Here is a 115343-nt window from a genome sequence, read left to right as displayed (position 1 = left end):
TCAAGACCCTCGTTTAGCCCAATTCCTGCAAGGTCAGGCTGATGGACCCGCGGCATTTCACTATCCTGCTGAAGATTACGCGCAAGCATTAAAGGCGAGTTTATGATTGATGCTATTGTGGCCTTAGGCCGCAACACCTTATTACGTATTGGTGCGCTAGGGCGTGCCAGCTTAATGCTTTGGCATGCTCTACTATGTTTACCAAGCAAACAATTACTTAAAGATACTATCCGCCAGATTTACGTAGTAGGTGTGCAGTCTCTGCCTATTATTGTGGTTTCCGGTCTATTTATCGGCATGGTTCTCGCCCTACAGGGCTACCACATTTTGGTAGATTTTGGCGCCGAGACTAGTCTTGGTCCTATGGTGGCGTTGTCGCTGTTACGCGAGCTTGGCCCAGTGGTTACAGCATTGTTGTTTGCAGGTCGGGCTGGCTCAGCTTTAACGGCTGAAATAGGTTTGATGAAAACCACCGAACAGCTTTCGAGTATGGAAATGATGGCCGTTGATCCACTTAAACGGGTAATTGCTCCACGTTTATGGGCTGGTTTTATTGCCATGCCGCTGCTTACTTTAATGTTCAACCTAGTAGGTATATGGGGCGGATTTTTGGTTGGTGTTGAGTGGCTTGGAGTGGATAACGGCAGCTTTTGGTCAATTACCGCAGCTTCAATTGAATTTGGTCAAGACATTGGCAATGGCATTATTAAAAGCGCGGTGTTTGCTATAACAGTAGTTTGGGTGGCGTTATTTAATGGCTACGATGCGATGCCGAGCGCTCAGGGAATTAGCCAAGCGACTACACGCAGCGTAGTGCATGCCTCTTTGTTGGTTTTAGCCTTGGATTTTGTACTAACCGCCTTGATGTTTGGCAGCTAGGTTTAGGGAATAACATGAAAGTAAATAAATTAGAATTGTCGGTTGGTTTGTTTGTGTTGCTAGGCATTGCAGCCTTACTGATCTTGTCACTAAAGATAGCTGATAGCCAATTAGGTAAAAACACCGATACCTATACCTTGTATGCTAAGTTTGACAATATCGGCGGGCTAAAAGCACGCTCGCCAGTGAAAGTTGGCGGTGTGGTTGTTGGTCGTGTAGAGAAGATTCACCTTGATACCGAGGATTACATGCCAAAAGTCACCTTAAGCATGTATCGTCAATATGGTTTTTACCCCGAGACCAGTTCATTATCCATTCTTACAGCCGGCTTGTTAGGTGAGCAATATATTGGTCTGACACCGGGTTTTGTATTGGATGACATTGAAGAGCTGAATGACGGTGATGTGATCGAAGACACCAAATCGGCGTTAGTACTTGAAGAACTAATTGGGCAATTCCTGTTTTCTATAACGGAGAAATAGCATGTTTATAAGACGCTTGATGTTGGTAGTAACGCTGCTGTTTAGTGTTAATGCTTTAGCTGAACAAGTAAACGAAAACCCCTATCGTTTGATGAGCTATGTGGCAGAGCAAACCTTTAGTCGCTTGGCTGAAGTCGATCGAGACGCCGCGGATTCAGCTCAGCAAATTGAAGATATTGTGCGCGAACAATTAATGCCGCACATCGATTACCGCTACGCCTCTTTTGTAGTGTTAGGTAAGCAAATTAAAAAAACGACTAAGCCGCAACGGGTAGAGTTTACCGCCGCTTTTAAAGAATATTTGGTAAGTACTTACACTCAAGCTTTGGGTCAATACAAGCAACAACAAGTAAATATTGAGCCAGAACGTTCAGTAGAAGGAAAATCTAAAGTTGGCGTTAAAGCGCAATTTGTTGATGGTGAACGTCCACCGATCAAGTTGGAGTTTAAATTCCGTAAGCTTAAGAACAAAACACCTGACAGCCCCGACCGTTGGCTGGCTTACGATCTCATCGCAGAGGGTGTTAGTTTACTTTCAACAAAACAATCTGAGATGGATAGCCTGATTCGCGCCAATGGTATTGATGGGGTTATTAAGCTGCTACAAGACAAAAACTTTGCGGCTAATGAGTCTAAGTCATGAAGGCAGAATTGAGCGTTGAGCAGCAGTGTTTATCGCTTAGCGGAGATTGGGATAGCCAGCAAGTTGCACTTAAGTGGAACGAATTACTGACTTGCCAAGCTCAAGAATTAGATCTCGCCAAGCTCAAGCGGATTGACTCTGCAGGAATAGCCGCTATTATCACCGCCTTAAAACCGGAACCCAGTAAGCGCTTATTAATTAAGCGCTGTCCTGAACAAGCCAAGTTGTTATTTAAACTCTATGAGTTAGACAGCTTGCTGCACTTTGAAGATTAACGCACTTAACGCGGAGCGAATTATGCAACCAGAACAAATCGAAGAAATTTTATCGCAAGCGCTTGAGTTAGAGCATGTGCAAGTTAGTGGTGAAGGTAATCACTTTCAAGTTGTTGCTGTTGGTGCAATGTTTACGGATTTATCGCGAGTTAAAAAACAACAAGCGGTTTATGCACCACTGAAAGAGTACATTGCGAGTAATGAAATTCACGCTTTAGGAATAAAAGCGTTCACTCCTGATGAATGGCAAAAGCAACAGAAGTTTGGCCAATTGTAGTCTTTAGGAGTTTTAGTGGATAAGTTTAGAATTGAAGGTGGCTGCCGCCTAGAGGGTGAAGTGGCTATCTCGGGGGCAAAAAACGCGGCTCTGCCAATACTTTTTGCAACCTTATTATGTGAAGAGCAAGTTACTCTACACAATGTTCCTCAGCTAAGAGACATTGGCACTACTTGTAAGATGCTTGAGCATCTTGGGCGCGAAGTAGAAGTTAAGGGCGAAACCGTTATTGTTAAAGCGGGTAAAGCTAATGATTTTGTTGCTCCTTATGAATTAGTTAAGACCATGCGAGCTTCTATTATGGCCTTAGGGCCATTAGTGGCGCGTTATGGTGAAGCCGATGTATCGCTACCTGGCGGTTGTGCCATTGGTGCGCGCCCAGTTAATTTACATATTCATGGCTTAGAGCTTATGCAAGCTAACATGAGTGTGGAAGATGGTTATGTAAAAGCTCGCGTAGATGGCCGTTTAAAAGGTGCTCGCATCTTTATGGACATGGTGAGTGTAACCGGTACTGAAAACTTAATGATGGCTGCTGCGCTTGCTGAGGGCGAAACCATTATTGAAAACGCTGCTCGCGAACCTGAAGTGGTTGACCTAGCCGATTTCTTGAATACCTTAGGTGCCAACATTAAAGGTGCTGGTAGCGACACCATTGTAATCAATGGCGTAGAGAGCTTACACAGTGGCGAATACAGTGTTTTACCCGACCGAATAGAAACCGGTACTTACTTGGTAGGTGCTGCGGTAACGGGTGGTAAAGTGCGTTGTACCCATACCGATCCAGGTTTAATGGAATCGGTGCTTTCTAAGTTGGAAGAAGCGGGCGCTAAGGTTACTACTGGTAAAGACTGGATTGAAGTTGATATGCAAGGCTGTCAGCTTAAAGCCGTAAACGTGAAAACTGCACCTCATCCAGCATTCCCTACCGATATGCAAGCACAGTTTACCGTGTTAAACATTGTTGCTGAAGGTACCGGGCATGTGACGGAGACTATCTTCGAAAACCGCTTTATGCACGTGCCAGAGTTAATGCGTATGGGGGCAGAAATTGAGTTAGAAGGCAATACTGCTATTTGTAAGCATTCAGAGCACTTAACTGGCGCGCAGGTAATGGCGACAGATTTACGTGCCTCTGCTAGCTTAGTGATTGCTGCATTGGTAGCTGAAGGCGAAACCGTAGTTGACCGGATTTACCATATTGACCGCGGTTATCAAAATATCGAAACCAAGTTTGCCAACCTAGGCGCAAAAATTACTCGTTTTAACGACCGCTCGTAGGTCGAGTAGGCAGTTTTAACTCAGTAATTTTAACGGGGAGCTCAAGTAGTTCCCCGTTTCTATATAGGCGAACCATAATCTCCGAGCCTGGGCGCGTTTCCGCCACAATATCCATGGCCTGTTTGATTGACTCAATATCTGTCCCAGCAATGCTCACCAATATGTCATTTGCTTGAATACCTGCTTTACCAGCTGGGCCGCTTGGATCAAGCCCACTCACAATTACCCCGCGGGTTTCATTTAGCTTTAAGCGAGAGGCAAGTAAAGGCGTAATTTTTTGCCCGTCTAAGCCTAGATAACCACGTACTATGGTGCCGTCTTTAATTAGCCCCTGCATGATTTTTTGGGCTAATACATAAGGAATAGCAAAACTAATCCCGTAAGTATCAGCTGCGTCGTTTAAGTGATAGGCAGAGGTGTTAATTCCCACTAACTCACCACGAGTATTCACCAAAGCGCCACCAGAATTACCACGATTAATCGCCGCATCGGTTTGTAAAAAGTCTTGGCGACCGGTTGAGCTCATACCGCTGCGTCCAGCAGCGCTAATAATGCCTTGGGTAATGGTTTGGCCTACGTTGTATGGGTTACCAATTGCTAATACTACATCACCAACCTGCGTCGCCAATTGGTCGTTTTGCGGAATAACAGGGAGATCTGGAGAGGCTTCAATTTTTAATACCGCGAGGTCGGTGATCATGTCTCCACCCACTAAATCGGCGTTAAATACCCGGCCATCTTGTAAGGCGATGACAATTTGATCGGAGTTGGCTATAACGTGAAGGTTGGTTAATACAAAACCTTGTTTAGACATAATAACGCCAGAGCCTAAACCTTGAGACTCGAGTTGAGTGTCTACATTCACATAGGATTGTAAGAAGCTGCGGGTATAAATATTTACCACTGCAGGCGCCGCACGCCTAGACGCTTGTGCGTAGCTAACTAGCGGTGTATCGGTATAGTCATCGAGCAGTTGCTTACTGTTTTCACGAAATTCCGGAAACGCAAACAAAATGCCCAGAGCTATTGCTAATCCAAAAAAAGCGGGCTTGAGTAAATACTTGATTATAGCTAACAATTGTTCTTCTCCAGCTAGATTCTCAGCATAGCACGCAGATACTGGAGACAAAAGAAAAGGCGACTAATAAGTCGCCTTTATTGTTAATCATCTCAATCTATTGAATGATTCGGTAGAGGTTTTCATCACCGCGTTGAATGTTTACGGCTAGCACCTTGGGCTCGGTTTCCAAGAGGGCGCGCAAATCAGCGATACTCGTGATGCGAATTTTGTTGATGCCAATAATGATATCGCCTTCTTCTAAGCCGTTAGCAAAGGCTTTAGAGTTACGCGCAACTTTATTGACTCGCACGCCTGATATGTCGGCGTCTTTACCGGTAGAGCTCAAACTTGCGCCTTCAAGGGCAGGGTGCATTACCTTGGCATTAATGTTTTGTTCTTCCGCCTGCTGTAAGGTCACTTTAAAATCGATAGGCTTACCATCTCTAATTGCGCCAATTTTAATGGTTTTACCTGCGCCCATGGTGCCAATTTTGGCACGCAGTTCAGCAAAGCTTTTCACCTTTTTATCATCAACGGCAATGATGATGTCGCCAGGCTCAATGCCGGCTTTATCGGCCGCTGAACCCTGCATCACTTGGTTAACAAACGCGCCATGTTGCGAGTCGGTGCCAAAAGCCTTGGCTAAATCACTGTTTAGCTCGCCACCGGTTACACCCAGCACGCCTCGACGTACTTCACCGAACTCGATAATTTGATCCGCTAGGTTACGCACCATGTTACTAGGGATGGCGAAACCAATACCGATGTTGCCACCGTTAGGCGCAATAATTGCGGTGTTGATGCCAATAAGCTCACCGCGTAAGTTGATTAAGGCGCCACCTGAGTTACCGCTGTTAATCGCAGCATCGGTTTGAATGAAGTTTTCTAGGTTTTCAATGTTTAAACCACTCCGCCCCAATGCGCTCACGATGCCAGAGGTTACAGTTTGGCCTAGGCCAAAAGGGTTACCAATAGCGACAGTAAAATCACCTACACGAAGCTCATCAGAATCTGCCAGCTTAATATCAACCAGTTCATCAGCTTCTATTTGCAGCAATGCGATATCGGTATGACGATCACTACCCAATACTTCCGCTTCAAAGGTGCGACCATCTTTGAGGGTGACAACAATTTCGTCAGCTTCGTGAATCACATGGTAATTGGTGATTACGTAACCCTTTTTCGCATCAACTACCACACCAGAACCAAGACCTTGAAAGGGACGCTCTTGTTCGGCGTTACCTGGATTACCTTCTGGGCCGAAGAAGTACTTAAACAACTCTGGAAGTTGCTGTTGAGAAACCTTGGTGCCAGCAACAGAGATATTAACCACCGCTGGGGTGGCTTGTTCAAGCACTGGGGCTAAGCTGGGAAGTTCTTCGCCACCCACTGAGAATGGCAGGGCTGCGTGAGCTTGGAAGGTATTGATGCCAAGAAACAGTGACAACAATACAATGACAAATTTCTTAGTGGAAACACTCATCTAAATACCTCAATAAACACATGTCATTATAAAAAAGCAGGATCTTAATGACCCTGCTTAGTTTAAAAAGTTCAATGATTTAGCTAGCTTTACGCTGAGCTTCGGTAAATAAACCAGATGGTTGATTAGAGTAATCTTTAGGCTGAGCTTCGCTTGATTCAACCGTTTCGTCTAGCTCTAATTTTTCTTGATAATCAGCAAATAGTTGCGGTTGAGCTACGTCTTCGCTGATTAATGATTTTGACTGGCTGGCCATATGCTCGTATATGCCTTGGTATTGCTTGGCCATGTCTTCAAGTAGCTGAGCACTGGTTGCAAAGTGCTCTTGAACTTGCTCTTTATAACTGTCTAGCTCAGCTTTATTTTGTTCGAGTTCTTGCTTCATATTGGCATCGCTACCAACCGGCTTTGATGCTATACGACTAAGGAAGAAGCCAATAGCGACACCAATAAGAAGAAAAATCATACTGCTAATTGCGCTCATATTATTCCTTTGTTGGTCTTGATGAACTTTCAATATACTTGAGAATGCTTTCACATGGTACTATCAATTTTCGACTAATTTTAGCGGGTTCTGGGAATAGGGAAAGGATGACTCCACAGCAACAATACGAGCAAGATCTGCAAGCTCATGATTTTATAAAAGACAATGCCCAGGCATTTGCAGTTACTCAATTGCAACGTGTATTTGATCAGTTGAATGAAAAGCCCGCTTCCGCTGCTGTTCCCTCATCTTTTTTTTCCAAGTTAAAAAGTCGATTTTCCAGCGCAGATGTATCCACTAAGCCTTCTGTTCAAGGGCTTTACATGTGGGGAGGAGTTGGCCGAGGAAAAACCTACCTCATGGACACATTTTTTAACTGCTTACCCCAGCAACGTAAAATGCGAGTGCATTTCCACCGCTTTATGCAGCGGGTGCATCAAGAGTTAAAAAGCTTAACTGCCCAAACTAATCCCTTAGAGGTAGTGGCAGATCGCTTATATAAAGAGGCAGAAGTTATCTGCTTTGATGAGTTTTTTGTCTCAGACATTACCGATGCAATGATTTTGGGAACGCTATTCGAAGCTTTGTTTGAACGGGGAGTAACGCTTGTTGCTACCTCAAACATACCGCCTGAAGATTTGTACCGAAATGGTTTGCAGCGCCAACGCTTTGTGCCAACCATAAAGTTGATTCAACAACATTGCCAAATTATCAATGTAGATGGCGGCAGTGATTATCGAATGCGCACCCTTAATGAGGCAGAGATTTATCATTACCCCTTAGATCAACAAGCGGAGCAAAACTTAGCCCAATACTTTTTGCAATTGTCTAACGAACCGCGCCAAGCATTAGGTCAGATTGAAATTAATCAGCGGATGATTAATTTTGTGAATGAAGCCGATAGTGTGTTACACGTTGAATTTAGTGAGTTATGTGAAGGGGCGAGGAGTCAGTTAGATTATATTGAACTGGCAAGGCTTTATCACACAGTGCTGTTGTCGGGTGTAGTGGCAATGGGGGCTAAAAATGATGATGCCGCTCGACGCTTTATTGCTTTAATTGATGAATTTTATGAGCGAAACGTTACTTTAATCATTGCTGCTGAAGTACCCTTAGAAAAACTCTATCAAGGCGGGCGGTTGAGTTTTGAATTTGAACGTTGTCTATCTCGCTTACAAGAAATGCAGTCTCATGAATACTTGGAAAGAGAGCACTTACCTTAAATAATCTTAATTAGGGGTGGTTTTTTTTTGTACTTCCCCTATAATCTTGCCACCCCACGTTACATGTCACCGATTTGGTGATACTAACAATCCAGCTTACTCCGTATTCGAAGGGATACTATGAGTGGCTACTTTCACGTTTGTGATTATCACAAACACATGTGTAACAGTTATTTTGGGTTATATATACAAATGAAAACTTTTGTAGCCAAGCCAGACAGCGTTAAACGCGACTGGTACGTTGTAGATGCAGATGGTAAAACTCTGGGTCGTATCGCAACTGAAATCGCTTCTCGCCTACGCGGTAAGCATAAAGCTGAATATACTCCTCACGTTGATACTGGTGATTACATCATCGTAATTAACGCTGAGAAAGTAGCCGTAACAGGCAACAAAGCGAAAGGTAAAATTTACCACTCGCACACTGGTTACCCAGGTGGCTTAAAGTCAATTAGCTTTGAAAAGTTAATCGAAAAAGCTCCTGAGCGTGTTATCCAGTCTGCAGTGAAAGGTATGTTGCCAAAAGGTCCTCTAGGCCGTGCAATGTTCCGTAAACTGAAAGTATTCGCTGGACCTGAGCACACTCATGCGGCTCAGCAACCACAAGTATTAGACATTTAAGTTACGGAATTTGAATAATGGCTGAGAATCAATACTACGGCACTGGCCGTCGCAAAAGCTCTACTGCTCGCGTATTTTTAAAAGCAGGTAGTGGTAACATCACTGTAAACAACCGTACTTTGGACGTTTACTTTGGCCGTGAAACTGCTCGTATGGTAGTTCGTCAACCACTTGAACTAACTGAATTGTTAGAAAAAGTTGACCTACTAGTTACCGTAAAAGGTGGTGGTACAACTGGTCAAGCTGGTGCTATCCGTCACGGTATCACTCGTGCTCTTATGGAATACGACGAAAGTCTACGTCCTGAGTTACGTAAAGCTGGTTTCGTTACCCGTGATGCGCGTAAAGTTGAGCGTAAGAAAGTTGGTCTACGTAAAGCACGTCGTCGTCCGCAATTCTCTAAACGTTAATTGCTATACACATTCGTGTTACAAAAAAGCTCGGCTATGCCGGGCTTTTCTTTATTCTAAAAGGTTAAAAACCTTGATTTCCCTTGTCAATTTGTGTGTTTTTTATTACTATTTTGTTCGCATTTACCTGCAATAATGTAGTAGCAAGTAAACGCTACCAGTAGCAGAAAAACGCTACCTTGTGCAGCATGCCGCAAGGAAAATTACAATAATTGCGCGGATCCTTACCGGAGAGACATTGGATGAGCAACGCTCCTGTCGATGCTGGCCGCCGTCGCTTCCTAACCTGGACAACAGCTGTTGTCGGTGGTGTAGGAGCTACGTTTGCCGCAGTACCTTTTATCAGTTCATGGAATCCGAGTGCCAAAGCTAAAGCAGCTGGAGCACCGGTAGAAGTGGATATTAGCAAAATAGAACCTGGACAATTACTACGTGTTGAATGGCGTGGTAAACCTGTTTGGGTGGTTAACCGTCCTCAATCGGTTCTAGATAACCTAAACACCATTGGTGATAGGTTGCGTGACCCCGATTCCGAGGAGCCTCAACAACCCGATTACACAGTCAATGTACACCGCTCAATCAAACCTGAGTTGTTTGTAGGTGTGGGCTTATGTACTCACCTTGGCTGTTCACCCACCTATTTACCTGGCAGCTTTGCTGAGCAAGTTCAAGGTGTTGAATATGGATTCTTCTGTCCCTGTCATGGTTCGAAGTTTGATATGGCCGGACGAGTATTCCAAAGTGTACCTGCACCACTAAACTTGGTTGTTCCTCCGCATCACTATGTTGATGAAACCACCATTTTGGTCGGCTTGGACCAGGGAGAGGCATAAGATGAAGGCACTTATCGGTTGGATCGATGAACGGATCCCGTTGACCAAGACCTACAATAAACACGTGGGCCAATACCCAACACCAAAAAACTTTAACTTTTGGTATATTTTCGGCTTTATTGCCATGGTGGTATTAGTTAACCAAATCCTTACAGGTATTTGGCTAACTATGAATTACAACCCATCAGGTGATGGAGCATTTGCCTCTATTGAATACATCATGCGTGATGTGGAATATGGTTGGCTACTGCGTTACATGCATTCCACTGGGGCGTCAGCCTTCTTTGTGGTGATTTATTTGCACATGTATCGTGGCTTGATTTACGGTTCTTACCAAAAACCTCGCGAACTGATTTGGTTGTTCGGGATGTTAATTTTCTTGGTATTGATGGCCGAAGCATTCATGGGTTACTTGCTTCCTTGGGGACAAATGTCTTATTGGGGCGCGCAGGTAATTATTTCACTGTTTGGGGCTATTCCGGTAATTGGTGATGACCTAACCCTGTGGATCCGTGGTGACTATGTTATCTCTGGTGCAACCTTAAACCGCTTCTTCGCTTTGCATGTTATTGCATTGCCCCTGGTGTTGGTAATGTTGGTGTTCTTACACATTGTAGCGTTGCATGAAGTAGGCTCTAACAACCCAGATGGTATCGAGATTAAAGCTAACAAAGATGAGAATGGTTGGCCGAAGGATGGTATTCCTTTCCACCCTTATTTTACAGTTAAAGATTTAGCCGCCATTGTTGGCTTCTTGTTCTTCTTCTGTTGGGTGATGTTCTTCTTCCCAGAAGGTGGGGGGTTCTTCCTAGAGCCGCCAAACTTTGAAGCAGCTAATCCGCTTAAAACGCCAGAACATATTGCGCCAGTTTGGTATTTCACTCCTTTCTATGCAATTTTGCGTGCGGTACCCGATAAGTTACTGGGTGTAGTGATGATGGGCGCATCTATTGCGGTGTTATTTGTATTACCGTGGTTAGACCGCTGTAAAGTGAAGTCAATTCGCTACCGTAGTGTCATACATAAGCTTAACATCGCTCAGTTTGTTATATGTTTTGTGATTCTAGGGGTGCTAGGTGCTTTACCTTCAACCGACCTATTAACTTGGATTGCACGTATCGCAACTGTTGGTTACTTTGGTTATTTCCTACTACTGTGGATTTACAGTAAAAACGAGAAAACTAAGCCAGTTCCAGAAAGGGTGACCAAATGATGAAAAATATTTTTTTAGCATTCGCGTTGCTGGTTCCTAGCTTGGCGTTTGCCGCTGGTTCGACCGTTCCTTTAGACAAAGCGAACTATGACTTAAGTGATAAAGCTTCGTTACAAAACGGCGCCAAGTTGTTTATGAACTACTGTTTTGGCTGTCATAGTGCTCAATACCAGCGTTATAATCGTGTAGCAGAAGATTTAGGTATTCCAATTAAGTTAATGGAAGAAAACTTGATTTTTACCGGGGTAAAACCAGGTGAATTGATGGAAAATGCCATTCAAGAAAAAGACGCTGCTAAGTGGTTTGGTGCACCAGCTCCAGATTTAACCTTAGTAGCTCGAGTTCGTGGAGCTGATTGGGTATATACCTATTTACGTTCATTTTATGTTGATGAGACGCGTCCATTTGGGGTGAATAACAAAGTATTCCCAAGTGTTGGTATGCCACATGTATTGCAAGAGTTGCAAGGTGTGCCAAATGCGGTTTATGAAACAAGAATGATTGATGGTGAAGATCAGCAAATCTACGTTGGCATCCAATCAGATGGCAGCGGTGAGATGAGCGATGATGAATATGACCACGCTGTTTTAGACCTAGTTAACTTTTTAGTTTACTCTGCTGAACCTATTCAGCTAGAGCGTAAACGACTTGGTTACTGGGTGCTTGGTTTCTTATTCATTTTCTTCATTATTAGTTATCTATTGAAGAAAGAATACTGGCGCGACGTACACTAAGTCTTGAGCTAGTATTTAATTATCGGCAATAGCATTTATGCTGTTGCCGTTTGTGTATTTATTTTAGATGGTTTTTGGAGGATTCAATGGCTGTAGCTGCCAACAAGCGTTCGGTAATGACGCTATACTCTGGTGCTAACGACTTATATAGTCATCAGGTACGTATCGTTTTGGCTGAGAAAGGCGTCAGCGTAGAAATTAATCAGGTAGATCCGGACAACTTACCGGAAGACTTAATTGATTTGAATCCGTACAGCTCTGTTCCAACCTTAGTTGATCGTGAATTGGTGTTGTACCAATCGCAGATCATCATGGAATACTTAGACGAGCGTTTTCCTCACCCACCGCTAATGCCGGTTTACCCTGTGTCGCGTGGTTCAAGCCGCCTTATGATGCACCGCATCAAAAACGACTGGTACACCTTGGTTGCGCAAATTGAAAAAGGTGAGAACGCCGAAGCTGCACGTAAGCAATTAACAGAAAGTCTGTTAAGCATTGCACCGGTTTTTGCTGAAATGCCTTACTTTATGAGTGAAGAATTCAGCTTAGTAGATTGCTACTTAGCACCTCTATTATGGCGTTTACCTACTTTAGGCATCGAGCTTGAAGGTGCGGGTTCTAAAGAAATCAAATCTTATATGATCCGTGTATTTGATCGTGAATCTTTCCAAGCTTCACTGACCGATGCAGAGCGTGAAATTCGCGATGGGTTTTTAGGTTAATGAGTGAAGAGATGACCCCAAATAGGCCTTATTTGCTTAAGGCTTTTTTTGATTGGTTGTTAGACAACGAGTTGACTCCTCACTTGGTGGTGGACGCTACCCAAGCTAACGTGACCGTGCCCAGCCAATTTGTTAATGATGGGCAGATTGTTCTAAACATTGCTCCGTCGGCGATTGCGGCCTTTAATATGGACTTACAGCACGTAAGCTTTAGCGCACGCTTTGGTGGTAAACCGTTTCAGGTTTATGTGCCTATGGCAGCTGTTGTCGCGATTTATGCTCGAGAAAATGGTGCAGGTACCGTATTTGAGCCAGAAGCTGCTTACGAGCAAGTAGAAGAGCTTGAGAGTCAGCCTGAAGATGTTTTGGTGAAAGAGGATACTCCGAAGAAGCCGACACTCACCATCGTAAAATAAAAAAAGCGCCGAAAGGCGCTTTTTTGTATCTGCTTTAAATTTGTTAGCTGGCTTCTATCAGCTCAAATACTTTAATTACTTTGGCTACGCCGGTCTCGTGGCGGGCAATATCAATCGCTAAGCGTTCTTCTTCTGCGGTAACAAACCCAATGAGAAACACTTCACTGTCTTCGGTAATAACTTTTATCTTACCAGGTGGAAGCTTGCTGTCTTCGTAGATCTTAAATTTGATTTTGGTGGTAATCCAAGAGTCATTGCTACGTACACCTAAAGATACAGGTGCTTTGATGCGTACTTCGTTGAGTACTTGTTGTACACCACTTACATCGCGGACAACTTGAGTGATTTTGTTGAAATATTCTTGATTCGGAGTTTGGCCAATGACCAGTACTCTGCCGTTAAGCGCAACTACCGATAGCTTGCTTTCTCGCCAAATATTCTCTTCTTTGCCCAGTTCACTTAGTGCTTGGAGTTCTATAGTTTGGTCATCAAATTGAGTGCCTATGGTGCGCCTATCTGTTGCTGCACCTGCTGCTACTCCGGCACCCACTACAACTGCTCCAGCACAGGCTTGTAGTAGCCCTGCCAAAACAACAACGGTGATGATACGTAACATTCTTTAATCCTCCTGTTGGGGAAACAACGTACGGTCTACTAAATCACATAAACTGTTTAATGCCAGTAAGTGTACTTCGTTAATGCGTACGCTCTGTTCACCTGGCACTCTAATTTCAACGTCTTGCTCGCTAAGCAGACCGGCCATTTCACCGCCATCTTTTCCGGTTAGCGCAATAATTGTCATGTCGCGGTTTACCGCAGCTTCCATGGCTTTAATTACGTTGCGACAGTTGCCTGAATCGGAGATGGCAACAAGTACATCGCCTTGCTGGCCTAGTGCACGAATTTGTTTGGCAAACACTTCATCAAAGGAGTAATCATTCGCAATGGCACTTAGCACTGAGCTGTCGGTGCTAAGTGCTAAAGCTGGAAGGCTAGGGCGTTCTGTATCAAAGCGGTTTACCAAGTTAGCTGAAAACTGCTGAGCGAGCGCCGCTCCTGCGCTATTGCCTGCAATGAGCAGTTTGTTACCGTTGAGCAATGCTTGAGCGATGATCACTGTAGCTTTTTCAATCGCATCGGGTAGTGCTTCTGCAGCGGCAATTTTGGTTTGTATGCTTTCTCTAAATATTTCTTTGATTCGTTCTTGCATGTTATTCCCCAAACGCGTTCTGAAACCATTCTAGGTAAGGTGCTTGCTCTTGAATAGCAACAACATCAAAACGCATTGCAGTATCAAATTGGTTCAAATTTTTTTGTTGTAAATAGTGTTGTGCGCTTAGCAGTATACGGTGCATTTTGTGTTGGTCGACTGCTGCAGCTGCTCCGCCATGGCTAAGGCTTTTGCGGTATTTAACTTCCACAAAAACCCAGGTATTGCCCTGTCTACAAATTAGGTCTATCTCGCCGCGGCGGCAGTGATAGTTTTGCTCAATCAGCCGTAAACCCTGCTTGCTAAGATAGCTAGCTGCCTGCTGCTCTGCAGCTTGCCCTTTATTCAATATCTTGGTCTTGAAGCGTGTTAGCTTGGATTTCCAAGGGAACCAGTTGGCCATCTTTATATTGAGTCCAAGTAAGTTGTCGTATCACTAAACCTTGTTGGTTAACACTAAGCTTTCCGGTTAAACCATTTAGCTGATAGTCTGAATAGCCGCGCATTTGAGCTAGTTGACTAATTAGCGAGTAGGCATCATAACCCAAAGCGTACAAACGTTTCTGCGAGTCTGAAGAGCTAGGCCAAAGCTGCTGATGGCGAATCGCATTTACCGACTGTTGCTCTAATATCCAAGGCATCTCGCTGATGTAAATGCCGTCTAACTCGTTTTCGCTGGTTTCATCATTTTTGTCGTAGCTGCGCGAGCTGGCATATAAGCGTGGGCTTACTGCAAATGGGCTTACGGTTACATCAATAAACGCCTTAATCAGCTTGGTTTCTGTATTGTTGCCCACCAAATACAGAGAGTTTGCATCGCTTCTAGAGCGTACTTCAGCTTCTAAATCCTGTCCCAAAATCTGCTTGAACTGGCTAATACGCTGCTGGCTCATATCGGTATGCAACAATTTACGCACCGCGCGTTGTAGATCGTTGCGGTTAGCGTAGTAGATAACATCTACAGGAGAGCTAGAAAGGGTTTGCCATTCTTCTGTAAATGACTCAGCCATGCGCTTGCCCAAGCTGCTTTGTGGAGCTAACAGTAGGGGATTTTGCTCTTCACGTTGCGCCATAAATTGAGCGGCTTGTTTGGCTTCATCCTCAGGCGAGAGTGGGAAGAAGAACTGTTGCTCCTGTTCGCCAGCTTGCACATCGTTAAGAGCGAACACTGGTAGGGTTGGTGCAAGGCTTAACAAACTGCGTAACTGCGATTTTAATAGCGGCCCAACGATGAAATCGATTTGGTCTTGTTCAAGCTGGGGATAGAGCGTTTCCATTGCTTGGGATTGGGTATCGTAAAACACCAATTCAGTATCACTGGAAAACTCTGTTTGGCTATCTAAGAACGCAGATACTAAGCCGTCTTTTACCGCCAAACCGTTGTTTTGGTATTTACCACTTAACGGCAGCAAAACTGCAACTTTTTGTGGCGTATAAGGAGTAATGCTTAGCGCTTTCGCTAGGTCACCAGCGACATAATCTAGCGCTGGGTGAGCTGGATATTCGGTTTTCCAAGTTTGTAGCTTAGCAACCAGTTTCTCCGGTGATTGCTTGGGTTCGTTACTTATCGCAACAATTTCTAACCAGCCGTTGCGTAATTCGTTACCTGGCTGCTGAAAGCTGCGAAGAGTAAACGCGGTAAGCGGTTTAAGCAGTTGCCAAATGGTTTGATGGTTTGCTTCTCGGGCTTCTTCCGATAGATAACGGTCTAAGTCGATAAAAGCGCCAGAGGCAGCTAAAGGATTATTTTGTTTTTGATAAATGTTGCCGCGGGTTTGAAAGTAGGCATACCAATAATCATCGGGTAGTTGCCAGGCTGGGTCAAAATCTAACAATGCTAAAGCCGGGGTGTATTGGCCTTGAAGCTCCAAAGCGTAGGCGCTTACTAAGCGCAAGCCTGCCCCACGTTGTACCGTGTTTGCTTGTTTATTTAAGGATGTGGTTACAGCATCACCAGCTTGGAACATGCCTTGTTGGTAGTATGCCTTAGCTGCAAGGAGCTCCCATTCAAAGGTTTGCTCTACTGGCGCAATGCTAGCCTGATCCAAATAAAACTCTGCATTATGTTCAGGCGCAACAGCAATAGAAGGAAGGTCTATAGCAACAATAGGCGGCTTGGTTGGGCCACTACTACAGGCTGCGAGCAAAAGCATAAGGCTTAAACTGAGATAACGTAGCGCTGAGATCAGGTTATGTTTCAAGGTTTATACCACTAGTATTGATTAGTTAGTGCATATATTAAGAGCCAAACGCTAAATAATCTACAATCGAAGTGGTGAAAGATTGAGGCAAGTGAGGCTTTTGATTAAAGTAGAGGCCGTTTTTATCAGAGGTGAGTTTATGTCAGCCATCGGTACTCTTTATATTGTAGCCACTCCTATCGGCAATTTAGCAGATATCACACAGCGTGCTATTCAAGTGCTAAAGGATGTGTCGATGATTGCAGCCGAAGATACGCGCAACACTGGCCGGTTATTGAGTCATTATGAAATTGGTACTCGCTGTGTGGCGGTACACGATCATAACGAGCAACAAAAAATAGCCTGGTTAGAGCAGCAAGTGCTAGATGGGAATGACATTGCGTTAGTCTCCGATGCAGGAACGCCACTGATCAATGATCCCGGCTACCACCTAGTTAATGCGTTTCGCGCTAAAGGCTACCCGGTTGTGCCTTTGCCGGGTGCTTGTGCGGCTATCGCCGCGCTGTCGGTTGCGGGTTTGCCTACAGATAGGTTTTTGTACGAAGGATTTTTACCAGCTAAAACCAAAGCACGCCAAGAGCGATTAGACGAACTTCGTCAAGAAAGTCGCACAGTAGTGTATTACGAATCGCCTCACCGTATCTTAGATAGCCTCGCCGACATAGTTAGTTGCTTAGGGGAAGATAGGCAAGTTGTGCTTGCTCGCGAATTGACCAAAACCTTTGAGACCATTAAATCCTTGCCCGTTGCAGAGCTGCTTGCTTGGGTTAAAGCCGACCCCAATCAACAAAAAGGGGAGATGGTACTAATTGTGGCAGGTTACCAAAAAGACAGTGAGCAGTTACCAGTAGATGCTTTAGATACGCTTAAGTTATTGCAAACAGAGTTGCCATTAAAGAAGGCCGCGGCACTTACCGCCAAAATTTATGGTTTAAAGAAAAATGCCCTTTATGATTACGGACTAAAGCACAGCGAATAAGCGCTATTCTTGCTGATAATTGTTTGCTATAGTCCGCCACCGGAGTTGGCTAGGCAATCGCTGCTTCGTCGTTGTGCGCTCTTTCGGGAGTGGCAGACGGGCGAAGGGGAGGAAAGTCCGGGCTCTATAGGGTAGGGTGCCAGGTAACGCCTGGGGGGCGCGAGCCCACGACAAGTGCAGCAGAGAGAAGACCGCCGATGGCTCTTCGGAGTACAGGTAAGGCTGAAAGGGTGCGGTAAGAGCGCACCGCGCGTCTGGTAACAGTATGCGGCGAGGTAAACTCCACCCAGAGCAAGGCCAAATAGGCCCCCTTAAGGCGCGGCCCGCGTTGGGGGCGGGTAGGCTGCTTGAGCCATTAAGCGATTAATGGCCTAGACGAATGATTGTTCACGACAAAACCCGGCTTATCGGCCAACTCCCTTTTTATTAAAGCCCTGTTGTTTAGCAACAGGGCTTTTTCAATTCAATCACACAATTCGCACTCACTGCCTTTTTAATGCCTCCAGTTCGCTATTCCTCAAAATTAATATGACATTAAATTTTAATTATTTTTTGGCCAAAAGTAGCGTGGCCGCTTTGTATATCAAGTCTTTAGGCTTTTCTTTATTTGGGTTGGTGGAATTTTGTTCATTTTCTTGCTCAAGGTCGCTTGCAAAGGGCGAGACTCGTCCTTAAACTTAGTGAATTGTGGGATAAAGTGGATCATAGTGGATCTGTTTGCCCAACAACTGAATTAATTAGGGATAAATGGGGAATTAACACTGATGTTACGCGGCGCTAGCTCAATCAACTTAGACGCGAAGGGACGCATGACTATGCCGACCCGGTATCGCGAGTGGTTGATGGAAGAGTGTCACGGTCAATTGGTGTGCACCATTGATATAAACCATCGCTGTTTACTGCTTTACCCTTTAGCGGAGTGGGAAGAAATTGAGCGTAAACTCAAACGCTTATCTAGCATGAACCCGGCTGAGCGTCGTTTGCAACGCTTGCTATTGGGTTATGCCGATGATTGCGAGATGGACAAAAATGGTCGTTTGTTAATTCCACCTCCGTTGCGTCAACACGCAAGTTTGGAGAAAAAAATAATGCTGGTTGGCCAGCTCAACAAATTTGAGCTGTGGTCAGAAGAGCAATGGCAGCAACAAATTGCTGCAGATATAACCCTAGAAGAGGACGTTGATATGTTAACTGATAACCTAAAAGATTTTTCGCTTTAGTATGAGTACTGAATTTGTTCACACCTCGGTACTGTTACAAGAGTGTATCGACGGCTTAGCCATTAAAGAAGATGGCATTTACGTGGATGGCACCTTTGGCAGAGGTGGGCACAGTCGCGCTATTTTACAGCAACTAGGTCCTAAAGGACGTTTGATTGCTATCGACCGTGACCCTCGCGCGATTGAAGCCGCTAAACAGTTTGCCGACGATCCTCGTTTTCAAATTGTTCATGGTCCTTTTTCTGGCATTGAACAGTACATTACAGAGTTGGGTCTAGCGAAAAAAATTGATGGTGTACTGCTCGATCTAGGCGTGTCGTCCCCGCAACTTGATGACGCTGAGCGTGGATTTAGCTTTTTGCGCGATGGCCCTTTAGATATGCGAATGGATACTTCGCAAGGACAAACCGCCGCTCAATGGCTAACTCATGCCGCGGAAGAAGATATTGCTTGGGTGATTAAAACCTTTGGCGAAGAGAAGTTTGGAAAACGAATTGCTCACGGGATTGTGAATGCCCGTGAAGAGACGCCTCTTACCAGCACTTTGCAGCTGGCCAAGATTATTGATGAAGCTTGCCCTGTTAAAGATAAATACAAACACCCGGCTACTCGAAGCTTTCAAGCCATTCGTATTTATATTAACAGCGAGTTAGATGAAATAGACACAGCCTTGCTAGGCGCTATGAATAGTTTAGCGACCGATGGCCGTTTAGCGGTGATTAGTTTCCATTCTTTAGAAGATCGTATGGTGAAGCGCTTTATTAGAAAGCAAGAAAAAGGCGAGCAGTTTCCTAGAGGCTTGCCGCTTACCGAAGAGCAGTTAGCCAGCGGACGTTATTTAAAGAGTATTGGCCGAGCGATAAAACCTAGCGCAGCAGAAATTGAAGTAAACCCGCGCTCACGTAGCTCGGTGTTACGGGTAGCAAAACGTTTGTAATGGACGAGGTTAGCCGCCAGCCCAATTTATTGCGGGCGATTTTGAAAGATGTGTGGCGTAACAAGCAGCACTTTTTGTTGTTAGTGGCTGCGGTTGTTTCGGCCTTTTGTGTGGTATGGACAACTCACCACACCAGAATGTTTGTTGAACAACGAGAATCATTAATGATGAGCCGGGATGCACTCAATGTTGAATGGCGACATTTATTAATAGAGCAAAACGCGCTGGCTGAACACAGCCGCGTAGAGAGCATAGCTAAAAAGCGTTTAGATATGCACCGACCCAAAATTGAAGAACAAGTGGTAATCACAAACTAATGAATGCTAAGGCAAATAAACAAGGACTGTTCATCCACTGGCGCTTTGTGCTAGTGATGGCAGTGGTTTGCTTAGTGTTTACTGCCTTGGTAAGTCGTGCGGCTTATATTCAAGTTATTGCACCGGATAAGCTTATTTATGAAGGTGACTTACGCTCGATTCGCACCAAAACCGGCTATGCAGAGCGTGGTGTAATTACCGACCGTTTAGGTAACGAGTTAGCCGTGAGTGTACCTGTGCGCGCTATTTGGGCTGATCCTAAACATGTGGCAGACCAAAATAGTTTAGCTAATCGTGATGCTTGGGCGGCCTTGGCTAAAGTATTGGATACCGACGTAGATAGCTTGCAACAACGAGTCAGCAACCCGAAACGTCGTTTTGTTTATTTACAGCGCCAAGTGAGTGCGGCGGTTGCTGATTATGTTACCAAACTCAAAATTAAAGGGGTTTATTTAAAACCTGAGTCCCGTCGTTTTTACCCTACCGGCGAAGTGAGTGCTCACCTTGTTGGCTTTACTAATATTGATGACCACGGTTTAGAAGGTATAGAGCGTAGCTATGATGACTGGCTCACTGGTGAACCCGGTAAGCGTAAAGTACGCAAAGACCGCTTAGGTCGCGTAGTTGAAGATCTGGATGTTATTCATCAAGCCAAACAAGCGCAGAATATTGCTTTAAGTATTGACCAACGGATCCAAGCAATCGCTTATCGTGAGCTTAAAAAAGCCGTCACCGAGACCAAAGCTACCTCTGGCAGTGTGGTCGTGTTAGATATTGAAACTGGTGAAGTGTTAGCTATGGCTAATAGCCCGTCTTTTAATCCTAACAATCGTAACGAGTTTCAAAGTTATCGCTATCGTAATCGTGCAATAACCGATAGCTATGAACCAGGCTCTACGGTTAAGCCACTATCGGTTATCGCGGCGCTTGAGCGCGACCACATTCGTTCAAACAGTATGATTAACACCAGCCCTGGTTGGATGCAGATTGGCGGGCGTAGAGTTCGTGATTCGCGCAACTACGGTGAAATTAGTTTAACCAAAGTCATTCAAAAATCGAGCAACGTTGCCACTAGCCAATTAGCCCTAAAAGTGGGCGTAGAGGGGATGCTTGATACATTTTACGATGTGGGTTTTGGTAACGATGCTGGTTTAGGTTTAGTTGGCGAATCGGGCGGTCAAATGCCGCAGCGTCGCCGTTGGTCAGATTTTGAACTTGCTACCTTGTCGTTTGGCTATGGCTTAATGGTTACTCCTCTGCAACTCGCCCAAGCGTATGCAACGATGGGAGCCGGTGGAGTGTTTCGACCAACATCCATTATTAAGTTGCAGCAGCCGGCCACAGGCGAGCGGGTATTTGAACAAAACAAGGCACAAGCTGTATTAGAGATGATGGAATCGGTTATTCAAGATGGTGGTACCGGGCAGAAAGCCGCTGTGCCAGGTTATCGTGTAGCCGGCAAAACTGGTACCAGCCGTAAAGCTGTTCGTGGTGGTTATGGTGATGACTACGTTGCTATTTTTGCGGGCGTTGCTCCAGTGAGTAACCCTAAACTCGCCATTGCAGTATTTGTTAATGAACCACAAACCGACCGCTATTATGGCGGCGACGTAGCCGCTCCGGTTTTCTCTAAAGTGATGCAAGGCGGATTACAGTATTTAAATGTTGCCCCCGATGATAATACCAGCCAAGTGGTACAGCTAAATGGAGGCAATAATGGTGAAACCTAGTTTGTCTGCTTTGTTGGCGAAATTTTCGGTAACGGTTGCCCCAGACATCGGCTTTAATCACCTCTCTCTAAATAGCAGAGAGATTGAGCAGGGCGATATATTTGTTGCGGTTAAAGGCCACCAAGTTGATGGTCGTAACTATATTGATTCAGCGATTAGTGTCGGAGCTGTGGCGGTGCTTGCTGATGCGGATGATGAAAAATCTCATGGTCAAATAGTGTGGCACAAGCAAGTTGCCTGCATTTACTTTTGGCGCTTGAACCAACAGCTATCGCAATTAGCGTCAGCGGCCTATTTCCCAGACGGTAATCCGCTTACTTTAGTCGGTGTTACTGGTACCAACGGCAAAAGTACAGTAACCCATCTAATTGCTAACTTGGCAAAACTAAGTGGCCTTCGTGCTGCGGTGATGGGAACGTTAGGTAATGGTGAGCCAGGTAAGTTGGTTGCGAGTGAAAACACCACTGCTGACGCGATTACTATTCAGCGCCAGCTTTGTGAAATGAATCAGCAAGGCTATGAATTAGTCGCTATGGAAGTGTCGTCGCATGGTTTGGTGCAGCAGCGAGTGGCGAGTGTGCCGTTCAAGGTTGCGATATTCACAAACCTTAGCCGAGACCACCTTGATTACCATGGCAGCATGGCTGAGTATGGCCGCGCGAAACAAGCCTTATTTAACTGGCCAAGTTTAGAATGTCGTTTAATCAATGCAGATGATGGTTTTGGCAAGCAGTTGCTGCAGCACTATCCAAGTGCTCAATCTTTGTCTTTAGAAGATAGCACTGCCGATTGGCAAATCGCTAACCTGCAGTTCAGTGAGTTAGGGGCAAGCGGTTATTTGTTTAGCCCACAAACAAGACATGAAAAGCTTACTTATAAGAGCCCGCTTTTAGGGCGTTTTAATGCTGATAATTTACTAAGCGCTATAGCTTGTTTGCAGTTCTTAGGTCTTCCATTAGAAAGCTTACTTACTCAGTTACCTGCTCTTAGCGCGGTACCTGGTCGAATGGAGTTATTTGCCGGTAAACGTTCGGTGGTGGTTGATTACGCGCATACGCCTGACGCCTTAGAAAAAGCCTTAACAGCCCTGCGCCAGCATTGTAGCGGCGAGCTTATTTGTATTTTTGGTTGCGGCGGCGACAGAGATAAGGGTAAACGGCCTTTAATGGCAGAAATAGCCGAGCGCTTGGCAGACCAAGTTATTGTTACCGACGACAACCCTCGTTTTGAAGATCCTCAAGCGATTACCGACGATATATTGCTTGGCTTTAATCAAGCTGAAGCCGTAACCATTATTCACGATCGCTGTGAGGCGATTGCACATGCGCTTACGCACTCTCGTGATAAAGATATTATTTTGGTGGCTGGTAAAGGCCATGAGAGCTATCAAATTATTGGTGCTGAAGTGCGTGACTATGATGAACGCGCAGTCGTTAAGCAGCTAGTGGGGGCGAAAGCATGATTGCCTTAAGCCTTAAAGAACTCACACAAGCCTTAGATGCTCAGCTAGTGGGCGATAGTTTAATTGTTCAGTCAATTAGTACTGATACTCGCGAGCAGATGTCTCAAGCCTTGTTTATTGCTTTGGTGGGTGAGCGATTTGATGCTCATAACTACGCGCAACAAGCTATTGAGCAAGGCGCAACTGCGCTGTTAGTCGAGCGTGAATTAGCACTTGATGTGCCTCAGTTATTAGTTAAAGACACCCGTTTAGCGCTCGGACAACTGGCCAGTTATGTAAGAGAGAAACTAGCGCTAAGTTGCTGTGCTATTACTGGTAGCAATGGTAAAACCACGGTGAAAGAAATGACCACGGCCATTTTGTCACAGGGTTTCGAGGTATTAGCCACTAAAGGTAATTTTAACAACGATATTGGGGTGCCTTTATCGCTGCTGCGCGCGACCGAAAAGCATCAGTTGGGTGTATTAGAGTTAGGCGCAAATCATATCGGTGAAATTGCCTACACAGTGAGCTTGGTAAACCCCAAGGTTGCCTTAATCAATAATGTATCTGCTGCACATATTGAAGGCTTTGGCTCTCAAGACGGCGTATTAAAAGCTAAATCTGAGTTATTTGGCGAGCTAGGTGCTGAGCAGTTAGCGCTGTGTGAGTACCAATCTAGCTATCAAGAGTACTTAGATGAAGTAGCTCGTCCGGCTAAAATTGAGCACTTTTCTTTAAATAACGTTAATGCAGATTATTATGCCAGCGCTATCGAACCTCTAGGTTTAAGTGGCAGCCGTTTTGTATTGCACACTCCAAACGGTGAGGCGCTTATCCAAATTAATTTGGCGGGCGAACACAATGTTAAAAATGCTGTCGCTGCGGCTGCGCTTTCGTTGAATATGGGAGCCAAGCTAGAGCAAGTAAGCCAAGGCTTGGCACAATTAGATGAAGTGCCGGGTCGGGTGAACGTACAATCGTTAAATAACAGCATCCAGCTAATTGATGATAGCTATAACGCTAACCCAGCGTCATTTAATGCGGCTATCAATATTTTGGCCAATTTTGAAGGTAAGCGCTTCCTTATCGCTGGAGCCATGGGGGAAATGGGACAGCAAACAAAACAGGTGCACAACGACTTAGTTAAACGGGCACTTGACAGTGACATCAGCTTGTATTCTTATGGCGCGTCTTTTGACGAAGTGCTGGCTGAAATCGGTCAGTATTCACTCGGTTTCGACAGCCATGAAGTGCTTTGTGAGCAGCTTATCACTGCCTTAGAAGCGCAACATTCTCCGTGTCTTGTGTTGGTTAAAGGGTCTCGTTCGACCCACATGGAAAAAGTGGTTAAACAGTTACAGCAATATTATAAAAAGGGTTTGGAATGTTAGTTTGGTTGGCGGAATATCTGCAGCAATACTTTAGTGGATTTTCGCTATTTGGGTATTTAACCTTTAGAGCAATTGTCAGCATTTTGACCGCCTTAGTCTTTGGACTATGGATGGGGCCAAAGCTTATTCGCCGCTTACAGTTGTTACAAATTGGTCAAACCGTGCGTAACGATGGGCCAGAATCTCACTTGAGCAAGTCGGGTACTCCCACTATGGGCGGCGTGCTGATTATTGCCTCGGTGTTTTTGTCTACCTTATTGTGGGCGCGTTTAGACAACCCTTATGTATGGGTAATGTTATTTGTATTTGGTAGCTATGGCGCAATTGGTTTTGTTGATGATTACCGTAAAGTTATCCGCAAAGACCCTGCGGGCTTAATTGCCCGTTGGAAGTATTTTTGGCAATCAGTTGTCGCGCTAATTGTTGCGGTTTATCTATTCTGGAGTTCTGACTCTGCGGCTCAAACCCAACTGGTGTTGCCGTTTATCAAAGACATTATGCCGCAATTAGGCTGGCTATTTATCCCTCTCACATATTTGGTCATTGTAGGCAGTAGCAACGCCGTTAACCTAACGGACGGCTTAGATGGCCTAGCGATAATGCCAAGCGTGATGGTGGCATCAGCCTTTGCTCTCGTCGCATACTTAACCGGCCACGTAAACTTTTCAAGTTACTTGTTTATTCCTTATATCCCACAAGCCAGTGAGCTAGTGGTGGTTTGTACCGCCATGGTGGGAGCAGGATTAGCCTTTCTTTGGTTTAATACCTACCCAGCTCAAGTATTTATGGGCGATGTAGGTTCGTTAGCCCTAGGCGCAGCATTGGGCGCTGTAGCTGTATTGGTTCGCCAAGAGTTGTTGCTGGTGATTATGGGCGGCGTATTTGTGATGGAAACGGTGTCGGTAATCCTGCAAGTAGGATCGTACAAGTTACGTGGGCAGCGCATTTTCCGAATGGCGCCGATTCACCACCATTATGAGCTTAAAGGGTGGCCAGAGCCTCGAGTAATAGTGCGTTTTTGGATCATTTCATTAATTTTAGTTTTGATTGGCTTAGCCACACTTAAGGTGCGTTAGGCGAGCTGTTTAAAGTATAGGAAGAGTAATTACAGTGAGTAAGTTACAGCCACAACTACGCTATGCGGTCGTTGGCCTTGGTGCCAGCGGGCTTAGCTCTGTGCGCTTTTTACTTAAACACGATGTATTGCCTTTAGTTTGCGATACTCGCCAGCAGCCTCCTGGCTTAGCCTCGCTACCTGATAGCTTGCAAGTGGTGTGTGGCGAGCTGCCTCTTAAGCAATTGCTTGAATGTGACGTGGTGATTGTTAGCCCTGGGGTCGCGTTAGCTACGCCAGAGTTACAAAGCTTGGCGAAAGCTGGTGTTCAGCTAATGGGTGACGTTGAGTTATTTTGTCACTATGCCGAAGCCCCCATTGTTGCGATTACTGGCTCAAACGGTAAAAGTACGGTCACTAGTTTGTTGGGCGAGATGGCTAAACACGCCGGGGTTAATGTTGCTGTAGGCGGGAATATTGGGGTGCCTGCCTTAGATTTGCTTTCGCCGCAGGTCGAATTATATGTTCTTGAGTTATCCAGCTTTCAGCTGGAAACAACCAAAAGTCTTCGCGCTAAAGCCGCTACATTGCTAAATATTAGCGAAGACCATATGGACCGATACCAAGGCATGGGCGATTACATTGCCGCTAAACAAACGGTTTATCAAAATGCTGAATATACGGTTATCAACTTGGATGACGAATTATCTCAGCCACAATTCAAGCCCCAGAGCAGCTTGAGTTTTTCTCTTCATTTAGATGCTGATTATCGCTTAAGTGAAGATCAGCAATATCTAATGCGTGGGCAACAAGCGCTATTAGCCACCAATCAGTTGGCGCTGGTAGGCACCCATAATTTTGCCAATATACTAGCTGCATTAGCCTTAGCAGAGGCTGCAGGACTAAACATTGACGCTTGTTTACAAGCTGCAAAAAATTACCAAGGCTTAGCCCATCGATGTCAATTGGTTGCTCGCAAACAAGGTGTTGCTTGGATTAACGACTCTAAAGCTACCAACGTTGGCGCTACCTTAGCTGCCTTAAACGGCTTAGCTGGTGGCCAAGGTCAGCTTTGGTTAATTGCTGGTGGAGATGCCAAAGGCGGCGATTTACGTGAGTTAAAAGCTGCCTTTAGCCAAGTTGCCGGCGTTGTTGCCTTCGGTAAAGATAAGCAACGCTTTAAAGATTTAGATCAGCGTATCGAGCTAAAAGAAGATTTAGCAGAGAGTTTTAGTTGGTGTCAGCAACAAGCAAAAGAGGGTGACATAGTTTTGTTGTCTCCTGCCTGCGCCAGCTTGGATATGTATAAGAATTTTGAAGTACGCGGACAACATTTCTGCGAACTGGTGGAGGCGCTATGAAAGTAATGTCTAAACCACTTTGGTTCGAGAATACCTTACAGTGGTTAAACCCAGCCGCTAAAGAAAGCCAAGAACCGCTTTTGTTCGACCGTCATTTATTGTGGTTAGCCTTATGCTTAATGGTGATGGGGCTAGTGATGGTGGCATCTTCATCTATTCCAGAAGGCATCGCGATTAACGACGATCCATTCCGTTTTGCTAAACGGCACGGTATTTATTTGTTGTTATGTTTAGCCGCTATGACTTTTGTAGTGCAAATCCCGCTGGCGTGGTGGCAATCTCATAATGCTAAATTGCTTCTATTGTCGGGTGTTGCTTTAGTACTGGTATTGCTGATTGGCCGCAATATTAACGGTAGTAGTCGCTGGATAGGCTTAGGGCCTATAAATGTACAGCCTGCCGAATTTGCCAAACTTGCGTTGTTCACTTATTTAGCCGGTTATCTAGTACGTCGTCATGAGCAGGTACGTGAAAACTTAAAAGGCTTTTTAAAGCCGCTAATCGTGTTCTTTTTCTTGGCGGTATTGCTGCTAGCACAACCCGATTTGGGCAGTGTGGTAGTTATGTTTGTAACCACTGTAGGCATGCTGTTTTTAGCTGGCGCCAAGCTTATTCAGTTCTTTGGTTTGATTTTTACCGGTGTGGTAGCGGTGGTGACTTTGGTTATCGCAGAACCTTACCGGATGCGCCGTGTTTCTTCGTTTCTAGACCCTTGGCAAGATCCTTTTGGTAGTGGCTATCAGTTAACTCAATCTCTAATGGCTTTTGGTCGAGGCGACTGGCTAGGCGAAGGTTTGGGGAACTCTATTCAGAAGCTTGAATACTTGCCAGAAGCGCATACCGATTTTGTGGTTGCTGTATTAGCCGAAGAACTCGGATTTATCGGTGTCTGCGCGGTTTTGTTGCTACTTATTTTGTTGGTAAGCCGCGCCATGAAAATTGGTAAGCAGGCTTTACTGGCAGAGCAAGCGTTTGCCGGTTACTTAGCTTGTGGTATTGGTATCTGGTTTAGTTTCCAAACCATGGTAAATGTCGGCGCGGCTTCAGGCTTGGTGCCAACTAAAGGGTTAACCTTGCCGTTAATTTCTTATGGTGGTTCCAGCTTATTGGCGATGTCGATAGCGGTAGCTATCTTATTGCGTATTGATCATGAACTTCGATTGGCCAACTGTCAGGCCTATAAGAGAGATGCTCATGGTTAATGCTAAGCAAAATAAACTATTGGTAATGGCTGGTGGCACTGGTGGTCATGTATTCCCGGGTTTAGCTGTCGCCGATAAATTGGCGGCGCAGGGCTGGGATGTGTCGTGGTTAGGAACCGCCGAGCGTATGGAAGCTCAATTGGTGCCTAAACATGGTTACCCTATCGACTTTATTAGCATTAAAGGGGTTCGTGGCAATGGCTTGCTGCGCAAACTGGCGGCGCCGTTTAAATTGCTTAACGCGGTTCGTCAAGCCCGAGCCGTTATTAAGCGCTATCAACCCGATGTTGTATTAGGTATGGGCGGCTTTGCCAGTGGCCCAGGTGGTATAGCGGCCTGGCTGCTAGGAAAACCATTGGTTTTGCATGAGCAAAACGCGGCTGCCGGTCTTACCAACAAAATGTTGAGTAAAATTGCCAGCAAAGTACTAATGGCGTTTCCGGGAGCCTTAGATAAAGCCGAAGTGGTTGGCAACCCAGTGCGTGAGTCGGTATTAGCTTTAGACGAAAAGAGTGAAAGTGATTCAGCTAGTTTTAACTTGTTAGTGATTGGCGGAAGTTTAGGGGCACAGGTGTTTAACGAGCAGTTAGCCGAGGGCATAAAACAAAGCCAACTTGATTTAAAAATCTGGCACCAAGCGGGTAAAAACAAACATAGCAGCGCAGTGGATGCTTACCGTCAGCAAGAACTTGATAAAAATTTGAGCGAAGCACCTAAAATTGTCGAATTTATTGATGACATGGCAGCAGCCTATCAATGGTCAGATGTGATACTCTGTCGCGCTGGCGCGCTAACGGTGTCAGAGGTGGCTGCAGCGGGGATCCCGGCTATTTTTGTTCCGCTGCCTTATGCCGTTGATGACCATCAAACCAAAAACGCGCAGTTTTTGGTTAAAGCTGATGCCGCACGTTTGTTAAAACAAACAGAATTTACGCCGCAAAATATTGCTGCAGTACTGAATGAATTTGCTGATCCTGCATTGCGTTTGTCTTGTGCTCGCAATGCACGAAAGCAGGCAATCACCGATGCTACTGACAAAGTAGCAGCGGTGTGCCAAGCGTTAATTAAAGAGTAGTTAGATGAGTAAAGTTGAGTTAGCCAAATTACGAACCATGATTCCAGAAATGCGCAAAGTGAAGCGAATTCACTTCGTGGGAATTGGTGGTGCCGGCATGGGCGGTATTGCCGAGGTATTGGCTAATGAGGGCTACCAAATCTCGGGTTCAGATCAAGCCGAAAGTGCGATGACAGTGCGCTTGCAAGGCGTTGGCGCCGAGGTGTTCTTCGAGCACAGTGAAAGCAATATCGAGGGTGCTAATGTAGTAGTGGTATCAACTGCTATTAAAGAAGATAACCCGGAAGTACAAGCCGCCAGAGCTGCGCGTATTCCAGTGGTTCGTCGTGCAGAAATGCTAGCTGAATTGATGCGTTACCGCCACGGCGTTGCTGTAGCCGGTACCCACGGTAAAACCACAACAACCAGCTTAATTGCCAGCATCTATGGGCAAGCAGAGTTGGATCCTACTTTTGTGATTGGTGGTCTGTTAAATAGCGCAGGCACCAATGCGCGTTTAGGCAATAGCCGTTATCTAATTGCAGAAGCCGATGAAAGCGATGCATCTTTTTTGCATTTGCAGCCAATGGTTGCAGTGGTCACTAATGTAGAGCCCGACCATATGGAAACTTATGGCGGCGACGAAGCTCAGCTCCATGCAACGTTTATTGACTTCTTACATAACCTTCCATTTTACGGTGTAGCGGTGATGTGTATCGACGATCCCGGTGTTCAAGCTTTGCTGCCGCAGATTGGTCGTCAGATTATTACCTATGGCTTTTCAGAAGAAGCTGATGTACGTATTACTCACTTTGCTCAGCAAGGTGACCGTTGTTCATTTACGGTAAACCGCGAAGATTGTGAGCAACTTGATATATCGTTGAATATGCCTGGTGAGCACAATGCTCTAAATGCAGCGGCAGCCATTGCTGTAGCCAGCGAAGACGGCATTGAAGATGCCGCAATTGTAGAAGCCTTAAATCGTTTCGCCGGCATTGGTCGTCGTTTCCAACAGTACGGCGAGTTTGCGACAGGCAATGGCTCAGCCTTGTTAGTGGATGACTACGGGCACCACCCAACAGAAGTTCTGGCAACGGTTAAAGCTGCGCGTGCTGCTTGGCCTGAGCGTCGTTTAGTGATGGCATTTCAACCGCACCGCTATTCACGTACTCGCGACTTATATGAAGACTTCGTGGATGTATTAGCGCAAGTAGATAGCTTGCTGCTGCTTGAGGTGTATTCGGCTGGAGAAGAAGTCATTGCCGGTGCAGACAGTCGCGCATTGTGTCGAAGTCTGCGCCAGCGCGGTTTGGAACCCATCTACGTAAAGCAGCCTAGTGAACTAAATGGCTTATTGGCTGATGTAATTGAAGATGGCGATGTGGTGTTAACCCAAGGCGCGGGCAACATTGGAGTTTTAGCGCGTCAGTTGGGCGAGTTACAGTTAAACATTAGCAAGCTTAAAGGTAGTGAAAGTTAATGGCGAGTTTACGAATGAATCGAGTAGCAGTGCTGTATGGCGGCGATTCAGCTGAGCGCGAAGTGTCTTTAAAATCGGGTAGCGCAGTGCTGGCGGGTTTACTTCGTGCTGGTATTAATGCAGAAGGCGTAGATACCAAAGGTTTTGATTTAAATTTGCTTAAGCAAAAAAAATACAGTCATGTATTTATTGCCTTGCATGGTAGAGGTGGCGAAGACGGAACCTTACAAGGTGCACTTGAGTATTTAGGTTTGCCATATACCGGTAGCCGAGTGCTTGGTTCGGCTTTAGCAATGGACAAAATTCGCTGTAAGCAAATTTGGCAGAATATTGGCTTGCCAACAGCGGCATACGCGATTGTAGAACGAGATAGCTACAAGCCAGACGAAGCAGCGAGCATTTTAGCCAAGTTGTCTGGCGAGGTTATTGTAAAGCCGGCGTTAGAAGGTTCTAGCATTGGCATGGCTAAAGCCAACAGTGTCGAAGAGTTACAAGAAGCGATTGAAAATGCCTTTGAATATGACTCTAGAGTATTGATTGAACAGTGGATTACTGGCGCAGAATACACGGTGTCTATTGTTGGTGGCACGGTAATGCCTTCAATTAGAATGCAAACGCCACATAGTTTTTATGATTACAGCGCTAAGTACCAAAGCAGTTCTACCGAATATTTCTGCCCTAGTGGTTTAACTGAGGCGCAAGAGTCACAGTTAGCCGATATTGCCTTAAAGGCATTTAAATCTGTGGATTGTGAAGGTTGGGGGCGCGTTGATTTTATGGCCGACCAACAAGGCAATTGGTATTTGTTGGAAGTGAATACCTCACCGGGCATGACTGAAAAAAGTTTAGTGCCTATGGCAGCGAAGCAGCATGGTTTAAGTTTTGACCAGCTTGTCGTCAGCATTTTGGATCTGGCGCACTAGTCATGACGCTAAGTGACCAGCAAAAGCAGCGGGCAAGCTACTGGGCTGGAGTGGGATTTTTTTGTGCAGTGTTGTTGGGTTTAGCTTATTCAGTGCACTCGGTGTACAGCAGTGTAAGTGATAAGCAATTGAGTCCAATGACTCGGTTGTTGGTATCGGGTAAGCGTGATTACGTGCTCGATCAAGAATTACAGCAAAGCTTAGCGGCTTTGCCAGAAGCGGGTAACTTTTTTAGCCTCGACGTTTCTGAGGTGAAGCTTGCTTTAGAGCAGTTGCCTTGGGTTAAGCAGGTAACCGTTCGTAAGCAATGGCCAGATAAACTGTCGATTGCTTTACAAGAACAAGAGGTGGTGGCGCGATGGAATAATGCCGCTTTGCTTAATCAGCAAGGGCAGATTTTTGAAGCGCCGCAACAGCGAGTGACCAAAGCATTGGCTTCACTAAGTGGACCCGACGAACAGGCAGAAGCTGTGCTAGCTACTTTTCGCCAGCTGCAGCAAGTATTGCAAGCTCGCCAGTTAAACATTGTTAGTTTGGCGCTAAACGAGCGCCATGCTTGGCAAGTAGAATTAGCCAGCGGAATTGTTTTAAAGCTGGGCAAAGAAGATAAGTTAAATCGCATAGAGCGTTTTGTGTCGGTGTATCCGAGATTAAAACCGAATGCGGTGGATTATATAGATTTACGCTATGACACTGGATTTGCAGTGGGATGGAAGAAACAGGAAGGTTTGGCAATAGATGACCAAAGTAACGGATAGAAAACTGATCGTTGGCCTCGATATTGGTAGTGCCAAAATCACCGCCTTAATTGGCGAGATTTTGCCTAGCAACGAGATGAGCATTATCGGTGTAGGTAGTCATCCGGCTAAAGGTATGGACAAAGGTGGTGTAAATGACCTTGATTCTGTAGTGAAGACCGTTCAGCGGGCGCTGCAAGAAGCGGAGTTGATGGCTGATTGCAAAATTAGTTCTGTTTACTTAGGTGTTTCTGGTCGTCATATTCGTTGCTTGAACGAAAAGGGCATGGTGCCAATTAGCGACGAAGAAGTCACTCAAGATGATGTAGATAACGCTATTCATACGGCTAAATCAGTAAAATTGCCAGATGAGCACCGCATTCTACATGTATTGCCACAAGAGTTTGCCATCGACTTCCAAGAAGGAATTAAAAATCCGATTGGCTTGTCTGGTGTTCGTATGGAAGCAAAAGTGCATTTAATTGCTTGCCATAACGACATGGTTAAAAACATTGTTAAGTGTGTAGAGCGCTGTGACTTGAAAGTTGATCAGTTGATATTTTCAGCCTTGGCTTCTAGTTATGCGGTGTTAACCGAAGATGAAAAAGAATTGGGTGTGTGTGTGGTTGATATTGGCTCAGGGACCATGGATATCGCAGTTTACACCAGTGGTGCGCTGCGCCACACCTCGGTAGTACCGTTTGCAGGAACCTCGGTTACTCGTGACATTGCTACTGTGTTTGGCACACCACTTAACGACGCCGAGGCGGTAAAAGTGCGCTATGGCTGCGCCTTAGGCAGCATGGTAAGCCGAGACGATACCATTGAAGTGCCAAGTGTGGGGGGAAGGCCTTCACGCAGTTTACAGCGACAAACACTCGCTGAGGTTATCGAACCTCGATATAGCGAATTGTTTGGCATGATTAAAGCCAAGCTCGACGAGCTTACTGAAGATTTGCAAGCGCAGGGAACCAAGCTGCAATTAGGTGCCGGAGTAGTGCTTACTGGCGGCGCGGCTCAGATAGAAGGCGTGGTTGAATGCGCCGAGAAAATTTTACAGTGTCAGGTTAGGGTTGGCTCTGCCAACAATGTGGCTGGCCTGACAGAATACGTACAAGCGCCAACTTACTCAACAGCAGTAGGTTTGTTGCATTACGGAATGGAAAACCAAAGTGAAAAACCAATTGAAGTAAAGAACATTAGCAGTGTTAGCAATATCGCCAAGCGATTGCACAGTTGGTTTAAGGGTGAATTTTAGTTTTTGCTAAGTAGCGAAAATCAAGCGGAGAGAGAACTATGTTTGAGATTATGGATAGTCATACCGATGAAGCGGTAATTAAAGTTGTAGGTGTGGGCGGTGGCGGCGGTAACGCTGTTGAGCACATGGTTGCGCAATCAATTGAAGGTGTAGAGTTTATCACCATTAATACCGATGCTCAGGCATTGCGTAATTCTGGTGCAGATAACACCCTGCAAATTGGTGGTGCTATCACCAAAGGATTAGGCGCTGGCGCTAACCCTGAAGTAGGGCGTGAAGCTGCAATGGAAGATCGCGATGCGATTATGAGCCAGCTGCAAGGTGCCGATATGGTATTTATCGCAGCCGGCATGGGCGGTGGTACTGGTACTGGTGCTGCACCAGTAGTTGCAGAAGTAGCAAAAGAATTGGGTGTTCTTACTGTTGCTGTTGTAACTAAACCTTTTGGCTTTGAAGGTAAAAAACGTACTAGCTATGCTCAGCAAGGTATTGAGCAGCTTAGTAAAAACGTAGACTCCTTGATTACAATTCCAAACGACAAACTGTTAAAGGTATTGGGTCGAGGTGTATCTTTACTTGATGCATTTAAAGCAGCAAATAACGTATTGCTTGGTGCTGTACAAGGTATTGCAGAGCTAATCACGCGCCCAGGTTTAATCAACGTGGATTTCGCCGATGTTCGCACGGTAATGCGTGAAATGGGTACTGCAATGATGGGTACCGGGATCGCATCTGGTGAAGATCGCGCTGAAGAAGCAGCTGAGCTAGCTATCTCTAGCCCATTACTAGAAGACGTTGATTTAGCTGGTGCACGCGGTATCTTAGTTAATATCACAGCTGGCTTTGATATGAGCATCGAAGAGTTCGAAACAGTAGGTAATGCGGTTAAAGGTTTCGCCTCTGAGAATGCAACGGTAGTGGTTGGTGCGGTAATCGACCCAGAAATGAGTGATGAATTGCGTGTAACCGTAGTTGCTACTGGTATTGGCGCAGAGCGTCGCCCAGATATTTCTATCGTTAAACCTCAACAACAAGCAGTAAATGCTGAGCCAGTTGCTCGCACTACGCCTATGGATTCAGCGCCAATGGTTGAAGAGCCAGCAGCAGTTGTGAACGCTGAACCGCGCAATACCGCAGGGGATGGTGACTATTTAGACATCCCAGCATTTTTGCGTCGCCAAGCAGATTAATCTGTTAGGAAATGGTGAAGTTTTAGACAAAAGTTTGTGATGTGTCTCAAACTTATGTTAAGATGTCCGACCATTCTAGTTTATTGGTCGTAAAGCAGAGGAATTTTTATGCTTAAACAACGGACTCTTGAAAAGTCAGTACAAGCGACAGGGATCGGTTTGCATTCCGGACACAAGGTCACCATGGTCTTACGTCCTGCTCCTGCAAATACAGGTATCCTGTTTAATCGTACCGATCTCGATCCGGTTGTAACGATCCCTGCAAAAGCAGAGTTAGTGCGTGACACTATGTTATGTACGTGTCTTATCGATGATGCGGGTAACCGTATTTCAACGGTAGAGCATTTAATGGCTGCGGTTGCTGCGTTAGGCTTGGATAACTTGATTATTGACGTTGATGCTCCTGAGCTTCCGGTTATGGATGGCAGTTCGAGCCCGTTTGTATTCTTATTACAATCTGCGGGTATCGAAGAGCAGGCAGCGGCAAAGAAATTTATTCGCATTAAACAGCCTATTCGTGTTGAACACGAAGATAAATGGGCTGAGTTGTTGCCGGGTAATGATGGTTTTACTATCGATTTCTCAATCGATTTTGACCACCCAGCAATGGAAGGTCGTAACCAATCGATTTCGATGAACTTCTCAGCTGATAGCTTTGTTAAAGATATTAGCCGCGCGCGTACTTTTGGTTTCATGCGTGACATTGAGTATTTGCAATCTAAGAACTTAGCCTTAGGCGGTAGTTTAGAAAATGCAGTAGTGTTGGATGAATATCGAATTCTTAATGAAGATGGCCTTCGTTATGATGATGAATTTGTTAAACACAAGTTGTTAGATGCAGTGGGCGATTTGTACATGGCAGGACTACCCATCCTAGGTCATTTACGCGCTCATAAATCTGGCCATGCACTAAACAATAACTTAGTGCGTGCAATGCTTGAGCAACAACATGCTTGGGAAATTGTTACTTTCGAAGACAAAGCCGAAGCACCAGCTGCATACCAACAACCGGTATTCAGTTTCTAAATAACAATATTGTCGGCGCTGACTAACTCTCTCCGCTCAGCGCCGCTAATTTTTCTAGCTTTTCCCTCAGTTCATCTGGTACGTGTTTCGCTAATTCTGTGATATGTTTGGCTGCTTGAGTGCTTAGCTGGCGTTTTCCAGTGCTTTTTTCCTCAGCTTCTGGTTTAATGTTTTTCAATTCGGGATTTATTTTAAGTTCCAAACTGACAACCCCTGGTATGGCTTTTCGTAGCTCACTTAACAGGTCGAATCGAAACTGTTTTAAGCGGGTTAACCAAGCCGAACTAGGAGCCTCGATAATAGCGACTCCTTGACGCATATTAACGATACGGCATTGCTGTAGTTTATAGCGTGCCAAAATTTCACCACCCAGTTGCTGTAACTGAAGGCGTTGCTGCAGTGGTTGTTCGATTTTTGCAAACTGTTTCTGATGAAATAGGCGCTCTATCGAAATGGGTTGGTGCTGTCGTTTGGACATAAGTTTAATAGTTAGGTATGAAATTAACTTTAGTATACGCCCATAAGGGCGAGACAAGAACTGTTCGTTTAAATCCGCTACGTTTAGCGTGGTTTGCGTTTTTGTTGGTATCACTTATTTGCAGTATTGCCTTATGGGGTGTACAGCAATATCAAAATTTAGCTAAGCAGCAAACTCAGTTGTTATCGCAGCTGGATAGTTTGAAAGCGGAGCCAAAGCTTGAGCAGTTCGAGCAGCAACTGCGTCACCGTTATAGTCAATTGGCGGTTAAAGTGGGCCAAATGCAAGTTGAGATGACTCGCCTTAAAGCATTAGGCGCGCGTTTGATTGAAGATACCGAGTTTGCTGCTGAGTTTGATTTCGAATCAATGCCTCCGATGGGCGGCCCGATGTTAGACACTCAAGATACCAGCCATCAACCAAACAACCTGTTTTTAGACTTATCTTTGCTCGAGCAGCAAGTAGAGGCCAAGAAAAAATCACTTAATTTGCTTGAATCTTGGCAACAAAGTCACCATCTAGTAAATAGTAGTTATATATCAGGTTGGCCAGCGAAAGGGCCGGGCATTTGGATATCTTCGCCATTTGGTAGCCGCATAGATCCTTTTACCAAACGTAAAGCACGCCATAAAGGTGTAGATATCGCAGGCAAAGAGGGGACTAAAATCCGCTCTGTAGGAGCCGGCGTAGTGGTTTGGGCCGGAAGTCGCTTTGGTTACGGTAACTTAGTTGAAATTGAGCATGGTAACGGGATGGTAACACGTTACGCGCATGCTAAAGCTGTATTAGTAAAAGAGGGTGATGTAGTAAGTAAAGGGGATGAGATTGCCTTAATGGGCAGCACCGGGCGTTCAACCGGATCTCACGTACATTTTGAAGTGCTTAAAAATGGTCGTCCACTAAATCCCACTAAATTTATTTACCGCAAAGCCAGTGCCTAGAAAATTGGATTTCGTCTTAGCAAAAGTAGTTTTTCATGATTAGTAAATTAGTAACAAAAATCGTTGGTACTCGAAATGACCGTACCATCAAAAAAATGCGCAAAGTAGTGAATACTATTAATGCGCTAGAGCCTGAATACGAAAAGTTGTCTGCTGAAGAAATTAAAGCTAAGGCGGGCGAATTTAGGGAGCGCTTGGAAAAAGGCGAAACGCTTGAAGCGATTCTTCCAGAAGCTTTTGCTGTGGTGCGCGAAGCATCAAAGCGAGTATTTGAAATGCGCCATTTTGATGTGCAAATGTTGGGCGGCATGGTGCTCAATGACAACAAAATTGCTGAAATGCGCACCGGTGAAGGTAAAACGCTTACCGCTACATTGCCTGCTTACCTTAATGGTGTAACTGGTAAAGGTGTTCACGTGATTACCGTGAATGACTACCTAGCCCAGCGTGATGCTGATTGGAACCGCCCTTTATTCGAATACTTAGGTTTAAGTGTTGCAGTAAATATTTCTGGGATGGACCATGAGGCTAAAAATGCCGCTTACGCAGCTGACATTACTTATGGCACAAATAACGAGTTTGGCTTCGATTACTTACGCGACAACATGGCATTTGCGCCAGAGCAACGGGTACAGCGTCCGCTAAATTACGCAGTTGTGGATGAAGTGGATTCGATTTTAATTGATGAAGCGCGAACCCCTCTAATTATTTCTGGCCCTGCTGAAGATAGCTCTGAGCTTTATAAACAGATTAACGATGTTATTCCGCTATTGGTTCGCCAAGAGGAAGAAGACACCGAAGAGCAAATAGGTGATGGTCACTTCACCCTAGATGAGAAAAACAAACAGGTTCATTTAACAGAAAACGGTCAGATTTTTGTTGAAGAAACCTTGCAACAGCGCGGTATGTTGGAAGAAGGTGATTCACTTTATAACGCTGCTAACATTAGCTTGCTGCATCACGTTAATGCTGGTTTGCGAGCGCATACTTTGTTCGAGCGCAATGTTGATTACATTGTTAGTGAAACCAATGAGATTGTTATTGTTGATGAGCACACCGGCCGTACTATGCCAGGGCGTCGTTGGTCTGAAGGCTTACACCAAGCTGTTGAAGCTAAAGAAGGTGTGCCAATTCAAAACGAAAACCAAACGCTGGCGTCTATTACCTTCCAGAACTACTTCCGTTTATACGACAAGCTTTCAGGCATGACTGGTACTGCGGATACTGAAGCTTTTGAATTTCAATCAATTTATGGCTTAGACACAGTAGTTGTGCCGACTAACAAGCCAATGGTACGTGATGACCAAGGCGATTTGGTTTATCTGACTGCAGAAGAAAAATACCAAGCGATTATCAACGATATTCGCGAGTGTGTGAAAGCAGAGCGTCCAGTGCTAGTGGGTACTGTGTCGATTGAAAATTCAGAACTGCTATCTAACATTCTAAAGAAAGAAAAAATTAAGCATAACGTGCTTAATGCCAAGTTCCATGAAAAAGAAGCCGACATTGTTGCTGAAGCCGGCGTGGCTGGCGCCGTGACGATTGCTACCAACATGGCGGGACGTGGTACCGATATTGTGTTGGGTGGTAACTTACAAGTAGAAATAAATGCTCTAGGCGAAAACCCAACAGAGCAGCAATTAGCTGAAGTTAAGCAAAAATGGCAACAGCGCCACGATGCAGTATTAGCAGCAGGTGGTTTGCATATTATTGGTACCGAGCGTCATGAGTCACGCCGTATCGATAATCAGCTACGTGGTCGTGCTGGTCGTCAAGGTGATGCCGGTTCAACCCGCTTCTATCTCTCTATGGAAGATAGCTTAATGCGCATATTTGCGTCTGACCGTGTTACTGGCATGATGAAGAAGCTAGGCATGGAGGAAGGCGAAGCTATCGAGCACCCTTGGGTAACTCGTGCCATCGAAAATGCACAGCGTAAAGTTGAAGGCCGTAACTTCGACGTACGTAAGTCATTACTTGAGTTTGATGACGTGGCGAATGATCAACGCAAAGTGGTCTACGAGCAGCGTAATGACTTAATGGATAGCGATAGCATTTCAGAAACCATTGAAGTGATTCGTGAAGATGTTTATTCATCGGTTATTGATGAATACATTCCACCACAATCTCTTGAAGAAATGTGGCAAGTTAGCGAGCTAGAGCAGCGCTTGAAGAGTGATTTTGGCTTAAATCTTCCTATTCAGCAGTGGTTGGATGAAGATGACAAATTACACGAAGACAAGCTTCGCGAAAAAATTATCGAAGCTGCTGTCGCTGACTACCAAGAAAAAATTGATAAAGTTGGTGCAGATGCGATTAAACAGTTTGAAAAATCGGTGATGTTGCAAACCTTAGATCAACTTTGGAAAGAGCATCTAGCGGCGATGGACCATCTACGCCAAGGTATTCACTTACGCGGTTACGCTCAGAAGAACCCTAAGCAAGAATACAAGCGTGAGTCTTACGAGTTATTTACCCAAATGCTAGAGGCGCTAAAACTTGATGTAGTGAGTATTTTGAGCCGTGTGCAAGTACAAGCGCCTGAAGAAGTTGAGGCAATGGAAGCAAAACGTCGTGAAGCCGAGCAGCGCGCGATGCAATTCCGCCAGCAACAAGCTGCACAGCAAGCTGATGAGCAAGCAAGCGAAGCGGGTAAGACCGTTATTCGTGAAGGGCAAAAAGTAGGGCGGAACGATCCTTGTCCTTGTGGCTCAGGTAAAAAGTACAAACAATGTCATGGTAAGCTTTCTTAAGGCTTAGTTTGGCACCAAAAAAGGAGAGCTTACGCTCTCCTTTTTTATCAACTCAAGGAGTACTCAGTGAAGGTTGTAAATGTAGCTGTCGGTGTAATTGTTAAAGGCGAAGAGATCTTACTTAGCCTACGTAACCCGCAACAGCATCAAGGCGGAAAATGGGAATTCCCCGGCGGTAAAGTTGAGGCTGGAGAGTCAACAGTGAACGCTTTAGCGAGAGAATTGCGAGAGGAGCTGCTGATTAACATTGATAAAACTAGCTGTAAGCCTCTTATTCGCGTTGAGCACGACTATGGCGATAAAAAGGTATGTTTAGATGTTTATACACTTACTCGCTTTGAGGGTGAGCCTCAGGGCGCTGAACAACAAGAGATTCGTTGGGTAAGCAGAGCCGAGTTAGCGAACTTGGAATTCCCAGATGCAAATGAGCCTATTCTGGCGCAAATTCTTAAACCCGACTTTCTATCCTAAGTTTAAAATTCCCAGCTGTCGGGCTTGTCTTCATCTTCTTGCAGATTTTGCCCGGCTATGTATTTTTCTTCGTTGGCCCATTCGCCAAGATCGATCAGTTTGCAGCGTTCACTACAAAAGGGTCTAAATTCACTAGTTGGCTGCCAAACGACTTCGGCGCTGCAGGTAGGGCATTTTACGGTGGCTTGATTTTTAGTTTTCATTAAGCAATTTTACAACAATAGAGTCGGCAAGGAATGTCTTCAATTTCTTGGTTTAAAGCACTGATGAATTTGATGGCGAAGCGGTGCTTGTGGCCACTCACCGTTGGGTAACATTGATATTCGGTATCTACTTCAATTCGTAACAAGCCACAATCGGCGGCCACCCCCTGATAAAACCCTTTGTGAGCCATCACTTCAATATCACTGTGCTGTTCTCTAAGCAGTTTAAGCAAATGACTAATTGCTTGTGCGACTAACTGAAAAGGGCCTAACCATTGCTGTACTTGTTGATTAATCTGCGCTTGGGGCTGATTCAGCCACAAGTGCAAATAGGGGAGGTCGAAGCTACTGTTGCCACCGGGTAAACACAAGCGCTGGCGAATGCTGGCTAATAGACGGTCGTTTTTTAAGTGGTCGGATACCCGTGCATGTTTAGAAATAGCAGCAATTAACGTTTTTACTTGTAAAAGTAACTCTTCAATCTTGCTGGTATCTACATTGGGCATAGAGGCCCAATGGTCGAGTTTTTCCGCTTGTTTAGCTAAATCTTTGAGAAGATCTGCCCGCCATTCACAACGTTCCAATACCTCAGATACTTCAAACAGTACCCGAAAGAATTGTTGTTGCTGTAAGGGATGTTGCAGTGCCTTAGATAGCATTAGTTGTTCGAACAATTGCTCTAAGCGTAAGTAATTACGTACTTTTTCGTTTAAAGGGTGCTCAAAGATCAATGCGGTCATAGCGGTTCAAATTCACAGCTTTTTAGGAAGTATCTAAACTAGTGTAACCATTGAACAATCAACTGTCATGGCTTTTGGCTATATCCAGGTAGAATTGGTGTAAATCAGCCACCTTTCGTTTGAGGTTAGTTAGGTCACTGTTATTTTCGATAACATCGTCTGCAGCTTGTAGTTTTAGCTCTCGATTCATTTGTGCGTCAACAATTTGTTGCGCTTGATGTAACTCGACGCCATCACGTGCCGTAGTTCGGCTGAGTTGAATATCAACAGGTACGTCTACAACCAAAACGCGGTCAACTAGCGGATGCAGCTTGTTTTCTAACAATAGCGGCGCAACCAGTATCTTGTATGCGCCCTTAGCTTGTTCAAGTTGGCACAGCATTTCTTGTCGAATTAAGGGATGTAATAGCTCGTTTAGCCATTCTTTCTGATGTGGTTGCGCAAAGACAATCTCACGCAGTTTACTGCGGTTTAAAGAGCCGTCAGTGAGCAAAATTGATTGACCGAAATGCTCGGATATTTTGCCTAGGGCAGGTTGATTAGGTTCTACCACCTGACGAGCAACAATGTCAGCGTCTATAACCTTAATACCAAACTCTTCGAATAGTTTTGATACTTGGCTTTTACCGCTAGCAATACCGCCTGTTAAGCCGATTATCACGATGCAAAACCTAGGTATGAGAAATACCAAGTATGAATCACTTCACCAAAAAACAAGTAGCAAGCGCCACCTAAAGCTAGGTACGGGCCAAAAGGAATGGCTTGCCCTTGTTTATTTTTACCAAGCACAATCAGGCCAATACCAATAAGCGCGCCAGCAAAGGAAGAGAGTAAAATGGTTAATGGCAGGGCTTGCCAACCAAACCAAGCCCCAATCATTGCTAGCAGTTTAAAGTCACCATAGCCCATGCCTTCTTTTCCGGTTAATAGCTTAAATAGCCAAAACAGGCTCCACAAAAAGCCATAACCAATAGCTGCACCCAATACGGCGTCATGTAGGCTAACGAAACCTGAATCTAAATTTATCAGCAAGCCTAGCCATAAGGTGGGCAAAGTAAGCTGATCAGGCAAATACATGGTGTCCAAATCGATAAGAGTTAGACAGAGCAATATAATGCAAAACAAGCTTGCAAATACAAAGGGTAAAGTAAGGCCAAACTGCCACCAACAGGTCAGGGTTAATCCTGCTGATGCAAGCTCAACCATAGGGTAGCGGATGCTAATGGGGTTACTACAGTTAGCACACTTGCCGCGAAGGACAAGCCAGCTAATCACAGGTATATTTTGCCAGGCGGTAATTAAGCTATTGCACTTAGGGCAGGCCGAGCGTGGCAGCATCAGGTTATACACTTCTTGCTCTGAGGGGGGCTCTGACTTCAACTCTTCAGACAAGAAACTGCGGCATTCATTTTTCCATTGTCGCTCTAACATGATGGGCAAGCGATGAATCACTACATTGAGAAAGGAGCCTACGCATAGGGCGATTACAAGGCAGAAACCCAGCGCAGTGGCTGGGTATAGTTCAATAAAACTAAGCATGTTTAGCTAACAACTGATCCGAGTTTAAAGATAGGTAAGTACATGGCGATCACCATACCACCAACTAGCACACCAAGCACAGCCATAATTAGAGGCTCAATTAAACTGGTTAAGCCGTCGACTGCATCATCAACCTGTTGTTCATAAATGTTGGCCACCTTATCTAACATGCTATCAAGTGAACCGGACTCCTCACCAATCATCACCATTTGCGTCACCATGTCTGGAAATAAATCCACAGTACGCATGGCCACGTTCATTTGCATACCGCCAGTAACCTCAATTCTAATCGCATCTACGGCATTTCGATAGACTACGTTACCTGATGCACCAGAGGCTGACTTTAAGGCATCAATCAGTGGGATACCGGCTGCAAAGGTAGTGGACAAGGTGCGAGCAAAGCGTGCCATTGCTGCTTTATGCAAAATAGGATTAATCACTGGAATCTTAAGAATAAATCTATCGGTAGCATCCTTTACCGCTTGGGAGCGCCGAAAGGCTTGCACATAGCCATAACCAAGCGCGAATATGCCACCAAAAATATAGGGCCAATAATCTTGTAAGAAGCGTGATATACCAATTACAAACTGGGTGAAGGCAGGTAACTCCGCACCAAAGCCTGCAAAAATTTCTTCGAACTGAGGAATCACAAATAACAGCAGAATAGTAGTAACGATAATGGCTACAATGATCACCGAAACTGGGTAGAACATGGCTTTTTTAATTTTTGATTTCAGCGCCTCTGCTTTTTCTTTGTATATTGCTACACGGTCATAAATGGTTTCTAAAGCACCACTTTGCTCACCCGCTTCAATTAAATCGCAGTAAAGTTGATCAAAATACAAAGGGTGTTTGCGTAGCGTTTCAGATAGTGCAGTGCCGGATTCAACTTCGGCGGCAATTTCGCCAATTAGCTCGCGCATGGCAGGCTTTTCTACGCTTTTGGATATGATGTTGAAACTTTGAACTAAGGGTACGCCAGCCTGAAGCATGGTGGCAATTTGCCGAGATACCACGGCAATGTCCATGGGCTGGATTTTGTTGCCCATTTTAGAAAGAAAGCTTTCAGTTTTCTTTCTAATTTTGGTAACCGTAATGCCTTGGCGTTTTAGCTCTGCTTTAACTTGGCTAATGCTTTCCGCTTGATACTCGCCGCTAACTTTAGCGCCTTTGCGGTTAACTCCACTCCAGGTGTAAGCATTTATTTTTTTAACTTCAATTTTTCGTTTGCTGGTAGTACTTGCGGTAGCCATAACATCCTTGCTAAGAAAATACGCTCATAGCGACAATAAAGTAATTACTTAAATTTATCAGATCTTTAGTGACAGAGAAGAAAACACTTATACATTTGTGACCCGCTCTACCTCTGTAAGACTAGTTACGCCTAAACGGGCTTTTTCTAAAGCTGACATACGAAGGGAATACATGCCTTCTGCCACTGCTTGTTCAGCGATTTCAATAGAGTTGCCTTCGGCCATGATTATCTTTGATATCTTGCTGCTCATTGGCATGACTTCATAAATACCTACTCGCCCCTTATAACCTCCAGTGCATTCATCGCAACCTACTGGCTCATACAATTTAACTCCGGCATCAATTTGTGCTTGGGAAAAACCAATCTGGGGAAGTAATTCTGCCTCAAGCATCTTAGGCTTCTTGCATTTTTCACATAAACGTCTAGCCAGTCGTTGAGCAATAATCAAACTTACCGAAGAGGCAATATTAAAGGCGGGCACGCCCATATTAAGTAAACGGGTTAGCGTTTCTGCAGCAGAATTGGTGTGCAAGGTAGATAATACCAAGTGACCGGTTTGAGCCGCTTTAATGGATATCTCGGCTGTTTCTAAGTCCCGAATCTCACCCACCATTACAATATCGGGATCTTGACGAAGAAAGGCACGCAAAGCGCTAGCGAAGGTCATACCGGCTTTGTTATTGATTTGTACTTGATTAACCCCGGGTAAGTTAATTTCCACTGGGTCTTCCGCGGTTGAAATATTCGTTTCAACTGTATTTAAAATATTTAAACCAGTATATAGCGAAACAGTTTTACCTGAGCCGGTGGGGCCGGTCACTAGAATCATGCCTTGTGGGCGAGCGAGAGCATCTAAGTAAAGCTTTTTCTGCTTGTCGTCGTAACCCAGAATATCAATGTTTAAGTTGGCAGCAGAGGAATCAAGAATACGAATTACGATCTTCTCTCCCCACATGGTGGGAAGGGAGTTAACCCGCATATCAATGGCTTTATTGCGGCCAGTTTTTAGTTTAATGCGGCCATCTTGCGGCAAGCGGCGCTCGGCTATATCCATGCGCGCCATTACTTTAAGGCGAGCAGAAAAGCGGTTAGCTAAATTAATTGGAGGGCTGGCAATTTCATGCAAAATACCGTCGATGCGAAAGCGGATCCGGTACTTGTGCTCGTAAGGTTCAAAATGTAAATCTGATGCACCGCGGCGAATGGAGTCCATTAATATCTTATTAATGTAAACAACAATCGGTGCGTCATCTTCTTTTTCGTTTTGCTTTTCGTCTAAACGCGAGCTTTCGTCACTAACCTCTAAATCGCTTATATCCTCGTCGGAGATATCGCCAATCTCTAAGTCCGAACCATCGCTAACTAAAGCTTGAATAGCTTTTACTAGTTTGGTTTCTTCAACGAGCAAAGCTTCGACATGCAGTCCAAAACTAAAACCAAAATCTTCTAGGGCGGTGACATTACTAGGGTCAGCCATAGCAACATAAAGAGTTTGGTTTTGGCTATAAACTGGTAATACGTGATGTTTGAATATTAATTTTTCGTTGAGGAAATTCTGAGGTATTTCACTAAGTTCTATCGCATCCAAATCTAATAATGGAATGCCAAACTGAGCCTCACAATAATCTGCAAGTTCTTTGCTAGAAATGAATTTATTTTCAACAATAACAGTAGTAAATGCGGTTTGCTCTTGAATACTACGTTTGTAGAGCTCAATGAGCTTATCTTCTTTTTCTGGAAAAGAAACGGCCAAGCTTGATGCTAGGCCGTTTAATATTGAACTCATATTATTAACAAAGTGCTGAGTCAGCACAAGTAGTGGTCCAAGTTACTCCGCCATTGGCAACAGTACCATTCAATCTATAAGTATCTGTTGTAGCAAACCCATTACTAGCAGTAGGGCTTACAATAACCACAGGATTTGTGTCGGTACTACCTGTAAATAATACTGAATTGACAGAGGCTAGGCCTGCCGCCGCAGAAGCTGCGCTTGTAACTCGAGCTGAAGTTGTGCATCCAGTGACATCAGTTTGAACACAAACTTCTATAGCAGTTTTCACACCAGATGCGGCAGAGATTACCTCGGCGAATCTAGCTCGCTTGGTATAATCTTGATAAGCAGGCAGTGCTACTGCAGCTAAGATAGCCACAATCGCTACTACGATCATCAATTCAATTAGAGTAAAACCGCCTTGTTTTTTCGCGGCTTGAAGGTTTTGGATGGTTTTCATTGCGTCTTTCCTTTACACAAGTTTTTGAAGTTATTTATTTACCGTTGTTTTTATCAGAGCTGCATTGAAACAACTTTTAATTCAGTAACATCCCTGATACCACGGTGCTATAAATGTGATTCTCATTAAAGCACACGTGACATATAAGTATAGTGATTATTGTAAAAAGGCAATAAAATCGTGATCTTAGCAGCACTTATAAAAATCGCGCTGTACAAAATTTTGTACAGCTTAATGTTAGCATTAACATAAACTATGCGACAAATCGCATACTTAGGTCTAAGGCCTTGACATGTTTGGTCAAAGCGCCCACCGAAATGAAGTCCACGCCGGTTTCTGCATATTGGCGAATAGTACTTAAGGTCATATTGCCGGAGGCTTCTAATTTTGCTCTGCCTTGGTTAAGTGCTACAGCTTGTTTCATTAAATCTACCGAGAAGTTGTCTAACATCACTACATCGCAGTTAGCAGCCAAGGCTTGTTCTAATTCTTCTAGATTCTCTACTTCTACTTCAACCTTTTTACCAGGCGAAAGCTGGCGGGCTTTATCTATGGCGGCTTTAATGCCACCGCAAGCCATAATGTGGTTTTCTTTAATTAAGAATGCGTCGTGCAGGCCAAAGCGGTGATTAGTGCCTGCGCCACAAGTTACCGCATATTTAGAGGCGTGACGTAAGCCGGGTAGGGTTTTACGGGTATCCAATAACTTACAATTGGTCCCTTCCAGTAAAGCCATGTATTCGGCTACTTGGGTAGCAATGCCCGACAAGGTTTGAATAAAGTTTAGCGCCGAGCGCTCGCCGGTAAGTAGAATACGTGCAGGGCCAGTTAAGTAACATAAGGCTTGATCTTCAACTACTTTGTCGCCGTCTGCTACCAGCCACTCTATCTCTACTTGCTCGCCTAGTTGCCTAAATACCTCATCGGCAAAAGCTTTTCCTGCGAAGGTTGCGCTTTCACGGCTGATGATTTTTGCTTTGCTAATTTGTTGTTCTGGAATAAGTGCAGCGGTAATGTCTAGTTGCGGGTCTAGTTGTCCTAAATCTTCAATTAAAGCGGCGCGTACATTGGCCCGTAGTTGTTCGGCGTTCATGCATCGTATCTCTGATGGTTTGCAGGAGGAGACAGTATTTAAAGGCTGTCACTTAAGTGTGGCGCATTTTAGCGCAGAAGTTCAGTACTTGCATGGTCAAATAAGCTGTTTATGCTAGACAATAGTTATTGGCTTGGTTGGAAAGCTAAACTATATGCTTTTATGGAGTAGCTCTTGCAAATAAAACAACATCGATTGACTGGCGTTAAGTGGCTAGAAAGTGAGTTCTATAATCAGCGGCCTAAGGCTGAGATTAGTTTGCTGGTTATCCACTGTATTAGCCTGCCAGAAGGCTGTTTTGGCTTACCGCATATAGATGAATTGTTTTGTGGAAAGCTTGATTGTAACGCGGAACCAAGCTTTAACGACTTGCAAGGTTTAGAAGTATCAGCTCATTTAATGATAAACCGCAGTGGCGAAGTGACTCAGTATGTCGACTTCGATAAACGAGCTTGGCATGCGGGGGTATCTAGCTTTGAAGGTCGAGAAGGGTGTAATGATTATTCCATTGGCATCGAGTTGGAAGGTACCGACCATACTGAATATACCAAGCAGCAATACCAAAGTTTAATTAAGGTAAGTCAATTATTGCTGCGCCAATATCCTAAACTCACTAAACAACGTATTGTCGCGCATAGCGATATAGCGCCCGGCAGAAAAACTGATCCTGGTGAATATTTTGATTGGTCTGTTTATTTAGAAGCGCTTTGAAGTCACTTGGTTTGCTTGGGTAATTAGCTTATTATTTAAAGGTCGCCTGATGTTTATGGAGCAAAATCAGTAACATGTCTCTTATTTCCTTACTGCTTGCATTGAGTTTAGAACGCGCTCGTCGCATTGGTGCTAGCTGGTGGTGGCAACATGTTTTTCATTGGTGGCTACAGCGCTTTGATCGCGTTTCAGCGATTTGGCAGATTGCTATGGCAGTGGTGTTACCCACTCTATTGATTGCGTGGCTACAAGTAAGCATCAGTGGCTTGCTATTTGGCTTAACAAATCTTGCACTATGGATCTTTATCCCTTTACTCACACTAGGCTGTCCTCCAATTCAGCAAGGCTATCGAGACTACCTACGTGCTGCTGCTAGTGGCGACGAACAGGCCTGTAGTGACTTTAATCAGCAACTGCTAAAACAAATTCATCCCCTGCATCAGGTGAGTGAGCAGGAGTCGATTGCCCTTACCACCGGTACCCAATTAATGTGGCTGAATTACCGTTACTATTTTGCGGTGATTTTCTTTTATGTATTGGCTGGGCCGGCTGGTGCAATTTTCTATGGTTGTAGCCGGGGTTTGCACTTGCATAAAAGTACCGAGGTGCAGGCTTTGGAGCCTACGGTTAACAACTTTATGCATTATCTTGATTGGCTACCCTCTCGTTTAGCCAGTTTGTGTTATTTGGCGGTTGGCAATACCAGCGAAGCACTACCTATTTGGTTACACGCTTTGCGTGATACCAAGCACAGCAATGGTTATTGGTTGGCGAAAGTAGCAGTGGCAGCAGAGCTTTCAGAGCAAGAAAGTGAACATGAAATGTTGTGTGTAGCAACCACTTGCCGATTTGTTAGCTTAGCCAAGCGCGGCATTATGCTGGCTATTGCGATTATTGCTATTTTAACCATTGCTGGCTGGCTTATTTAGGCCGCTGCTCAGCGGCTTCTTGTTTTCATCTATTTTTACATAATCTTGTAAAATCCTTTCTCCTTGTTACATTTGCCCGATCTTGTGCACAAAAAAAGGTCTGACCAATTATATTTGTCGTACAAAAGACTTTACTTATTTTGCGATAAGTGCTGGCTAAATTGATGTGGGTCAATTTTTCTGGACAGCGTGTTTCTGATTTGTTAATTTGCTGCGTGTAAATTGGTATTACCAATATTAAGTGCAACGGAAACTAATGAGCTACCAACGAATTAAGCCACCTAAACTCGCTGATGTTATTGCAAAGCAATTAGAGCGAATGATCTTAGAAGGAAGTTTACCGCCGGGTGAACGCTTACCTGCTGAGCGCGAGTTGGCCAAACAATTCGATGTATCACGCCCATCATTGCGCGAAGCGATTCAGCAACTTGAAGCAAAAGGTCTAGTTGTAAGGCGCCAAGGCGGCGGCACTTATGTGCAACAAAAGCTGCGTGAAGCGCTAACCGATCCGCTGTTTAATTTATTGTCCAATCATGATGAAAGCCAACTAGACTTGTTGGAGTTTCGTCATGCGGTAGAAGGCATCTCGGCTTACTACGCGGCACTGCGTGGCACCGAGGCTGATTTAGAAAAAGTGCAAGCCAGTCATGAACGGATTGAACTTGCACAACAAGACGGCGATACCATTAGTGAAGCAAAAGCCGTTTTACGTTTTTATGAAGCCATTACTGAGGCGTCACACAACTTAGTATTGTTTCATTTAATTAGAGGTTTGAGTCCATTGTTAGAAAAAAACATCATGGACAATTTTCAGGTGTTGTATACGCGTCCTAATGTGGCAGACAAAATCCGCCATCATCGGTCACTTATGTTACAAGCCATTCTCGATGGTAAGCCTGATGACGCCAGAGAAGCCTCACACAAGCATTTAGCGTTTATTGAAGAGACGCTGTTACAAATCGAACGAGAAGAAAGCCGAGTTGAGCGTTCTAATCGCCGTTTAAAACAATTGAAAGTGTAACCCAAAAGCTGCGTTGCAGTGGTTTGGAAACTATTAATAACTGATAAGGAAACAGCCATGTCAGAGGTACTGAAGCATGATGTTGACTCACTAGAAACTCGTGAGTGGATAGACGCCATTGAATCTGTGATCCGTGAAGAAGGCGTTGAACGTGCCCAGTTCTTGTTGGAGCAGGTCATCGCTAACGCGGGCATAGATGGACTCGCTGGCCCTGGTGGGTCAATCACTAGTGATTACATCAACACCATTTCGGTGGCAGAACAACCTGAATACCCGGGTGACAGCGCAATAGAGCGTCGTATTCGTTCAATTATTCGCTGGAATGCGATTATGATTGTATTGCGTGCCTCTAAAAAGGACCTCGACTTAGGTGGCCACATGGCTTCTTACCAGTCTTCTGCAGCATTTTACGAAGTGTGTTTTAACCACTTCTTTAAAGCGCGTAATGAAAAAGATGGTGGCGATTTAGTTTATTACCAAGGTCATATCTCTCCTGGTATTTATGCTCGTGCCTTTGTTGAAGGCCGTTTAACCGCAGAGCAACTAGACAGTTTCCGCCAAGAGGTAGACGGTAAAGGCTTAAGCTCTTACCCACACCCTAAGTTAATGCCTGAGTTCTGGCAGTTCCCAACAGTATCTATGGGTCTTGGTCCAATTTCTGCCATTTATCAAGCTCGCTTCCTTAAGTACTTAACCGGTCGTGGCTTAAAAGATTGTTCTGGCCAACGTGTATACGCCTTCCTTGGTGACGGCGAAATGGACGAGCCGGAATCACGTGGCGCTATTTCTTTCGCAGCGCGTGAGAAATTAGATAACTTATGTTTCCTTATCAACTGTAACTTGCAGCGCCTAGACGGCCCGGTTATGGGCAACGGCAAAATCATTCAAGAGCTAGAAGGCCTATTTAAAGGCGCTGGCTGGAATGTGATTAAAGTGGTTTGGGGCAGCGAGTGGGATAGCCTACTAAGCAAAGATAGCTCAGGTAAGTTGTTGCAACTGATGAACGAAACAGTTGATGGCGATTACCAAACCTTTAAGTCTAAGTACGGTGCTTACGTGCGTGAACACTTCTTTGGTAAGTACAGTGAAACGGCTGACTTAGTTAAAGATATGTCTGATGATGAAATTTTTGCTCTACGTCGCGGTGGTCACGATCCAGTTAAGCTTTACGCAGCTTTTGATAAAGCACGCAAAACCTCTGGCGCTCCAACAGTAATTCTTGCTAAAACCGTTAAAGGTTATGGTATGGGTGAAGCGGCTCAAGGTAAAAACATTGCTCACCAGGTTAAGAAAATGGACATGACTCATGTAGAGCAGTTCCGTGACCGCTTGGGTGTAGATGTTAGTGATGAAGCGTTACCTAGCTTGCCGTACATTGAACTTAAGCCGGGTACACCAGAGCACGATTACTTGCATGCTCGCCGTAAAGAGCTAGCCGGTTACACGCCATCGCGTTTACCTAACTTCACTCAAGAGTTAGCGATTCCAGAACTAAGCGAATTTGATGCGCTATTAGGCGAGCAAAAACGTGATATTTCAACCACTATGGCTTATGTTCGCGCCTTAAATGTAATGCTTAAAAACAAAGGCATTGGTAAAAACGTAGTGCCAATTATTGCCGATGAAGCACGTACTTTTGGTATGGAAGGTTTGTTCCGCCAAATTGGTATCTACAACCCAAGTGGCCAAACTTACACTCCGCAGGATAGAGAGCAAGTGTCTTACTACAAAGAAGATACTAGCGGTCAGGTATTGCAAGAAGGTATTAACGAATTAGGTGCTATGAGTTCGTGGGTAGCGGCTGCTACTTCGTACAGCACTAACGACGTGCCAATGATTCCATTCTACATCTACTACTCTATGTTTGGTTTCCAACGTGTGGGTGATATGTGTTGGATGGCGGGTGACCAACAAGCGCGTGGTTTCCTATTAGGTGCTACGGCAGGTCGTACTACGCTAAACGGCGAAGGTTTGCAGCACGAAGATGGCCATAGCCTAATTTTGGCTAACACCATCCCTAACTGTATTTCTTACGATCCAAGCTTTGCTTTTGAAGTTGCGGTAATTCTGCAAGATGGTTTACGCCGCATGTACGGTGACCAAGAGAATGTTTACTACTACTTAACCTTAATGAACGAAAACTACCATCAACCAGCTATGCCAGCAGGCGCTGAAGAAGGTATTCGTAAGGGTATTTACAAGTTTGAAGAAAACAAAGGTGCTAAAGGCCAAGTTCAGTTACTAGGTTCGGGCACCATCATGCAGCAAGTATTGAAAGCAGCCAAAGTATTGAGCGAAGAGTACGACATTGCATCTGACGTATTTAGCGTAACGTCTTTCAACGAGCTAACCCGTGAAGGTCAAGCCGTTGAGCGTGCCAACATGTTAAACCCAGAAAGCGAAGCGCAAGTGGCCTACATCACTGAGGCGCTAACTGACGCACCAACTATTGCTGCGACCGATTACATGAAGCAATACGCAGAGCAAGTTCGCGCTTATGTACCAGGTAGCTACAAAGTATTGGGTACTGATGGCTTTGGCCGTAGTGATAGTCGTGAGAACTTGCGTCGTCACTTTGAAGTAAATGCTGACTACATCGTAGTAGCTGCACTTACTGAGCTAGCTAAAGCTGGCACTTTAGATAAGAAAGTTGTGAGCGAAGCGATTGCAAAATACGACATCGACACTAACAAAACTAACCCTCTCTACGCGTAAGGGCGAATAGCTATGAGTATTGAAATTTTTGTACCAGATATTGGCGCTGATGAAGTAGAAGTGACCGAGATCCTTGTTGAAGTTGGCGATAGCGTAGAATTAGAGCAATCGTTAATTTCGGTAGAAGGCGACAAAGCGGCAATGGAAGTTCCGGCTTCTCAAGCTGGCGTTGTAAAAGAAATTAAAGTAGCGGTAGGTGACAGTGTAGCCACCAACGCATTGATTATGATCTTTGAAGCTGAAGGCGCAGCCGAGCAACCAGCGGCAGCTCCGGTAGAAGCCGCTGCTCCTGCAGCAAGTTCAGTTGAACTGGTTCATGTGCCAGATATTGGTGATGATGAAGTTGAAGTGACCGAAGTAGCAGTAAGTGTTGGCGATATAATTGAAGCTGAGCAAACGCTTATTTCGGTTGAAGGCGACAAAGCGGCAATGGAAGTACCAGCGCCATTTGCTGGCACGGTTAAAGCCATTAGCATTGCAGTAGGCGATAAAGTGTCTACTGGTACGCTAATTATGGAATTTGAAGTTGCTGGTTCTGCACCTGCTGCGCCTGTGGCAGAGGCTCCAGCGGCTGCTCCTGCAGCTTCGCAGCTTCAAGAAGTTAACATTCCTGATATTGGCGATGATGAAGTTGAAGTGACTGAAGTTGCAGTTTCCGTTGGCGATAGCGTAGAGCTAGAGCAAATGCTTATCTCTGTTGAAGGTGATAAAGCGGCAATGGAAGTTCCTGCACCTTTCGCTGGTGTAGTGAAAGAGCTTAAAGTAGCTGTTGGCGATAAAGTTAAGACTGGCTCGCTGATCATGGTGTTTGAAGTAACTTCTGCAGCACCTGCTGTCAGCGCTCCGGCTGAAGCTCCAAAACCAGCTGCAGCACCTGCACCAGCAAGTAAGCCTGCTAGTGCACCAGCTAAATCGGGTGAGTTCGTAGAGAATAGTGCTTATGTACATGCCTCTCCAGTAATTCGCCGTTTAGCACGTGAGTTTGGTGTTGATTTAGCCAAAGTTAAAGGTTCGGGCCGTAAAGGGCGTATCGTAAAAGAAGACGTTCAAGCTTACGTTAAGCAAGCGGTTAAAGTTCTAGAGTCTGGTGCTAGCGCCGGTGGCTCAGGAATGGACGTAGCAGCATGGCCAAGCATTGATTACTCTAAGTTTGGTGAAGTGGAAGAAGTGCCACTATCACGCATTCAGAAAATCTCTGGTCCAGCACTGCACCGTAACTGGGTGAAAATCCCTCACGTTACTCAGTTTGACGAAGCCGACATTTCAGAAATGGAAGCTTTCCGTAAAGAACAAAACGTGATCGCTGAGAAGCAACAGTTAGGCTTTAAGATCACGCCGCTAGTATTCATGCTAAAAGCCGCAGCTAAAACTTTAGAGAGCATGCCTAAGTTTAACTCGGCACTGTCTGACGATGGCAATAGCCTCATCATGAAGAAGTACATCCATATCGGTATCGCTGTAGATACGCCAAATGGCTTGGTTGTACCGGTAGTGCGTGATGTGAATAAGAAAGGCATTTATCAGCTTTCTGAAGAGTTGGTAGAAATTTCTAAGAAAGCACGTGCTGGTAAGCTTACTGCCTCAGACATGCAGGGTGGTTGTTTCACTATTTCTAGCCTTGGCGGTATTGGTGGTACCCAGTTTACACCTATCGTAAATGCTCCAGAGGTAGCCATTTTGGGTGTTTCGCGCAGTGAGATGAAACCAAAATGGAACGGCAAAGATTTTGTACCGAAGCTAATGTTGCCATTGGCACTGTCTTACGATCACCGAGTGATTGATGGGGCCGACGGCGCGAGATTTATCTCAACCTTAAGTGGCTTGTTGGGCGACATTCGCCGACTAGTACTTTAGTAATAAGAGCTGGGTGTTTATCACCCAGCTCTTCTTTTTTATACCGATTAACCGTAAACTCAGTTTAGCTGCATGGTTGACACTTTTACCCTACAGCAGCTTTACAACATAACAATACCAAGAGGTCATCAATGAGTAAGGAAATCAAGACCCAGGTGGTAGTACTGGGTGCAGGCCCTGCAGGTTATTCTGCTGCCTTCCGTGCTGCCGATTTAGGTTTGGAAACAGTAATTGTAGAACGCTACGCCACCCTCGGCGGAGTATGTTTGAATGTGGGGTGTATCCCATCAAAAGCTTTGTTGCATGTAGCTAAAGTGATTGAAGAAGCAAAATCACTGGCTGAGCACGGCATTGTGTTTGGTGAGCCACAAACCGACATTAATAAAATCCGTACCTGGAAAGAGAAAGTAATCAGTCAGTTGACTGGTGGCCTCGATGGTATGGCTAAAATGCGTAAAGTTAAAGTAGTACAAGGCTTAGGTAAGTTTACCGGCGCTAACTCACTAGAAGTAACTGGTGATGATGGCGAAGCCACTACTATTAACTTTGACAACGCAATTATTGCAGCGGGTTCTCGCCCAGTTAAATTACCGTTTATTCCACACAATGACCCACGTGTATGGGATTCAACTGACGCACTAGAGCTTAAAGAAGTTCCTGGTAAGTTGTTAGTATTAGGTGGCGGTATCATTGGCCTAGAAATGGGTACAGTATACGGTGCACTTGGCAGTGAGATTGACGTTGTAGAATTTGCTGACCAACTTGTACCAGCAGCTGATAAAGATGTTGTTCGCGCTTATACCAAAAAAGTGAAAGACAAATTCAACATCATGCTTGAAACCAAAGTGGTAGCAGTTGAGTCGAAAACAGACGGCTTATACGTAACCTACGAAGGTAAGCAGGCACCACATGAGCCAGTACGTTACGACGCAGTATTGGTTGCGGTAGGTCGTGTACCAAATGGCTTAGGTTTAGATGCTGAGAAAGCTGGTATAGAAGTGACTGAGCGCGGCTTTATTGAAGTTGATAAGCAGCTTCGTACTAACGTTCCTCACATCCATGCTATTGGCGACATCGTAGGGCAACCTATGTTGGCACACAAAGGGGTGCATGAAGGCCACGTAGCGGCAGAAGTTATCTCTGGTAAGAAACACTTCTTCGATCCTAAAGTGATCCCTTCGATTGCTTACACCGAGCCAGAGATGGCATGGGTAGGTCTAACCGAGAAAGAAGCTAAAGCACAAGGCATTAACTACGAAGCCTCAGTATTCCCTTGGGCTGCTTCGGGCCGTGCAATTGCATCAGACTGTCCAGATGGCATGACTAAGATGATCTTTGATAAAGAGTCTGGTCGAGTAATTGGTGGTGCGGTAGTAGGTACCAACGGCGGTGAATTGTTAGGTGAAATTGGCTTAGCGATTGAGATGGGTTGTGATGCTGAAGACATCGCGTTAACCATTCACGCTCACCCAACCTTACATGAATCGGTTGGCTTGGCTGCAGAGATTTTTGAAGGAAGCATTACCGACCTTCCAAATGCGAAAGCCAAGAAAAAGAAAAAATAGACTGAATTAGTCTAAAAAACTACAGTTATAAAGGCAGCCTAGGCTGCCTTTATTGTTTAGATTTCAAAGGAATGACTCTGCATGCGGCTATTGCGTAAAGCCTTGTGGCTTATATTGCTAATACTTTTTTCTTCTTCTGTTATTGCTCGCCCAAAAATAGGCTTGGCGCTCAGTGGCGGGGGGGCAAAAGGTGCGGCGCATTTGGGGGTTATTCAATTACTCGAAGAAAACCAAATTCCTGTCGATTACGTAGCTGGAACCAGCATGGGCGCTTATTTTGGTGCCATGTTAGCGATGGGCTATAGCGCGCAAGAGATTGAAGATTTAACCTTTTCTATTTATTGGGAGAGTGGCTTTGTTGATGAAGTCACTCGCAGTGAATTATCGCTGAGAAGTAAAAAGCAACAAGATGACTACCAAATAGCCTTGCCAATTGGGGTTAATAAAGACGGCGTTCAAATACCTAAAGGCGCTGTGCAAGGCCAAACTATGGCCGAGATTTTGCGTTATGCCACCAGCAACTTAGAAGCGCTAGAAAGTTTTGATGAGTTGGCCATTCCTTATCGCGCAGTAGCCACCGATATGGCTGCTATGACCCCTTATATTCTCAAGCGTGGCGACTTAGCCGTTGCTATGCAAGCGAGTATGTCGGTGCCCGGTGCGTTACGCCCAGTAGAGCTTGATGGCAAACAGCTTTCTGACGGAGGCGTGGTTAACAACATGCCTGTGGATGTATTAAAAGAAATGGGTGCAGACATCATTATCGCGGTAGATATTGGTGCGCGGCTAAAAACTCAAGACGAGCTTAACACCGCGGTTGACGTGGTAGACCAGCTCTCTATCTTTCTTACTCGATCTGGTACCGAGCGACAAATTGCCTTGCTAGGGGCTGATGACTTACTCATATCACCCGATGTAACTGGCATCGATACCGCTGACTTTGCATTAATGCCTTTAGCGATTAAACGAGGTAAGCAAGCGGCAGCAGAGCCGATAGCACAGTTAGCTAAGCGTATTCATAGTGATGACCAAGAAAAGGTATATTTAGCCTATCAACAAAAGGTTAAAGATCGCAGAGCCACACTTAAACTACATGAACAATTTGTGGTGAGTAAAATTGAACTCAATAACAACTCAGCTTTGAGCGATGAGGTTATTTTATCTCGTTTACAACTCAATCAAGGTGAGTTGCTTTCCAAAGCTCAACTTGAGGAAAAAATTAGCCAATTGTATGCCTTAGGAACCTTTGAGCGAGTCGACTATCGAATTAGCAGTGAACAGGGCGCTAATGTGATTCACGTGGATACTCAAGAAAAGCGCTGGGGGCCAGGCTACTTTGATATGAAGCTTGGTTTGCAGGAGAACTTTTCGGATCGCACCGAAGCGAATTTGGGCCTTGGGTTTACCTTAACTAATCTAAATGAGTATGGTGCAGAGTGGCGTAATGAGTTTGAAATCGGGTCGATAAAGCGTCTATTTACCGAATACTACACGCCATTTACCGATAACCTTAAATATGCTTGGTTAGTATCAGCAGAGTACGATAAACGCAGCCGCCGTTTATATGGTTTAGGTGAAGACATTGAGTACCTAGAAGCCGATTTTAGTGACGCCACTTTTCGCACTCAACTAGCCTGGAACTATAAACCCTGGCAAGAATGGGGGCTAGGCTTAGCGGCTAGGCACGGTGATATCGAATTAAAAGGATTTAGCGGCGATGCCAGCTATTGGTTATATGGTCCTTACTTTAGATTTGACTATGACACCCTAAACAGCTGGGCTTTTCCTACCCAAGGCAAAATGCTGGATGTGGGTTTAACTCTTTATCATGAAGATGTACAAGGGTTTTCTAGTGTATTAGCGCCCAGTTTTGAGGCTCGCTGGAAAGTGCCATTTGGCTGGGATAAGCATAATTTAAATTGGTTTGGTGAATATGGCAGCACAGGTAGTGACTTTGTTGTGCCAACTGATGCTCAAGACTTAGGTGGCTTTTTACGTCTTTCAGGCTTTAAGTATGAACAGTTATCGGGTCGTTATAAGGCGCTAACGGGCCTCATGTACTTTTATCAGCTGCACTATTTTCAATCTCCCGTATTACAAGCGCCTGTTTTTGTCGGGGGGTCTTTGGAAAACGGCGGAGTATGGAATAGCTCTGATGAAATTTCTTATAGCAGTGCGCTGTGGGCCGGCAGTATTTTTGCTGCTCTAGACACCAGTGTATTAGGGCCGGTGGTACTTGCCTATGGGCACAACGAATCGGAGCAAACTTTATATTTATTTATCGGCAATGACTTCTAAATAAGTGATAAATGTGAATAAATTGTAACTTTTCCGCTTGTGGCTAAAGTATAATAAAGGCTGTAAGTTGTTGTTATAAAATGATTTAACTGTTTTTTTGTTAGCTTAGCTGAAACGTCGATATTTTAATTTATAGTTAAAACGGCTATAATCTCAGCCCCATGAGGCCAGCAAAGCTCTGGCCCATATATATGGATATCCCCTACGGGCATTATTACAATAAGGAGCGAGCCGTGCTAGAAAGCTACCGCAAACACGTCGAAGAGCGTGCTGTTGAAGGTATTGTACCTAAACCCCTCGATGCTGAACAAACCGCAGGATTAGTAGAGTTATTAAAAGCTCCGCCAGCCGGTGAAGAAGAGTTTCTACTCGATTTGTTAGCAAACCGAATTCCCCCAGGTGTAGATGAAGCCGCTTATGTTAAAGCCGGTTTTCTTGCTGCTGTAGCAGCTGGAGAAGTAAGCTCTCCTATTGTTTCTGCCGCGTATGCCACTGAACTGTTGGGTACAATGCAAGGTGGTTACAATATTGAACCACTCATCTCATTACTTGATAATGCTGAGCTTGCACCTATCGCAGCTAAAGCCTTATCACATACTTTATTGATGTTTGATGCTTTCCACGACGTGGAAGAAAAAGCCAAAGCGGGCAACAACTTTGCACAACAAGTGATGCAAAGCTGGGCCGATGCAGAGTGGTTCTTAAGCCGCCCTGAGCTTGCTGAAAAATCAACACTTACTGTTTTCAAAGTGACCGGCGAAACCAACACCGATGACTTATCGCCTGCTCCCGATGCTTGGTCTCGACCAGATATCCCACTGCACGCATTAGCTATGCTTAAAAATGCCAGAGAAGGGATCGAACCTGATCAAGCGGGTTCAATTGGCCCAATGAAGCAAGTTGAAGCCTTGAAAGAGAAAGGCCATCCACTAGTTTACGTAGGTGACGTTGTAGGTACTGGTTCTTCGCGTAAATCTGCTACTAACTCTGTGTTGTGGTTAATGGGCGATGATATTCCTCATGTACCAAACAAGCGTGGCGGTGGCTTTTGTTTAGGCGGAAAAATTGCACCAATCTTCTTTAATACCATGGAAGATGCTGGCGCATTGCCTATCGAGTTAGACGTAGAAAAACTAGGCATGGGCGATGTTATCGACATTTACCCGTTTGCTGGTGAAGTGAAAAAATCAGGTACTGACGAAGTTATCTCAACCTTTGAGCTAAAAACCGACGTATTACTTGATGAAGTTCGCGCTGGTGGCCGTATCCCTCTCATTATTGGCCGTGGCTTAACTGACCGTGCTCGTACATCTTTAGGCCTAGAGCCTTCGGAAGTATTCAAGCGCCCTCAAGACGTAGCTGCTTCAACTAAAGGCTTTACGCTTGCCCAGAAAATGGTAGGTAAAGCCTGTGGTGTAGACGGTATTCGACCTGGCCAATACTGTGAGCCGAAGATGACGACAGTGGGCTCGCAAGATACTACTGGCCCAATGACCCGTGATGAGCTAAAAGATTTAGCCTGTTTGGGCTTCTCTGCAGACCTAACCATGCAGTCATTCTGTCATACCGCTGCTTACCCTAAACCAGTAGATGTGAATACTCACCACACGCTTCCTGATTTCATCATGAACCGTGGCGGCGTATCTCTACGCCCTGGTGACGGTGTTATCCACTCTTGGCTAAACCGTATGTTGTTACCAGATACTGTTGGTACTGGTGGTGACTCGCATACCCGTTTCCCAATTGGTATTTCTTTCCCTGCAGGTTCTGGTTTGGTGGCATTTGCTGCTGCTACAGGTGTTATGCCCTTAGATATGCCGGAATCAATCTTGGTTCGCTTTAAAGGCGAAATGAAGCCAGGTATTACCTTACGTGATTTGGTGCATGCAATTCCTTATGCTGCGATTCAACGCGGTCTATTAACGGTTGAGAAGAAAGGCAAGAAAAACATCTTCTCAGGTCGTATCTTAGAAATTGAAGGCTTAGAAGAGCTAAAAGTTGAGCAAGCTTTTGAATTGTCGGATGCATCTGCTGAGCGCAGTGCTGCAGGTTGTACTATTAAGTTAGGTAAAGCCCCAATCATTGAGTACTTAAACTCAAACATTGTGATGCTTAAGTGGATGATTGCTGAAGGCTACGGCGACCGTCGTACTATCGAGCGTCGTATCACTGCTATGCAAGAGTGGATCGCTAACCCTGAATTGATGGAAGCAGACAAAGACGCAGAATACAAAGAAATCATTGAGATTGATTTGGCTGATATTAACGAGCCAGTATTGTGTGCGCCAAATGATCCAGATGATGCGCGTTTACTATCTGAAGTAGCAGGCCAGAGCATTGATGAAGTGTTCTTAGGTTCATGTATGACTAACATTGGTCATTTCCGTGCAGCAGGTAAATTGCTCGACAAGCATACTGGCTCATTGCCAACACGTATGTGGGTTGCTCCTCCAACACGTATGGACCAGAAGCAGCTTACCGAAGAAGGCTACTACGGTATTTACGGTCGTGTTGGTGCACGTACCGAGATCCCTGGTTGTTCTTTGTGTATGGGTAACCAAGCACGCGTGGCCGATAACTCAACGGTAGTCTCTACCTCTACGCGTAACTTCCCTAACCGTTTAGGTACCGGCGCTAATGTTTACTTGGCTTCTGCCGAGTTAGCTGCTGTATCGGCCATTTTAGGTAAGTTACCTACTCCAGAGGAGTACCTTGAGTATGCGAAGCAAATTGACGCTACTGCAGCTGATACTTATCGTTACCTCAACTTCGATGAAATCACTGATTACACTAAAGTGGCAGATGAAGTGATTATTCAAGCCGCCGTGTAGATTTTTCACACCGCATTAAAAACGCAGCTTTGGCTGCGTTTTTTTTTGCACAATAGCCAAGTAACACACTGAGGTGGTACTATATATACGCCTAAATAAGTAAAATTATGAACATTTTATTATAAAATAAATATAATTTGCGTTATTATGTGCTGCAAAATATGGATAATTTTAGCATTTACTGGTATAAAGGAGCCCGCTAGATTTACTAGCTCATTCGCTTGCAGTTGGAAGACAATATGTCCTTTAATGATGTTGTAGTAGTTGGCCCGTTGGCCGTAGATATGAGCCAAAATAGTATTACGTTTAAGGATAAAAGTGCCTATTTGGGACCATTAAGAACCCATTTGTTGGGATATTTGTGTAAACATGTCAATCAAGTTGTGGGGAGAGACGACTTGTCTGATGCTGTGTGGGGGCGTAGTGTCTCAGACCATACAATTAACCAGCATATATCTCAGTTACGAAAAGTAATCACTACTTTGAACAATACTGAACTCACTATCGCTACCATTCCCAAAAAGGGTTACATAGCAAGATGTGAAGCAGTAGGTCAGCCAAACCGAGTAAAACCGGAGCTGGTTCAAAATCAAGCTAAAGCCTTGTTACTAAGTGATACTGAGACCTGCCAGAAAATTCAAAACCTGAAGGCAGATGGCGAGTTAAAACAGTTAGAAATGTTCTCTAATGCTGGTTTGTTGCATGAGCGACTAATGAGCAACGAGTTTCAAGCTGTGATCATCGACACCGAGTTAGCTAATGCCGAAGGCTTAAAGCTAATTAAGGCAATTCGAACTGGCCAAACTTTAGCTAGCTCTGATATCGCTATTCTATCTTTAGCATCTGAAGCCACTAAGCAATTGCTTGGTTTTAATGTATTGATGGACGTGCAAGGCTTAATCGTTAAGCCTGTTAACATTGAAGTATTGGAAAAACAAATCAAAACAGCCGTAGCAATGCGCTTTAAGCTAAAGCCAAATGCCGCTTATGATCTTGTTCCTACTATGTTAAACAGCGCAGCTAGCGTAAACTTACAGTCTGCTTGTTTAAGTAACTAGACTGAAACTATGGAACTGACGATTCGCCGTTCATTGGACGGCGCATTTTTTATTGATTGCGGTGACGAACATCGGTGTTTTTCGATGTGGCTAGAGCGCGAATTGAATAAAGACCGTCAGTTTATTTCTTCCTTACTCGCCCGCTTGAAAAATCTATCTGGCTTAGCAGAGCTACACATAGACAGTGATGAGTTCCGTTTTGTGGCCAATCTAGATGAAGTTAGCATCGAGGTTTCTCAAGACGACGCTTCAGATAATCCAGCGCTCTTACAAGATGCCATGAGTTTAGATGCAGCGCATAGTGCTTGCGGTTACGACGATTTCCTAGAATTGTTAAAATCTATCGAGACTTATTAACATGGTGCAAAATTAGCATCTAGTTCGAGAATGTTCTAAACCCTTCTTCAGCTCTTTTTATTCAGCCAATTCATTACTTTAACCCTAACTTATATGCGGGTTAACTGCCAAGTTGCTACATATTCTTCGCTAGCTGCACTCTATTAGTGCTGATAGAAATACCACTACCAAAATGTGAACCATGTTGGAGCGTTGTTAAAAAATATAGCACCATAATGGTGCGGCTGTATTTGTTCTATTTTATGTTTTGTTTCTTAACTTATTGTTTTGTATATCTAATTCTGTTTTGGCACAAGCCTTGTATTTTGTTATTCGACAAAAGTTAATCGATGACTCTTTGGAGGAGCTCAAATGAAACTAATTAGCGCGATAATCAAGCCATTCAAATTGGATGACGTGCGTGAAGCCATCGCCGAAGTTGGCGTAGATGGTTTAACCGTATCTGAAGTTAAAGGTTTTGGTCGTCAAAAAGGTCACACCGAATTATATCGTGGTGCCGAGTACCAAGTTGACTTTCTACCTAAGGTAAAACTAGAGATTGCTACTAGCTCTGAAAATGTGGATCGCATTATTGAAGCGATTTCTAGTGCTGCTTACACCGGCAAAATCGGTGACGGTAAGATTTTTGTATACGACTTAAGCAACGTAGTACGTATTCGTACTGGCGAAATGGATGCAGAGGCTATCTAAGGGCAACCTTAGCAAGCTTATAACAGGGATTACGGGGAAGTAATTATGGAAAACGAAATTTATCAACTGCAATATGCCATCGACACCTTCTACTTTTTGGTGTGTGGCGCATTAGTAATGTGGATGGCTGCTGGCTTCTCTATGCTAGAAGCTGGTTTAGTTCGCGCTAAAAACACCACTGAAATTCTAACTAAGAACATCGCTCTTTACTCTATCGCTTGTATCATGTACTTGATTTGTGGTTACTCAATCATGTATGACGGCGGTATCTTCTTATCAGGCATCGAAGCCTTTGACCTAGGTGGCGTATTAGCTTCTAAAGCTGAAGAAGGCTTTGAAGGCGGCAGCGTATACTCAGGTGCTTCTGACTTCTTCTTCCAAGTAGTATTCGTTGCAACTGCAATGTCTATTGTTTCGGGTGCAGTTGCTGAGCGTATGAAGCTTTGGGCATTCCTAATCTTCGCTGTAGTGCTAACTGGTTTCATCTACCCTCTAGAAGGTAGCTGGACATGGGGCGGTGCAGACGTATTCGGTCTATACAACCTAGGCGACCTTGGTTTCTCTGACTTCGCTGGTTCAGGTATTGTTCACTTAGCAGGTGCTGCAGCAGCATTAGCCGGTGTACTACTACTAGGTGCTCGTAAAGGTAAATACGGTAAAAACGGTTCTGTTAACCCAATTCCTGGTTCAAACATGCCGCTAGCTACTGTAGGTACTTTCATCTTATGGATGGGTTGGTTTGGCTTTAACGGCGGTTCTGTATTGAAACTTGCTGATGCTTCAAACGCTCACTCTGTTGCAATGGTATTCTTAAACACTAACGCTGCAGCTGCGGCTGGTGCAATCGCTGCACTACTAGTATGTAAGCTTACTTGGGGTAAAGCAGACCTAACAATGTTATTAAACGGCGCATTAGCTGGTCTAGTAGCGATTACTGCAGAACCTTCTACTCCTACTGCGCTTCAAGCCACTCTGTTTGGTGCTGTAGCTGGCGTATTGGTTGTAGCGTCTATCGTATTCTTCGATAAGATTAAGATTGATGATCCAGTAGGTGCTATCTCAGTTCACGGTGTAGTTGGTCTATTCGGTCTATTGATTGTTCCACTAACTAACGATGGTTCAAGCTTCTCTGGCCAAATCATCGGTGCATTAACTATCTTTGCATGGGTATTCGTAGCAAGCTTCATCGTATGGAGCATCCTAAAAGCTGTAATGGGTATCCGAGTTTCTGAAGAAGAAGAAATGAACGGTATGGACATTGCTGATTGTGGTATCGATGCATACCCTGAGTTCGTAACAGTTAAGTCTTCTAGCTAAGATTAAAAAGTAATAAAAAAGGCCCGCATTGCGGGCCTTTTTTTGTTTTAAAACATAGCGAAAGATGTTGTCTCATGTTAATCTAAAGTCAAATGATAACGATTTGCGTTTAACATATATTGAAGGACTCATTTGTGAATAAATCAGTATTCTCTTCATTAGTGGCCATGGTGGCTTCACTAGTGGTTGCCACTCCAGCCTTAGCTGCAGAAGAAGTAAACTTATACTCTTACCGCCAACAAAGCTTGTTACAACCTTTAACTGATGCGTTTACCGAAGAAACGGGCATTAAAGTGAATGTTGTGCATGCTGCTAAAGGTTTAGCTGAAAAGATCAAAGCGGCAGGCGAAAACAATCCTGCTGATTTAGTACTAACCGTTGATATCGGTCGTTTGGAAGAAGTGCGCGCTGCTGGTTTATTTGAAGCCGTTAACTCTCCAGTTATTGACGAAGTTGTTCCGGCTCACTTACGCCATCCAGATAACTTATGGTTTGCCTTAACCACACGCGCTCGGGTTATTTATGCTCATAAAGACCGCGTTAAAGAAGGTGAGCTTAACTCACTTAAAGACTTAGCCGATCCAAAATGGCAAGGCCGTATTTGTACTCGTTCTGGTAAGCATGTTTACAACATTGGTTTGATTGCTTCAGTGATTGCTGAAGACGGTGAAGCTGCCGCAGAAACGTGGCTAAAAGGTTTAAAAGCTAACTTGGCACGCAAGCCACAAGGTAACGACCGTGCTCAAGCTAAAGCCATCTTCGAAGGCCAATGTGATTTAGCGATTGCTAACCGTTACTACATGGGCAAGATGTTCTACAACACTAAGAGCCCTGAGCAGCAAGAGTGGGCCGAGCAGATCCGCGTTGTATACTTAGACCAAGACATTGGCGGCCGTGGTCAGCACATTAATATTTCTGGTGCTGGTTTATTGAAAACAGCTAAAAACAAAGAGAATGCCATTAAGTTGTTAGAGTTCTTAGTTGGTGAAAAAGCTCAAGGTTTATACGCTACTGCCAACTACGAAGAACCAGTTCGCACCGGTATCAAAACTGATGAGTTTATTGAAAGCCTAGGTGATTTCAAAGCTGACCGTATTTCCCTTCAAGAAGTGGCAGACCAACGTGCTGCAGCAGCACGCTTAGTTGACCGTGTTGGCTATGACATGTAAAGGTTGTTAAACTTGCTATTCTATTAGCAAGCGTCAATAAAGCTGGCCTTAGGTCAGCTTTATTAGTTTTCGGCTCTGTGCCGTTTTTTTATTTGGAAGCTATGAGCACTACCGCCAATTCTACTTCGCCTTTCTCGTTAGCTCGTTTACGCTTTGACCCTTGGGTATGGCTTGCCTTAGCAATTGCTGCCTTAGCCATTGTCCCTATTGCCACCATTTTGATGCTCTCATGGGCCGACAACCAAGAAATCTGGCAACACTTACTGGATACGGTATTTTGGATTTACGTTAAAAACACTTTAATGCTGTGTTTGGGCGTGGCTTTATTTACCAGTTTAATGGGTACCGGTGCGGCCTGGTTGGTCACGCGCTTTAATTTTCCCCTGAAATCGGTTTTGGTATGGGCGCTATTGCTACCCTTGGCGGTACCAAGTTACATACTCGCCTTTGTTATTACTGACCAACTTGAATACGCAGGTTTTGTACAAAAAAGCTTGCGCGCTTTGTTTGGCTGGCAAACTGCACGAGACTACTGGTTTCCGGAGATTCGCTCCATTCAAGGCGCCATTGCGGTATTGAGTTTAGTGCTGTATCCCTATGTGTATTTGTTAGCGCGTGCTGCTTTTGTAGAGCAAGCTGCACAGCTTTTTGAAATGAGCCGCTGCCTAGGCAAAAGTCAAACTCAGAGCTTTTTTAAAGTGGCATTGCCACTAGCGCGACCTGCCATTGTGGTTGGGGTTACATTAGCGCTAATGGAAACCATTAATGAATATGGCACGGTAGAGTTTTTTGCAGTGCCTACGTTAACCGCGGGAATATTTGATGTGTGGCTAAACATGAGCAGCCTGTCCGCCGCCGCTCAAATAGCCTTAATGCTGGTGAGTTTTTCTATCTTGCTGCTGGGTTTAGAGCGCTATAGCCGCAACGCTGGTAAGTTTTATAAGCTGACTGGTCAATCTCCCGCTATGTTTGCCGAACCGCTTTCGGGCTTTAAAGCATGGCTAGCCACCGCTTTATGTTTATTGCCTATTAGCCTTGGTTTCATCTTGCCTATCACGGTGTTAACTAATTATGCATTACGCAATTTAGACCAAGGAATAGAGCAGTACTTAAATAGTGCTTGGAACAGTTTTTCTTTGGCGATTATGGCCGCGTTGCTAACAACGATTTTGGGTTTGTTGCTAGCCTACGGGGTTCGCTTATCTAAAAGCAATAAAATGCGCAGCATCGCCGAGGCTGCAACCTTGGGGTATGCCATCCCTGGTGCGGTGCTAGCAGTAGGCATTTTGTACCCGCTTGGTGTGTTTGATAATGCTGTTGATAGCGTAATGAAAGCCTGGTTTGATTATCCAACCGGCTTATTGCTCACTGGCACCGGTGGCGCCTTGGTATTAGCCTATTCGCTGCGTTTTATCGCTTTAAGTTACCGTACGCTTGACGCAAGCCTTACCAAAATCACTCCTGAAATGGATGACGCCTCACGTATTCTTGGTAGCCGTTCAGGTAAGACGCTATGGCGAATTCATCTCCCTTTAATACGACCAAGTGTGCTCACCGCCATGCTACTGGTGTTTGTAGACACCATGAAAGAGTTGCCTATCACCCTGATACTAAGGCCGTTTAATTTTGATACTTTATCAACCCAAGTATGGGATTTGGCGTCTTTAGAACAGCTTGAGCAAAGCGCTTTGGCTGCATTAACTATATTACTGGCGGGCATTATCCCGGTTATTATCATGAGTCGAAATATCGGTTCTTCTGAACGTCGCCCACAAGGACAATAAACCCGCAATGAGTATTGTTTTACGCAAAGTTAATCATTTTTACGGCGAACAACAGGCATTAAAAAATGTCAGCATTGAAGTGAGCGAGAATCAAATCGTTGCGCTATTGGGTCCATCGGGTTGTGGTAAAACCACACTGTTACGCCTTATCGCCGGTTTAGAGCGACTACAAAGTGGCGAGCTTTACTTGCAAGACAAGCTAGTGGCTGCGCCTAAGCAAGCGATTCATCTAGCACCAGAGCAACGGGCCATTGGCATGATGTTCCAAGACTATGCCTTATTCCCTCATATGAGTGTGCGTAAAAATATCGAGTATGGTTTACGTAAACAGCAAGATCTTGCGAAGCGGCGTAATTGGATTGAGGAAAGCCTAGATAATATGGGCATGCAAGGCTTGTTAGAGCGCTTTCCGCATACCTTGTCGGGTGGCCAGCAGCAGCGGGTAGCTCTACTTCGTGCCTTAGCTCCAGAGCCAAGCACTTTACTGCTAGATGAGCCTTTCTCCGCGCTTGATGAGCATCTTCGTCAGCAAGTACGTGAAGAAACCCTTGATGTACTGAAGAAAACCAATACCCCTGCGGTAATGGTGACTCACGATCCACTAGAAGCAATGTTTATCGCCGATAAAATTGTAGTGATGGAGAAGGGGGAGATTGTGCAAAATGCTAGCCCTCAAGAAATTTACAACAATCCGAAAAACGCCTTTGTGGCAGCGTTATTTGGCCCTAGCAATCGCTTTGAAGTGGAAGTTGAAGGGCACAAAGTTAACACGCCACTTGGAGCATTTGCTGCAGCTGACATCGAAGATCAGCAGATGGCAGAGATTATTGTGCGGGCTAAAGATATCGTGGTACACCAGCTCGAAAACAAAAACCAGATAGAAGCTACAGTGATATCAGTGCATGCAATGGGTAACGAAACCCACTTTAGATTGCAGCTAAGCGGTATGCCTGAGCGGGTAATACATGCGCGTATGCGCGATCATTGGCAGGCGAGTGCTGGCACAAAAGTATGGTTGTCGGTAGATGGGGATGCGGCATTTGTCTTCCCTAAAGCATCGCTTTAGGGAAGCTAATTAGGCTTAGTTAGCCAACTTCAAAGAGTTCTTTCACTGACTGGAAGACATCGGCAATATCTACTTGGCGAGTAGGGGTGATAAAAATGGTGTCATCACCAGCAATGGTGCCAAGAATACCTTCAGCCTTGCCTAATGAATCTAACAAACGGGCTATTAGTTGAGCTGCGCCGGGGCTGGTGTGGATAACGATGAGTGCGTCATTGAAATCCATTTCTAATACTAAGATTTTTAGTTGGCTAGAAACGGTTGGAACCCCTAATTCTGCTGGTAAGCAGTAAACCATTTCCATTTTTGCGTTACGAGTACGCACCGCGCCAAACTTACTTAGCATGCGTGACACTTTCGATTGATTAATGTTTTCGAAACCTTGCTCTTGCAGGGCGGTCACTATTTCGGCTTGCGAGCCAAATCGTTCCTCTTTTAACAGTGATTTAAAGGCTTTTATTAACTGTTCTTGTTTATCGCTATATTTCATCGGTGATCCGAGCTTATAAATCCGTTGCCATTGTCGCCAACTTTTTACTCTAATTCAACTTTATTCTAGTTTTATGCATATAAATGCATACTCTGACACAGAATTATTATTGCATTTAATAACAATTAGTTGTGAGCCTTTGCTAAGCTGAATTATGATAGCCCAATCCGACTCGATGAGTAGTTGATTATGTGGATTAAACTTTTCATTCTTCTTCCTGTTTTTGTGTTTAGTTCAGCCTTTGCTGAAGATAAACCCTTACGAATTGTTACCGAAGCCTCTTACCCACCATTTGAAGCCTTTGACGAGCAAAAGCAATTAGTAGGTTTTGATATCGAATTAGCCAAAGCGGTGTGTATACAAATAAACAGAGAATGTGAGTTTTACCATCAGCCTTTTGACAGTTTGCTGACGAGTGTTGCGGCAGGGCACTATAACTTGGCGATTTCAGCTTTAGATATCACCGAGCAGCGAAAACAGTTAGTTAATTTTAGCGATGCGTATTTTGACAACATGGCGGTATATATAACTAGCTCGGAACAGGTTTTGGCTAATAGCGCTGTTGTGGCAGTGCAAAGCGGTTCTAGCTTTATGCGTTTTTTACGTGAGCAACGACCAGATATTTTGTCGATTGCTTACCCCAGTTATCAATTGGCACTTAATGATTTAGAACAAACGAAAATAGATGCGGTGTTTTTGGATGCCGCTGCTGCGCATTACTGGTTAGCGAGTCATCCCAACTTTGTTATTCAAGTTGATGAAAGCTATCCTGCTAGTGGTTTGGGAATGGCTGTTTCCAAGCAAGACGAAGACCTGCTGAATCAAATCAACCATGCGCTTAAAGTGTTAAAAAATAATGGCACTTACCAAACAATATATCAGTCCTTTTTTAACTAACAAATACTGTTAGACCAAGGTCTTAAGCCATATTGTTAAAGTGTGATTAAGGCAACCTTTTCCTGTTTTAAACTTGCTTTAAAAATGTTGCTAAATTGTATTTTGAGGCGGATTCCGTTATCTTGTCAGCTGTCTCTATAGACATCCCCTCTACAACTACAAAAAGCATGGAGAAGTTTGATGAAAGTTGCCGTATTAGGTGCTGCAGGCGGAATTGGCCAAGCCCTTTCATTACTATTAAAAACTCAGTTACCCGCTGGTTCTGAACTTTCGCTTTACGACATCGCCCCAGTAACACCAGGTGTTGCTGTAGATTTGAGCCACATCCCTACACAAGTGGCCATTAAAGGATTTGCAGGCGAAGACCCAAGCCCGGCCCTAGAAGGTGCCGATATTGTTCTTATTTCAGCTGGTGTGGCGCGTAAGCCAGGTATGGATCGTTCAGATCTATTCAACATCAACGCTGGTATTGTTAAAAACCTTATCGAGAAAGTTGCTGTTACCTGCCCTAAAGCGTGTATCGGCATTATCACTAACCCTGTAAATACTACTGTGCCAATTGCTGCAGAAGTATTGAAAAAAGCCGGTGTATACGACCCTGCTAAATTGTTTGGTGTAACGACTCTTGACGTAATCCGCTCTGAAACATTTATTGCTGAAGCAAAAGGCTTAAACCCTGCCGACATTAACTTAAACGTTATTGGTGGCCACAGTGGTGTAACTATCTTGCCATTGTTATCTCAGTTAGATGGTATTTCATTCACCGATGAAGAGATTGCCGCGATGACCACGCGTATTCAAAACGCCGGTACTGAAGTAGTTGAAGCTAAAGCGGGTGGCGGTAGCGCTACACTTTCTATGGGCCAAGCAGCCGCACGCTTCTGTTTGTCTTTAGTTAAAGCAGCTCAAGGCGAAGACGTAATTGAGTGTGCCTACGTTGATGGCGGCAGTGAGCATGCTAAGTTCTTTGCTCAACCAGTGCGTTTGGGCCCTCAAGGTGTTGCTGAAATCTTACCTTACGGTGAGATTAGCGCATTTGAGAAAGCTGCAATTGACGGCATGTTAGACACCTTACACGGTGACATCGATAAAGGCGTAGAATTTGTTTAATTACAAATTTTAAATCCTAATAAGGAGTGCAATGCACTCCTTTTTTGTATCCGCATGTTGTCGAAGTACCTAACTAAGCTAGGCTTGGGATAATAAATGGTTTTTGACGGCCTCTTCTACTTATTTCGGTGTTGCAGCTACTTGCAATAGGCGCGCGGCTTCGCCTTGAACTAAGCAAAACTATCTCGCCAGAAACATGAAGCTAGATTAAGTACTGGCTTGCAGAGTTATCGTCACTTCCTTATCTCTAATTCAGGTTAATTATAAAGCTGTTGTTGCCCATTTACTTGCGCTAAACCAATCTTAAACAAGCTTCAAAGCTAGCTTTAGCGTAGAAATGGCCATTTAGATTATCAGAGATAAAAGTGGCTTTAGTTTTTTGGCATGATGCCGATAGCTTAAGTGTTAAGACGATAGGAACGGCTATGAATAAGCAGATCATTTCACTACTTCTTGCTGCGGGAATAAGTTCAGCGGCCTTTGCAGAATCTATTGATGCCTTGTCAGTGGATGATGAATTAGACACGCCAGCACAGCAAGCTGAGCCAGTTACTATTGATCCAACCGAATACACCAGTCCATCAGATATTGAAGCGGTTCAGCTTTATAAGCAAGACGAGTTAATCACTTGGATTAACAACAATCAGCACCTTGCTCGGGTGAAAGCAGACGATTGCCAGTTAGTTGAAGACATTGAGGCTCGGGCCGAAAAAGTCGCGATTCCCGCCTATCAGTTTTTATGGGGCGATATGCTGGCATGGGGAGTCTGTGTTGATTCAAATCCTGAGCTTGGCGTTATGTATATGTGGCGAGCGGCTAATCAAGGTTTAGCAGCAGCCATGGAGCAATTAGGTCGCTATTACGCAACGGGCACCTTAGTTCAGCAAGATTACGCCAAAGCCATTCCATTATTACGTGAAGCTGCCGGACAAGGTTTTCTACCCGCTCAGTTGCGCTTAGTATCACTCTATGTGGAAGGTAAAGGCAGCCCTTACGATTATGAAGATGCCTATCGCTGGTTACATCATTCAATCATTGCCGACAAACAAACTCACCGTGAAGCCAGCCAATTATTGGCTGCTCTCGCTAGCAAAATGCCTGAATATGTAGTGGTTAAAGCTAAAGCAAGCAACCAACCCTACTAAAGCCACGCGCAAAGCATTAACATAGAGCTATTCTTGAAGAGTAATACTTTTTGTTGCTCAACTTAGTAGGTTAGTTAATGCAAAATCAGGCTGTGTCGGCCACACTAAAATCGACCTTACTCGCTGCCTTAACAGAAGAAATGGCCCCCGTTTCTAAAGACTGGCTCAAAGCCTTGTGTAGTGAAGAACAAAGAAGCCAGTTCTCGGCAAGCCTTGCTGAGTTGCTTGATGAAGGTGCTTTGGTAACTACGCGGATTGGTGCTTATACCTTACCTGAGCGTTTAGGTTTAGTGACCGGAACCATTATTGGTCATCGTGATGGTTTTGGTTTCTTAAAAACTACCCAAGAAGGCACCGATTTATTCTTACCCGCAAAAGAAATGCGCAAGGTTTTCCATAACGATTTTGTGTTGGCTGCGCCATCTAGCATGGATAAGCGTGGTCGCCGTGAAGGCCAAGTCATTCGAGTATTAAAACCAGGTAAATTAGAGTTAGTGGGGCGCTTTTTTGTTGAGGGCAATCACCGCTATGTCGTGCCGGACGATTCTCGAATTAACCAAGATATTCTCATTGGCAAAAATGACACAGCGGGTGCTCGTCAAGGCCAAGTGGTAGTGATTGAAGTGCTAAGTCGCCCTTCGGCTCCCAAGCTAGCTGTAGGTAAAGTGATTGATATTCTCGGTGAGAAAATGGCACCGGGCATGGAAGTGCAAGTTGCTTTGCGTAATCACGATATTCCACATGAGTGGCCAAAAGCGGTCACTAAAGCCGTTAGTAAGCTTGAAGAAGAAGTGGATGATGCGGCTAAACAAAACCGCGTTGATCTGCGTGAACTACCATTGGTTACCATTGATGGTGAAGATGCGCGCGATTTTGATGATGCAGTATATTGTGAAGCGAAAAAGTCTGGCGGCTGGCGTTTATGGGTAGCTATTGCAGATGTGTCTTATTACGTACGCCCCGATGCAGCACTCGATAAAGAAGCACTAAATCGTGGTAACTCGGTGTATTTTCCAGACCAAGTTATCCCTATGTTGCCAGAGCAACTCTCCAATGGATTGTGTTCACTTAACCCAAAAGTAGACCGCTTATGTATGGTGGCAGAGATGACCATTTCCGCTGCTGGCCGTTTATCGGGTTATAAATTTTATGAAGCGGTAATGCACTCGCATGCGCGATTTACCTATAACAAAGTGGCGGCGATTCTGGATGGTGATGAAGCTTTAGCCCAGCGCTACGCCGAACAAGTTCCGCACTTGCAAGAGCTGCATCGCTTATACAGTGCTTTAAAAGTAAGCCGTGCCCAGCGCGGTGGTATTGAGCTAGAAACGCAAGAAACCCGTTTTATTTTTAATGCCCAACGCAAAATTGAGCAAATTGTTCCGCTAACCCGTAATGATGCACACAAAATGATTGAAGAGTGCATGATTCAGGCAAACGTGGCAGCGGCTAAGTTTGTAGAAAAGCATCAGCAAGCCATTTTATATCGGGTGCACGATCGCCCCGGTAAAGAGCGTTTAACTAATTTTAGAGGTTTCCTGAACGAGTTAGGTCTGCCATTAGGCGGAGGCGAAGAGCCACAGCCGAGTGACTACTTTAAATTAGTTGAAGCCATTCAAGAGCGACCTGATCTTGAGCTTATTCAAACCATGTTATTGCGCTCTATGATGCAAGCGGTCTATCAACCTGACAACATTGGTCACTTTGGTTTAGCGCTTAAATCTTATGCGCACTTTACTTCACCTATTCGTCGTTACCCAGACTTGTTATTGCACCGAGTGATTAAGTTTCTAGTTAATAAGTTAGAAGCTGAGGCCGCCGGCAAAACCGTTAAAAACAAATGGACGGTTACCGGTGGTTACTCTTATCAAGATGATGAAATGGATAAGTTTGGCGAAGTGTGTTCAATGACCGAACGTCGCGCCGATGATGCCACCCGCGAAGTATCTGACAGTCTTAAATGTGAATACATGCAAGATCATGTGGGCACCGTGTTACCTGCAACCATTGCTGCAGTCACCGGTTTTGGCTTTTTTGCCCGCTTGGATGAGTTTCATATTGATGGGTTAGTACATATCAACTCTTTACGTGGCGACTATTATCATTATGATGCCGCTCGCCAGATCTTGGTGGGAGAGAAAACCGGAAAGCGCTTTAGAATAGGTGATGCGGTTACAGTTAAAGTAGCCTCGGTAAACATGGCCGATCGTAAAATGGAATTTGTCATCGTTAATAAAGATGGTCAGGCCGATGAATTTGACCGCCCAGAGCGAACTGGCAAAGATGGTGGTCACGGCAAACGCTTTGCTAAATCTACCGGGGATTCCGAACGCTCTAGGGATGGTAAAAAGAAACAACGCCATCGCGACAGTAAAAATAAAGGTAAACGCCGCGGCACTGCTAAATCGAAGAGCAATGAGAGTAGCAGCGAGAACAAAGGTGGCTTTAGCCCTTGGCAGCAACGTGATCCAGCGGCCAAAAAGGCAAAATCAAATAATGAGGCTAATGCCAAAACGCGCAAAAAGCCTAAAAAGAAACGTAAGCAGCGCCCTGGTAAACAAGAGCGTAACGCTGTTAAACAACAGAAGAATTAAACATGAGCCAACAAGTTATTTATGGTTTGCACGCAGTGCAAGCTTTGCTAGAGCGCAGCCCTGAGCGAATTATCGAAGTATATGCCTTAAAAGGGCGTCAAGATGAGCGTTTATTACCCTTGCTGAATGAGCTGCGTCGTTTGGGCGCTTCGGTTCAGTTTATGCCACGTAAAGCCCTAGACGACAAAGCCGAAAGTTCGCAACACCAAGGCATTGTGGCGCGAGTAAAAGCTGGCCGTGGTTATAACGAAAATGATTTAAAGCAGCTGGTGGAATCAAGCTCTGCTCCGCTGTTTTTGGTATTAGATGGGGTAACCGACCCACATAACCTAGGGGCATGTTTACGTAATGCCGATGCTGCCGGCGTGGCTGGGGTAATTGTGCCAAAAGACAAATCGGTTCAATTAAATGCCACTGTGCGCAAAGTAGCCTGCGGCGCAGCCGAAACCGTACCGCTAGTAGTGGTAACTAACCTTGCTAGAACACTGCGCGAACTGCAGCAGCTAGGCGTGTGGGTAGTTGGCACGGCAGGTGAGGCCGAACAGTTTATTTACGACAGTAAATTACAGGGCCCAATGGCGATTGTGATGGGCGCCGAGGGCAGCGGGATGCGCCGCTTAACTCGTGAAACCTGCGATGAACTAGTGAAGTTGCCAATGCTAGGTGCTGTATCAAGTTTAAACGTATCGGTTGCAGCAGGAATCTGCCTTTTTGAAGCGGTGCGCCAGCGCCGTTAATACCCAATTTACCCTGCCAAAAATACTGAGTTACTAGCCTCTGCGTGGAATATCATTCAGAGGCTTTAATTTAGCTTGATTAAATTCTCGCCTTCACATAAAATCAGCGCCCCTAAAACAGCCATTTTACTTTTAGTTCCTTGCCTCTTCGGTTCGGCTGTACCATGAACGAGGCTATAACCCGTAGGGAGCAATCATGCGTCATTACGAAATCGTATTCATGGTCCACCCAGACCAGAGCGAACAAGTTCCAGGTATGATCGAGCGTTACTCAGCAGTTATCACAGATAACGGCGGTAGCATCCATCGCTTGGAAGATTGGGGCCGCCGTCAATTGGCTTACCCAATCGAAAAATTGCACAAAGCCCACTATGTTCTTTTGAACATCGAAGCTAGCGCAGAAGTTGTTGATGAATTGGAAACTGCTTTCCGTTTCAACGATGCTGTTATCCGTAACATGATCATGCGCACTAAGTCTGCTGTTACAGAGATCTCTCCAATTGCTAAAGCTAAAGATGAGCGTCCAGCTCGTCGTGACGAAGAGCGTCCAGCTCGTCGTGAAGAAGCAGCACCAGCAGCTGAAGAAGCTCCAGCAGTAGAAGCTAAAGAAGAGTCAGCTAGCGAAGAATAAGACCTTATGTCTGAAAATAGGTTGGTTTTGCAGGGGCGAGTATTACGCGCACCAAAACGCTCTACCAGTCCGGCCGGTGTTGCACATTGCCAATTTTGGCTAGAGCATCGTTCGCAGCAACAAGAAGCTGGATTTTCTCGCCAAGCCTATTGCCAAGTAGCAGTAGTTGCCAGTGGCGATATTTTGAAGCAAGATTCATCGCATATAAGTATGGGGTGTGAAGTAAGAGTAAGTGGTTTTATAAATAGCCACAAAGCGGCCAACGGTTCATATCGATTGGTACTTCATGCTTCTGAAATTGATTTGTTATCACGAGGATAATGTTATGGCACGTTTTTTCCGTCGTCGTAAATTCTGCCGCTTTTCAGCGGAAGGTGTTGTTGAGATCGATTATAAAGATACAGCAACATTAAAAAACTACATCACTGAAAGTGGTAAAATTGTACCTAGTCGTATTACTGGTACAAGCGCTAAATACCAACGTCAACTTGCACGCGCTATTAAACGTGCTCGTTACCTGGCTCTATTGCCATACACTGATTTACATAAGTAAATCGGCGTTTGCAACTAGCCTAACTCAATCGAATTAATCGAGGAAAGGTAATGGAAATTATTCTATTAGACAAAATCGCTAACTTAGGCGGTTTGGGCGATCAAGTTAATGTTAAAGCAGGTTACGCACGTAACTTCTTGATCCCACAAGGTAAAGCTGTTCCTGCAACTAAAGCTAACGTAGAAGTTTTTGAAGCTCGTCGTTCAGAATTAGAAGCTAAACTAGCTGAAACTTTGAAAGCATCTGAAGCTCGCGCTGAGAAACTAAATGCTCTAGAAGCAATTGTTATCGAAGCTAAAGCTGGTGAAGAAGGTAAACTATTCGGTTCTATCGGTACTCGCGACATCGCTGATGTTGTAACTGCTGCTGGTGTTGAAGTAGTTAAATCTGAAGTTCGCCTACCAAACGGTGTACTACGTAACACAGGTGAAGTTGAAGTTGTTATTCAAGTTCACACTGACGTAACTGCTACTGTTACTCTACAAGTTGTTGCTGCTGAATAATTTCAGCTAAATAGCTTGAAAAAACCGCGCCTAGGCGCGGTTTTTTTGTATATTGGCTATGATTTTAAAGGATTTTGAAAGATAGTTGAGATAAATCCGGTTTTGACTATTAGTATTTCGTTGTCGCAAATTGGTTACTTGAACAAGGAGAGTTAGAGTGCGTTTATTTTTGGTTTTAGCGACCGCCTTTATCAGTGTTTTTTCCCATGCCAATAGCAGTTGGTCAGACATAGAGCAGCAAGCTAAAGGGCAAACCGTGTATTTTAATGCCTGGGCTGGCGCCGATAATATTAACGCCTATATTCGCTGGGCGGGTGAGCAAGTTAAGCAGCGCTATGGTGTTGAGCTTGAGCATGTAAAAATTACCGATACCGCCAATGTGGTCAGCCGTATTTTGGCAGAGAAAGTGAGTGGCAGAACTAACGGTGGCAGCGTTGATTTGGTGTGGGTTAATGGCGAGAACTTTCGCGCCTTAAAAGAGGCCAAATTGCTCTATGGCCCATTTAGCCAGAACTTGCCAAATTTAGCACTTACCGATACCAATAGCCCAGCCTTGCAGTATGACTTCACCATACCTGTAGAAGGTTATGAGTCTCCTTGGGGAGGTGCTCAGCTTACATTCTATTATGATGGTGAGCGTATCCAACAAGCTCCAATGTCTATGCAAGCATTATTTGGCTACCTACAGCAAAGCCCCGGTTTATTTAGTTATCCAGCGCCGCCAAGCTTTTATGGCACCACTTTTGTAAAACAAGCCTTATTTGAAACCATTGACGATACCGAGCAACTTTACCAGCCGGTGAATAAGCAAACCTTTGATAAGGTGACGAGTAAGTTGTGGGCTTATTTGGATCAGTTACACCCATTAATGTGGCGCCGCGGCCAAAGCTTCCCTAGTGGTAGCGGGCAAATGCAGCAGCTCCTAAATGATGGCGAGCTAAGTATCGCTTTTAGCTTTAATCCTAATGACCCAGCCGCTGCTATTGAACAAGGTCTATTGCCGGAATCGGTACGTAGTTATGTGCATCAGGTAGGTACAGTAGGGAATACTCATTTCTTGGCTATTCCGTTTAATAGTGACGCCAGCGCGGGTGCGATGGTAGTGGCCAACTTTTTATTGTCGCCTGAAGCGCAAGCACGTAAAGCCGATTTAACCTATTGGGGTGACCCTACGGTATTGGCGTTGGATAAACTTAGCGCTGAACAACAACAGTTTTTTGCTGGGCAGCAAAACCAAGCTAGCTTAAGTGCTGCAGATCGCGCCAAGGTTTTAGGTGAGCCTCATGCTACTTGGGTCGCTTTATTAGAAGCAGAATGGTTGCGTCGCTATAGCCAATGAGTCTATTTTCCAAAAAGGCAGCAGTGTTATTTCCAGTTGTGACCTGTGCACTGCTGATGCTGCCTTTGCTGTTTGGTTTTATTGATACGCTTTTACCTGCTTTTGGTTACTTTCCGATTGCGTCAAAACACCAATTTAGCTTAAGCGTTTGGCAACAGCTATTTAGTTATTCTTCATTATGGCAATCGGTATTGCTTACGCTGTTTACTGGTTGGGCTGCTGCTTTATTGTCATTGATATCAGCGCTTTGGCTAATCATGCACTGTTATCAAAGCCGTTGGTGGCAGTTTCTAGAAAAAACGCTGGCCCCATTTTTGGCCATCCCACATGCTGCAATGGCCATTGCTTTATTATTTCTATTAGCGCCAAGTGGCTGGCTGATGCGTTTAGTCTCCCCTTGGTTAACCGATTTTAACTACCCGCCTTTATGGCAAACCACTCAAGATGCTTGGGGGCTAAGCTTAATACTCGCTTTGTGGGTGAAAGAGTTACCATTCATGTTACTGGTATTAATGTCTGCTTGTTCTCAATTGCCAGTAAAACGCAGTTTGGCACTTGGCCAAAGCTTTGCTTATTCGAGCCAGCAAGTATGGCAAGATATTTTGTTCCCGCAGTTAATTAAACGTATTCGCTTGCCGTTTTTTACGGTGCTTGCGTTCTCACTTACGGTTGTGGATGTGGCGCAAATTATCGGCCCGAGTAAGCCAGTAACCCTGGCACTATTGGTTTGGCAGTGGTTTAGTGATAGCAATATCGATCTGCGTTTAGTGGGAGCGGCGGGCTCATTGTTACTGCTTGCTGTAGTGGTATTGAGTGTGCTGCTGTCTTTAGGCTTAGAAAAGCTCTATCTCACTAGGCAACTAAATAAAGCCATGCAAGGTGTTCGCAAATCAGCGAGTAGCGGCAAACTCGCCCGTGGTTTGTTAGTGACACTGGTGCTTAGCTTAGTATTGAGCTTATTGGTGATCCTTATTTGGTCAATAACTTGGCGATGGAGATTTCCTGATGTATTGCCTGCACAGTGGAGCTTGCACTATTGGCAGCAAGCAGGGAGTTATTTGCTATCTCCATTGTTTAATAGTTTAGGCATTGCGTTTTCTTCGGCCGCCATAAGTTTAATATTGGTTGTTGGCTGCTTGGAGTACCAATTAAAACAAGCCGATACGTCGCGCTGGTGGTCAGTAATGATGTACCTGCCTTTGTTGTTGCCTCAAGTGGTGTTTCTATTTGGTGTGCAAGTTCAGCTGTTTAAGTATCGCCTAGATGGCAACCTCATCACTGTTATCTGGGCACACATTATTTTTGTTCTACCCTATGTGTATTTATCTTTGGTTGGCAGTTATCGGGCCTTTGATAAGCGTTATATGCAGGCAGCGGTTAGTTTGTCGCATAGTTATTGGCGCAGTTTTATGGCGGTAAAATTACCCATGCTTACTCGTCCTTTAGGCTTGGCTTTTGCTATTGGTTTTGCTGTGAGTATTGCTCAATACTTGCCTACTTTGTTTGTGGGAGCAGGGCGAGTGAGTACTCTAACCACCGAAGCAGTTGCGCTGGCTTCTGGTGGCGATAGGCGAGTCACTGCAGTTATGGTGATATGGCAAACTTTACTGCCACTGCTGGTGTACAGTACTGCTATTGCTTGGCCTAAATGGCGCTACCGGCATTTTCGAGGGATGCATAGTTAATGTTAGAGATTAAAGATTTTGGTTTGGCGTTTGCTCAGCAGCACTTTTTAAGCAAGCTTAATATGTCGGTGGCCGGTGGTGAAATCGTGACTATTATGGGGCCGAGTGGGTGTGGTAAATCTAGTTTTTTAGCGGCTATTGCCGGCACTTTAGACGAAGGCTTTACTTGCTCGGGAGAAGTGAGTCTGGCCGGGAAATCTTTGCTCAACGCGCCGCAAGCGCAACGCCAAGTTGGAATGCTGTTTCAAGATGATTTGCTGTTCCCGCATTTTAATGTTGCTCAAAACCTGCAATACGGCTTAGCGCATGCCAAACAAGGCCAAGCAGCTCAACTTATAGAACAAGCTTTGGCTGATGCTGGTATGCCTGGCTATCAGCAGCGTGATATTGCTAGTTTGTCGGGCGGTCAGCGGGCGAGGGTAAGTGTATTACGTAGTTTATTGGCAGAGCCGAAATTGTTATTGCTTGATGAGCCTTTTAGCAAGCTAGATAAACCCTTACGCAAACAGTTTCGCGAGTTTGTTCGAGATAAAATTGAAGAGCTGTCAATTCCGGCTCTGTTAGTTACCCATGATGCAGAGGACTGTTTACAAGCTCCGCCTATTTCGATTTTTTGATAGTGGTTTTTGCCTAAGTATTAAGCTGTTGCTGTTGAGTTTTATTTGATAAGCTTAATTTTCCTGAGGCTTTATTGTGTGGAGCGAAAGCGTCAGGACTCACATAGAGATCCCCAATAACAATAAAGAGGATGAAGATGAACAAATTGATTATTGCGTTGGCATTGTCACTACCATTTGTCGCATCAACCGCAAGCGCGGCTCCAGCTAAAGCGCCATTATGTGCTGCGTGCCACGGAGCTGAAGGAAAGGCTATGATTCCGGGCTACCCGCATTTAGCCGGCCAAAATGAGCAATACCTAGTATCTTCGCTTAAAGCCTATCGTGATAAGCAGCGTAATGGCGGGCAAGCTGTTGTAATGCAGGGCCAAGCGGCTAACTTAACCGACGCCGAAATTGCCGAATTAGCTGCCTACTACGCTAAAATGTAAGCAGCCGTTTTTTGCAATAAGCCAGCCTAGAGCTGGCTTTTTAGTTTCTAAATCTGGGAGAAATGTTACTTGGTGTGGCTGCATAATTCCCGCATAATAGGCGCCAGTAACAAACAACCGCAATGAAAGATTATGGCAGCCAGCGCGCCCTCTCGTAAGTTTAAAGATAAAGATAGAAAGCCTAAAGATTCGCAAATTGATCAGCTTAAAGTGCCTCCACACTCGTTAGAAGCTGAACAGGCAGTATTAGGTGGCCTAATGCTCGACAATAACGCTTGGGACAATGTGTCGGAGCTGGTAGTTGAGCAAGATTTCTATCAACGTGCCCATCAATATACATTTTCCGCCATGCACCGTTTGGCAGAAAGCGGTCAGCCTATCGACTTGGTGACAGTATCGGAAGAACTAGAGCGCCAAGAGCAGTTAGACGATATTGGTGGCTTCGCTTACCTCGGTGAGATCGCTAAAAATACTCCAAGTGCTGCTAATATTCGCGCCTATGCTGAAATTGTTCGCGAGCGAGCGGTAACTCGAGAGCTAATTTCAGTGGCTAATGAAATTGCCGATAGCTGCTATGAGCCGGCTGGACGAAAGAGTAGTGATTTGTTGGACTTTGCCGAGAGCAAAGTATTTAAAATTGCTGAGTCTCGCGCCAATGCCAACGAAGGCCCTAAAGAAGTAAAAGGTTTGCTGGCCGAAACCATTGATAAAATTGAAGAGTTGTACAAAGCGCCTAACGATGGGGTAACCGGTGTATCTACCGGTTTTGCTGACTTAGACAAAAAAACAGCAGGCTTACAAGGTTCCGATCTTATTATTGTTGCTGCTCGTCCATCAATGGGTAAAACCACCTTTGCGATGAACTTATGTGAATACGCAGCAATGACCCAAGATAAACCAGCTCTGATTTTTAGTTTGGAGATGCCCTCTGAGCAAATCATGATGCGTATGTTGGCCTCTCTGGGTCGAATTGATCAAACTAAGATCAGAACCGGCGCCCTAGATGATGACGATTGGGCTCGCTTATCTTCCACTATGGGTTTAATGGCCGAAAAATCGAAGATGTATGTGGATGACTCTTCTGGCTTAACCCCCACCGAAGTTCGCTCTCGTGCTCGCCGTGTTGCGCGAGAAGAAGGCGGGCTTAGCATGATCATGATTGATTACTTGCAGCTGATGCAAGTACCGGGTTTAAGTGAAAACCGGACCTTAGAAATTGCCGAAATTTCCCGCTCGCTTAAATCGCTGGCGAAAGAATTAAACGTACCGGTTGTGGCGCTTTCTCAGCTTAACCGTAGTTTGGAGCAGCGCGCCGATAAACGCCCAGTAAACTCCGACCTACGTGAATCGGGCTCTATTGAGCAGGATGCCGACTTAATTATGTTTATCTATCGTGATGAAGTTTATAACGAAGGAACGGATAACAAAGGCCTTGCCGAAATCATTATTGGTAAGCAGCGTAACGGCCCTATTGGTCGTGTTCCACTTACCTTCCAAGGTCAGTTCTCTCGTTTTGATAACTGGGCTGGCGAATTTTACGACGACGAATAGGTACTAATGGAAATCGCTAACGCGCAAGTTTCGCTATCTGCTTTAAAACATAATTACGCAGTATTAAAGCAACGTGCACCTAGTAGCAAAATTTTAGTTGTTATTAAAGCTAATGCTTATGGCCACGGCATGTTGCAAGTGGCAGAGGCCTTGGCGGAATTAGCAGATGGTTTTGCCGTTGCTCGTTGTAAAGAAGCGATCGCGTTGCGTAAAGCGGGGATTAAATCGCATATCCTAGTGCTAGAAGGTTTTTTTGATGGCGCAGAAGCACAAGAGTTAGCGCAACATCAAGTTGCTACGGTCATTCATAGCGAGCAGCAATTAGAGCTGGTAGAGCTGTTATCATTAAAGCAGCCCTTAGAGACGTGGATTAAGCTCGACACAGGGATGCATCGTTTGGGCTTGTTGCCCGAGCAATTTAAGCATTTATTACCACGAATTCGCAGTTGCCAAAATATTCAGACACCTTTCAAGCTGATAAGTCATTTTGCATGTGCTGATGAGCTTGAACATCCCTTAACACCCCAGCAAATTACATTGTTTAGCGAATTAACCAAAGAGCTTGGCGTTGAATGCTCGTTAGCTAATTCGGCTGGAATTCTTCTTTGGCCAGAGGCTCATGCGCAGTGGAATCGTCCAGGGATTTCCATGTACGGTATTTCTCCTCAAGTGGATAATAACGGTGCGGGTTTTGGTTTGATTCCAGCCATGACCTTGCAAACTAACCTTATCGCGGTGCGTGAACATCCAAATGGTGAGTCGGTAGGCTATGGTGCTACTTGGCAAGCAGAACAAGATACTCGGTTAGGCGTAGTTGCTATGGGTTACGGAGATGGTTATCCGCGCAGCGCCCCTAATGGCACGCCGGTGTGGCTTAACGGTCGCTTAGTGCCTATTGTTGGGCGGGTCTCTATGGATATGTTGTGTGTTGACCTTGGCCCAGATTGTAAGGATAAGGTCGGCGACAAAGTAATACTTTGGGGGCCCGAGTTACCCGTTGAGACGATTGCAAAGGCGGTTGGCACTATCGCTTATGAGCTGGTCACTAAGTTGACATCAAGAGTTCGTATAACATACACAAACTAGGGTCTGTAGATCTTTGCTGATGGTTTTTGCAGCAATTTATTAGCCATTTAGGCAAGGCAGTGAGTGTGCAGTTAAGTGGGCTTATTAATCACTAGCTAACGCTGAATAAATGGCTAAGAAATGCTGCCCGAAGGGTTCGGATACGCGAACTTTACTCTTTGTTAAGCACTTCTTGCTTAGCTCACTAGGCTTCTAAGTGCTCGCCGCGATTAAAGCCCGCTTATCTCGAACAAAATTTCAACACCAAAGATCTACAGACCCTAGTATTTACAAGTTCATCAAATTAGGCTATTAATTGGGTGCTGAATTATTAATCTATATTTTGATAGTTACAGCCTATCGAATTAATTGATTAGATCAATTCGTCAAGTCGACAATTTTGGCGCATTATTTATAGCGAAATTGATAACCTATTTAACAAGGAATACGAAATGAGTGTATTAGTTGGTCGTCCTGCTCCAGACTTTACTGCCGCTGCTGTTCTAGGTAACGGCGAAATTGTTGATGCCTTTACGCTAAGTGAGCACATCAAAGGTAAAGCTGCGGTAGTATTCTTCTACCCACTAGATTTTACTTTTGTTTGTCCTTCTGAGTTGATCGCTTTTGATCACCGTTTCCAAGATTTCCAAGATAAAGGCGTTGAAGTAATCGGTGTATCTATCGATTCTCAGTTCTCTCACAACGCATGGCGTAACACTGCTATTGAAGATGGCGGTATTGGTCAAGTTAAATACCCACTAGTAGCAGACGTTAAACACGAAATCTGTCAGGCTTACGATGTAGAGCATCCAGAAGCTGGTGTTGCTTTCCGTGGTTCTTTCCTAATCGATACTAACGGTGTTGTTCGTCACCAAGTAGTTAATGACCTACCTTTAGGTCGTAACATTGACGAAATGCTACGTATGGTTGACGCATTAAACTTCCACGAGAAGCACGGCGAAGTATGTCCTGCACAATGGGAAGAAGGTAAAGAAGGTATGGACGCAAGCCCTGAAGGCGTTGCTAAGTACTTATCTGCTAACGCTGAAGGCCTATAATAAGCCGTTAGTTAGCTAGAAAGTAAAAAGCCCGCAACAGCGGGCTTTTTTTGTATTTATCGCATAAAACTAAATATTTTCGAAACAAATCTCGATGGTGGCGTGACCATGAATAGAAGTGAAAGGGATCAATACTTTAGGCCCTTCAGTTTTATGAGTAATGGTATGAGACGGACCTGATACTACCACCGGGGTCGCCATATCAAAATCGTAGCCATCTTCAGCCAGCAAGCGTTTCGCACCACCAGTCACCATGTTAGTAATTTCACCAACCATGTCGGTGACTTCTTCATTAATAGATTCTGGCGCTTCACCTAACATGCGGCGCATAATTTCAATAGCCAAGCCTTTATCAAAACTGATTGATAAAGAGCCTTTAGTTTGTGGGCCAACCATACCAATCAGTCCAGAAACATCACCGCGTGCAATTTCATCTTTTTTAAGCCCTGGCTTACCTGGCTTTAGCTCTAGTTGAGCCATGGTTTCGAGCACGTTTAAAAGAGACTTTAGAAAAGGGTTAACAAAATTTACGTCCATAGTGACCGATAACTTCCTACTGTGGGTGATTTTGGTCAAATTTAAATCAAGCGCTTAAACAGGCTGAAGACCAAAGCCACAAAAACTATTGAGAATTATTATAAGAATCGCACGAGATCCGATGAGCTGCAACTATTAGTCATATTTTTAAGAAGTGTTTCACTGAATCGTTGAGACTCAGTTGATATTCTCATTTATATCCTTTTAGCTTTCGGCTCATTTATAGTTGTTAGGAATTATCGTCGCGAAAAGCCTAAAAAGATAATAAAGAATGCCGCTGGTTCTCCAAGCTGCTAGTTCAAAGGTTCGCTGTAAGTTATTACACAGTGCCCAAGTCCCCCCTTCTTTATATAAATCTCGCCAGTGTTTTTTAAACACCTTTAAGCGTCCGTAAAAAATGTATTGCCAACGACCAGACTCGTTCCCTTGATTTGCTCTGCGAAACCACACCAGTGGTTTCGCAATAAACTTATATCGATGACCTTTGGCAAGCAGTGTGAGAAACAAATCATAGTCTTCAGCGATAACCTGAGAATCGAAGCCCTTAGCCTCGATAAAGTCTTTTCGTTTAACTAGCCAACTCGAAGGAACAATATGCGAGTCTACCAGGCTATCACTCATACTAAGATAAAGAGGTTTAGCGTCGCAGGTTTCACTGGCTTCACCTTCTTCAGAAAAGATATTGGTGGCGCAGTGACAACCAGAGAGTTCCGGTTCGCTCTCCATAATTTGTTGTTGAAGTGCAAGTTTGTGTTTATCCCAATAATCATCGGCATCTAGAAATGCAATGAACTCACCTTTCGCAGCCTTAACTCCGTTGTTTCGTGCTTCTGCTATTCCGAGATTACTAAGGTGATCAACAATAGTCGCCACCGAGCTAAATTGCTCGAGATAGTGTCGGGCTTCCTTGTTTGAACCATCATTCACAATGATTAGTTCTAGCGCTGGCTGAGTTTGTTCAATTACAGAGCTCACAGCTTTAGAAATAAACTGCTGATTATTAAAATATGGGATCACCACCGAGGTTTTGGCTTCCATTCTTTCATCCTTGAAAGTTTCATCACCTTAATCAGGTTTTATACAGTTGTGCTAGTTATTACAAATGCCAGACTACCAGTTAAAGTTAGTTGAGCAAGTGACTTAAGATAAGTTTATCGATGATGCCGGCGTAGAGTTTGAACTAGCACGCTCAACAGACCTTGCCTATTGCATGGTTAAATACAAGGAAGTGAAATGAAGAAATTAATCGCTGCAGCTTTGCTTTTCTCTCTTTTTGAAGGCGCTGTTTATGCTGCTGCAGAGATAAACCATGATGAAATGTTTGTGCTCAATTTTGAAGGCCCTGATTATTTGCGAACCATTCGTTATACCGAGCCATTTCGCGACGGCGATGAATGGAATATGGGCTCAGTGGTACATGATAAAACCGTTTACCATAATGGCTGGATAACAGTATTTGATGGCGAACTTGAGCTGCGAAAACAAGCACATGGTAGGGTGTTTGTTTACCCAAATGCTGAGCAGTTGGCGGCTCAAAACTGGACTATATCACTGATTATTCAGCCTGATTTAAGCGGTTCATTTATTGATAGAAGTGGAGCAGAGATGCATGAGTTTGTTGGTGAGTTTGCAAGGCTCCCCGAGCCTCAAAAAGATAGCTCTATCAATGGCTATTCTAATTGGCAGCTGGCTTTTAGTATCGTGCCAAAACGTGGCGTATACTCAGTTAATGGAGAGCAGCGTTATGAAGGCAAACTTGTAGGCCGTGCAAGCTGGTTAGCCGAGTGGGTAAAAGCTGGCGAATTTCAATTTTTACTCGAATAAATAAAGCTTAGTTAAGGCAAAGTATTCTCTGACAAGATTGGGCAATACCTACTCAGCCGTAGTATAATTGCTGGCTGAGTTAAGTTAACTCAGGTATTTAGATGCACTTGATAGATGCTAGCTAAAACAAGCTTGGCTTATGAATATAGTGCTTTGATCTTTTAGCTTTTTATTATTATGTTGAGCCCATGACCCAAGTTTCACCCTACCAACCTCATCGCTTTTCTGTTGCTCCAATGCTCGATTGGACTGACCGTCACTGTCGTTACTTCCACCGTTTGATGAGCAAAAATACCCTGCTTTACACTGAAATGGTAACGACAGGTGCGATCTTACATGGCAAAGGGGATTACTTAGGCTTCTCTGAACAAGAGCATCCACTAGCTTTACAACTGGGCGGCTCAAATCCGCAGGAGTTAGCCGAATGTGCAAAACGCGCTGAAGATTTGGGATATGACGAAGTAAACCTAAATGTTGGTTGCCCATCAGACCGTGTGCAAAATGGTCGTTTTGGCGCTTGTTTAATGGCTGAGCCAGAGCTGGTGGCTGAATGTGTCAGTAAAATGCAGCAACAAGTTAAGATTCCAGTGACGGTAAAAACACGGATTGGTATCGATGAGCAAGATAGTTATCAGTTTCTAAAAGACTTTATTGAGCCGGTGGCTGAAGCTGGCTGCGAAACCTTTATTATTCATGCGCGTAAAGCTTGGTTGTCTGGTCTTAGCCCTAAGCAGAATCGAGATATTCCTCCGTTAGATTACCCAAGAGCTTACCAAGTAAAAGCTGATTACTCGCAGTTAACCATAAGCGTAAATGGCGGAATTGCTAGCTTAGAACAAGTGCAAGAGCACCTAAAGCATCTCGATGGCGTTATGCTAGGTCGCGAGGTTTATCAAAATCCTTACTTATTGGCGGATGTGGATCAACAGATCTTTGACGATCCGCAGCCAGCATTAAGCCGCCATCAAGTGGCTGAGTTAATGCTGCCATATATTGAAAACCATTTGGCACAAGGCGGTCGTTTACAACATATTAGCCGCCACATGCTGGGGCTGTTCCAAGGTTGTGTGGGAGCGCGTGCTTGGCGTAGGCATTTAAGCGAGAATGCCCATAAGAAAGGTGCTGGCATTGAAGTGATGCAAGCTGCAATGGATTTAGTTCCCGAGCATCAATAAGCCTAGTTAGCTTACTTACTTGTTTAATTGAGGCCGCTTTATGCGGCCTTCTCATTATCTGGCACAGCCCTTGCTATCACTACCTGCGAAGAGTCAGCTTTTTGTCAGGAGTGCAAAACAATGGAATTTTTAGGACGTTTAATCGCCCGCTGGGGCATATTAGACATTTTTATGGCGTGGGTGCTTACCGCCAGTGGCATGTTACTGGTTATTCCCAAGCAGTGGTTACCTGAAGCAGGTTTAAACGCGCAACTGAGTATGGTGTTAACTATTAGTTGTGTAACGGGTTTGGCTTATTTTCTTAGCCGAGGATTGTTGTTGATTATGACCAGTATCACGGGAGCCGTTCAACATCGTCGAGAATTACAACGACTCGCTTCGATGATCTCGTGTTTGGATCATTCTGAGCGCGCTATTTTACGCGAGTTTATTATTACTCGTCGCAGCGTATTAAGTCTGCCTTTAAAAGAGCCTGCCGTAGCAAACTTAATGGAAAATGGTGTGTTAAAGCCAATGAATGAGCAACATGTTCACGAGCAACGAAGCAATGTGGACATGATGATCAATTTAGCGGCGCGGCCATTATTGAGTTACAAAGCTTTAGGCTTACCGGTTGGTAAGTTAAACGAAGAGCAAATTGAACATTTGAAATCAATTCGCCCTCGCTTTTTACAACCAGATTACAAAGCAAATCGTACTCACTCTGGGAAACTATTTAGGATCCGTGCCGGTGATACAGAAAGCCAAACGGCGGCATAGTTTAACTAGTACGCTGTTTTAGATAACCCGCGTAATCGGGGACATCTACCGAAAACTCCTGATTAAAGTGACGGCTGGCTAAGATAAATTCAGCCGTCGCTTGGTTGGTAGCCATTGGTATATTCCATACCGCAGCCAAACGCAGTAGCGCTTTGACATCAGGGTCATGCGGCACCGCGTCTAGTGGATCCCAGAAGAAGATCATTAAGTCTATTTTACCTTCCGCAATCATTGCGCCTAATTGTTGGTCGCCACCCATTGGACCGCTTAATAAGGCCTCTACTTCAAACCCTTGTTGTGACAACAGCGTACCGGTGGTGCCGGTTCCAAATAACTGATGTTTAATTAAATCATCGCGATGATTCTTCGCCCAGTTAATTAACGCCGTTTTTTTATGGTCGTGGGCTACCAATGCTATACGTTTGCGAACGTTCATGGTGCGGGTGGTTGTATCCATGTTACCTCTTAAATACGATTAGTTTGAAAGCGTTTACTACAGATTATGTTACTGTTTGTATTTACTATTAGCTAGCAACAGCCAGCAGATAATCAAGGTGGGATAGCAAAAACGTGTGCGGTAGCGTAATGATTGGCGGTGAATATGAAATACGACAAGCCGTAGGTGTGGATTCGTTATTTCTAGATTTTGGCGAAACCAAACAGTATCGCCCTAGCGAGTCGTTGCCAGCTTTGATTATTGAGCAGGAAACCCTGCGTTGTAAGCCTTTTATATGGGGAGTAAAGCACCCTCGACATACCCAGCTTGTTATTAATGCTCGAGTAGAAAGCGCTGCTAATAAAGCTATGTTTCAAAACGCCTGGATAACCCAGCGTTGTTTACTGCCGGTAAAAGCGTGGCATGAATGGCGTAATCAAGAACGTTTTGAGTTTAGTTTGGAGCATCAAAATGTATTATTGCTGGGCGGTTTGTATTTGCAGGCTTCTGAGGGAAAACAGCACTTAGTTGTTCTCACTCAAGCTGCAGCGAGTGCTTTACAGCAATATCATCATCGCATGCCTTTGTTGTTTGAACTCGAGCAAGGCTTGCGCTGGTTGGGCGGGCAGCCCTGTAAATATGAGGCGGAGCAGTTTCATTATCATGTGTCGAGCGATAGCCCACAGGTGGGCTTGTTTTAGTTAGTATATTTTGTCGCATCAGGTTTCTAGGAGTGATTGATGATTTACATTTTTGGTTATGGCAGTTTAATTGATGCAGATTGCAGACAGTGTACCTTTCCTGGTGAACATGCGTATGCAGCGCGGTTACATGGTTACCAACGTTATTGGAGTGGTTTGAAAAGCGCTGATGATCGTTCCGCTGTTGTAATTACTCCCGATAATAATGCCAGCGTGAATGGGGTGCTGATTCCCTTTGATGAAAGCTTCTTGCCTGAACTGGATAAACGCGAAGAAGATTACGATAGAGTGTTACTCGATGTTTCACAGCTTGATCTCTTAGATACGCTGCCAAAACCAGCCGTTAAGATATATACCTATGTGGCTAAAGAGTATTGGCATCCACAGAGCAATAGCCCTATTTTACAGTCTTATTTAGATGTGTGTTTGCGAGGGTGTTTGGCGGTAAATGAGCAATACGCGCGTGAGTTTTTGCTTTCGACCAATTATTGGGTAAGCCACTGGTTAGATGACCGTCATCAACCTATTTACCCAAGGGCCATTAATATGGATGCTCTAGCCTTAGAGCAAATTGATTCGATACTAAATGATATGGCGCATTTGGCTGATTACAACCCGGTCGCTCAGAGCTAAGAATTTAGGTATAAAAAAAGGCGCCTTAGGCGCCTTTTTTAGCTTCGATAAACGTAAATTACAGTACGTGTACAGAAGAAGTGTTAGTAGTACCAGAAGGTACTAAGGCACCAGATACCATCACTACGATGTCGCCTTTGTTTGCAAGACCTGATTCCATCGCTAAATCTTTACCAAGCGCGTAGAAAGAGTCAGTGCTTTCAATGCTTTCAACAACGTGAGGAATAACACCTTTAGTTAAGCAAAGTTGAGCAGCAGTTTTAGTGTTAGTAGTAATTGCTAAGATGTTAGCTTGTGGGAAGTATTTACGAACAGATTTCGCAGACTTACCACCTTCAGTAGCAACAACAATAAGAGGAGCACTTAGCTTCTCAGAAGTTTCTACAGCACCTTTACATACCGCTTCAGTGATGCGTAGTTTACCGCTATCACGTGCTGGATCTAAGTTAGAAGGCATTACTGCGTCAGTACGACCACAAATAGTTGCCATGATAGATACAGCTTCTACAGGGTATTTACCTTTAGCAGACTCACCAGAAAGCATTACTGCATCGGTACCGTCTAGGATTGCGTTAGCAACGTCGCCCGCTTCTGCACGAGTTGGACGTGGGTTTTTGATCATTGAATCAAGCATTTGAGTTGCAGTGATAACCAATTTACGAGCACGGTTACACTTCTCAATCATCATCTTCTGAGCGAAGATTACTTCTTCAACTGGGATTTCAACACCTAAGTCACCACGAGCAACCATGATACCGTCAGAAACTTCTAGAATTTCGTCGAAGTTATCTACACCTTCTTGGTTTTCGATTTTAGAGATGATTTGGATCTTCTCGCCGCCATTCTCTTTAAGAAGTTGACGAATTTCTAGTACGTCTTCCTTCTTACGAATGAATGATGCTGCGATGAAGTCAACACCTTGCTCACAACCAAAGATTAAGTCGCCTTTATCTTTAGCAGAAAGAGCAGGAAGTTGAACGATAACGCCAGGAAGGTTAACACCTTTGTTTTCGCCTAAGTCACCGTTGTTAAGAACAGTACACTTAACTTCGTCATCAGATACTGCGATAACTTCCATTTCAATTAGGCCGTCATCTACTAGGATGATGTTGCCTACTTTCAAGTCAGCAGCAAAACCAGGGTAAGTTACCGCTACGCGAGTTGCATCGCCGATTACAGTTTGGTCTGTGGTGAAAGTGAACTCTTGACCAGCAACTAAGCTAACGTCTTCGCCGCCAGCTAGTTTAATAGTGCGGATTTCTGGACCTTTGGTATCCAATAAAACAGCAGCAGATTTGCCAGTGTTCTTAACAACTTCACGTAGGTTGTTGATGCGAGTGCCGTGCTCAGCAAAGTCGCCGTGAGAGAAGTTAAGGCGCATTACGTTCATGCCTGACTCAACTAACTTAGTTAGCATTTCTACCGATTCAGTTTTTGGACCAATGGTACAAACTATTTTGGTTTTCTTCATTGAAGTGACTCTCCGTTAAGGATGCTAGTAAAAAATCTGCGCACATTATACAAGATTGATCACAAAAGGATATGTAGAAAAATAACTACAAATCCGAATGTCGATCAAAATAATGTCGATTTATAATTCACAAATGTGGCTTGTTAATTGTGCAATTTTGTAAAAGCTCGCTGTTTTGCTCATTATTTGAGCATCTAGCAAGTATAAAAAAACCTCGCCAAACTGCGAGGTTTTGATGCGATTTTATCGCTTATTCAATTTCACCACAGAAACGATAACCTTCACCGTGGATGGTGGCGATAATTTCTGGTGTTTCAGGGATCGATTCAAAGTGTTTTCTGATGCGGCGAATAGTCACATCAACTGTACGATCGTGTGGTTTAAGCTCGCGGCCAGTCATTTTCTTTAATAAGTCTGCGCGGGTTTGAATTTGTCCCGGGTTCTCAACAAAGTGCAACATAGCGCGAAACTCACTACGTGGCAGTTTGTAAGTCTCTTGGTTTGGACTTACTAATGAGCGACTATTAATGTCTAAAGTCCAACCGTTGAAGCGGTATTCCTCAACTGTGCCTTTATCTTCACTCGCTACTTGACCATTTACGGTACGGTTAAGTAGGTTGCGAGCTCGAATAGTTAATTCACGTGGGTTAAATGGTTTGGTGATGTAGTCATCGGCACCAATTTCCAAGCCAAGGATCTTATCTACTTCGTTGTCGCGTCCGGTTAGGAACATCAATGCAATTTGCTCACGGTCGCGTAACTCACGTGCTAACAACAGACCATTCTTACCAGGAAGGTTAATGTCCATGATAATTAAGTGAACAGAATGCGCTTCTAATACGCTGTTCATTTCATTGCCGTCAATCGCTTCGAACACATTGTAACCTTCGGCTTCAAAAGTGCTTTTTAGCGTATTACGAGTGACCAGTTCGTCCTCGACAATTAGAATATTTGGTGTCATGGTCTTCCCCAATGCTGTTTAGAATAAAGTTGGCTTGTGAACAGGTAGCGCTATACAGAAGGTGAGGCAATGGCTACTTATTCATCCATGTTGAGTTTGTGTTAAAACTCGTTGAATGGCAAAAAAATAGACAAATAGTTTGTCTAAAACGCGTGATAAATCAGCGTACGAGACCTTCCACATGCATTGTTCGTTACAAGCAGTAAACATATTCTATGGGCTTAACAGTGATATAACAACTTGAGTCTGAAAAAAGCTTACGTTTTCTGCGGTGCTTTTGATTCAAATCAATCGAAAATTGCGAATAAAGCGAATTTTACTAATCAATACTGAAAATAAACTACATGTTTAATTTGTATCAAAACACCATTTTTCTGGCAAATACCGACTTTAAATATCAAGAACTTGCTGTTATCACCGCGAGTAATCCTGATGGTGTGACGCGAACTCGACGATTTAATCACTGGCTAGATTGTCATTTTATTTCATTTTTGCAGCGTCATCAGTTTCGACACTTTTGGGTATTTGCTGGCTCAAGGGATCTAAATCATTACGAATATAGTGCAATTGTTGACTGCTCGTTAATTGATGCTCAACATATTGCAAAGGCTTTCAGACAAAAGGCCTTTTATTGGTTAGATAACGAATGCTACCTTTACGACACAAAGCGTTTAGCGAGCGCCCATTCTAGCCTCGGAGAAATATCGCCCCGCTGGTTTAACAACCCTTGGGCTTACAACAAGATGATAGAGGACTATCACTATGCAAGATCTACTACCCGAATTGTGCGACCTATATCCAGCGCAAGTTAAATTATTCGAGCCCGTTTTCCAGATTTATGGAGCTAAAAAGCTGTTTCATGGCCAAGTGGAAACCGCTAAATGTTGGCAAGATAACAGCCGAGTAAAAGAGTTATTGGCCTGCCCTGGTGAGGGCAGGGTATTGGTTGTTGATGGCGGAGGAAGTACCCAAAGAGCCTTAATGGGAGATCTCATTGCAGATTCTGCTTACCTACAGGGCTGGGCAGGCGTGGTAATTTTTGGTGCTGTTAGAGATGTAGCTGCCATTAACACTATGGAATTGGGGGTTAGGGCATTAGCAGCTTGCCCGATGAAAACAGAGCGTAAGGGCTTGGGGGAAACAGCTGTGTCAGTAAGTTTTGCTGGCCAAACTATTCGGCCGGGTATGTACTTATATGCTGATGAAAATGGAATTTTAGTGAGTGAGCAAGCGTTGCAGTTGCCGGAAGGGTTTGCTTAAAAGCGATAGCCTAAACCAAACTGCACTTGTTGTTGTGTTTCTTTATCTTGTTGGGCCTCAACTTGATAAACGGCTTTCACATCAATGTTCTTCAGCAGGTGGTAGGTACTAGATAGTTCTAAGCTATGCTCAGTATTGTCGTACTTGGGTTGGTGAACTTGCACGAGTTTACTTTGGATAGACAAGCTTTTTAAGGGTTGGTAGTTAAGCCCAGTTGAAAGGTTAAAGCCTTTACGTGTGGCAATGTCGTCGTATTGGTTGTTAACCCCAGCTTCAACGAACAAAGATAGCTCGTTGCGAAGCTTGTGTTGATAACCACCGTTGAAAAACCACGAATCAACATCATTGGCTTCACCGGTACTCACAAACTGGCTGTTGTTGTAACCAGTGATGTACCAATTTTTCACTTGGCTACGTGACGATAGCTGAACGTGTTCGCCATCGCCGTAGCTTAAGCTCATTTCATTTTCTACTTCAGCGGCCGCTAAAGAACCGCTGGCAATAACAAGTACAGCAGCAATCGAATGCTGGAATAGTAACTTAGCCACTGCCGTCTCCTTGTTATTATTTTTCTTAGTAACAGTAGTATGGTTGATCATCACTTTAAGATCATTGTGGATCTTCAAAAATTTGCAGAAAGCCCAATAAATGATTTTAAAGCCAAATTTTCTAGCACAATCGTCTAGCGGTTAATAAATCGACGGCGTCTTCTGTATGGATATACGTCTTCAAACTGGCCGTTTTTAATGTTTTGCTGCAGCTCTTGCCAAAAACTGGCTTGAAAAAGCTCTGCATGTAACTCTTTAAATACCTGTTTAACGATGGGTTTTCCCAATAAAAAGGTGGCAAACTCCTCAGGGAAGATATCGTTTGGTCCCACCGAATAACAGGGTTGTGCCGCCCATTGATCTTCAGGATATTGAGATTTTGGAAACTCTCTAAAATTACATTCCGTCATATAGGAGATTTCATCATAGTCGTAAAATACTACACGACCATGACGGGTGACCCCGAAATTCTTAAACAACATATCTCCGGGGAAAATATTGGCAGCAGCTAGCTGTTTAATGGCATTGCCATACTCATCAATAACTTGCCGAGTTTGCGCTTCGTCAGCTTGATCCAGGTACATGTTAAGCGGGATCATTTTCCGTTCTGTATATAAGTGTTTAATGGTGATGGAATCTCCCTCGATATGCAGCACCGAAGGTGCAACCGCTTGCAGTTCATCTAGTAAGCTCTGGCTGAAGCGCGCTAGCGGAAATTCAACGTTAGAAAACTCTTGAGTATCTGCCATTCTACCCACTCTATCGTGCTGTTTTACCAGTCGATATTTCTCTTTCACAATGGCGTGGCTTACGTCTTTGGGCGGGGTAAATTCATCTTTAATAATTTTGAATACAACATCATACGAGGGCAGGGTAAATACACTCATCACCATGCCTTTAATGCCGGGTGCTAGCTCAAATTGATCACTGGAATTGTGCAAGTGATTGAGGTAGTGGCGATATAATTCGGTTTTACCATGTTTTTGACAGCCAATGGCGGTAAATAGCTCGTAGTCAGTTTTATTGGGTAAAAGTTGCTTAAGAAAGTTGACTATTCGGCGCGGGGCTGGGGCGTCCACCATGAAGTAAGAGCGCGCAAAGCCAAAAATAATACTCACTTCGTCACTATCAATTAGCACGCTATCAATGGCCACGTTGCCTTGCTGGTTAAGTAAGGGAAACACTATGGGAAAACTATGAGCTTCACTTGTGTATTGGCCAATAAGGTAAGCGGCTTTGTTTCGGTAAAACACCGGTTGTAACATGGTTATTTTGTGCAACTGTTGCTGAGCCAGTTGCGGAAGTTCCGTCAAGCGTTGCTTAATAAACTCTGTGTCGCGAGGTAAATCTTCGTATTCGATATTAAAGCTATAGTCTTCGAAGAGCTGCTTTAATAAGGTATCCAACGAGGTATTCTGATAAGTATGGGTAAGCAGTTGGTAATCAAACAGTTTGCTGCATCGGCTAGGGCGAATAAACAGTTGGCTTTCTTCTATATAGCGATGATGAAACAAACGTTGATAGACAGAATTGAAAAACGACTCGGCTACTTCAAAATTATCATGCTGTTTAAGCAACTCTGAGTAATGCGATTTTACCGCTGCGCAAAAGGCATCGCTTCGTTGCAGGTGGCCGGTGAGCTGTTTAATCGCTGCTCGGGCCTCAGTTACGTGGTGGTCATAAAGGCGAATACGTTCTCGTGAGGCAAGCTGCACCGACATCCAGTCGGCTTCTTCAAAGCGTTTTTGAGCACCTCTAGTTACTTCCAGGAAGCATTGATAAAAGCTATTGAAGCGCTGCAACATGGCGTGGGCGGCTTGGTGTTCCATTAATTGCGTCATAGGCTATTTCTTATTGTTGTTTTTTTATCCACTATGGCAGGATTTAAACACCTGTTCAAATTTTTGTTGTGAAGTTGCGGCAGTGGTAATTCACCTTCATATCTAGCACCTTACTCGGTTGTTTCGTCTATTTTTCGCACATCGAGTAAAGGTTGCTTTCAAGCGCTGAGGTTAAAAGGCGCTAGTGCCCTGAATTTTCGTTTAAAAGCTGCTGTTTTAAGCTATTTATTGTGCTCAATATCTATTACGCGGGGCCAAGCTTATTCTTTAAAAAACCTTCCTTTAAAGCATAAATAAGGCTAAAAGCGCACTTTTATGCATTTGGCTTAGATAAATAAAGCTTGACTATCCACCTCAGCTGGTTAAGGTATGGCCATAAATTGGATTTAGTTTTTTATTAAGATGCTAGTACGTTTTGCTTACACAACCACCGGAACTATTACCCGCACCACCACATGCGGGTCGGGCTGGTTGTAGCAACTTACTACATCGAAGAAAGCCCGTATCAACCACGATACGGGTTTTTTTTTGGGAGGAATAATGCGAGTCTTAAAATTTGGTGGATCATCTTTAGCTGACGCTGAGCGCTTTAATCGCGCTGCAGACATTGTGTTAAGCAATCAGCATCAATCTCAAATGGCAGTGGTATTGTCTGCCCCTGCTGGGGTGACCAATGATTTGGTTGCTGTAGTAGATAAAGTTAGTCACGGTAACGATGGCGAAAGCTATTTGACCCGCATTGACGCTACCTTCCAAGAGCTATTGTCAAAACTAAAAGAGAAGTATGCTGGCTTTGCCATCGAGCAAATGCAGTTAATGGTGCACCAAGAGTTGGGCGAGCTTCGCCAATTATTGAAGGGCGTAGCATTATTACAGCAGTGCCCAGACAACATTCGCGCCAAAGTACTGTCTACTGGCGAAAAGCTTAGCATTCATACTATGAACCACTTATTGTCGGTTCGTGGTCATAGCGCCGAAATCATCATTCCTCAGCAAAAGTTAGTGGCTACTTCCGGTGGTTATCTAGAAGCGGTTGTTGATATTCAAGCCTCTAAACAGCGTTTGAACAAGGCGATGATTCAAGAAGATCTCATCTACTTAATGCCTGGTTTTACTGCGGGTAACGAGCAAGGTGAAACTGTAGTGCTTGGGCGTAACGGTTCTGATTACAGCGCAGCAGTTTTGGCAGCTTGTTTAGATGCGGAATGTTGCGAGATTTGGACCGATGTAGATGGTGTTTACAACTGTGATCCTCGTATTGTTGAAGATGCTCGATTGCTGCGCAGTTTAAGTTATCCAGAAGCGATGGAGCTTAGCTACTTTGGCGCTAAAGTACTTCATCCCAAAACCATTGCCCCAATTGCTCAATACCATATTCCTTGCCTTATTAAGAACACCTTTAACCCACAAGGTGAAGGCACCTTAATTGGCGCGCAAAGCCCTGCACAAGATGACTTGCCAGTTAAAGCTTTATCAAGCTTGTCTGAACTAACCATGCTGACGGTTTCAGGCCCTGGCATGAAAGGCATGGTTGGCATGGCCGGGCGGATCTTTGAGAGCATTTCGCGCAGTAAAGTATCGGTTGCCCTTATTACGCAATCTAGCTGCGAATACAGCGTAAGTTTTTGTATTCACAGTATTGATGCATCGCGTGCCTTGGCTGCGCTAAACGAAGAGTTTGAACTTGAGTTAGCTAACCAGCTGTTGGAGCCAATTGAAGCCATTGATAAGTTGGCGATTATTTCTTTGGTGGGCGATAGCATGCGCCGCAGTAAAGGCGTTGCCGCACGCTTTTTTACCTCTCTGGCAGAAGTGGCGATTAACATTGTTGCTATTGCTCAAGGTTCGTCTGAGCGTTCAATTTCTGCGGTTGTGTCACAAGACAAAGCTGCTGAAGCAATTCGCGCTTGTCATCAGAACTTCTTTAACAGCATGCACTTTATCGACTTATTCCTAATTGGGGTAGGTGGTGTTGGCGGCGCTTTGTTAGAGCAGATTCATGCCCAGCAGAGTCATTTAAAAGAACAGCAAATCGGTATTCGCGTATGTGGCGTAGCTAACAGCCGTAAGTTGCTATTAGATTCAAAAGGTTTGGATCTTGAGCACTGGCAAGAGCAACTGGCAGCAACCGAAGAAAATGGTGGCTTTACTTTAGACAATGTCACTAACTTGGTAGACCAAAGCCACTTAATTAATCCTGTGATCGTAGACTGTACCAGCAACGATGATATTGCCGGTAAATATGCAGAATTTTTAGCGAATGGCTTCCACGTGGTTACAGCCAATAAAAAAGCCAATACTTCGAGCATGGAGTACTACCAGCAGCTACGTAAAACAGCCATGGCAATGCGCCGTAAGTTCTTATACGACACTAACGTAGGTGCTGGTTTGCCAGTGATTGAAAACCTACAGAACCTGCTAAAAGCGGGCGATAAATTAGAGCGCTTTAACGGTATTTTGTCTGGTTCTCTGTCATTTATCTTTGGCAAGCTAGACGAAGGCATGAGCTTTTCTGAGGCCACTACAATCGCCCGTGAAAATGGCTTTACCGAACCAGACCCGCGTGATGATTTATCGGGTATGGATGTAGCGCGCAAGCTGCTAATACTCGCGCGTGAAGCAGGCATGCCACTAAGCATTGAAGATATTCAAATTGATATGGCCTTGCCACCAAATTTTGATTCAAGCGGTGATACCGAGGCGTTTATGCAACGTTTGCCTGAAGCAGACGCTTATTTCGCTAAGCTTATGGATGAAGCGGCCGCCGAAGGCAAAGTACTGCGTTATCTAGGCAGCATCGATAAGGGTGTTTGCAAAGTGTCGTTAAGTGCCGTTGCGGCAGATGACCCATTACACCGCGTGAAAGACGGTGAGAATGCCTTGGCCTTCTACAGCCGTTACTACCAGCCAATTCCATTAGTATTACGTGGTTATGGTGCGGGTACTGCAGTAACAGCAGCGGGCGTATTTGCCGACGTATTAAGAACGCTTAACTGGAACCAAGAGGTGTAATATGGGTGTTGTTGTTTATGCTCCAGCCTCTACAGCCAATGTAAGTGTAGGTTTCGACAGCTTAGGTGCAGCGCTGTCGCCAATTGATGGGCAGCTGTTAGGTGACCGAGTATTGGTTGAAGCTGCCAGCGGCGATGATGTGATCATCGAAAATGTTGGTCCATACGCACATAAACTGCCAGCCGATCCTAAACAGAACATTCTTTACGATTGCTACCACTACTTTGTTAAGCAGTATGCAGAGCATCATGGCAAGGTACTTGGCTGCGTTAAGATGACCCTAGAAAAGAACCTGCCTATTGGTAGTGGTTTGGGTTCTAGCGCGTGTTCGGTAGTGGCTGCGTTAGAGGGCTTAAATGCCTACCTTGATTCGCCATTTAATAAAGAGCAAATGCTCATTATGATGGGCGAGTTAGAAGGCCAAATTAGCGGCAGCGTGCACTACGATAACGTAGCGCCATGTTATTTAGGTGGCATGCAGCTAATGTTGCAAGAAGCTGGGGTGACTAGCCAAGCTATTCCCCATTTTGAAGATTGGTATTGGATTGTTGCCTACCCAGGCATTAATATTTCAACCGCTCAAGCACGCTCTATTTTGCCGGCGCAGTATCGCCGCCAAGACACCTTAGAATTCGGCCGTAATTTGGCAGGTTTTGTTCATGCCAGTTATAGTAAGCAGCCAGAGTTAGCCGCAGCCTTATTAAAGGATAATATTGTGGCTGAACCTTACCGTGCGAAATTGATTCCAGGATTTGATGAAGTACGCAGCTATGCAGCGCAAAGTGGTGCATTAGCGAGCGGTATTTCAGGCTCTGGGCCAACGGTTTATATTGTTACCCCAGTATTAGAACAAGCTGAGCGAACCAAGGCTTGGTTAGAACAACACTTTATTCAAAACGAAGATGGATTTTGCCATGTTTGTAAAATTGATGAGCAAGGCACACGAGTAACAGGAACGTCGCTATGAATTTATATAACTTAAAACACAACGAAGAGCAGGTGAGCTTTACTCAGGCTGTAAAACAAGGCTTGGGTAAACAGCAAGGTTTATTCTTTCCCGATAGCATTCCTGCATTTGATGATATTGATGCGGTGCTGGACTTAGATTTTCACGCCCGTTGCGCAAAGTTGCTCGCGGCTTTATTAGACAACGAGTTGTCTGAAGCTGAGCTATTTGACATGGTAAGCAAGGCTTTCACTTTTACTGCACCTTTAAATAAGGTGACTGAGCAAATCAGCGCGCTAGAGCTATTTCATGGCCCAACCTTAGCCTTTAAAGATTTTGGCGGCCGCTTTATGGCTCAGTGTTTAGCCAAGTTCTCTAATGGTAATAAAACCACTATCTTAACCGCTACCTCGGGTGATACCGGCGCAGCTGTGGCACATGCTTTTTATGGCATGGAAAACATTAACGTAGTGGTGCTTTACCCGAAAGGTAAGATTAGCCCACTGCAAGAGAAGTTGTTTTGTACCCTTGGTGGCAACATTACTACGGTAGCGGTAGAGTCTGACTTCGATGCTTGTCAAAGCATGGTTAAACAAGCCTTTGACGACCAAGAGCTTAAACAAGCTATTGGCCTAAACTCGGCAAACTCTATCAATATTAGCCGTTTGGTGGCGCAGGTTTGTTACTACTTTGAAGCTGCTGCACAGCTACCTAAAGCGCAACGTGAGCAACTAGTGGTTGCAGTGCCTTCAGGCAACTTTGGTAACTTAACCGCCGGTTTAATTGCTAAAGCTATGGGCTTACCGATTAAGCGTTTTATTGCTGCCACAAACGTAAACGATACGGTGCCACGTTACTTAGCGTCAGGTAACTGGGAGCCTAAACCAACACAAGCTACCTTATCTAATGCGATGGACGTTAGCCAACCAAACAACTGGCCACGTGTTGAAGAGCTGTTTAAAACCAAAGGCTGGCCGCTAAGTGACCTAGGCAAAGGTGCCATGACTGATGAGCAAACTGCTGAAGCGGTTAAAGCATTAGATGACTTAGGTTATGTGTGTGAACCGCATGGCGCGATTGCTTACCAGCAGCTTACCGAGCAACTAGCCGATGGCGAACAAGGTTTATTCTTATGTACCGCTCACCCAGCTAAGTTTAAAGAAAGCGTAGAAGAGATTTTACAACGTGAAATTGACCTACCTAAACCGCTAGCTGACCGCGCAAACTTAGACTTGTTATCTAAAGAAATGCCAGCTGATTTTGCTCAACTGCGTACTTTATTAATGAGCATCTAAGCTGATTGGTTAAACGACGTAAAACAGCGCCCTTTATGGCGCTGTTTTTGTTTGTAAAAGAAATGGTGAAAGCATGAAAGCCAGCCTGATAATTAGCATAGTGAGTGGTTTAATAAGCGCTGCTACAAACGCTGAGCCTAGTAATGCTTGGCACTACCAACAAAGTGCTGAGCAGCAATTGAGTTACGCGGAATTAGTTGATCAATCTGGTGAGGTTAGTCTAATGTTTCGCTGCATTCATGGCGAACTGGACAGCTTAATGCGCCTTGCAAATGGGCCTTTGCAGCCAGCGTATAACTTTATGGATTGGCAATTCACCCAGCCGCAGAATCAGCTAACTAGTTTTAATGTTCTCTATCATCACTTTGATGACGATTATTATCAGCTGGGGGCGGGTTATAACAGCTGGTTTGAGCTGTACTTTACTATTATGCAGTATTCGCAGATGCGTTGGTCTAGCAATGACTTTGCTGGCATAGAGTTTTTGTATCACGACTCAGCCGCGATTAGCCTAGTGATTCAGCAATGCCCAGAGGCTTTTCAAGCTTCTTATGGCGAGTTGGCTGAGCAGTTAAGCCAAGAGCTAGTTGCGGCACGTAATGCCGGTAAGCATCAACAAGTTAATGATATTGAGCAAGCTATTGAGCAGCTGGTACATTTCGCCACTCAGTTGGCTCAATTAACGCAAGTGCCGTTGCTGATTAGTGACTAGGGCCTGTTGATCTTTGCTGATGGTTTTTGCAGCAATTTATTAGCCATTTAGGCAAGGCAGTGAGTGTGCAGTTAAGTGGGCTTAATAATCACTCGCTAACGCTGAATAAATGGCTAATAAATGCTGCCGGAAGGGTTCAGATAAGCGAACTTTACTCTTTGTTAAGCACTTCTAGCTTAGCCCACTAGGCTTCTAAGTACTCGCCGCGATTAAAGCCCGCTTATCTCGAACAAAATTTCAACACCAAAGATCAACAGACCCTAGTTAGTCAAATAAATATCGCTTAGCTATCAAGTTGATCTTTGCAGCGTTCTCACGCATATTGCAAAGATTGCTAGAACAAAATACGAAAACTATGAGTAAAGTGTTAAAAGATTTGCTCGAGCTATTAAGCTTAGAGCGCATTGAAGAAGGCCTATTTCGCGGGCATAGCCAAGATTTAGGCTTTGGTGCAGTATTTGGCGGCCAAGTAATGGGGCAGGCCTTGTCTGCCGCTAAAGAAACAGTGAGTGAAAAGCGCCAGGTTCACTCTTTCCACTCTTACTTTTTACGACCGGGCGATCCAAATCATCGCATCGTTTACGACATAGAAAGCATTCGTGATGGTCGCAGTGTATCTACTCGCCGTGTTAAAGCGATTCAATTTGGTAAGCCTATTTTCTATATGACGGCGTCTTTTCAGCAGCCGTCTACTGGTTTTGAACACCAAGATGAAATGCCTGACGTCGCAGCTCCAGAAGAACTGCAATCAGAGCAAGAGTATGCTTTTCAGCTGCGTGACATGCTACCCGATGCAGTGCGTGACAAGTTCATTTGTGATAAGCCGTTAGAGATGCGTCCGGTGGAGTTTGTTAATCCCCTCCAGCCAGAAAAACTCGCCGCTAAACGTTGTGTATGGTTTAAGGCTAATGGCCAAATGCCCGATGACGGGCGGATTCATCGCTATTTATTGGCCTATGCATCTGACTTTAACTTTTTGCCTACTGCTTTGCAGCCTCATGGGCGCTCATTTATTGAGCCGCAGATGCAAACCGCAACCATTGATCACAGTATGTGGTTTCACCATGATTTTCGCTTAGACGAATGGTTATTGTATGTGGTGGATAGCCCTGCAGCATCTAATGGCCGAGGATTGGTAAGAGGGCAGTTCTTTACTCGTGATGGCAAGCTGGTTGCGTCTACCATCCAAGAAGGCGTAATTAGAGAACGAAGTTAGCTTGTGTAGAGCCTAGATAACAAAAAAGCATGCCTAGGCATGCTTTTTTCGTTTTAGTTACTGAGTCTTATAGTGATTCAGTAAAAGTACGCGTAATTACGTCTTGTTGTTGCTCAGTAGTTAGAGAGTTGAAGCGAACAGCGTAACCAGAAACACGAATAGTAAGCTGCGGGTATTTCTCTGGGTGCTTAACTGCATCTTCTAACGTTTCGCGACGAAGAACGTTAACGTTTAGGTGTTGGCCACCTTCTTCGATTGGCTGAGCTTTCATTGGTACTTCGCGATATTCGATTTGACCTAGTTTATCGATAGCTACCACTTCATCTTCAGCGTATAGCTCGTCTTTTACACATAGGCAGCGAGCTTGATTTTGCTCGTTGTCTAGTAGCCAAAAAGAACCTAATAGTGCGTCGTTATCTGCTTTAGTGATTTGAATACCGGTGGTCATAACATACCTCATTAGCTAAAAGTTGTAATTTTATTACAGAATATAGCGATCTTTGAGCCACTTACGAATCATTATCGCCACTTGCTGTAACTATACTACAATTGACCTTAATCAAAAAAGGGTTTTTTTTGAATTTTATTATTATCTTTGTTGATTAAGGTTAAGAGGAGGTTTGATTGCTTGTGTTAGTGCCTTGAGCTGTGCTTGAATAAGAAATAAGCGTTTATCATTGATGTGTTATACAAGCATTTGTTTTTTATGGCTTAGTAGTTAACAAACAGTACAAACCCGCTTTTTGGCGTGTTTATCTTAAAAAGTGTGAACTGAGCGAAAAGCAAATCTGTCTAATAAACGATCTAGCGCAATAATAGTACAACGGTGAGTCCTTTATACTGATTTGAAAAGTGCTGGTTAGCCAAGGAGAAGCAATGTTACAAAGTCTTCAACAAGATCATCAAAATATCGCTAAATTGCTGAAGGTGTTAGAGCAGAAGTTGGCTCATATTCGCAATGAAAAAGCGGTTAAATATAAGTTGATCGCCCATATCATTAGCTACATGCAAGAGTACGCAGACCGTTATCACCACCCTAAAGAAGATCTTATTTATGATTACTACGTGAAATACCGTGTAGTAGAGGATGATTTATCCAATCAACTTAAGAAGCAGCATGAAAATCTTATGGCGATGACCGATGAGTTGAGCGATATCTTAGATATCATCTTGCTTGACGCAGTGGTTCCACTGGATCAATTTAGTGACAAGCTGGAAGCCTTTATTAATGCTCAGTGGGAACACCTTAATTACGAAGAGGATGTTGTTTTCCCTGCCTTAAAACGCCACCTTACAGCGGATGATTGGCGCGCAATTGAGCAAAGCTGGCAGCACGGTAATTACGAAGACCCATTATTTGGTCACCGTGTTCATGAGCAATATAAAGCTTTGTCTGAGCGAATTAAGCTGTCTCAACCTCAAGAAGAAGAGTAAAGAGTATAATTTAAGCAAATAAAAAACCCGGCTAAAGCCGGGTTTTTTTGTTTAGTATTCGTACTCTGATTGAAGATCAAAACTGTGGTCGATTGACTGTAGTTCTTTTTGTAAGCGAATCTTATCTTTAATTGCCTCAATCTCTCGCCACTTACGTTTCTTATTTGAACTGCGAGAAGATTTGCTGGTTTCAACAGTATCCAAGTCTAGCCTATCCATGGTTATCTCCTTGTATGTTGTTGCAATTTAATAAGTACCATACGAGCACAAAAAGTAAAATACTAATGTTGCAAAATAGTTACAGTGGCTCACTTTTTTAGGCTTTTTTTGCGAGATTTTCTAAGCTTTATCTGTAGTTGCTATTTGTAGCTCTGGATTTTTATACCGTTAATTTATATCAATGTGAGTTTTTATCTTGTTTTTGTTATATATCAAAGCATAGTCGCGCGCAGTTCCTTAAAATCCGCGTCCATTCAAACCTAGCTTAGGTTTTTAACCAACATTAAACGTAAGGTGAATCCGAACCATGAATGAGATTGTGAACTGGTTAAACGATGTGTTGTGGGGCAACTTGCTCATCTACTTGTTGTTGGGTACGGGTGTGTTGTTCACTGTAAGAACCAAATTTATTCAATTTCGCCATTTTGGTCATATGTTTTCGGTAATGAAGTCTAGCCGTAAATGTGATGCTAGTGGTATCTCCTCATTTCAAGCTTTATGTACTAGTCTTGCGGCGCGGGTAGGTACCGGTAATTTAGCTGGTGTGGCTGTTGCGGTAACCTTAGGTGGGCCTGGAGCGGTATTTTGGATGTGGCTAATCGCCTTGTTGGGTATGGCAACTAGCTTTGCTGAAAGCAGCTTAGCCCAGCTTTATAAAGTAAAAGACAGCGATGGTAATTTTCGCGGTGGCCCGTCTTATTACATGGAACAAGGCTTAGGCAAACGTTGGATGGGCGTGGTATTTGCCATTTGTCTAATTATTGCATTTGGCTTGGTGTTTAACGCCGTACAAGCTAACTCTATCGCCTCTGCTTTGCATGAAGCATTTGGCTTTGAGAAATACCTAGTAGGCTTAGTACTGGTGATAGCGGCTGCGCTAATTATTTTTGGCGGTATTCGCAGCATCGCTCGTTTTGCCGAGTTGGTGGTGCCAGTGATGGCCTTAGCTTATGTGGTAGTGGCCTTGCTGGTTGTATTGGCGAATATTCAACAAATGCCAGAGGTGTTCGGCCTTATCTTCCGCTCGGCTTTTGGTTTTGAGGAGGCTGGTGCTGGTGCTTTAGGTGCGGCTATGATGAACGGTATTAAGCGTGGCTTATTCTCTAATGAAGCTGGTATGGGTAGTGCGCCTAATGCAGCTGCCACAGCAACGCCCTATCCACCACACCCTGCTTCTCAGGGCTATGTGCAAATGCTTGGGGTATTTATCGACACTGTGGTGATTTGTACTGCCACTGCAGCGATTATTTTGCTTAGCCATAACGAGCAACTTACCGGTGATGGCATTGCACTAACCCAGCAAGCTTTAAGTGGTCAAGTGGGTGCCTGGGGAAGCTACTTTGTCGGTATTGCGATTATTTTCTTTGCTTTCACATCGATAGTGGGTAACTACTCGTATGCAGAAACTAACTTAATCTTCTTAGAGCACAACCATAAAGCCGGTTTGTGGATCTTCCGTTTATTGGTACTAGCAATGGTAATGGTAGGCGCAGTGGTGAAGATTGACATTATTTGGAATTTAGCTGATGTATCTATGGGCTTTATGGCGCTAGTTAACCTTGTGGCAATTTTGATGCTCTCTGGTGTGGTAGTGAAACTAGCCTCTGACTACAATCGTCAGCTAGACGCTGGCAAAGTGCCAAGTTTCAACAGCGACGAGTACCCAGAATTGAAACAGCAAATAGATAAAGATATTTGGTCTGGCTCAAGTAAATAGAAGGCTTAGTTCTTCAAACAAAAAAGCCTCGATAATATCGAGGCTTTTTATTAACTAATTTAAGTGAACTACTAGTATTGCTCGGCGCACCAGCTTTCAAAAATTAAGGCGGCGGCTAGGCTATCTACAGCGCCTTTTTCTAAGGCTTTATAACCGCCTAACTCAAATAACTTTTCTTTGGCGTCTACCGTGGTCAAGCGCTCATCTTGCATCGCAATTGGGTAGCCAAAACGGCCATGTAGGCGGTTGGCGAACTTCTTGGCTCGGTTGGTGAGATCTTGCTCGGTGCCGTCCATGTTAAGCGGCAAACCAATTACCAGTAGATCGGGCTGCCATAGCTTGAGCAGTTCTTCTAAAGTTTGCCAATTTGGAATGCCATCTTGAGCTTTGATGGCGGCCAGCGGCTTAGCTGAGCCCGTTAACTCTTGACCGATGGCAACACCAATACTTTTGGTTCCAAAGTCAAAAGCAAGGGCTGAGCGCTCTCCAGATCTGGCCATTAAGCGTGACCTACTTGGTTAGATAATTGCCAGATATCAATGCCCAAACTTTTGGCCGCGGCTTCCCAACGTTTGTGAATGGGGGTTGAGAAAATAATGTCGGTACTGGCCGGTAAGGTTAGCCAAGAGTTTTCAGCAATCTCTTGCTCCAGCTGTCCCGCTTCCCAGCTGGCATAACCTAAGGTGACGATATAATCACTGGGCTGGGAATCAGTGCCTAAGGTGTCGAGCACGTCCTTAGATGTGGTGACCATGAGCTCTTCACTCACTTTTAAGCTGCTGCTAAAGCCTTTTACCGGTGAGTGCAGCACAAAGCCTCGCTCCTGCGACACAGGACCGCCTTGATAAACCGGGCGGTCCAAATCTTCACGGATCATTTCTACTTGGTCTTGCAGTTCTATTTGTTGCAGCAGCGATTCTACCGACAAGTCTACCGGTACATTAATCACCAGGCCCATTGCGCCTTCTTCATTATGTTCACACATATAGACTACCGAGCGTTTGAAGAAGGGGTCTTCTAGGCTAGGCATGGCGATTAAAAACTGATTCTGCAAAGTGTTCATTGCGTCCAAATTAACCCTTTTAACTACTTAGGTTGATGATTTAAGTCTAGCTTCTATTGCATCCATTAACTTACCGGTAATGGAAATATCGTAGGCTGCTTCAATTTCTTTGATGCAGGTAGGGCTAGTGACGTTTATTTCAGTCACCTTATCGCCAATCACATCTAAGCCTACAAATACTAAGCCTTTTTCTTTTAGAGCCTGGCCTATGGCATTAGCGATGTGCCAGTCACTGTCTGATAGTGGTTGAGCAACACCTCGGCCACCTGCAGCCAAGTTGCCACGGGTTTCGCCTTTCGATGGAATGCGCGCTAAGCAATAGGGCATAGGCTCGCCATCTACGATCAAAATGCGTTTATCGCCATCTACAATCTCTGGGATGAATTTCTGCGCCATGCAGTACTCTTGACCATGATTAGTGAGCGTTTCGAGTATCACGCCAACATTTGGGTCGCCTTCTTTTAGGCGAAAGATAGATGCGCCGCCCATGCCATCTAGCGGTTTCATAATGACGTCTTTGTGTTGCTGGTGGAAAGCTTTTAAGCGCGGCATATCACTGCTAACTAGCGTAGTTGGGGTAAACTCGGCAAACCAAGCAGTAAACAATTTCTCGTTAGCGTCGCGTAAGCTTTGCGGCTTGTTAATGATTAAGCTGCCCTCAGCTTCAGCGCGCTCTAAAATATATGTAGCGTAGATAAACTCGGTATCAAATGGAGGATCTTTACGCATTAAAATGACATCTAGCTCACTCAAGCTTTGATCCACTTCACTGCCTAATTCATACCATGATTGCTCGTCATGTTGTACGGCTAATGGGCGCATATTCGCTGCAGCTCTGCCGCCATCTAAATAGAGATCTTGCATCTCCATGTAGTAAATCTCGTAGCCGCGTGATTGAGCTTCTAGCAACATGGCGAAACTAGAATCTTTTTTGATGTTAATGTCGGCGATGGGATCCATCACGATACCAAGTTTAATGCTCATTTATGCTAAGTCTCCAAATTGACATTGCAAAGCGGTTATAGCCGTAAGGGCTGCGGTTTCGGTTCGCAGTACCCGCGGCCCTAAAATTGTCTCTTGAAACTGATGCTGATTGCAGTTCTCAATTTCTTGCTCGCTTAAGCCACCTTCTGGCCCAATAAGTAGCCTTACTCCGTGTTCAGGAGTTGGCAGGGTCTTAATGCTATATGGGGCCTTTGGGTGCAAATTCAACTTCATAGCGGCAGACTCTTCACTGGCCCATTGCTCTAGGCTTTGTAGTGGTGCTATTTCTGGCACAACACTGCGCCCCGACTGCTCGCAAGCAGCAATAGCAATTTTTTGCCATTGTTGGCGCTTCTTCTCAAAGCGCTCTTGGTTGAGCTTGACCCCACAACGCTCGCTGGTGAGAGGAGTGATTTTATTTACTCCCAATTCCACAGATTTTTGAATGGTAAATTCCATTCTGTCACCACGAGAAATCACTTGGCCTAGATGGATATGCAGAGGAGACTCGCTAGGGTTAGCGGTAGCTGCGGTAATTTTCACCGACACATGCTTTTTACTGGCGCTTTCTATTTGTGCTGCGTAGTTATTGCCATCGTTATTAAACAGCTCAAGTTGCTGGCCTGTTTCCATGCGCAGTACCCGCCCAACGTGATTGGCTGCTTCATCATCAAGCTCTGTGACCATGTTTAGCGAGAGCGGCTGAGAGTGGAAAATTCGTGGAATGCGCATGGTGAAAAATAGGCCCTTTGGGTTGTTGTAATGGTTAAGGATTTGACCGTTAAAGGATAAACCTAAAAAGTAGTTAAGCCTAGAATAGCAAAACTAGAATTACAGTTATTTTGTATTATTTGTTGATTTATATCCTGATTCCTTCATATTGTTGCTTTTGTCGATAACGAAAAGGAAATCGTGTTGTTTATTAAATGGACTTTACCTCTAGCCTCTTTATTTCTCTTTAGTGGCTGTGCGAACCTAAATCAAAATGCAGAGAGCATTGCGTTGGCTTATCAAGCTGATCCTGCATCTTCAATATCAGAAGAGACCAAGGAGCTGGTATTAAGCCATTGTAATACCGACGTGGAAACTCCTCCTTATTTACGCCAGCAATGTTATTTCAAAGGAGATGTTTTGGTTATTGAACGCAGGCTTCGTGATAAACGTAGGGGCTGGACTGCAAATTCAGTCGGTATAATGGAAAGCTGGCTTACTAAAGTTGTTTGTGACGAAAGTAATTACTTAGAGAACTCTGCACTTAACGATGGCTTAGGCTTTATGGTTGACCTTAAAGGTGGTCGTAATGGCTTACCTACGAAGGTGATTTCAAAAGAGAGTTGTATAGCGAGTGAACAAACTTAGCATTGAAAGAGTGGTTGTTGGCAGTTTCGACATTGATAACTGGCCCCTTTTAGCACTTTGTTATGACGCCGAACGCTTAATTGATGAACTTGGCAGGCACAGCGATATTCAAAACTGCTTAGCTGTAGTTGTTCTAGTGAGTAGTTGTGAGTGGTAGCTGCGGGGCAGTTAAAAACCTGCTGCATTATCTGTTGCCATTCTACACCGTGGGGTTTTACTCGACCGTAAACCGCGTGGCAGACCAGATGAGCCACTTCATGAGGGACGGTTTGTGCTAAAAAGTGTTCTGGTTGCTGCTGATAAAAGTGGGCGTTAAAACGCAAGCGCCATTGGCTTAAATTGGCACTGCCCGCCACTTTACTTTTTCGCGATGACAGCACCAGCTCGGGGCGCTGAAAGCTTTGCTTAAAATAGCTTTCAGCCAGCCTAAAGCACTGTTCTACTTGATGAGTTAATTGCTGCACAAATTGAATTCTTAGACTTAGCCAATAAAAAAGCCGAAAGGATAATCGACGATTATACGCTTTCGGCTTAATTTAACGAGTGAGCAATAGCTTATAAGCCAGCTTCACTCTTTAGTAGTTCTGCTTTATCAGTCGCTTCCCAAGGGAACTCTTCACGACCAAAGTGACCGTAAGCAGCGGTTGCTTTATAGATTGGGCGCTCCAAATCTAGCATGCTTAAAATACCGTAAGGGCGCAGGTCAAAGTGCTTACGCACTAGAGCCACTAATTTGTCATCGGCAATTTTGCCAGTGCCAAAGGTATCAATGCTGATTGAAGTCGGCTCCGCTACACCAATTGCATACGATACTTGAATCTCACAGCGATCGGCTAAACCTGCGGCAACAATATTTTTAGCTACATAGCGGCCAGCATATGCGGCACTGCGGTCAACTTTTGAAGGATCTTTACCAGAGAATGCACCGCCACCATGACGTGCCATGCCGCCGTAAGTGTCTACAATAATTTTACGACCGGTTAAGCCACAATCACCCATTGGGCCACCAATTACAAAGCGGCCAGTAGGGTTAATGTGAAACTGGGTCTTATCGTTAAGCCACTGTGCAGGTAGTACTGGCTTAATGATTTCTTCCATTACGGCTTCACGTAAATCGGTAGTAGAAATACTGTCACAGTGCTGTGTAGACAAAACTACAGCGTCAATGCCAGTGATAATGCCATTCTCGTAAGCAAAGGTAACTTGTGATTTAGCATCTGGGCGTAACCAGTCAAGCGTGCCATTTTTGCGCACTTCTGCTTGGCGCTTAACCAGCAAGTGTGAGTAAGTAATTGGTGCAGGCATTAACACGTCGGTTTCGTTGGTGGCATAACCAAACATTAAACCTTGGTCACCAGCGCCTTGATCTTCTGGGCGTGAGCGGTCTACACCTTGGTTAATGTCTGGGCTTTGTTTGCCCACAACGTTAAGCACAGCGCAAGAGTCAGCATCAAAACCCATATCTGAGTGGGTGTAGCCAATGTCACGTACTGTTGAGCGAGCAAGTTCTTCGATATCAACCCAGGCTGAGGTATTGATTTCGCCGCCTACCATTACCATGCCGGTTTTTACATAGGTTTCACAGGCTACACGTGCCTTTGGGTCTTGCTCTAAGATTGCGTCCAATACTGCATCGGAGATTTGATCTGCAATTTTGTCTGGATGCCCTTCAGACACTGATTCTGAAGTAAATAAATGAGTAGCCATGTTTATATCTCGTAAATGGAATTATATACGTATGGATGTTTTACCATCTGGACGTCTATTCTAAGTGAGGGGTAAAAGATTTGCTAGCGCTTATTAATGAAAATAATTCACATTGGCCGATTAGTTTTATTGAATTTGTCCATTAATACGCAGGCTTTCAATTTTAAGATCTTAGCAAAAACTATTTTGTTGCTAATCGCTTAGCTATCTTTAGGGGCTGGTGGTATGTCAGAACGGCAGATACAGAGCACTGCATAGAAAAGACTATAGATGGTGGTTGTTAGAGCTTAGCTTGAACTACAAATCACTTAGCCACTTTGAAAGCGGCTAAGTGTACAATTTTGAGTGCAAGTTGCGTTGTTAGGGTTTGCTCAGCTCGTGCTTGATCCAGTTGCTCATGTTTTGCCTGGTTTCAAGTCCGGTTTTTCGAGCGATTTCTTCGTCGCCACGCACAATCACTACGACCGGCAGAGTAGAAACTTGATACTTGCTACGAGCGGCTCTGTCTTCACTCAAGTTAATTAGCTCAATTTTTTTGTCGTTCTGCTGGTTATAAAGCAGCACTAAATCAGCTTGAATTTTACTTTGGTCATTTCGGTCATGCACAAAAGAGACTAAGCGAATCGGAGGACGAGGGCTACGGGTTAAATCTAGGCACTGGCCGCCATCATCGTATTCTTTACATGACCAAACAAAGTCGTGGTACTTAAGAGTTTGTGAATAGAAGTATTGGCCAGCATCGAACTTTTTGATGCTAGGTATGTGCTTGGTCGTTTCACCATGTTCATCGGTGAAGCTTTTAATCACTCTACTATTAGCTTGAAAGGTGGTGGTGTCGGTATTTACGGCAGCAAAAACGTGACCTGAAAACCAAGCCATTATTAACAGTACAACTGGGCGGCGCATAAAAAAAATCCCTATAAAATACAAAGCCACTATTAATATCCGTGTCATTCTAGAACACTTAAGCCTGCAAGCCTATCGTATTTTTCTGTGATACCGTTCTCATTTTCATTTCGCCTAGTTTTTCCGGTGAATAGCTCCTTTCTTGTCTTATTTGACAGGTATTATCGGCTCATTTTTGCTGGTTAGGGTTTTGCTATTTGTAATGCTGGGACTGAGCTATTCGTTTCTGCATTTGTTGGGAGAGCGCTGCTCAGTTTATCTAGCTACTTACATTTAACTTTGCTGCAACTGTTCACTATCTAGCGTTTTGTTTTCTTCTTTAACTAGAACGGGGCTATTGATTAAGCGGATTTGCGCATTGAGTAGTTGCTGCTCAATTAAACTGGGTGAACGGAAGATATATTTGGCAATAGCACTGGCGCACAAACACGCCACTATGGCTGGAATAACAATTTCAACCTGCATGGTTTGTTCGGTAATTAGTAAAAACGCTGCCCAGGGAGTGCGAAATACTGCGCCAAACATGGCGCCCATACCTACTATCACTAGCATTAAGTCTGCGCTGTTAGGAATAACCTCGCCAATGATACTGCCTAAAATACCGCCAATTACCAACATGGGGCCTAAACTGCCACCGGGTAGGGCAAAGGCTAAAGCTACAGTGGTTAAGATGATCCTAGCTAATAACCAGAGGTGCTGTTGGCCAAGGTCTAGCTCCCAATAAAGTAAACCGTTTGGCGTAATAGGTTCTAAACCTAACCATTGAGGGTTTAGCAGTCCTGCTAAAGCGGTCACACTAGCCGCAATAGTTACTGCATAGTTGCGGTTAAGTTTAGGCATGGCGCGAATAAGCTTAACCAGCAAAGTAGCAAATACACCACACAACATGCCGAGTAAGGCAAACTGCGCTAAACCATGCCATTCAAAAGACTGCGGAGGCAGGTTAATTGTTAACATGCTTCCACCATGCAATTGCGATATAACGCTAGCTGTTGCTGCCACCACCGCTATGGTGGCGATAGAGCGCCAATTAAAGCGGCGCATCACCAATTCATAAGCTATCACCGTACCGGCCAATGGCGCATTAAATAAAGCCGCTACTGCCGCGGCAGTGCCACATGCAACACTTAAGCGTACTTGACCTTCGGTTAAGCGCGCGGAGTAAGACAAATTACTGGCAACAACCGCACTTAGATAACAGGCTGGGCCTACTATTCCCACAGCATAGCCACCCCACGTTAATAGCAGGCCTACCGCAAACTGGTATATCAGGTTACCCCAGTGCAGCTGCCCCTCATCAAAGTGATATGCCTTCACTACAAAAATTAAACCCACTTGTTTGTAAAGACTAAATAAGCGCTCAAACAACAGAATACAAATAGCTGCAATAAAGGGCAGTGAATAA

The 115343-nt window shown here is 44.5% G+C and carries 115 protein-coding genes and 1 other RNA gene (2 of these 116 running past the window's edge); 82 read left to right on the top strand and 34 right to left on the bottom strand.

The features are described 5' to 3' along the window. The 7 genes in view from OV592_RS18315 to murA are tightly spaced (at most 22 nt apart) and all read left to right on the top strand, a layout consistent with a single transcriptional unit that may run on beyond the window. On the top strand, window positions 1-106 hold the final stretch of the coding sequence (locus OV592_RS18315; protein ID WP_040306929.1) for an ATP-binding cassette domain-containing protein. The gene continues 695 nt to the left of window position 1, outside the view; the window shows 106 of its 801 coding nt (coding positions 696-801); its start codon lies off the left edge, out of view; it ends in the stop codon at window positions 104-106. Continuing rightward, the gene (gene mlaE, locus OV592_RS18310) at window positions 103-879 is read left to right on the top strand and encodes a lipid asymmetry maintenance ABC transporter permease subunit MlaE (RefSeq protein ID WP_406609586.1); all 777 of its coding nucleotides are present in this window, start codon (window positions 103-105) and stop codon (window positions 877-879) included. The genes OV592_RS18315 and mlaE overlap by 4 nt, the downstream gene beginning before the upstream one ends. A gap of 14 nt (window positions 880-893) precedes the next feature. Beyond that, complete coding sequence (gene mlaD / locus OV592_RS18305) at window positions 894-1361, top strand: outer membrane lipid asymmetry maintenance protein MlaD (protein WP_016400752.1); 468 nt, start codon at window positions 894-896, stop codon at window positions 1359-1361. A 1-nt stretch (window position 1362) separates the two neighbouring features. After that, a complete protein-coding gene (locus OV592_RS18300; protein WP_338622280.1) occupies window positions 1363-2004 on the top strand; it encodes an ABC transporter substrate-binding protein in 642 nt (213 codons plus the stop codon). After that, on the top strand, window positions 2001-2279 hold the full coding sequence (locus OV592_RS18295) for a lipid asymmetry maintenance protein MlaB (protein ID WP_016400754.1): 279 nt from the start codon (window positions 2001-2003) through the stop codon (window positions 2277-2279). Before OV592_RS18300 ends, OV592_RS18295 begins: the two co-directional genes overlap by 4 nt. Window positions 2280-2301: 22 nt before the next feature. After that, window positions 2302-2556: a BolA family protein gene (locus OV592_RS18290; protein ID WP_016400755.1), complete on the top strand. Its 255-nt coding sequence runs from the start codon at window positions 2302-2304 to the stop codon at window positions 2554-2556. Between the two features lie 15 nt (window positions 2557-2571). Beyond that, window positions 2572-3837 (top strand): UDP-N-acetylglucosamine 1-carboxyvinyltransferase, encoded by a 1266-nt coding sequence (murA, locus tag OV592_RS18285; RefSeq protein WP_406609582.1) that lies wholly within the window; start codon window positions 2572-2574, stop codon window positions 3835-3837. Here murA and degS read toward each other — a convergent pair. The 3 genes from degS to OV592_RS18270 form a co-directional block, all read right to left on the bottom strand. Continuing rightward, window positions 3821-4915, bottom strand: a complete 1095-nt coding sequence (gene degS, locus OV592_RS18280; RefSeq protein ID WP_406609580.1) for an outer membrane-stress sensor serine endopeptidase DegS — start codon at window positions 4913-4915, stop codon at window positions 3821-3823. The genes murA and degS overlap by 17 nt on opposite strands. Before the next feature lie 97 nt (window positions 4916-5012). Then, complete coding sequence (locus OV592_RS18275) at window positions 5013-6380, bottom strand: Do family serine endopeptidase (protein ID WP_016400758.1); 1368 nt, start codon at window positions 6378-6380, stop codon at window positions 5013-5015. Window positions 6381-6459: 79 nt separating this feature from the next. After that, window positions 6460-6864 (bottom strand): YhcB family protein, encoded by a 405-nt coding sequence (locus OV592_RS18270; RefSeq protein WP_016400759.1) that lies wholly within the window; start codon window positions 6862-6864, stop codon window positions 6460-6462. Window positions 6865-6971: 107 nt separating this feature from the next. Here OV592_RS18270 and zapE point away from each other — a divergent pair, with 107 nt between their 5' ends. The 8 genes from zapE (at window position 6972) to OV592_RS18230 (ending at window position 13036) form a co-directional block, all read left to right on the top strand. Continuing rightward, the gene (gene zapE / locus OV592_RS18265) at window positions 6972-8087 is read left to right on the top strand and encodes a cell division protein ZapE (protein WP_406609578.1); all 1116 of its coding nucleotides are present in this window, start codon (window positions 6972-6974) and stop codon (window positions 8085-8087) included. 192 nt (window positions 8088-8279) lie between these two features. Next, window positions 8280-8708, top strand: coding sequence for a 50S ribosomal protein L13 (gene rplM / locus OV592_RS18260; protein WP_016400761.1), 429 nt, complete (start codon window positions 8280-8282; stop codon window positions 8706-8708). 17 nt (window positions 8709-8725) lie between these two features. After that, window positions 8726-9118: a 30S ribosomal protein S9 gene (gene rpsI, locus OV592_RS18255; RefSeq protein WP_040306930.1), complete on the top strand. Its 393-nt coding sequence runs from the start codon at window positions 8726-8728 to the stop codon at window positions 9116-9118. A 242-nt stretch (window positions 9119-9360) separates the two neighbouring features. Next, window positions 9361-9951: a ubiquinol-cytochrome c reductase iron-sulfur subunit gene (gene petA / locus OV592_RS18250; protein WP_016400763.1), complete on the top strand. Its 591-nt coding sequence runs from the start codon at window positions 9361-9363 to the stop codon at window positions 9949-9951. Window position 9952: 1 nt separating this feature from the next. Continuing rightward, on the top strand, window positions 9953-11164 hold the full coding sequence (locus OV592_RS18245; RefSeq protein ID WP_016400764.1) for a cytochrome bc complex cytochrome b subunit: 1212 nt from the start codon (window positions 9953-9955) through the stop codon (window positions 11162-11164). Continuing rightward, window positions 11164-11898: a cytochrome c1 gene (locus OV592_RS18240; protein WP_406611443.1), complete on the top strand. Its 735-nt coding sequence runs from the start codon at window positions 11164-11166 to the stop codon at window positions 11896-11898. Before OV592_RS18245 ends, OV592_RS18240 begins: the two co-directional genes overlap by 1 nt. An 86-nt stretch (window positions 11899-11984) precedes the next feature. After that, window positions 11985-12620 (top strand): stringent starvation protein SspA, encoded by a 636-nt coding sequence (sspA, locus tag OV592_RS18235; RefSeq protein ID WP_016400766.1) that lies wholly within the window; start codon window positions 11985-11987, stop codon window positions 12618-12620. A gap of 11 nt (window positions 12621-12631) precedes the next feature. After that, window positions 12632-13036 (top strand): ClpXP protease specificity-enhancing factor, encoded by a 405-nt coding sequence (locus OV592_RS18230; RefSeq protein WP_406609574.1) that lies wholly within the window; start codon window positions 12632-12634, stop codon window positions 13034-13036. A gap of 43 nt (window positions 13037-13079) precedes the next feature. Here OV592_RS18230 and dolP read toward each other — a convergent pair whose 3' ends face one another. From dolP to OV592_RS18210, 4 genes are read right to left on the bottom strand one after another with little or no spacing between them, the layout of a single operon-like run. Further along, window positions 13080-13652 (bottom strand): division/outer membrane stress-associated lipid-binding lipoprotein, encoded by a 573-nt coding sequence (gene dolP, locus OV592_RS18225; RefSeq protein WP_406609573.1) that lies wholly within the window; start codon window positions 13650-13652, stop codon window positions 13080-13082. Window positions 13653-13655: 3 nt separating this feature from the next. Beyond that, window positions 13656-14246, bottom strand: coding sequence for an SIS domain-containing protein (locus OV592_RS18220; RefSeq protein WP_016400769.1), 591 nt, complete (start codon window positions 14244-14246; stop codon window positions 13656-13658). A gap of 1 nt (window position 14247) precedes the next feature. Then, window positions 14248-14595, bottom strand: coding sequence for a YraN family protein (locus OV592_RS18215; RefSeq protein WP_406609572.1), 348 nt, complete (start codon window positions 14593-14595; stop codon window positions 14248-14250). Further along, entirely contained in the window at window positions 14588-16447 is a 1860-nt protein-coding gene (locus OV592_RS18210; RefSeq protein WP_406609571.1) for a penicillin-binding protein activator, read from the bottom strand. Before OV592_RS18210 ends, OV592_RS18215 begins: the two co-directional genes overlap by 8 nt. 139 nt (window positions 16448-16586) lie before the next feature. On the opposite strand from OV592_RS18210, the gene rsmI reads away from it, so the two are divergent. The 18 genes from rsmI to lpxC all read left to right on the top strand — a co-directional run bounded on the left by rsmI (window position 16587) and on the right by lpxC (window position 35750). After that, window positions 16587-17426 carry a 16S rRNA (cytidine(1402)-2'-O)-methyltransferase gene (rsmI, locus tag OV592_RS18205; RefSeq protein WP_406609570.1) on the top strand — a complete coding sequence of 280 codons (840 nt, stop codon included), beginning with the start codon at window positions 16587-16589 and terminating at the stop codon, window positions 17424-17426. A gap of 41 nt (window positions 17427-17467) precedes the next feature. After that, an RNA gene (gene rnpB, locus OV592_RS18200) (RNase P RNA component class A) lies at window positions 17468-17849 on the top strand. Window positions 17850-18190: 341 nt separating this feature from the next. Further along, entirely contained in the window at window positions 18191-18646 is a 456-nt protein-coding gene (mraZ, locus tag OV592_RS18195) for a division/cell wall cluster transcriptional repressor MraZ (RefSeq protein ID WP_406609569.1), read from the top strand. Between the two features lies 1 nt (window position 18647). Then, the gene (gene rsmH / locus OV592_RS18190; RefSeq protein ID WP_338622273.1) at window positions 18648-19583 is read left to right on the top strand and encodes a 16S rRNA (cytosine(1402)-N(4))-methyltransferase RsmH; all 936 of its coding nucleotides are present in this window, start codon (window positions 18648-18650) and stop codon (window positions 19581-19583) included. Then, the gene (gene ftsL, locus OV592_RS18185; protein ID WP_016400776.1) at window positions 19583-19900 is read left to right on the top strand and encodes a cell division protein FtsL; all 318 of its coding nucleotides are present in this window, start codon (window positions 19583-19585) and stop codon (window positions 19898-19900) included. The genes rsmH and ftsL overlap by 1 nt, the downstream gene beginning before the upstream one ends. Next, window positions 19900-21630, top strand: a complete 1731-nt coding sequence (locus OV592_RS18180; protein WP_016400777.1) for a peptidoglycan glycosyltransferase FtsI — start codon at window positions 19900-19902, stop codon at window positions 21628-21630. Before ftsL ends, OV592_RS18180 begins: the two co-directional genes overlap by 1 nt. Beyond that, complete coding sequence (murE, locus tag OV592_RS18175) at window positions 21617-23092, top strand: UDP-N-acetylmuramoyl-L-alanyl-D-glutamate--2,6-diaminopimelate ligase (RefSeq protein WP_406609568.1); 1476 nt, start codon at window positions 21617-21619, stop codon at window positions 23090-23092. Before OV592_RS18180 ends, murE begins: the two co-directional genes overlap by 14 nt. Further along, window positions 23089-24465, top strand: coding sequence for a UDP-N-acetylmuramoyl-tripeptide--D-alanyl-D-alanine ligase (murF, locus tag OV592_RS18170; RefSeq protein ID WP_406609567.1), 1377 nt, complete (start codon window positions 23089-23091; stop codon window positions 24463-24465). The genes murE and murF overlap by 4 nt, the downstream gene beginning before the upstream one ends. Continuing rightward, window positions 24459-25541, top strand: coding sequence for a phospho-N-acetylmuramoyl-pentapeptide-transferase (gene mraY, locus OV592_RS18165; protein WP_016400780.1), 1083 nt, complete (start codon window positions 24459-24461; stop codon window positions 25539-25541). The genes murF and mraY overlap by 7 nt, the downstream gene beginning before the upstream one ends. 34 nt (window positions 25542-25575) lie before the next feature. Then, window positions 25576-26880, top strand: a complete 1305-nt coding sequence (gene murD, locus OV592_RS18160) for a UDP-N-acetylmuramoyl-L-alanine--D-glutamate ligase (protein ID WP_406609566.1) — start codon at window positions 25576-25578, stop codon at window positions 26878-26880. Next, window positions 26877-28082 carry a cell division protein FtsW gene (gene ftsW, locus OV592_RS18155; RefSeq protein ID WP_406609565.1) on the top strand — a complete coding sequence of 402 codons (1206 nt, stop codon included), beginning with the start codon at window positions 26877-26879 and terminating at the stop codon, window positions 28080-28082. The genes murD and ftsW overlap by 4 nt, the downstream gene beginning before the upstream one ends. Further along, on the top strand, window positions 28075-29157 hold the full coding sequence (murG, locus tag OV592_RS18150) for an undecaprenyldiphospho-muramoylpentapeptide beta-N-acetylglucosaminyltransferase (protein WP_338622267.1): 1083 nt from the start codon (window positions 28075-28077) through the stop codon (window positions 29155-29157). Before ftsW ends, murG begins: the two co-directional genes overlap by 8 nt. 4 nt (window positions 29158-29161) lie before the next feature. Next, window positions 29162-30616, top strand: coding sequence for a UDP-N-acetylmuramate--L-alanine ligase (murC, locus tag OV592_RS18145; protein WP_406609564.1), 1455 nt, complete (start codon window positions 29162-29164; stop codon window positions 30614-30616). After that, window positions 30616-31539 carry a D-alanine--D-alanine ligase gene (locus OV592_RS18140; RefSeq protein WP_338622265.1) on the top strand — a complete coding sequence of 308 codons (924 nt, stop codon included), beginning with the start codon at window positions 30616-30618 and terminating at the stop codon, window positions 31537-31539. Before murC ends, OV592_RS18140 begins: the two co-directional genes overlap by 1 nt. A gap of 2 nt (window positions 31540-31541) precedes the next feature. Continuing rightward, window positions 31542-32297, top strand: a complete 756-nt coding sequence (locus tag OV592_RS18135; protein ID WP_406609563.1) for a cell division protein FtsQ/DivIB — start codon at window positions 31542-31544, stop codon at window positions 32295-32297. Next, window positions 32278-33534 carry a cell division protein FtsA gene (ftsA, locus tag OV592_RS18130; protein WP_016400787.1) on the top strand — a complete coding sequence of 419 codons (1257 nt, stop codon included), beginning with the start codon at window positions 32278-32280 and terminating at the stop codon, window positions 33532-33534. Before OV592_RS18135 ends, ftsA begins: the two co-directional genes overlap by 20 nt. Before the next feature lie 38 nt (window positions 33535-33572). Next, window positions 33573-34724, top strand: coding sequence for a cell division protein FtsZ (ftsZ, locus tag OV592_RS18125; protein ID WP_016400788.1), 1152 nt, complete (start codon window positions 33573-33575; stop codon window positions 34722-34724). 108 nt (window positions 34725-34832) lie between these two features. Beyond that, complete coding sequence (gene lpxC / locus OV592_RS18120; protein WP_163134754.1) at window positions 34833-35750, top strand: UDP-3-O-acyl-N-acetylglucosamine deacetylase; 918 nt, start codon at window positions 34833-34835, stop codon at window positions 35748-35750. Between the two features lie 22 nt (window positions 35751-35772). On the opposite strand, the gene OV592_RS18115 is transcribed toward lpxC, so the two are convergent. Continuing rightward, window positions 35773-36228, bottom strand: a complete 456-nt coding sequence (locus OV592_RS18115; protein ID WP_406609562.1) for a DUF721 domain-containing protein — start codon at window positions 36226-36228, stop codon at window positions 35773-35775. Between the two features lie 17 nt (window positions 36229-36245). Here OV592_RS18115 and OV592_RS18110 point away from each other — a divergent pair, with 17 nt between their 5' ends. The 3 genes from OV592_RS18110 to mutT all read left to right on the top strand — a co-directional run bounded on the left by OV592_RS18110 (window position 36246) and on the right by mutT (window position 40393). Further along, window positions 36246-37169, top strand: a complete 924-nt coding sequence (locus OV592_RS18110) for a M23 family metallopeptidase (protein ID WP_406609561.1) — start codon at window positions 36246-36248, stop codon at window positions 37167-37169. A gap of 35 nt (window positions 37170-37204) precedes the next feature. Beyond that, window positions 37205-39922, top strand: a complete 2718-nt coding sequence (gene secA / locus OV592_RS18105; protein ID WP_016400792.1) for a preprotein translocase subunit SecA — start codon at window positions 37205-37207, stop codon at window positions 39920-39922. 66 nt (window positions 39923-39988) lie between these two features. Continuing rightward, window positions 39989-40393, top strand: a complete 405-nt coding sequence (mutT, locus tag OV592_RS18100) for an 8-oxo-dGTP diphosphatase MutT (RefSeq protein WP_406609560.1) — start codon at window positions 39989-39991, stop codon at window positions 40391-40393. Window positions 40394-40395: 2 nt separating this feature from the next. Here the strand turns inward: mutT and yacG are convergent, their stop codons facing one another. The 8 genes from yacG to nadC all read right to left on the bottom strand — a co-directional run bounded on the left by yacG (window position 40396) and on the right by nadC (window position 47454). Further along, window positions 40396-40596: a DNA gyrase inhibitor YacG gene (gene yacG, locus OV592_RS18095; RefSeq protein ID WP_406609559.1), complete on the bottom strand. Its 201-nt coding sequence runs from the start codon at window positions 40594-40596 to the stop codon at window positions 40396-40398. Then, window positions 40596-41336, bottom strand: coding sequence for a cell division protein ZapD (gene zapD, locus OV592_RS18090; RefSeq protein ID WP_406609558.1), 741 nt, complete (start codon window positions 41334-41336; stop codon window positions 40596-40598). The genes yacG and zapD overlap by 1 nt, the downstream gene beginning before the upstream one ends. Window positions 41337-41394: 58 nt before the next feature. Continuing rightward, entirely contained in the window at window positions 41395-41997 is a 603-nt protein-coding gene (gene coaE / locus OV592_RS18085) for a dephospho-CoA kinase (protein WP_406609557.1), read from the bottom strand. After that, entirely contained in the window at window positions 41994-42875 is an 882-nt protein-coding gene (locus OV592_RS18080; RefSeq protein WP_406609556.1) for a prepilin peptidase, read from the bottom strand. The genes coaE and OV592_RS18080 overlap by 4 nt, the downstream gene beginning before the upstream one ends. 2 nt (window positions 42876-42877) lie before the next feature. Continuing rightward, a complete protein-coding gene (locus tag OV592_RS18075; protein ID WP_406609555.1) occupies window positions 42878-44128 on the bottom strand; it encodes a type II secretion system F family protein in 1251 nt (416 codons plus the stop codon). A gap of 87 nt (window positions 44129-44215) precedes the next feature. After that, window positions 44216-45916 carry a type IV-A pilus assembly ATPase PilB gene (gene pilB, locus OV592_RS18070; protein WP_406609554.1) on the bottom strand — a complete coding sequence of 567 codons (1701 nt, stop codon included), beginning with the start codon at window positions 45914-45916 and terminating at the stop codon, window positions 44216-44218. 4 nt (window positions 45917-45920) lie between these two features. Then, window positions 45921-46361, bottom strand: coding sequence for a prepilin-type N-terminal cleavage/methylation domain-containing protein (locus tag OV592_RS18065; protein WP_406609553.1), 441 nt, complete (start codon window positions 46359-46361; stop codon window positions 45921-45923). A 253-nt stretch (window positions 46362-46614) separates the two neighbouring features. Further along, window positions 46615-47454, bottom strand: coding sequence for a carboxylating nicotinate-nucleotide diphosphorylase (nadC, locus tag OV592_RS18060; protein ID WP_406609552.1), 840 nt, complete (start codon window positions 47452-47454; stop codon window positions 46615-46617). Window positions 47455-47628: 174 nt separating this feature from the next. Between nadC and ampD the strand changes: the two genes are divergently transcribed. The 15 genes from ampD to OV592_RS17985 all read left to right on the top strand — a co-directional run bounded on the left by ampD (window position 47629) and on the right by OV592_RS17985 (window position 68819). Further along, window positions 47629-48165 (top strand): 1,6-anhydro-N-acetylmuramyl-L-alanine amidase AmpD, encoded by a 537-nt coding sequence (ampD, locus tag OV592_RS18055; protein ID WP_406609551.1) that lies wholly within the window; start codon window positions 47629-47631, stop codon window positions 48163-48165. A gap of 74 nt (window positions 48166-48239) precedes the next feature. Beyond that, window positions 48240-49094 carry a beta-lactamase regulator AmpE gene (gene ampE, locus OV592_RS18050; protein ID WP_406609550.1) on the top strand — a complete coding sequence of 285 codons (855 nt, stop codon included), beginning with the start codon at window positions 48240-48242 and terminating at the stop codon, window positions 49092-49094. A 256-nt stretch (window positions 49095-49350) separates the two neighbouring features. Continuing rightward, on the top strand, window positions 49351-50115 hold the full coding sequence (gene pdhR, locus OV592_RS18045) for a pyruvate dehydrogenase complex transcriptional repressor PdhR (protein ID WP_016400804.1): 765 nt from the start codon (window positions 49351-49353) through the stop codon (window positions 50113-50115). 57 nt (window positions 50116-50172) lie between these two features. Continuing rightward, complete coding sequence (aceE, locus tag OV592_RS18040) at window positions 50173-52830, top strand: pyruvate dehydrogenase (acetyl-transferring), homodimeric type (RefSeq protein ID WP_016400805.1); 2658 nt, start codon at window positions 50173-50175, stop codon at window positions 52828-52830. A gap of 12 nt (window positions 52831-52842) precedes the next feature. Then, complete coding sequence (aceF, locus tag OV592_RS18035; RefSeq protein ID WP_406609549.1) at window positions 52843-54684, top strand: pyruvate dehydrogenase complex dihydrolipoyllysine-residue acetyltransferase; 1842 nt, start codon at window positions 52843-52845, stop codon at window positions 54682-54684. Between the two features lie 131 nt (window positions 54685-54815). Then, on the top strand, window positions 54816-56249 hold the full coding sequence (gene lpdA / locus OV592_RS18030) for a dihydrolipoyl dehydrogenase (protein ID WP_220720298.1): 1434 nt from the start codon (window positions 54816-54818) through the stop codon (window positions 56247-56249). 81 nt (window positions 56250-56330) lie between these two features. Then, window positions 56331-58547, top strand: coding sequence for a patatin-like phospholipase family protein (locus OV592_RS18025; RefSeq protein ID WP_406609548.1), 2217 nt, complete (start codon window positions 56331-56333; stop codon window positions 58545-58547). Window positions 58548-58780: 233 nt separating this feature from the next. Then, window positions 58781-61378, top strand: coding sequence for a bifunctional aconitate hydratase 2/2-methylisocitrate dehydratase (acnB, locus tag OV592_RS18020; protein ID WP_249483550.1), 2598 nt, complete (start codon window positions 58781-58783; stop codon window positions 61376-61378). A 239-nt stretch (window positions 61379-61617) separates the two neighbouring features. Next, window positions 61618-62436, top strand: coding sequence for a winged helix-turn-helix domain-containing protein (locus OV592_RS18015; RefSeq protein ID WP_406609547.1), 819 nt, complete (start codon window positions 61618-61620; stop codon window positions 62434-62436). Window positions 62437-62445: 9 nt separating this feature from the next. Beyond that, window positions 62446-62793 (top strand): YacL family protein, encoded by a 348-nt coding sequence (locus OV592_RS18010; RefSeq protein ID WP_406609546.1) that lies wholly within the window; start codon window positions 62446-62448, stop codon window positions 62791-62793. Window positions 62794-63144: 351 nt separating this feature from the next. Then, a complete protein-coding gene (locus OV592_RS18005) occupies window positions 63145-63483 on the top strand; it encodes a P-II family nitrogen regulator (RefSeq protein ID WP_016400812.1) in 339 nt (112 codons plus the stop codon). Between the two features lie 45 nt (window positions 63484-63528). Continuing rightward, entirely contained in the window at window positions 63529-64800 is a 1272-nt protein-coding gene (locus OV592_RS18000) for an ammonium transporter (protein WP_016400813.1), read from the top strand. A 134-nt stretch (window positions 64801-64934) separates the two neighbouring features. Next, window positions 64935-65969, top strand: coding sequence for a Fe(3+) ABC transporter substrate-binding protein (locus OV592_RS17995; RefSeq protein WP_406609545.1), 1035 nt, complete (start codon window positions 64935-64937; stop codon window positions 65967-65969). A 101-nt stretch (window positions 65970-66070) separates the two neighbouring features. Further along, complete coding sequence (locus OV592_RS17990) at window positions 66071-67753, top strand: ABC transporter permease (RefSeq protein WP_406609544.1); 1683 nt, start codon at window positions 66071-66073, stop codon at window positions 67751-67753. A gap of 7 nt (window positions 67754-67760) precedes the next feature. Beyond that, window positions 67761-68819 (top strand): ABC transporter ATP-binding protein, encoded by a 1059-nt coding sequence (locus OV592_RS17985; protein WP_406609543.1) that lies wholly within the window; start codon window positions 67761-67763, stop codon window positions 68817-68819. Window positions 68820-68838: 19 nt separating this feature from the next. On the opposite strand, the gene argR is transcribed toward OV592_RS17985, so the two are convergent. After that, complete coding sequence (gene argR / locus OV592_RS17980; protein WP_016400817.1) at window positions 68839-69306, bottom strand: transcriptional regulator ArgR; 468 nt, start codon at window positions 69304-69306, stop codon at window positions 68839-68841. Between the two features lie 189 nt (window positions 69307-69495). Here argR and OV592_RS17975 point away from each other — a divergent pair, with 189 nt between their 5' ends. The 16 genes from OV592_RS17975 (at window position 69496) to OV592_RS17900 (ending at window position 85222) form a co-directional block, all read left to right on the top strand. Beyond that, the gene (locus tag OV592_RS17975; RefSeq protein ID WP_406609542.1) at window positions 69496-70203 is read left to right on the top strand and encodes a transporter substrate-binding domain-containing protein; all 708 of its coding nucleotides are present in this window, start codon (window positions 69496-69498) and stop codon (window positions 70201-70203) included. A 180-nt stretch (window positions 70204-70383) separates the two neighbouring features. After that, the gene (mdh, locus tag OV592_RS17970; RefSeq protein ID WP_016400819.1) at window positions 70384-71313 is read left to right on the top strand and encodes a malate dehydrogenase; all 930 of its coding nucleotides are present in this window, start codon (window positions 70384-70386) and stop codon (window positions 71311-71313) included. A 425-nt stretch (window positions 71314-71738) separates the two neighbouring features. Continuing rightward, on the top strand, window positions 71739-72458 hold the full coding sequence (locus tag OV592_RS17965; RefSeq protein WP_016400820.1) for a tetratricopeptide repeat protein: 720 nt from the start codon (window positions 71739-71741) through the stop codon (window positions 72456-72458). 77 nt (window positions 72459-72535) lie between these two features. Then, on the top strand, window positions 72536-75052 hold the full coding sequence (rnr, locus tag OV592_RS17960; RefSeq protein ID WP_406609541.1) for a ribonuclease R: 2517 nt from the start codon (window positions 72536-72538) through the stop codon (window positions 75050-75052). A gap of 2 nt (window positions 75053-75054) precedes the next feature. Further along, the gene (gene rlmB / locus OV592_RS17955) at window positions 75055-75789 is read left to right on the top strand and encodes a 23S rRNA (guanosine(2251)-2'-O)-methyltransferase RlmB (protein WP_016400822.1); all 735 of its coding nucleotides are present in this window, start codon (window positions 75055-75057) and stop codon (window positions 75787-75789) included. A 196-nt stretch (window positions 75790-75985) separates the two neighbouring features. After that, window positions 75986-76420: a 30S ribosomal protein S6 gene (gene rpsF, locus OV592_RS17950; RefSeq protein WP_016400823.1), complete on the top strand. Its 435-nt coding sequence runs from the start codon at window positions 75986-75988 to the stop codon at window positions 76418-76420. Between the two features lie 6 nt (window positions 76421-76426). Beyond that, the gene (gene priB, locus OV592_RS17945; RefSeq protein WP_406609540.1) at window positions 76427-76741 is read left to right on the top strand and encodes a primosomal replication protein N; all 315 of its coding nucleotides are present in this window, start codon (window positions 76427-76429) and stop codon (window positions 76739-76741) included. Between the two features lie 4 nt (window positions 76742-76745). Continuing rightward, window positions 76746-76973: a 30S ribosomal protein S18 gene (rpsR, locus tag OV592_RS17940; RefSeq protein ID WP_016400825.1), complete on the top strand. Its 228-nt coding sequence runs from the start codon at window positions 76746-76748 to the stop codon at window positions 76971-76973. 50 nt (window positions 76974-77023) lie between these two features. Further along, the gene (gene rplI / locus OV592_RS17935; protein ID WP_016400826.1) at window positions 77024-77476 is read left to right on the top strand and encodes a 50S ribosomal protein L9; all 453 of its coding nucleotides are present in this window, start codon (window positions 77024-77026) and stop codon (window positions 77474-77476) included. A 157-nt stretch (window positions 77477-77633) separates the two neighbouring features. Further along, window positions 77634-78815: an ABC transporter substrate-binding protein gene (locus OV592_RS17930; protein ID WP_406609539.1), complete on the top strand. Its 1182-nt coding sequence runs from the start codon at window positions 77634-77636 to the stop codon at window positions 78813-78815. Continuing rightward, complete coding sequence (locus OV592_RS17925) at window positions 78812-80500, top strand: ABC transporter permease (protein WP_406609538.1); 1689 nt, start codon at window positions 78812-78814, stop codon at window positions 80498-80500. Before OV592_RS17930 ends, OV592_RS17925 begins: the two co-directional genes overlap by 4 nt. Continuing rightward, window positions 80500-81117: an ATP-binding cassette domain-containing protein gene (locus OV592_RS17920; RefSeq protein WP_406609537.1), complete on the top strand. Its 618-nt coding sequence runs from the start codon at window positions 80500-80502 to the stop codon at window positions 81115-81117. The genes OV592_RS17925 and OV592_RS17920 overlap by 1 nt, the downstream gene beginning before the upstream one ends. 137 nt (window positions 81118-81254) lie before the next feature. Next, window positions 81255-81548, top strand: coding sequence for a cytochrome c (locus tag OV592_RS17915; RefSeq protein WP_040306938.1), 294 nt, complete (start codon window positions 81255-81257; stop codon window positions 81546-81548). 132 nt (window positions 81549-81680) lie between these two features. Then, the gene (gene dnaB / locus OV592_RS17910) at window positions 81681-83099 is read left to right on the top strand and encodes a replicative DNA helicase (protein ID WP_016400832.1); all 1419 of its coding nucleotides are present in this window, start codon (window positions 81681-81683) and stop codon (window positions 83097-83099) included. A gap of 6 nt (window positions 83100-83105) precedes the next feature. Continuing rightward, window positions 83106-84185 (top strand): alanine racemase, encoded by a 1080-nt coding sequence (gene alr, locus OV592_RS17905; RefSeq protein WP_406609536.1) that lies wholly within the window; start codon window positions 83106-83108, stop codon window positions 84183-84185. Between the two features lie 431 nt (window positions 84186-84616). Next, window positions 84617-85222, top strand: coding sequence for a peroxiredoxin C (locus OV592_RS17900; protein WP_016400834.1), 606 nt, complete (start codon window positions 84617-84619; stop codon window positions 85220-85222). Between the two features lie 69 nt (window positions 85223-85291). On the opposite strand, the gene OV592_RS17895 is transcribed toward OV592_RS17900, so the two are convergent. Together OV592_RS17895 and OV592_RS17890 are read right to left on the bottom strand one after the other, a co-directional pair. Continuing rightward, window positions 85292-85759: a chemotaxis protein CheX gene (locus OV592_RS17895; RefSeq protein WP_016400835.1), complete on the bottom strand. Its 468-nt coding sequence runs from the start codon at window positions 85757-85759 to the stop codon at window positions 85292-85294. A 216-nt stretch (window positions 85760-85975) separates the two neighbouring features. Further along, window positions 85976-86797, bottom strand: coding sequence for a glycosyltransferase (locus OV592_RS17890; protein ID WP_406609535.1), 822 nt, complete (start codon window positions 86795-86797; stop codon window positions 85976-85978). A gap of 195 nt (window positions 86798-86992) precedes the next feature. Here OV592_RS17890 and OV592_RS17885 point away from each other — a divergent pair, with 195 nt between their 5' ends. The 3 genes from OV592_RS17885 to OV592_RS17875 all read left to right on the top strand — a co-directional run bounded on the left by OV592_RS17885 (window position 86993) and on the right by OV592_RS17875 (window position 89517). Beyond that, window positions 86993-87583, top strand: a complete 591-nt coding sequence (locus OV592_RS17885; protein ID WP_406609534.1) for a hypothetical protein — start codon at window positions 86993-86995, stop codon at window positions 87581-87583. A 188-nt stretch (window positions 87584-87771) separates the two neighbouring features. After that, window positions 87772-88758 (top strand): tRNA dihydrouridine(20/20a) synthase DusA, encoded by a 987-nt coding sequence (dusA, locus tag OV592_RS17880; protein WP_406609533.1) that lies wholly within the window; start codon window positions 87772-87774, stop codon window positions 88756-88758. A 120-nt stretch (window positions 88759-88878) separates the two neighbouring features. Further along, entirely contained in the window at window positions 88879-89517 is a 639-nt protein-coding gene (locus OV592_RS17875; protein WP_152780476.1) for a super-infection exclusion protein B, read from the top strand. Between the two features lies 1 nt (window position 89518). Here the strand turns inward: OV592_RS17875 and OV592_RS17870 are convergent, their stop codons facing one another. Beyond that, window positions 89519-89974 carry a methylglyoxal synthase gene (locus tag OV592_RS17870; protein WP_406609532.1) on the bottom strand — a complete coding sequence of 152 codons (456 nt, stop codon included), beginning with the start codon at window positions 89972-89974 and terminating at the stop codon, window positions 89519-89521. Between the two features lie 113 nt (window positions 89975-90087). On the opposite strand from OV592_RS17870, the gene OV592_RS17865 reads away from it, so the two are divergent. Beyond that, window positions 90088-90654 (top strand): SOS response-associated peptidase family protein, encoded by a 567-nt coding sequence (locus tag OV592_RS17865; protein ID WP_406609531.1) that lies wholly within the window; start codon window positions 90088-90090, stop codon window positions 90652-90654. Between the two features lie 39 nt (window positions 90655-90693). Continuing rightward, the gene (locus OV592_RS17860) at window positions 90694-91287 is read left to right on the top strand and encodes a gamma-glutamylcyclotransferase family protein (RefSeq protein ID WP_406609530.1); all 594 of its coding nucleotides are present in this window, start codon (window positions 90694-90696) and stop codon (window positions 91285-91287) included. A 58-nt stretch (window positions 91288-91345) separates the two neighbouring features. On the opposite strand, the gene pykF is transcribed toward OV592_RS17860, so the two are convergent. Then, window positions 91346-92758 (bottom strand): pyruvate kinase PykF, encoded by a 1413-nt coding sequence (gene pykF / locus OV592_RS17855; protein ID WP_016400843.1) that lies wholly within the window; start codon window positions 92756-92758, stop codon window positions 91346-91348. Window positions 92759-93008: 250 nt separating this feature from the next. After that, the gene (arcA, locus tag OV592_RS17850; RefSeq protein WP_016400844.1) at window positions 93009-93719 is read right to left on the bottom strand and encodes a two-component system response regulator ArcA; all 711 of its coding nucleotides are present in this window, start codon (window positions 93717-93719) and stop codon (window positions 93009-93011) included. Between the two features lie 344 nt (window positions 93720-94063). Between arcA and OV592_RS17845 the strand changes: the two genes are divergently transcribed. Together OV592_RS17845 and OV592_RS17840 are read left to right on the top strand one after the other, a co-directional pair. Continuing rightward, window positions 94064-94531 carry a DUF3293 domain-containing protein gene (locus OV592_RS17845; RefSeq protein WP_406609529.1) on the top strand — a complete coding sequence of 156 codons (468 nt, stop codon included), beginning with the start codon at window positions 94064-94066 and terminating at the stop codon, window positions 94529-94531. Next, window positions 94482-94979 (top strand): putative 4-hydroxy-4-methyl-2-oxoglutarate aldolase, encoded by a 498-nt coding sequence (locus OV592_RS17840; protein WP_406609528.1) that lies wholly within the window; start codon window positions 94482-94484, stop codon window positions 94977-94979. Before OV592_RS17845 ends, OV592_RS17840 begins: the two co-directional genes overlap by 50 nt. On the opposite strand, the gene OV592_RS17835 is transcribed toward OV592_RS17840, so the two are convergent. Beyond that, window positions 94976-95527 (bottom strand): hypothetical protein, encoded by a 552-nt coding sequence (locus tag OV592_RS17835; RefSeq protein WP_338622226.1) that lies wholly within the window; start codon window positions 95525-95527, stop codon window positions 94976-94978. The two genes, OV592_RS17840 and OV592_RS17835, sit on opposite strands and share 4 nt — an antisense overlap. A gap of 134 nt (window positions 95528-95661) precedes the next feature. Beyond that, a complete protein-coding gene (gene aceK, locus OV592_RS17830) occupies window positions 95662-97368 on the bottom strand; it encodes a bifunctional isocitrate dehydrogenase kinase/phosphatase (protein WP_406609527.1) in 1707 nt (568 codons plus the stop codon). Between the two features lie 540 nt (window positions 97369-97908). Between aceK and thrA the strand changes: the two genes are divergently transcribed. From thrA to tesB, 5 genes are all read left to right on the top strand, one after another. After that, entirely contained in the window at window positions 97909-100380 is a 2472-nt protein-coding gene (gene thrA, locus OV592_RS17825; RefSeq protein ID WP_016400849.1) for a bifunctional aspartate kinase/homoserine dehydrogenase I, read from the top strand. A 1-nt stretch (window position 100381) separates the two neighbouring features. After that, window positions 100382-101347 (top strand): homoserine kinase, encoded by a 966-nt coding sequence (gene thrB / locus OV592_RS17820; RefSeq protein ID WP_406609526.1) that lies wholly within the window; start codon window positions 100382-100384, stop codon window positions 101345-101347. Continuing rightward, a complete protein-coding gene (thrC, locus tag OV592_RS17815; RefSeq protein ID WP_406609525.1) occupies window positions 101344-102621 on the top strand; it encodes a threonine synthase in 1278 nt (425 codons plus the stop codon). Before thrB ends, thrC begins: the two co-directional genes overlap by 4 nt. A 73-nt stretch (window positions 102622-102694) precedes the next feature. Further along, entirely contained in the window at window positions 102695-103333 is a 639-nt protein-coding gene (locus tag OV592_RS17810; RefSeq protein WP_406609524.1) for a hypothetical protein, read from the top strand. Between the two features lie 355 nt (window positions 103334-103688). Further along, the gene (gene tesB / locus OV592_RS17805) at window positions 103689-104549 is read left to right on the top strand and encodes an acyl-CoA thioesterase II (protein WP_152780454.1); all 861 of its coding nucleotides are present in this window, start codon (window positions 103689-103691) and stop codon (window positions 104547-104549) included. A gap of 67 nt (window positions 104550-104616) precedes the next feature. Here tesB and grcA read toward each other — a convergent pair whose 3' ends face one another. Then, on the bottom strand, window positions 104617-104997 hold the full coding sequence (gene grcA / locus OV592_RS17800) for an autonomous glycyl radical cofactor GrcA (protein ID WP_016400854.1): 381 nt from the start codon (window positions 104995-104997) through the stop codon (window positions 104617-104619). A 428-nt stretch (window positions 104998-105425) separates the two neighbouring features. Between grcA and OV592_RS17795 the strand changes: the two genes are divergently transcribed. Continuing rightward, window positions 105426-105983 carry a hemerythrin domain-containing protein gene (locus OV592_RS17795; RefSeq protein ID WP_016400855.1) on the top strand — a complete coding sequence of 186 codons (558 nt, stop codon included), beginning with the start codon at window positions 105426-105428 and terminating at the stop codon, window positions 105981-105983. A 51-nt stretch (window positions 105984-106034) separates the two neighbouring features. On the opposite strand, the gene OV592_RS17790 is transcribed toward OV592_RS17795, so the two are convergent. After that, window positions 106035-106202 carry a DUF3545 family protein gene (locus OV592_RS17790; protein WP_016400856.1) on the bottom strand — a complete coding sequence of 56 codons (168 nt, stop codon included), beginning with the start codon at window positions 106200-106202 and terminating at the stop codon, window positions 106035-106037. A gap of 307 nt (window positions 106203-106509) precedes the next feature. On the opposite strand from OV592_RS17790, the gene OV592_RS17785 reads away from it, so the two are divergent. After that, window positions 106510-107919 (top strand): sodium:alanine symporter family protein, encoded by a 1410-nt coding sequence (locus OV592_RS17785; RefSeq protein WP_016400857.1) that lies wholly within the window; start codon window positions 106510-106512, stop codon window positions 107917-107919. A 71-nt stretch (window positions 107920-107990) separates the two neighbouring features. Here OV592_RS17785 and ruvX read toward each other — a convergent pair whose 3' ends face one another. The 4 genes from ruvX to rsmE are packed head-to-tail and all read right to left on the bottom strand — an operon-like array spanning window position 107991 to window position 110698. After that, entirely contained in the window at window positions 107991-108419 is a 429-nt protein-coding gene (ruvX, locus tag OV592_RS17780; protein ID WP_016400858.1) for a Holliday junction resolvase RuvX, read from the bottom strand. Next, window positions 108419-108982 carry a YqgE/AlgH family protein gene (locus tag OV592_RS17775; RefSeq protein ID WP_016400859.1) on the bottom strand — a complete coding sequence of 188 codons (564 nt, stop codon included), beginning with the start codon at window positions 108980-108982 and terminating at the stop codon, window positions 108419-108421. The genes ruvX and OV592_RS17775 overlap by 1 nt, the downstream gene beginning before the upstream one ends. 27 nt (window positions 108983-109009) lie before the next feature. Further along, on the bottom strand, window positions 109010-109966 hold the full coding sequence (gene gshB / locus OV592_RS17770) for a glutathione synthase (RefSeq protein WP_406609523.1): 957 nt from the start codon (window positions 109964-109966) through the stop codon (window positions 109010-109012). Then, window positions 109967-110698, bottom strand: coding sequence for a 16S rRNA (uracil(1498)-N(3))-methyltransferase (gene rsmE / locus OV592_RS17765; protein ID WP_406609522.1), 732 nt, complete (start codon window positions 110696-110698; stop codon window positions 109967-109969). It lies immediately after the preceding gene. A gap of 183 nt (window positions 110699-110881) precedes the next feature. On the opposite strand from rsmE, the gene OV592_RS17760 reads away from it, so the two are divergent. Beyond that, on the top strand, window positions 110882-111325 hold the full coding sequence (locus OV592_RS17760; RefSeq protein WP_406609521.1) for a hypothetical protein: 444 nt from the start codon (window positions 110882-110884) through the stop codon (window positions 111323-111325). On the opposite strand, the gene OV592_RS17755 is transcribed toward OV592_RS17760, so the two are convergent. From OV592_RS17755 to OV592_RS17740, 4 genes are all read right to left on the bottom strand, one after another. Beyond that, window positions 111322-111789, bottom strand: coding sequence for a SprT family zinc-dependent metalloprotease (locus OV592_RS17755; RefSeq protein WP_406609520.1), 468 nt, complete (start codon window positions 111787-111789; stop codon window positions 111322-111324). The genes OV592_RS17760 and OV592_RS17755 overlap by 4 nt on opposite strands. A gap of 91 nt (window positions 111790-111880) precedes the next feature. Next, entirely contained in the window at window positions 111881-113032 is a 1152-nt protein-coding gene (gene metK, locus OV592_RS17750; RefSeq protein ID WP_406609519.1) for a methionine adenosyltransferase, read from the bottom strand. A gap of 360 nt (window positions 113033-113392) precedes the next feature. Then, window positions 113393-113938 carry a hypothetical protein gene (locus tag OV592_RS17745; RefSeq protein ID WP_406609518.1) on the bottom strand — a complete coding sequence of 182 codons (546 nt, stop codon included), beginning with the start codon at window positions 113936-113938 and terminating at the stop codon, window positions 113393-113395. A 273-nt stretch (window positions 113939-114211) separates the two neighbouring features. Further along, on the bottom strand, window positions 114212-115343 hold the 3' portion of the coding sequence (locus OV592_RS17740; RefSeq protein ID WP_406609517.1) for a chloride channel protein. 140 nt of this gene lie beyond the right edge of the window; the window shows 1132 of its 1272 coding nt (coding positions 141-1272); its start codon lies off the right edge, out of view — the gene reads right to left on this strand; the stop codon is at window positions 114212-114214.

Source organism: Agarivorans sp. JK6, from assembly GCF_045277145.1.
GTDB classification, from domain to species: Bacteria; Pseudomonadota; Gammaproteobacteria; order Enterobacterales; family Celerinatantimonadaceae; genus Agarivorans; species Agarivorans albus.
The sequence above is the reverse complement of the archived record's forward strand: the minus strand, read 5'-3'. Positions and strand labels throughout refer to the sequence as shown.

Coding starts and splice junctions, on each gene's coding strand:
- mlaD (WP_016400752.1), top strand. CDS start 894: ATGAAAGTAAATAAATTAGAATTGTCGGTTGGTTTGTTTGTGTTGCTA.
- OV592_RS17885 (WP_406609534.1), top strand. CDS start 86,993: ATGAAGAAATTAATCGCTGCAGCTTTGCTTTTCTCTCTTTTTGAAGGC.
- murF (WP_406609567.1), top strand. CDS start 23,089: ATGATTGCCTTAAGCCTTAAAGAACTCACACAAGCCTTAGATGCTCAG.
- rpsR (WP_016400825.1), top strand. CDS start 76,746: ATGGCACGTTTTTTCCGTCGTCGTAAATTCTGCCGCTTTTCAGCGGAA.
- OV592_RS18080 (WP_406609556.1), bottom strand. CDS start 42,875: ATGCTTAGTTTTATTGAACTATACCCAGCCACTGCGCTGGGTTTCTGC.
- pilB (WP_406609554.1), bottom strand. CDS start 45,916: ATGAGTTCAATATTAAACGGCCTAGCATCAAGCTTGGCCGTTTCTTTT.
- mlaE (WP_406609586.1), top strand. CDS start 103: ATGATTGATGCTATTGTGGCCTTAGGCCGCAACACCTTATTACGTATT.
- dusA (WP_406609533.1), top strand. CDS start 87,772: ATGACCCAAGTTTCACCCTACCAACCTCATCGCTTTTCTGTTGCTCCA.
- rplM (WP_016400761.1), top strand. CDS start 8,280: ATGAAAACTTTTGTAGCCAAGCCAGACAGCGTTAAACGCGACTGGTAC.
- ftsW (WP_406609565.1), top strand. CDS start 26,877: ATGAAAGTAATGTCTAAACCACTTTGGTTCGAGAATACCTTACAGTGG.
- pdhR (WP_016400804.1), top strand. CDS start 49,351: ATGAGCTACCAACGAATTAAGCCACCTAAACTCGCTGATGTTATTGCA.
- OV592_RS17900 (WP_016400834.1), top strand. CDS start 84,617: ATGAGTGTATTAGTTGGTCGTCCTGCTCCAGACTTTACTGCCGCTGCT.
- OV592_RS18230 (WP_406609574.1), top strand. CDS start 12,632: ATGACCCCAAATAGGCCTTATTTGCTTAAGGCTTTTTTTGATTGGTTG.
- OV592_RS17795 (WP_016400855.1), top strand. CDS start 105,426: ATGTTACAAAGTCTTCAACAAGATCATCAAAATATCGCTAAATTGCTG.
- argR (WP_016400817.1), bottom strand. CDS start 69,306: ATGAAATATAGCGATAAACAAGAACAGTTAATAAAAGCCTTTAAATCA.
- rpsF (WP_016400823.1), top strand. CDS start 75,986: ATGCGTCATTACGAAATCGTATTCATGGTCCACCCAGACCAGAGCGAA.
- OV592_RS18270 (WP_016400759.1), bottom strand. CDS start 6,864: ATGAGCGCAATTAGCAGTATGATTTTTCTTCTTATTGGTGTCGCTATT.
- rpsI (WP_040306930.1), top strand. CDS start 8,726: ATGGCTGAGAATCAATACTACGGCACTGGCCGTCGCAAAAGCTCTACT.
- rsmH (WP_338622273.1), top strand. CDS start 18,648: ATGAGTACTGAATTTGTTCACACCTCGGTACTGTTACAAGAGTGTATC.
- mraZ (WP_406609569.1), top strand. CDS start 18,191: ATGTTACGCGGCGCTAGCTCAATCAACTTAGACGCGAAGGGACGCATG.
- OV592_RS18010 (WP_406609546.1), top strand. CDS start 62,446: ATGGAACTGACGATTCGCCGTTCATTGGACGGCGCATTTTTTATTGAT.
- OV592_RS17895 (WP_016400835.1), bottom strand. CDS start 85,759: ATGGACGTAAATTTTGTTAACCCTTTTCTAAAGTCTCTTTTAAACGTG.
- OV592_RS18115 (WP_406609562.1), bottom strand. CDS start 36,228: ATGTCCAAACGACAGCACCAACCCATTTCGATAGAGCGCCTATTTCAT.
- OV592_RS17790 (WP_016400856.1), bottom strand. CDS start 106,202: ATGGATAGGCTAGACTTGGATACTGTTGAAACCAGCAAATCTTCTCGC.
- ftsZ (WP_016400788.1), top strand. CDS start 33,573: ATGTTTGAGATTATGGATAGTCATACCGATGAAGCGGTAATTAAAGTT.
- OV592_RS18005 (WP_016400812.1), top strand. CDS start 63,145: ATGAAACTAATTAGCGCGATAATCAAGCCATTCAAATTGGATGACGTG.
- OV592_RS18110 (WP_406609561.1), top strand. CDS start 36,246: ATGAAATTAACTTTAGTATACGCCCATAAGGGCGAGACAAGAACTGTT.
- OV592_RS18140 (WP_338622265.1), top strand. CDS start 30,616: ATGGCGAGTTTACGAATGAATCGAGTAGCAGTGCTGTATGGCGGCGAT.
- rsmE (WP_406609522.1), bottom strand. CDS start 110,698: ATGCGCATTCCACGAATTTTCCACTCTCAGCCGCTCTCGCTAAACATG.
- secA (WP_016400792.1), top strand. CDS start 37,205: ATGATTAGTAAATTAGTAACAAAAATCGTTGGTACTCGAAATGACCGT.
- OV592_RS17785 (WP_016400857.1), top strand. CDS start 106,510: ATGAATGAGATTGTGAACTGGTTAAACGATGTGTTGTGGGGCAACTTG.
- pykF (WP_016400843.1), bottom strand. CDS start 92,758: ATGAAGAAAACCAAAATAGTTTGTACCATTGGTCCAAAAACTGAATCG.
- OV592_RS17745 (WP_406609518.1), bottom strand. CDS start 113,938: ATGCGCCGCCCAGTTGTACTGTTAATAATGGCTTGGTTTTCAGGTCAC.
- dnaB (WP_016400832.1), top strand. CDS start 81,681: ATGGCAGCCAGCGCGCCCTCTCGTAAGTTTAAAGATAAAGATAGAAAG.
- ftsA (WP_016400787.1), top strand. CDS start 32,278: ATGACCAAAGTAACGGATAGAAAACTGATCGTTGGCCTCGATATTGGT.
- mraY (WP_016400780.1), top strand. CDS start 24,459: ATGTTAGTTTGGTTGGCGGAATATCTGCAGCAATACTTTAGTGGATTT.
- aceF (WP_406609549.1), top strand. CDS start 52,843: ATGAGTATTGAAATTTTTGTACCAGATATTGGCGCTGATGAAGTAGAA.
- murE (WP_406609568.1), top strand. CDS start 21,617: ATGGTGAAACCTAGTTTGTCTGCTTTGTTGGCGAAATTTTCGGTAACG.
- ampE (WP_406609550.1), top strand. CDS start 48,240: ATGTCTCTTATTTCCTTACTGCTTGCATTGAGTTTAGAACGCGCTCGT.
- OV592_RS18025 (WP_406609548.1), top strand. CDS start 56,331: ATGCGGCTATTGCGTAAAGCCTTGTGGCTTATATTGCTAATACTTTTT.
- OV592_RS18245 (WP_016400764.1), top strand. CDS start 9,953: ATGAAGGCACTTATCGGTTGGATCGATGAACGGATCCCGTTGACCAAG.
- OV592_RS17840 (WP_406609528.1), top strand. CDS start 94,482: ATGCAAGATCTACTACCCGAATTGTGCGACCTATATCCAGCGCAAGTT.
- priB (WP_406609540.1), top strand. CDS start 76,427: ATGTCTGAAAATAGGTTGGTTTTGCAGGGGCGAGTATTACGCGCACCA.
- ftsL (WP_016400776.1), top strand. CDS start 19,583: ATGGACGAGGTTAGCCGCCAGCCCAATTTATTGCGGGCGATTTTGAAA.
- OV592_RS18300 (WP_338622280.1), top strand. CDS start 1,363: ATGTTTATAAGACGCTTGATGTTGGTAGTAACGCTGCTGTTTAGTGTT.
- alr (WP_406609536.1), top strand. CDS start 83,106: ATGGAAATCGCTAACGCGCAAGTTTCGCTATCTGCTTTAAAACATAAT.
- arcA (WP_016400844.1), bottom strand. CDS start 93,719: ATGACACCAAATATTCTAATTGTCGAGGACGAACTGGTCACTCGTAAT.
- OV592_RS18180 (WP_016400777.1), top strand. CDS start 19,900: ATGAATGCTAAGGCAAATAAACAAGGACTGTTCATCCACTGGCGCTTT.
- rsmI (WP_406609570.1), top strand. CDS start 16,587: ATGTCAGCCATCGGTACTCTTTATATTGTAGCCACTCCTATCGGCAAT.
- rlmB (WP_016400822.1), top strand. CDS start 75,055: ATGAGCCAACAAGTTATTTATGGTTTGCACGCAGTGCAAGCTTTGCTA.
- OV592_RS18295 (WP_016400754.1), top strand. CDS start 2,001: ATGAAGGCAGAATTGAGCGTTGAGCAGCAGTGTTTATCGCTTAGCGGA.
- lpdA (WP_220720298.1), top strand. CDS start 54,816: ATGAGTAAGGAAATCAAGACCCAGGTGGTAGTACTGGGTGCAGGCCCT.
- OV592_RS17920 (WP_406609537.1), top strand. CDS start 80,500: ATGTTAGAGATTAAAGATTTTGGTTTGGCGTTTGCTCAGCAGCACTTT.
- OV592_RS17990 (WP_406609544.1), top strand. CDS start 66,071: ATGAGCACTACCGCCAATTCTACTTCGCCTTTCTCGTTAGCTCGTTTA.
- OV592_RS18075 (WP_406609555.1), bottom strand. CDS start 44,128: ATGGCTACCGCAAGTACTACCAGCAAACGAAAAATTGAAGTTAAAAAA.
- OV592_RS18000 (WP_016400813.1), top strand. CDS start 63,529: ATGGAAAACGAAATTTATCAACTGCAATATGCCATCGACACCTTCTAC.
- OV592_RS18015 (WP_406609547.1), top strand. CDS start 61,618: ATGTCCTTTAATGATGTTGTAGTAGTTGGCCCGTTGGCCGTAGATATG.
- aceK (WP_406609527.1), bottom strand. CDS start 97,368: ATGACGCAATTAATGGAACACCAAGCCGCCCACGCCATGTTGCAGCGC.
- ruvX (WP_016400858.1), bottom strand. CDS start 108,419: ATGGCCAGATCTGGAGAGCGCTCAGCCCTTGCTTTTGACTTTGGAACC.
- OV592_RS17925 (WP_406609538.1), top strand. CDS start 78,812: ATGAGTCTATTTTCCAAAAAGGCAGCAGTGTTATTTCCAGTTGTGACC.
- aceE (WP_016400805.1), top strand. CDS start 50,173: ATGTCAGAGGTACTGAAGCATGATGTTGACTCACTAGAAACTCGTGAG.
- nadC (WP_406609552.1), bottom strand. CDS start 47,454: ATGAACGCCGAACAACTACGGGCCAATGTACGCGCCGCTTTAATTGAA.
- zapE (WP_406609578.1), top strand. CDS start 6,972: ATGACTCCACAGCAACAATACGAGCAAGATCTGCAAGCTCATGATTTT.
- OV592_RS18135 (WP_406609563.1), top strand. CDS start 31,542: ATGACGCTAAGTGACCAGCAAAAGCAGCGGGCAAGCTACTGGGCTGGA.
- thrC (WP_406609525.1), top strand. CDS start 101,344: ATGAATTTATATAACTTAAAACACAACGAAGAGCAGGTGAGCTTTACT.
- mdh (WP_016400819.1), top strand. CDS start 70,384: ATGAAAGTTGCCGTATTAGGTGCTGCAGGCGGAATTGGCCAAGCCCTT.
- OV592_RS17985 (WP_406609543.1), top strand. CDS start 67,761: ATGAGTATTGTTTTACGCAAAGTTAATCATTTTTACGGCGAACAACAG.
- petA (WP_016400763.1), top strand. CDS start 9,361: ATGAGCAACGCTCCTGTCGATGCTGGCCGCCGTCGCTTCCTAACCTGG.
- OV592_RS17775 (WP_016400859.1), bottom strand. CDS start 108,982: ATGAACACTTTGCAGAATCAGTTTTTAATCGCCATGCCTAGCCTAGAA.
- metK (WP_406609519.1), bottom strand. CDS start 113,032: ATGGCTACTCATTTATTTACTTCAGAATCAGTGTCTGAAGGGCATCCA.
- OV592_RS17860 (WP_406609530.1), top strand. CDS start 90,694: ATGATTTACATTTTTGGTTATGGCAGTTTAATTGATGCAGATTGCAGA.
- sspA (WP_016400766.1), top strand. CDS start 11,985: ATGGCTGTAGCTGCCAACAAGCGTTCGGTAATGACGCTATACTCTGGT.
- OV592_RS17965 (WP_016400820.1), top strand. CDS start 71,739: ATGAATAAGCAGATCATTTCACTACTTCTTGCTGCGGGAATAAGTTCA.
- OV592_RS17975 (WP_406609542.1), top strand. CDS start 69,496: ATGTGGATTAAACTTTTCATTCTTCTTCCTGTTTTTGTGTTTAGTTCA.
- rnr (WP_406609541.1), top strand. CDS start 72,536: ATGCAAAATCAGGCTGTGTCGGCCACACTAAAATCGACCTTACTCGCT.
- murG (WP_338622267.1), top strand. CDS start 28,075: ATGGTTAATGCTAAGCAAAATAAACTATTGGTAATGGCTGGTGGCACT.
- OV592_RS18065 (WP_406609553.1), bottom strand. CDS start 46,361: ATGAAAACCATCCAAAACCTTCAAGCCGCGAAAAAACAAGGCGGTTTT.
- OV592_RS18275 (WP_016400758.1), bottom strand. CDS start 6,380: ATGAGTGTTTCCACTAAGAAATTTGTCATTGTATTGTTGTCACTGTTT.
- tesB (WP_152780454.1), top strand. CDS start 103,689: ATGAGTAAAGTGTTAAAAGATTTGCTCGAGCTATTAAGCTTAGAGCGC.
- murC (WP_406609564.1), top strand. CDS start 29,162: ATGAGTAAAGTTGAGTTAGCCAAATTACGAACCATGATTCCAGAAATG.
- zapD (WP_406609558.1), bottom strand. CDS start 41,336: ATGACCGCATTGATCTTTGAGCACCCTTTAAACGAAAAAGTACGTAAT.
- thrA (WP_016400849.1), top strand. CDS start 97,909: ATGCGAGTCTTAAAATTTGGTGGATCATCTTTAGCTGACGCTGAGCGC.
- gshB (WP_406609523.1), bottom strand. CDS start 109,966: ATGAGCATTAAACTTGGTATCGTGATGGATCCCATCGCCGACATTAAC.
- OV592_RS18220 (WP_016400769.1), bottom strand. CDS start 14,246: ATGCAAGAACGAATCAAAGAAATATTTAGAGAAAGCATACAAACCAAA.
- OV592_RS17810 (WP_406609524.1), top strand. CDS start 102,695: ATGAAAGCCAGCCTGATAATTAGCATAGTGAGTGGTTTAATAAGCGCT.
- OV592_RS18240 (WP_406611443.1), top strand. CDS start 11,164: ATGAAAAATATTTTTTTAGCATTCGCGTTGCTGGTTCCTAGCTTGGCG.
- lpxC (WP_163134754.1), top strand. CDS start 34,833: ATGCTTAAACAACGGACTCTTGAAAAGTCAGTACAAGCGACAGGGATC.
- OV592_RS17875 (WP_152780476.1), top strand. CDS start 88,879: ATGGAATTTTTAGGACGTTTAATCGCCCGCTGGGGCATATTAGACATT.
- rplI (WP_016400826.1), top strand. CDS start 77,024: ATGGAAATTATTCTATTAGACAAAATCGCTAACTTAGGCGGTTTGGGC.
- thrB (WP_406609526.1), top strand. CDS start 100,382: ATGGGTGTTGTTGTTTATGCTCCAGCCTCTACAGCCAATGTAAGTGTA.
- OV592_RS18290 (WP_016400755.1), top strand. CDS start 2,302: ATGCAACCAGAACAAATCGAAGAAATTTTATCGCAAGCGCTTGAGTTA.
- yacG (WP_406609559.1), bottom strand. CDS start 40,596: ATGAAAACTAAAAATCAAGCCACCGTAAAATGCCCTACCTGCAGCGCC.
- OV592_RS17915 (WP_040306938.1), top strand. CDS start 81,255: ATGAACAAATTGATTATTGCGTTGGCATTGTCACTACCATTTGTCGCA.
- OV592_RS17890 (WP_406609535.1), bottom strand. CDS start 86,797: ATGGAAGCCAAAACCTCGGTGGTGATCCCATATTTTAATAATCAGCAG.
- OV592_RS17845 (WP_406609529.1), top strand. CDS start 94,064: ATGTTTAATTTGTATCAAAACACCATTTTTCTGGCAAATACCGACTTT.
- dolP (WP_406609573.1), bottom strand. CDS start 13,652: ATGTTACGTATCATCACCGTTGTTGTTTTGGCAGGGCTACTACAAGCC.
- OV592_RS17870 (WP_406609532.1), bottom strand. CDS start 89,974: ATGGATACAACCACCCGCACCATGAACGTTCGCAAACGTATAGCATTG.
- grcA (WP_016400854.1), bottom strand. CDS start 104,997: ATGACCACCGGTATTCAAATCACTAAAGCAGATAACGACGCACTATTA.